Source organism: Burkholderia sp. AU33423, assembly GCF_002223135.1.
GTDB lineage: Bacteria > Pseudomonadota > Gammaproteobacteria > Burkholderiales > Burkholderiaceae > Burkholderia > Burkholderia lata_D.
Genome location: NZ_NKFH01000009.1, coordinates 401,437 through 515,812 on the forward strand (window position 1 = coordinate 401,437; position 114,376 = coordinate 515,812).

Genomic DNA, 114,376 nt, shown 5'->3' on the forward strand with positions numbered 1-114,376 from the left:
TGCCCTGGAACGCCGCGTACAGCGTGCGCGCGGCCGTGTCCGGCTCGCCGCTGAACTGCAGCGTGCCTTCCTTCGCGCCTTGCGCCAGCAATTCCGCGAGCCAGCGCTCGTTGGCCGTGAAGAACGCCTGCACCGCCTGCCGAACGTTCTCCGGCAACGTTTCGATGTCGGACGCGAGCATCCCGCACAGGCAGATCAGGTTGCCGTCACCCAGCGTGCGGCCGAACATCTTCGTGTACAGGCTCAGCTTCACGTCGGCCGGCAGCGCCGGATCGATCGCCCGCACGGCCGCGAGGACTTCGTCGCTGTAGGCCGCCACCGCTTCCAGCACCAGATCGTCCTTCGACGGGAAGTAGTAGTGGATGCTCGACGTCTTCACGCCCACCAGGTCGGACAGGTCTCGATAGCTGAAGCCGTTGTAACCGCGCTGCATCATCAGCGTGATCGCGTGGTCGAGAATCTGTTCGCGGACGGTCGGTTTCGTTTCCATGGATCGAACTTTATCTACTCATAGATAGATAGTCAAGGACTTTTTTAAGGGCGCGATGCGGGGCCCGCCCGGCGACCCGCTAGGGCGCCGGCACAATGGCCACCCAATGGGCGCGCCAAGTTTGGCATCCGCTTTCCTCGCCTGTCGTAGTGATGGCTCTCGTTTCTTCCGCGGTCGCTCGAGGCCCGCGGGCTTTGATGCTTTCCTTCGCGAATTGTCCAGGTACGTACTACCTCGTGATGACTTCCGTGGTTGTCTCGGACACCGGGCGCTCTCCAGCCGAATCGACCAGATTGACGGATTGCTCCTGACGTATGCATGTCAGTCCAGTCCTCGGTACTGCTCGTGAAGCGGTGATTCTTGCGGGACAGCGCGCCCTGATTGCCTTGAGCAAACTCCAGGCGCGCGCCATTGATAACGCATCACGCCTTACTGATGCACCTGTCAGTAAGGCGGCCCCACGGTTGCCAGGAAAATTCAAGCCGAAGAAGAAAGTAAATCTCTAACCGACTTGGTAACAAGGCCTTCCCGAAACCTTCCTGCACGATATGCATCAGCAATCGCTTGCTCATTGGCAAACCGTTTCAACTCCTCTCCAACTTCACTTGCCAGTAGACCGAGGAACACTTCGTATTCCCTGGGCTGCCCCATATCGTCAAGCGCCCCCGCCCCGACGATCAACTCGCGATGCTGTGCAAACAAGCGGTCGAGCCGAAAGTACATGTGCGACTGTTCGATGCGGCTTATTTCATCGGTTCCGATCCGGTCAATGCAAAATCCCACATTGACGAACCACTGTTGACCAAAACCCTTTTCCACTCCGATTGCAACTTTTGCTCCATTTCCAGAAAAGCACATTAAATTACCTCGCCGGATGAAACCGCATTGCATGAGAGACTCAAATATGCCTTGCTTGAATTCGCTTGACTTCATCGCTTATTTGCCCGATAGACAACGATTTCCAGAGCGTGTTGCCAACCCCCTATCAACTTTCCTAACTTTGTCGTGGCGGCACCGACATACCTACTGCGGCTTCAACATCCGTTGAATGATCGTCCGCAGCATCGCCCGGTGCGCGCGCGGCTTGAACCCCGGCTCGAACACGACGCGCCCAACCGCCCCTTCCGCGAGCGCGAGCAGCCAGGTCGCGACGAGATCGGGCTTCAGGCTGCCGTCGATCTTCCCTTGCGCGACGCCGCGCTTGATCAGCGCGACCATCCGCCCTTTCACCTGCGCCTCGTTCGCCGCGAACAGCGCGGCGACGTCCGGATTGCGCGTCGCCTCCGCCGCGGTCTCGACGCTGATGCGCGCATAGACGGGATCGCTCGACAACTCCATCAATGCCAGTGCGATCTCCTCGATCGCAGTCAGCGCATCGTCGGCGTCCGCATGCCGTGCGAACAGTTCGGCCATCTCGCGCTGGTCCTCCTGCGCGACCGCCTCGATGATCGCCGCCTTCGTCGGGAAATAGTGGAACAGGTTGCCGGGGCTCATGCCGGCCGCCTTGCAGATCGCGGCCGTGGACGTCGCATGGAAGCCGTCGCGTGCAAAACAGTCGATCGCGGCGTCCAGGATCTGGCGCCGCTTCGCTTCCGCTCTTTCAGGGTCGATCTTTCTCAACAGGCACTCCGTGCTAGACGATGACTCGAATCTTTATTAGACTGATTAGTCTATCTATTATCGTGGCGACGTCCTGCAGGCGTCAAGGCATCGTGTCCATGCCGCCTGCGACCTCCGCTCACACCACCGCTCCGAGGGCCTCTTGAAACGAATCGCCATTGCCGGCATCGCGCTCGTCCTGCTCCTGCTGGCCGCGGTGGGGGCAATCGCGTTGCGCGGCCTGTCCGATTTCGAGCTGAAGGGCGCGGAGGTATCGACGCTCGCCTTCCACGCCGGCGACGCCGACCTCGTCGGCACGCTCGCGCTGCCGGCCCACGCGCCCGATGCGCCGATCGTGCTGCTCGTCCACGGCGACGGGCCGCGTACGCGCTTCTCCGACGACGCGATGCTGCCGCTCGTCAACAGCCTGCTCGACGCCGGTATCGGCGTGTTCGCGTGGGACAAACAGGGCACCGGCCGCAGCGGCGGCGACTGGCTCGCGCAATCGATGCAGGACCGTGCGAACGAAACGATCGCCGCGATGGCGCGCGTGCGCGCCGCCGTCGGTCCCGCGCACAAGATCGGCCTGCTTGGCTTCTCGCAAGGCGGCTGGGTGATTCCGCGCGTCGCGAATGCGGTGCGGCCCGCGTTCTCGGTAATCGTCGGCGGCGCCGTCAGCTGGCGCCGGCAAGGCACCTACCTGACGCGACAGCAGCTCCAGGCAACCGGCCTGCAGCCGGATCGAATCGATGCGACACTGGCCGCCGAGCGACGCGCCAACGACGCGATCTTCGGCCAGGCGGACGTGCCGGCCGATCCGCGCCGCCGCCCGGACATCGAGCCGCGCCGCTTCGGCTTCATCGCGCGCAACTACCTGGAAGACGCATCACAGGCGCTCGCGACGATGCAGGGGCCGGTGCTGGCCGTGTGGGGCGCGCAGGATCGCAATGTCGATCCGGTCGACGAGGCGAACATTTACACGCATGCGTTCGCGAACCGGCCCGACCGGCGCGTGGTGGTCGTGCCCGGTGCGACGCATGCGCTGCTGCGCGCCAGCTGGTTCGACTACCAGCTCGAGTCCGACTGGCCGACGTGGAAGCAGTGGCTGTACACGGCGCTCGGGCGCGATGCCTATGCACCGGGCACGCTCGGGCCGATCGAAACGTGGATCCGGGCGCAGTGAACACGTGTGCAACACGGCGTCGCCTTCGAAGGCGTCGCGCATGAAACGGGCAATACGGGCCGCGCCGGCCGGCGTGGCCGCATCAAGGAGAGGTTTCAATGTTTTCGTGGTTTGAACGGCGCCTGCCGACTTTCCCGCTCGAAGATCCCGTCACGCCGCCGCGGGGATTCTTCTCGTTCGTCTGGGCGTGCACGAAAGGCGCGCGCAGCTGGATCCTGCTGATCGCGCTGACGTCGGCCGCGCTGGCCGCGTACGAAGCCGCGCTGTTCGCGATGATGGGCCGCGTGGTCGACTGGCTCGCGTCCGCGACGCCGGCCGACTTCGGCGGCCGGCACTTCGGCACGCTCACCGGGTTCGCGGCGATCCTCGCCGGCAGCGCGCTGCTGATCGCGCTGCATACGATGGTCAAGCACCAGGTGCTCGCGATCAACTTCCCGATGCGGCTGCGCTGGCTGTTTCACCGGCTGATGCTCGACCAGAGCCTGTCGTTCTATGCGAACGAGTTCGCCGGTCGCGTGACGACCAAGATCATGCAGACCGCGCTCGCGGTGCGCGACGCACTGTTCATGTCGGTCGACGTCGTGATTGGCGTCGCCGCGTACCTGATCGGCATCCTCGCGCTCGCGGCCAGCTTCGACTGGCGGCTGATGATCCCGCTCGCGCTGTGGGCGCTCGGCTACGGCCTGGCGTGCGCGTATTTCGTGCCGCGCCTCGGTGCCGTCGGCAGCCGCCAGGCCGATGCGCGCGCGCTGATGACGGGCCGCATCACCGACGCGTATTCGAACATCACGACCGTGAAGCTGTTCTCGCACACGCGGCGCGAAGCCGACCACGCGCGCCGCGCGATGGAGGCGTTCAAGGCGACCGGCGACGCGCAGATGCGGCTCGTCAGCGCGTTCGAGGTCGTCAACCACCTGCTGTCGACGCTGCTGCTGGTCGGCTCGACCGGCCTCGCGCTGGTTCTGTGGATGCACGGCGAGGCAAGCGCGGGCGTCGTCGCGGCGGTGATCGCGATGGCGCTGCGCCTGTCGAGCTATTCGCACTGGATCATGTGGGAAATGACCGAGCTGTTCGAGAACGTCGGCACGATCCAGGACGGTATCAACACGCTAACGAAGGTGCACAGCGTGGTCGACGCGCCCGACGCGAAGCCGCTCACGGTGCAGCGCGGCGAGATCGTGTTCGACAACGTGCAGTTCGCGCACGAGGACAACGATCGCGCGGTATTCGACGGGCTGAACCTGACGATCCGGCCCGGCGAGCGGATCGGCCTGATCGGCCGCTCGGGTGCCGGCAAGTCGACGCTCGTGAACCTGCTGCTGCGCTTCTACGACGTGGGCGGCGGCACGATCCGGATCGACGGGCAGGACATCGCGCACGTGACGCAGGACAGCCTGCGCGGCGCGATCGGGATGGTCACGCAGGATACGTCGCTGCTGCACCGGACGATGCGCGAGAACCTGCTGTACGGTCGCCCCGACGCGACCGAGCGCGAGATGCACGACGCAGCCGTGCGCGCGGAAGCGTCCGAGTTCATCGACCGGCTGCGCGACCGCCATGGGCGCAGCGGCTACGACGTCGAAGTCGGCGAGCGCGGCGTGAAGCTGTCGGGCGGCCAGCGGCAGCGCGTCGCGATCGCGCGCGTGATGCTCAAGGATGCGCCGATCCTCGTGCTCGACGAGGCGACCAGCGCGCTCGATTCCGAGGTCGAAGTCGCGATCCAGCGCAGCCTCGACGATCTGATGAGCGGCAAGACGGTGATCGCGATCGCGCACCGGCTGTCGACGATCGCGGCGATGGACCGGCTGATCGTGCTCGACGAAGGGCGCATCGTCGAGGAAGGTACGCACCAGCAACTGCTGCAGGCGGGTGGTATTTACGCGGCGCTGTGGGCGCACCAGAGCGGCGGGTTCCTCGGGGAGACGGCGGACGTGGAGAAGGCGGAGCAGTAAGCCGCCCGTCCGGCCGCGCAAGACGCGCGGCCTCGTTGTCCAGGCCGCGCGTCGCCCATGACATTACAACCGCACGACCGTCGACTTCAGCTCGGTGTACTTGTCGAGCGCATGCAACGATTTGTCACGACCGTTGCCCGACAGCTTGTAACCGCCGAACGGGAAGTTCATGTCGTCGCTGCCGTCGCCGTAGCAGTTGACCCACACGGTGCCCGCGCGCAGACGTCGTGCCACCGCGTGCGCGGTCGAGAGGTCGGCCGACCAGACGGCGGCGGCCAGTCCATACTCTGTGTCATTGGCGATCCGCACGGCCTCGTCGACATCGTCGAACACGATCACCGACAGCACCGGCCCGAAGATCTCCTCGCGGGCGATCTTCGCATCGGGCTTCACCTCGAACACCGTCGGCTCGACATAGAACCCGCCCGTCTCCTCTCGCTCGCGCGCGCCGCCCGTGACGAGCTTGCCTTCGTCGCGCCCGGCACCGATATACCCCATCACGCGCTCGAGCTGCGTGCGGTCGACGATCGCCCCCATCGTCACCGACGGATCGAGCGGGTGCCCGGGCGCGAAGCGCCGCGACGCGTCGACCAGCTTCGCGACGAATGCGTCCTTGATGTCGCGATGTACGAGCAGGCGCGAGCCGGCCGTACACACTTCGCCCATGTTGAAGAAGATCGCGTCGGCGGCCGCCTGCGCGGCGCGGTCGAGATCGGGGCAATCGCGCAGCACGATGTTCGGCGACTTGCCGCCGAGTTCGAGCCACACGCGCTTCAGGTTCGATTGCGCAGCGCACGCCATGATCTGCTGCCCCGTACGCGTCGACCCTGTGAACGCGATGCAGTCGACGTCGCGATGCAGCGCGAGCGCCCTGCCCGGCTCCGCGCCACCCGGCACGACGCTGAACACGCCGGCCGGAATGCCGGCCTCGCACGCGAGCTGCGCAACACGGATCGCGGTGAGCGGCGATTTCTCGGACGGCTTGAGCACGACGCTGTTGCCGGCCGCGAGCGCCGGCGCGAATTTCCAGGCGGCCATCAGCAGCGGGAAATTCCACGGCACGACGGCCGCGACGACGCCGACCGGCTCGCGCGTGACGAGCCCGACCAGATGATGGTCCACCGGCGCGACTTCGCCGCCGACCTTGTCGATCGCTTCCGCATACCAGTCGACGCAATGCGCGGCGGCCGGCACGTCGATCGCCGTGGTATCGGCGATCGGCTTGCCGGTGTCGAGCGTCTCGAGCAGCGCGAGCTCGTCGAGGTGCTCGCGCATCAGCGCGGCCCAGCGCTGCAGCACCGCCTTGCGGGCGCGCGGGTTCATGCCGGCCCAGCTCCGCACGTCGAACGCGCGGCGCGCGGCCGCCACCGCGACGTCGACGTCGTCGGTGCCGCAATCGGCCACGTGCGCGAGCACGCCACCGTCGATCGGGCTCACGCAGGCGAAGGTCGCGCCGGTTTGCGCGTGGCGCGCCTCGCCGTCGATGAACGCGCGCCCTTCGATCCGCAGCACGGCCGCGCGGGCCTGCCAGTCTTCGAATGTCGATTGATTCATGTGTTTCCTCGTGAAAGATCGCGGATCACGACCCGGTGACCGGATCGATCGGCGTAAAGATGCCCGCGCGCGCCTCGATCGCTTCGCCCGCGGCGAGACACAGCGCTTCCTGGAAGCGTCCGGCGACGAGCTGCACGCCGGTCGGCACGCCATCGCGGATGCCGGTCGGCACTGACAGTCCCGGCAGCCCGAGCAGCGCAGTCGCGAGCAGCGGCCCCTGCCGTTCGACGATCGCGCGCATCGCGTCGTCGCCGTGCTGATCGGCGTCGATCGCGAACGGCTGCGCGCACGACACCGGCATCAGCAGCAGCGGATAGCGCGCGAAGAACTGCTGCCAGTCGCGCAGCAGCGCGGTGCGCCGCGCGAGGCCGTTCATGTAGCCCTCGAGGTCCAGCGGCTTCGCGAGACGGCGCTGGCTCGCGAACGCGGTACGGATCGCCGCGTCGCCGTGCTGCATGATCACTTCGCCGAGGCCGCTGCGCGCTTCGTTGGTCACCAGGTCCAGCCACAGTTCGCACGCTTCGGCGAACCGCGGCGGCTCCGCTTCCTCGACGATGCAGCCGGCTTCTTCAAGCCAGCGCGCGGCCTGCCGGATCGCGTCGACCACCACCGGATCGGACGGCACGCCCGGCAGCGCCGCGCAAACGGCCACGCGCGCGGGGAACGCGGCTTCCTGTGCATTCGGCGCGACCGGCATCCACCATGCGTCGCGACCGTCGCCTGCCGCCATCGCGTCGAGTGCGAGCCGCAGATCGCCGACCGTGCGCGCGAGCGGCCCCTGCACGGACGCGAGCTGCACCGCGAGCGTGCGGTCCTTCGACTGCGTTGCGTTGTACGCCGGCACGCGCCCGGTGCTGGGCCGCAGCCCGGCGACGCCGCACGCGTAGGCCGGGTAGCGGATCGAGCCGCCCAGGTCGTTGCCGTGCGCGATTGCGCCGATACCGGCCGCCACGGCCGCGGCGGCACCACCGCTGGAGCCGCCCGGCGTCAGCGACGGATTCCACGGATTCGACGTGCGGCCGTGCAGGTCGTTATCGGTGAACCAGCGGTACGAAAACGCCGGCGCATTGCTGCGCCCGATCACGATCGCGCCGGCCTTGCGCAGGTTCGCGGTCACCGGGCTGTCCTCGTGCGCAACCAGGTCCGAAAACGCGCGCACGCCGTTGGTCGTCGCGTATCCCGCCGTGTCGACGTTGATCTTCACGGTCACCGGCACGCCGTGCAGCGGGCCGACCGGTGCGCCGCGCGCGATCGCGGCATCGGCATCGGACGCCGCCTGCAACGCGCTGTCGGTCATCACGTCGACGATCGCGTTGATGACGGGGTTCACTGCTTCAAGCCGCTGCAGGCAGCTGCGCGTGAGTTCGGTGGCAGACACGTCGCGACGCGCGACGCGCTCGGCCATCTCGGCCGCGCTGAGACGCCACAATTCCTGGGTCATGGGTTGCTCCTCGTTGATCTCGATGGTTGTCCTGAACCGGCCGCGCGTTACGCGGTCGGCTGTCCGGCTTGCGGTGCGTGCGATGCATAGATCTTGCGGCACGTTTCGACGACTTCCCACGTGCCGCGAAAACCCGGTGGAATCACGAAGCGGTCGCCCGCGCGCAACACGCGCTCGCGGCCGTCAGCGTCGCGCACGATCGCGACGCCGCTCAGCATCTCGCAATACTCCGACTCGTCGTACTCGATCGTCCAGCGGCCGGGCGTGCATGCCCAGATCCCGCAGCTGAACTGCCCGCACGGGCTGATGTAGTGATGCGACAGCGTCTGCAGCGGATTGCCGTCGAGCAGCAACCCGCTCGGCACGCGGCTCTGCGTGAGCTTCGCCGGTGCGCGCATCAGGTCGACGAGATTCGTGAGGTTGGTCATGAGTGCCTCCAGGGCATGAGTGATTCGAAACGTTTCGGTGCCGCGCGGCCGGGTGAACCGCCCGCGCGCGTCAGAGCAGGTCCATCATCCGTTGCCAGGTCATCGCGAGCGCCAGCATCGGCGTGCGCAGCGCGCGCCCGCCCGGAAAGTCGCGATGGCGAATCCGGCCGAACAGGTCGAAGCGCGTGGCCTGCGCGTCGATCGCTTCCGCGATCAGCCGCCCCGCGAGGCCCGTCACGTTGACGCCGTGCCCGGAAAATCCCTGCGCGAAATACACGGTCGGCTCGAGCCTGCCGAAATGCGGTGCGCGATTCATCGTCGCGTCGATCAGTCCGCCCCACGCGTAGTCGATCCGCACATCGGTCAGTTGCGGGAACGTCTTCAGCATGTCGCGCCGCATCGCGGCCGCGAGATCGCGCGGCGTGTTCGTCGAGCTGCTGGCCTTGCCGCCCCACAGCAGCCGGCGGTCGCGTGTCAGCCGGAAATAGTCGAGCGCCGAACGGGTGTCGCAGATCGCCGCATTGGCCGGCATCGTTTCGGCCGCGCGCGCGTCACCGAGCGGCTCCGTCGCGATCAGGTACGTCGTGACCGGAATGATCTTGCGCGTGAGCGCCGGCGCCAGCTGCCCCAGGTATGCATTGCAGGCCAGCACGACATGACGGGCATCCACGTGGCCGCGGGCGCACGTCACGCGGTGATGCGGTGCGGCACGATCGAGCGCAATCGCGGGCGTGTCCTCGTGGATCGTCACGCCGGCCTCGCGCGCCGCCCGCGCGAGGCCGAGCGTGTAGTTCAGCGGATGCAGGTGGCCGCTGCCTTCGTAACGGAGGCCGCCGAAGTAACGATCCGATGCGACGAAGCGATGCATGTCGGTGCGCTCGACGACTTCGTAGCCGCGATAGCCGAAGCGTCTCGCCGCGGTATCGCGCCACGCGCGCAGCGCATCGAGATGGCGCGGCTTGTTCGCGGCGGTGAGGTAGCCGGAGGTCAGGTCGCAATCGATGCCGTACCGCTCGACCCGCTGCCGGACGATCTCGACCGACTCCAGCCCCATCGCCCAGACGCGCCGCACGTCGTCTTCCGGCAGGTAGGCCGAGAACGTGTCGATGTCGCACGCGTACCCGGCGATCAGCTGGCCACCGTTGCGCCCGCTCGCGCCCCAGCCGATCTTCGACGCCTCGACGAGCACGACCGAATGGCCGCGCTCGGCGAGCTCGAGTGCCGCGGACAGGCCCGTGAGCCCGCCGCCGATCACGCAGACGTCGGCCGTCACGGCCCCGTCGAGCGACGGATGTCGCGTATGGTTGTTGACCGTCGCTGCATAGTAGGACTGAACATGTTGCTGGTTTTCGAACTTGAGCATGTGCAAGACTCGCGAACGGCGTCGCGTCAGAACGCGTAGATGAGTTGGGTGGCGAGCAGGTCGTTCGACTTCTCGTACGACCCGTCGTGACGCAGGAACACCTTGTTGCTCGCCCAGTCGTGCCGGTATTCGACCTTCACCGTCACTTGCTGGGTCGGGTAGAACAGCAGGTCGAACGCGGCAGCCTGCCGCGTCGCGCCCTTGCACTCGAAGCCGACGCCGCCGTTCGCCTTCGACAGCGCCAGGCAGTCCGCATCGATGCCGAAGCCGTTGTACGGGTCCATCCCGTTGCCGTTCAGGCCGATCGACGAGCCGCCGCCGCCGTTCTTCCGGTTCACGAGCAGGTCGTAGCGCAGCGTCGCACCCATGCGGCCGACCACCGGCGCGTTGAACTTGCGGTGCGCGAGCAGCGACAGCCCGAACCACTGTGCGAGCCCGCCGTTGAACGCGCCGTGCTGCTGCTGGCCGTAGTCGAACTCGGCGTTGTACTGCGCATCGGCGAGCGTGTAGGTCGCATCAGCCTCGCCGAAGAAGAACGCGCCGTACGCGCTCGGTGCGTTGCCGCCCACGCCGTAGCGCACGTTGCCGGTCGCCGGGTCGACCGCGCTCGGCAGCGTCTGGCGGCCGATGCTGATCGAGCCGCCGACGTCGAGCGCGCTGCCGCGCAGGTAATCGACGCGCGCGGTGAAGGTCGGCACCTTGTTGCTCGTCGTGATCGGGTCGCCGAACGCGTTGACGCCGGTCTGCGTGACCGCGCCCGCGCTGCGGAACTGCTCGTTGCCGACGAAGAACTTCCACGCCCAGTGGCCGTCCGCGCTCAGGTAGTTGAGGCCCGCGCCGATCGACGAACCCGGATCGGAGAAGTCGTACAGCAGGTTGTGCGTGAGCGTCAGCATCATGTTCGACTGCTGGTACTCGTAGCCGCCGAAGCCCGTCACGAGCCCGCCGGTGAGCGCCGTCGTGCCGGACAGCGGCACGGTCAGGACGGCCGTGTTGATGATGTTCAGGCCGCTCGAGCCGCTGCCCGTCATCATCGACAGGCCCGCGCCGCGGTTCGGCATCAGCGTGATTTCCGCGGACGGCGCGGTCGGACCGACACCGAATGTCTTCTTGATGTCGAGGAATACATCGCCGAACGTGCTGTTGTAGTAGGTGTACGCGTTCTCGTGATTCGCGAACTGGAACGACGACGTGCCGGCACCCCGGTTGTATACGTAGGTCGGGTCGAGGTAGCCCGTCACCGACAGCCCGGCGATCGGGCCCGTGCGCGCGGCATCGGTCAGCGAATCGACCTTCAACTGCTGGTTCGCAACTTGTTGCCGGAGTTCCGACACGTCGTCGTTGGTCAGCACGGCCGGTGCCTGCCCGTAGCCGGGTGCGGACGGATCAGCCGCCGCGCCGGTCGCCGGGTTTGGCGCGTTCGCCACGTTCGCCGCCACCGGTGCGGCCGAAGGCTTCGCGCCGAGCTGTGATTGCAGCGCGCTCATCTGCCGTTGCAGCACCGCGATCTGCTGCTGCAGCGTCCGGATCTGGTCGGCGCTCGAGTTCGCCGCAGCCAGCCCCGGCAGCGCTCCGGCGATCAGCGCGCAGAGCATCTTCTTTTTCATGGAATGTCTCCTGGTCGTTCGTCACTGTTCGTCACTTTGTGGGATGCGGGATGCGGTCGTGCAGCGGCGGCGCGGCGGGCGAGCGCACGGGCGGCATGGCGGACGGCGACGCGGAGGTGCCGGATACCTCGGATGCGGACGCCGCATGCCACATCCGCGTGTCGCGCGCGTGCCGCCGCTCGCGGGCCAGCATCGCGCGGTTCACGACGACGACCCCGATCGTCACGACGGTGATGAACACCGTGGCGAGCGCATTCATCTCCGGGTTGAGCCCCATCCGCACGCGCGAGAACACGACGAGCGGCAGCGTCGTCGAACCCGGGCCCGACAGGAACGCGGACAGGATCACGTCGTCGATCGACACCGTGAAGGCAAGCAGCCAGCCGGACACCAGCGCCTGCGCGATCAGCGGCAGCGTGATCACGAAGAACACCTTCCACGGCCGCGCGCCGAGATCGAGCGCGGCTTCCTCGATCGAACGATCGAGCTCCTTCACGCGCGACTGCACGATCACCGCGACGAACGACAGGCACAGCATCACGTGGCCGATCCAGATCGTCAGCCAGCCGCGCCCGGCCGGCCAGCCGAAGGTCTGCTGCATCGCGACGAACAGCAGCAGCAGCGAGATGCCCTGGATTACTTCCGGAATCACGAGCGGCGCGTTGATCATCGCGGCATACAGCGTGAAGCCGCGAAAGCGCCCCATGCGAGCGAGCACGAAGCCGGCCCAGGTGCCGATCGCGACCGACGCGGTGGCCGTCAGCAGCGCGATCTTCAGCGACAGCCAGGCGGCCGTGAGCAGTTCGTCGTCGTGCAGCAGCGCGCCGTACCACTTCAGCGAGAAGCCCGACCACACCGTCACCAGCTTCGACGCGTTGAACGAGTAGACGACCAGGCTGACGATCGGGATATACAGGAACAGGAAGCCCGCGCCCAGCACGCATACGGACAGGATGCGATTCGCACGGTTCATGACCCGGCCTCCGCTTCGGTCTGGCTGTAATGGAGCAGGGCCATCGGCACGAGCAGCAGCAGCACCATCGTCACCGTCACCGCGGACGCCATCGGCCAGTCCATGTTGTTGAAGAATTCATCCCACATGACGCGACCGAGCATCAGCGTGTTCGCGCCGCCGAGCAGCTCGGGGATCACGTATTCGCCCACCGCCGGGATGAACACCAGCAGGCTGCCCGCGACGATGCCGTTCCTCGACAGCGGCAGCGTGATGCGCCAGAACGCGGACCACGGCGTCGCGCCGAGATCGTTCGCGGCTTCGAGCAACGTGAGGTCCATCTTCACGAGGTGCGCGTACAGCGGCATCACCATGAACGGCAGGTACGAATAGACCATCCCGATGTAGACGCCCGCGTCGGTGTGATACAGCCGCAGCGGTGTCGCGATCACGCCGAGTGCCTCTAATACGTGGTTCAGCAGCCCGTCGTCCTTCATGATCCCGACCCACGCATAGACGCGGATCAGGAACGACGTCCAGAACGGCAGCATCACGCCCATCATCAGCAGGTTGCGGCGGGCCGGCGCCGAGCGCGCAATGAAGTACGCGATCGGGTAGCCGGCCAGCAGGCACATCAGCGTCGATGCCGCGGCCATCTTCAGTGAGCTGACGTAGGTGTTCAGGTACAGGTCGTCCTGCAGCAGCAGCGCGTAATGCTTCAGCGACAGCACGACCTGCACGGTGCCGGCCTCCAGCCGCGCAAGTGCGGTGTACGGCGGGATGCCGAGCATCTGGTCGGCGAAGCTGATCTTCAGCACCAGCACGAACGGCAGCGCGAAGAACACGGCAAGCCACACGAACGGCACGCCGATCGCGACGCTGCGGCCCGACGGCAGGAAGCGCGCCAGGAAGTCGAAGCGGCCCGGGCGGGCGCGGCCGGTGCCGGCGCTCGCGGCGCCGGTCGGCACCGCCGCGGACGGATTGGAAGCGGAGGTTCTCATCGTGGCGTCCTCACTGCGTCAGCACGACGCCGCTGGCCGGCGACCACGACACGAACACGTCGTCGTTCCACGCCGGCGCGTTGTCGTTCATCAGGTGCGAGCTCGACAGGTTCGACACGACCGTCTTGCCGCTCGGCAAGCGCACGTGGTACAGCGAGTAGCTGCCCATGTACGCGATGTCGGTCACGACGCCGCGCGCCCAGTTGTGTTTCGAGCCCGGCTTCTCGCGCGACACGTGAATGCGTTCCGGGCGCACCGAGATGCCGACCGGCATGCCGAGCGGGCCGGTGACGCCGTGGCTCACGTACATGCGCGCCTCGAGGTCGTCGCTCTCGACGAAGATGTGATCGGGCTCGTCCTCGACCACGCGGCCTTCGAACAGGTTGGTCGAGCCGATGAATTCGGCCGAGAAGCGGCTGTTCGGAAACTCGTACACCTCGCCCGGCGCGCCGATCTGCACGATCTTGCCTTCGCTCATCACCGCGAGGCGGCTGGCCATCGTCATCGCCTCTTCCTGGTCGTGCGTGACCATCACGCAGGTCACGTCGACCTTCTCGATGATGTTCACGAGTTCGAGCTGGGTCTTCTGGCGGATCTTCTTGTCGAGCGCGGACATCGGCTCGTCGAGCAGCAAGAGCTTCGGGCGCTTGACCAGCGAGCGCGCGAGCGCGACGCGCTGCTGCTGGCCGCCGGAGAGCTGATGCGGCTTGCGCTGCGCGTACTTGCTCATCTGCACGAGCGCCAGCGCATCGGCCACGCGCTCCTTGATCTCGTTCTTTGGCGTGCCTTCCTGCTTCAGGCCGAACGCGACGTTCGATTCGACCGTCATGTGCGGGAACAGCGCGTACGACTGGAACATCATGTTCACCGGGCGGCGGTACGGCGGCAGCGACGCGAGGTCCTCGCCGTCGACGAAGATCTTGCCGGAGGTGGCCGTCTCGAGCCCGGCGAGCATGCGCAGCAACGTCGACTTGCCGCAGCCCGAGCTGCCGAGCAGCGCGAACAGCTCGTTCTTCGCGATCGTCAGGTTCACGTTGTCGACGGCGGTGCTGTCGCCGAATTTCTTCACGACGTTTTCGATGCGGACGAATGCGTCCGCATCGCGGCGGGCGGCGGCCGCAACCGATGCGGCAGGGAGCGTATGGATCATCGTCGTCTCCCTCAACCGCCCGACTTCAGCTGCAGCCACAGACGGTTCTGCATCCGCGCGATGTCGGCGCTGCGCGGCATCGCGAGCGACGCCTTCGCGATCGTCGCGTCGGACAGGTAAATGCCCGGGTCCTGCACGATCGCCGGTGTCACGAACGGGCGCGCGGCCTTGTTGGCGCTCGGGTAGAAGATCTCGTTCGTGATCGCCGCGTTGGTCTTCGGGTCCTCGATGTAGTTGATCCACTTCAGTGCGGCTTCCGGATGCGGCGCATCCTTCGGGATCGCCATCACGTCGAACCACAGCAGGCCGCCTTCCTTCGGATTCACATAGCGGATCTCGTACGAGCGCTTTGCGTCCAGCGTGCGCCGCCGCGCGATACCGACGTCGCCCGACCAGCCGAGCACGACGCACACATCGTTGTTCGCCAGATCGTCCGCATAGCCGGCCGAGCTGAACTGCGTGACGTACGGGCGGATCTTCTTCAGCACGTCGTAGGCCGCCTGGTAGTCGGCCGGGTTCTTGCTCTCCGGGTCCTTGCCCATGTACTGCAGCGCCGCCGCGAACGCGGCGTCCGGCGCGTCGAGCAGCGAGATGCCGCAGCTTTTCAGCTTCGCCGCGTTCGCCGGGTCGAACAGCAGCGCCCAGCTGTCAGTCGGTGCGTTGTCGCCGAGCCGCTTCCTGACCGCCTCGACGTTGTAGCCGATTCCCGTCGTGCCCCATGCCCACGGCACGCCGTACTGGTTGCCCGGGTCGGCCTTCGCGACCATCTTCATCAGCAACGGGTCGAGGTTCGCGAGATTCGGCAGCTTCGACTTGTCGAGCTTCTGGTACACGCCGGCCTGGATCTGCTGCGCGAGATAGTTCGACGTCGGCACGACGATGTCGTAGCCCGAGCTGCCCGCAAGCAGCTTGGTCTGCAGCGTATCGTCGCTGTCGTAGCTGTCGTAGCGCACCTTGATGCCCGACTGCTTCTCGAAGACGGGGACCGTGTCCTTCGCGACGTACTCCGACCAGTTGTACACGTTCAGGTGGGTGTCGCCGGCATGGGCGGACAGGCTGGCCGCGACGGCCAGCACCGCCGGCGTGACGCGCGCGGCGCGCAACACCGGTTGACGACGGATACGGATACGCATGGGGATTCTCCTTGTGATGGGGATCGGCCGTTGCGCCCGGTCCGGGTCCGGACTCGCGTCAACGCCGTCGAGCGGTGTTCAGCACAAGGGCCAATGTAGAGATCGCGGCCGGCAGCGTCAGTCCCGAAAACCGGGACAAACGGCGACGTCGATTCCCGCCGTTTGGGTAGATTCCCGCGTAGGCAGTCGAAAATATTCGTGATACCTGTAGCGCCACCTGAAAATCTTCGACACCCGACGTCATGAGCGCTGCGCTGCCCGCCCCCGATCTCCCGCTGAGCCATGTCGCGTTCGTGACCGAAACGCTGGGCGACATCGCACAAACCGTCGGAACGCCGCAGTTCATGCGCGCCGTCTACGACACGCTCGTGCGCTACGTCGATTTCGACGCCGTGCATCTCGACTACGAGCGCAGCGCGTCTTCCGGCCGGCGCAGCGTCGGCTGGATCGGCAGCTTCGGCCGCGAGCCCGAGCTGGTCGCGCAGGTGATGCGCCACTACTACCGCAGCTACGCGAGCGACGATGCAACGTACGCGGCGATCGAAACCGAAAACGACGTGCAGTTGCTGCAGGTGTCCGCGCAGCGCGTGGCGAGCGAGCTGCGGCATCTGTTCTTCGATGCCGGCGACATTCACGACGAATGCGTGATCGCGGGCGTGACGGGCGGCACGCGTTACTCGATCTCGATCGCGCGCTCGCGGCGCCTGCCGCCGTTTTCGCTGAAGGAGCTGAGCCTCCTGAAGCAGCTTTCGCAGGTCGTGCTGCCGCTGGCGTCCGCGCACAAGCGCCTGCTCGGCGCGATCTCCGCCGACGACGCACCGCGTGACGAACTCGATCTCGACCTCGTCGCGCAATGGCTGCCGGAATGGCAGGAACGGTTGACCGCGCGCGAGATGCACGTGTGCGCGTCGTTCATCCAGGGCATGACGTCGGCGGCCATCGCGCAATCGATGGGGCTCAAGACCTCCACCGTCGATACCTACGCGAAGCGCGCCTTCGCGAAGCTCGGTGTCGATTCGCGCCGGCAACTGATGACGCTCGTGCTGAGAAACGCGTCGCGGCGGCACGACGCATAGCATCCCCGTGTGCCGGCCGCCGGCAGGTTGCGCGCGCATCCATCTCCGCGCCGCCTCATAACGATCCGACAATTTATTGGTTCCCTCGACGATGCGTCATCCGTATCGTTCACCGACTCGTCAGACCAATCGACCAACGGGGGAATCCAACAATGAAACAGATCCGTTCATTCGCACTGCTCGCACTGCCGGCCGCGCTCCATGCCGCCGGCGCTCACGCGCAAAGCGGCGTCACGCTGTACGGTATCGCCGATGCGGGCATCGCGTACGTGCACAATGCGCAGAACGCGAACGGCAGCAACGCGTCGAGCCTCGTCAAGTTCAGCAGCGGCAACCTGTCGGGCAGCCGCTGGGGGCTGCGCGGCACCGAGGATCTCGGCGGTGGCCTGGCGGCGCTGTTCCAGCTCGAGAACGGCTTCAACATCGGCACGGGCGCGCTCGGCCAGGGCGGGCGCGAATTCGGCCGCAAGGCCGTCGTCGGCCTCGCGAGCAGCACGTACGGCACCGTCACGCTCGGCCGCCAGTACGATCCGGTCGTCGATCTCGTGCAGGGCCTCACGCAGGACAACTACTTCGGCGGCGTGTTCGCGACGCCGGGCGACCTCGACAACTACGACAACAGCCTGCGCGTCAGCAACTCGGTGAAATACACGAGCCCGCTGATCTCGGGCTTCCAGTTCGAAGGCCTGTACGGCTTCGGCGGCGTGGCGGGCGCCACCGGCAGCGGCCGCACGTACAGCTTCGGCGCAAGCTACGCGAACGGCCCGCTGTCGCTCGGCGCCGGCTTCTTCTACGCGAACGGCGGCTCCACCGTCGCGAACGGCGTGCGCACGTGGTCGAGCAGCTCGGACACGCTGTTCAACACCGTGATCAACCAGGGCTTCTCGAGCGCGAAGTCGATCCAGATCGTGCGCGTGGCCGGCCAGTACGTGGCCGGGCCCGCCACCTTCGGCCTCGCGTATTCGAATACGCAGTACGGCGCGGACACGCTGTCGGCGTTCAGCCAGAACGCGAAGTTCAACAACGGCTCGGCGTTCTTCAACTGGCAGTTCTCGCCGGCACTGCGCGCGGGCGTCGGCTACAACTACACGTCGCTGACGGGGCCGAGTTCTGCGCACTACAACCAGGTCAACCTCGGCGCGGATTACGCGCTGTCGAAACGCACCGACCTGTATGCGCTGTTCGGCTACCAGAAGGCGAGCGGCAACACGCTCAACGCGAACGGCGCGGTCGTGAAGGCCGCCGCATCGGTCGGCTCGTACGGCGTGAATTCCGGCACCGATACGCAGGAACTCGCGATCGTCGGGATCCGCCACAAGTTCTGATCGCGTCGCCGCACGGCGGCAACGACGACGGCCGGCAGGCGCGTACCGCGGTGCGCGCCTGCGGCGTTTACACTGTCGCGATCCCGTTCCGCACGACACAAGGAGGCCGGCATGCTGACCGTATGGGGACGCCGCAATGCATTCAACGTCCAGAAGGTGATGTGGCTCGTCGACGAGCTCGCGCTTGCGCATCGGCACGTGCCGGCCGGCGGGCAGTTCGGCGTGCTCGACACGCCCGATTTTTTGGCGATGAACCCGCACGGGCGCATACCCGTGATCGACGATGGCGGCACGGTCGTCTGGGAATCGCACAGCATCCTGCGCTACCTCGCCGCGCGTTACGGGCGCCCCGGCTTCTGGCACGACAACCCCGCCGAACAGTCGCGCGCCGACCGCTGGATGGACTGGTCGCAAACCACGTTGCAGCCGACGTTCCTGAACGGCGTGTTCCGGGGCTACTTCCGGACGCCGCCCGAACAGCGCGACACGGTGCGCGTCGAGCAAAGCATCGCGCAGTGCGCGCAGCACTTCCAGGCGCTCGACGCGGCGCTGGCCGGGCAGCCGTTTCTCGCGGGCGACACGCTCACGCTCGCCGACATCGCGGCCGGCACGCACCTGTATCGCTACTTCGAACTCGACATCGCACGGCCGGACATCCCGCACGTGCAAGCGTGGTACGAACGGCTGAAAGCGCGGCCCGCGTATCGCACGCACGTGATGATTCCGTTCGACGACCTGCGCGGGCGGCTCGACCAGGCATCGGGCCGGCAGCGGATCGGCCTGTAGCAAGGTTGTAAGAACAACGGTGTATGTTGCCGACCTGTACGCCCGCCCGACATGCACGGTGCGGGTCGTGACTGACCAACCACACAGGCAAGGCAATGAGCGCTCAGGACATTGCGGTCGATGTCGCGTTCCGGACGGACCAGGCGGTTGCCGCGCATCGCAACGTCGGCCTCGACGCGTTGCGCGCCTGCCTGACGTTGCTGGTCGTGTTTCACCACTGCGCGATCACGTACGGCGCGCTCGGTGGGTGGTACTACCACGAGGTGGCCGCGGGGCCGTCGGTGCAATCCGCGCTGTTGACGCTCTTCTGCGCGATCAACCAGGCATTCTTCATGGGCCTGTTCTTTTTCCTGGCGGGCTACCACACGCCACCCTCCATCGATCGCAAGGGCGCCGCCCGCTTCCTGGCCGACCGGTTGCTCAGGCTCGGCCTGCCGTTGCTGGTGTATGGCCTTCTGATCGGCCCCGCGACGATCGCGCTGGCACAGTCCGCTGCCGGCCACCCGTTCGACGATACGCTCGGCCGCCTGTGGCGCCACGGCACGTTCGACAACGGTCCCATGTGGTTCGCCAAGGCGTTGCTGATTTTCAGTGCGGCTGCAGCACTATGGAGCATCGCGTTTCCGCGCATCGCGAGCCGCCCCGTTCGGCACCCGTTCCCGTCCGATCGCACCCTGGCCGCGGCGGCATTGCTGACCGGAATCGCGGCGCTGGCGTTGCGGTCCCGATGGCCGATAGGTGTCAACGTATGGGGGCTTCAGCTCGGGTATTTCGCCAGCTATGTCGTCTTGTACGTAGCGGGTTGCCGGGCAGCGCGCGCACGCTGGCTCGAGCATCTTCCGCCACGGCAGGTCGGCACGTGGTGGCGCATCGCGCTGCTGACACTCCCCGTCCTGCCGATCGTCTACCTTCTCGCGAAGCACGTTCCCGCATTGCATGGCCGACCGGTCGACGTGGTGTACGCGTTCTGGGAGCCGCTGGTCGCATGGGGCACGATACTGTTTCTCGCCAGCCGCTTTCAGCGGCGCTTCACTCGACTGACGGGCGTCTGGCAGCCGCTGGCGCGACGCGCTTACTCGATCTACATCATCCATCCGCCGGTGCTGGTCGGGGTCGCCCTCGCGTGGCAAAACGTGCCGGCAGCCCCATTCCTGAAGCTCGCCGTGACCGGCGGTATCGCGTGCGTCGCGTGCTACCTGATCGCTGGCCTGCTGCTTCGCGTGCCCAGGCTCGCATCGATCCTGTAACTGCTGCCTCAGCGTCGCCGCATTCCACCGAATCCGCTCGCCCCGCCGAACTGATGCATGCCGCCGAATCCGTGGCCGACGGTGCCGGCAGGAAACGCGCCATGGTGAAAGCCGGCGCCGATCGGCGCGCCGATGCGATGATGGTCCACCCCGTTGAAGTGGCCGACGTGATCGAAGTGGTGAAAATGGTGGAAGTGGTGGAAGCGATCGACGAACACGAAGCCCACACCTGCGCCGACGAAAAGCGGCGGCCCCCAGTACCACAGGTCGGCATACGGATAGTCCGCCGCCGGATACCATAAAACACTACCGTCAGGACTCTGCACGAACTGCCATGTGCCATCGTCCTGCAGGCACGCACGCCCGACGACTTGCTGCTCGGTGCCGTCGATGTTCGCGTGCGCGACGACTGCACGGCAGTTCGCCGTGTCGTCCGCCAGATCGTCGTACGTTTGCGCAAGGACCACCGCGGAACAGCCGAGACAGACGATACCTATCCCGGATCGAAACCAGTTGCACATGATCGGCTCCTGCCTGATTACCCCCGACCACTCGATCGCGGGTGCCGCTAACGGCGCCCGGCAGACCGGATTGCTTGCGCACGATTCATCTTGCGGTGCTCACGCGCCGCCGCATCGTACAGGGTCTCCTGACGGCTAAACGATGCAGCGCGCGGGCTTATTCCAGGGGTCTGGTGCGAATGACCTGCGCGGGAACCGTCGATTGGCGCCCGGCCTAGCGCCTGGCAGCGCGGTAGGCAGCCGCTGCCGTGGTCCCGAATACCAGATGGGCCACGAGCGTGACCGCGCCGCGAACCGGGATGAACCACGGGAAGATCGCGGTGAACGCGTACAGGTTGACGCCGTACAGGACGAGGCCGAACCCGCCGCCTGCGAGGAGCGAGGCTGCGAGCGACAGGTTGCGAATCACCTTCGCCAGCACGGCCGCGTAGGCCAGCGACAGCACCAGATGCACGAGGGTCGCGACCGCCATGACGCTCGGATCGAAGCCGGCGGACGCGCCGAGCACGCCGCGCCCCATCACGATGGCCGCGGTGAGGCGTGTGTCGCGCAACAGGTTCCCGATCGCGTCGTCACCGACGATCGGCCAGAGCAGCAGCTCGACGACGGTCGAACCGACCGCCGCACCGAACGCGGCCCAGAGAACCGGGACGACACTGGCTCGTTTCAATCGACGCTCCCATCGCAACCGGCCGATGCATCGAAGCGACTTGCCCCCACCCGCTTCGGCCCCGGTCGCGCAACGCGTGCCCGCGAACCCGAACCGGGCAGCCACGCAAAATTACGATGCCCCTTCGCAATCCGACCAGTACGCGAAAGGATCGCGATGTTTCGGATAGTTCTCGTCCAGCCATTTCAACAGCGTCGCCCGCGCGTTGTCCATGTCGGCTTTCAGCGACGAGGTCGTCAGTTCGTGCACTTCGATGGACTTTTCGCGATCGATCACGAAGCAGTTCCAGTCGGGGCCGTCGAGATCCGGATCGTCGGACGCCTTCGACGACTTGCCCCAGCCCAATCCCTTGCGTGCGTCGATGTAGTACCGCGGATGCACTTTCAGATACGACATTTCGCCGCCCTGCAGGCTGCTCTCCGCGCGCAGCACGTCGTGTCCGTCGACGATCTGCGTGACTTCCGGCAGCCGGCGCGCTCGCCATCCGACAGGCAGCGTCGCGATGGCCTTGACGCTGTCGTACATCCCCCACTCCAGCCCCCACGCTTCGGCCATGCGCTTCATGAATGCGTTCGCATTCGGATAGCCGCGCAACTGGATCCGGGTCGACAGCGTGACTTCGATACCGCCGCGCCCGCCCGTGCCGGCGGATGCGTCGTCTGCGTTCGCTTCGAACGGATTGCCCGGACGCGACGCGCGCGTCGCATCCGTGGGCGCCATGCCCGAAAACAGCTGGTCGAGCGCGGCGCGCGCTTTCGACGACTTGTCCGGTTTGTTCATTGTTGACCTCGCTTGCATCCGCACGGATGCATCCCTTTTCGAATCTCGTTCATCTCTCCACCTCATCGTTTTTCGCGGTCGCATTGTCGTCGATCCGGCGGCCCGAGCCTAGTGCCACGTATCGCACAACGCTTTTTTCGCGCCCACCAGCGTACCGCGGCGGGCCGACACGATACACCAGCCAGCGCTAGCCGCCTGCCCCCACCGCCGCCCGCATCCGCTCCATCAACGCCAGCACCTCAGGCCGATTCTCCCCCTTCGCATGCACGAAGTAATACCTGAGCACCGAATCGACCTCGTGCCGGCTCACGCGCACGAGATCGCTGCGCTCGAGATAGGCGTCGGCGAGCGGTACCCGCGCCAGCGCCACGCCGAGCCCGGCCTCGGCGGCGGCCAGCACGAGGTTGTAATCCTCGAAACGGCGATCCTGCACGCGCGGCTTGAACGGCACGCCCAATGCATCGAACCACGTGCGCCAGCCGGTCACATCGGAATCGTGCAGCAACGGCATGTCGAGCAACGCGGCATCGCCGCGCCGGCGGCGCGCCTTCGCCAGTTGCGCGGCGAGCCGCGGATGCGCGACCGGATAGAGCCGTTCCGGCATGAACGCGCGGGTTTCGAGCTGACGCCAGTTGCCGCGCCCGTACCGGATCGACAGGTCCGCTTCGCCGCCGGCGATATCCACGTTGCGCAGATCGATGCCGAGTTCGATCCGCAACGCGGGCGCCTCGCTCTCGAGCGCATGCTGGCGCTCGAACAGCCAGAGCTGCGCGAAGGCCGGCACCACGCTCACCCTGACCAGCCGCGGCGTACGCGGCGAGCGCCACTGATCGGCCGCACTGTCGATGATCGCGAACGCCTGCTCGATCCGGCCGACGAAGCGCTGGCCGTCCGGCGTCAGGCGCACACCGCGCGCATGACGTTCGAACAACCGCAGGCCGAGCCAGTTTTCGACAGCGGCCACCCGCCGGCTGATCGCGCCGTGCGTCACGCCGGATACGTCGGCCGCGGCGAGGAACGAACCCTCGCGCGCGACCGTGCACACCGTCTCGAGACTCGCGAGCGGCGGCCGCGAACCCGGCGATGGCGCTGCGACGGGCAACGCCGCCGAGCCCCGCTTCGAGCGGGCTGAAGCGCCGGCCGGCCGCCGGCTCGAGCTGTGAATCATGGTCATATCTGGATGCTGATCTGTGCGCTAGCTTAGCATCTTGCCACGCCGCATCATTGGCGCATGAACACGCTCTCCACCCCGTCGTCGCGCCCTGCGCGGCAGCCGCTGATCGCGGCCGGCGCGGTCGCCTTCACGATCGTTTCGTGGGCGTCCGCCTTCCCGTTCATCCGGATCGGCCTGCATGGCCTGACGCCGCTGCAGCTCGCGGCGGCGCGCTTCGCCACTGCCGCCGTGCTGATCATCGCGTGGCTGATCGCGCGGCGGCCGCGCGTGCCGACCCGGGGCGACGCGCTGCGCTTCCTGCTGTGCGGCTTTCTCGGCATCGCGCTCTACAACGCGCTGCTCAATACCGGCGAGCAGACCGTCTCGGCCGGCGCCGCAAGCTTCATCGTGAATACGCTGCCGATCTTCACGGCGCTGCTGGCCGCCGTGTTTCTCGGCGAGCGCTTCAATCGCTGGGGCTGGCTCGGTTCGCTGGTCAGCCTCGCCGGCATCGCGGTGATCGCGCGCGGGCAGCCGGGGGGCCTGGTCCTCGGTGCGGGCAGCACGCTGATCCTCGGCGCGGCCTTGTGTTCGGCCAGCTATTTCGTGCTGCAGCGGCGGCTCATTCCAGTGTACGGCGCGCTGGCCTGCACCGCGTACACGCTGCTGGCCGGCGCGCTGCTGCTCACACCGTGGTTGCCGGGTGCGCTCGTGGCGCTCGGCAGCGGGTCGCGCGACACGGCGCTGGCCGTGCTGATGCTCGGCATCTTCCCCGCCGCGCTGGGTTACGCGACCTGGACCTTCGCACTCGGCTACTTCGGCGCGGCGCGCGCCGCCAACTTCCTCTATCTGACGCCGGCGGTCGCGACGGTCCTGTCGATGGCGCTGACGGGCGAGCGACCCGGCATCGAGACGGTGTGCGGCGGCCTGCTGGCGATTGCCGGCGTGATCTTCGTGGCGTTGCGCGGACGGTCCTAGGATCGGTGCAGCATCCGGCCGGCACGATCGGCCCGACGATCCGCAGGCGAACCGGTCGGGGCGAACCCGGGTGTTTGCAAAGCTGAATGCGTCGCGCGGGCTGTCGACTCGCGCCAGTTCGCCGACGCCGCCAGGCCGGACCGTTAGTTGCGTTAAATCGAGGGTATCGATCGTGACGAAGCATGGCCCTGCAATCGGATGCGCAATCGAAATCGTCCAAACTGTGCAGACAAATCGACCGAACAGTTCCGGATTGACCGTGCACCAGTGTCCATGGCTTCGTCCCGCCCGCCGGCCGAATAATGGATGCGGCCGTAAGGCCGTCGACAGCGAATCGCAGCCTGTGGCCTGCCGCGGCGCACGATTTCCGGCATCCGGCGCCTTCGAATGTCGGGCGCCGGCCGTGCTGCAGCCGCCCCGCTACGCGATTCGCTGCAGCGCGCAAAATCGGCTTCATATATATTCATACGAATTGCACCGTTTCGGGCCCCGATTCGCCCGCTCACCCGGGCGGCCCGTCGAGCGGCAGGACGCGATGCAGTGAAGCCCATGATGGGTATGGAGACTCGTCCGATCGCCCCGACCTCGCCGTCGGCCGGTCGAGACGTCAATAGAAAGACATTCAAATCGGAGATGGCAGATGGAACGAAGCACTGTCGGCATGCGCTGCAAACCCCTGATCACCGTCGCACTGGCTGCCGCCGCGTTCGCGGCCGCGTCGACCGCGATGGCCGACCAGGTCGTCAAGATCGGCAGCGTCGAACCGACGACGGGCGGCATCTCGCACCTCGGCAAGGACAACGAGAACGGTGCGCGCCTCGCAGTCGAGGAAATCAATGCGAAGGGCCTCACGATCGGCGGCAAGAAGATCACGCTGCAACTCGATGCACAGGATGACGCGGCCGACCCGCGCCAGGCTACCCAGGTCGCGCAGAAGCTCGTCGACGACAAGGTCGTCGCCGTCATCGGCCACCTGAACTCGGGCACGTCGATCCCGGCGTCGAAGATCTACAGCGACGCGGGCATCGTCCAGATCTCGCCGTCGGCCACGAACCCGACCTACACGCAGCAAGGCTTCAAGACGACCTACCGCGTCGTCGCGACCGACGCGCAGCAAGGCCCGGCGCTCGCGAGCTACGCGCAGGCGAAGGGCGTGAAGAGCGTGGCGGTGATCGACGATTCGACCGCGTACGGCCAGGGCCTCGCGAACGAATTCGAGAAGAAGGCGAAGGCGCTCGGCCTGAAGGTGCTGTCGCACGACGCGACCAACGACAAGGCGGTCGACTTCCGCGCGATCCTGACGAAGGTCAAGGGCGAGAACCCCGACGCGATCATGTACGGCGGCATGGACGCCACCGGCGGCCCGCTCGCGAAGCAGGCGAAGCAGCTCGGCCTGCGCGCGAAGATCCTGTCCGGCGACGGCGTGTGCACCGACTCGCTGGCCCAACTGGCAGGCCCGGCGGCCGACAACGTGCTGTGCTCGCAGGCCGGCGCGGCGCTCGAGAAGATGCCGGGCGGCACGGACTTCCTCGCGAAGTACCAGAAGCGCTTCAACCAGGGCATCAAGTTCGATGCGCCGTTCGCGTATGACGCGGTCTACATCGCGGTCGACGCGATGAAGCGCGCGAACTCGACCGACCCGGCGAAGATCCTCGCGGCGATGCCGGCGACGAAGTACGAAGGCGTGATCGGCACGACGACGTTCGATTCGAAGGGCGACCTGACGCACGGGATCATCTCGATCTACGGCTACAAGAGCGGCAAGAAGACCTTCCTCGACCAGGTGAAGATGTAACCCGCCGCGGCGCCGGTGCGACGGGAGCGCCACCCGTCGGCGCCGGTGCCGCGCGGACCGATTTCTGATTCACGGAGACGAAGCATCATGTGTGCAATGGCGTATGCGGAATTTCAACAGGAGTTGAAGAAGGCACAGCTGACGGCGCGCGAGTTCGCCCGCCTGATCCGGATGAACGAAAGCTCGATCACGAACTATTCGAGCAAGGGCACGGTCCCGTCCCACCTCGCGGTCATCGCGAAACTGATCGGCACGATGGCGGCGCACGAGATCGATTTCCGGCGCGTGATCCGGCAGATGCGGATCGAACCGAAACGGCCGCGCGGCGGCGGTGCGTTTCCTGCGGTGGAAAAACCGCGTTCCAGAAAAGCGGCTAAAGCCGACGCCTGAGCCCAGGCATGCGTCGATAACGGCACGAGGCTTGCCGCTCGACGCTGAATCGAATGTCATCTCACGGGCAATGCGACACGCGACGCCCGACCATCACCCCACCGCCCGCACGTGATCGAGCAGCGCCTGCAACGGATGCCGCACCTGCTTCGACGACATCCGCTTCACCTGGCTGCGGCACGAATAGCCGGTCGCCAGCGCCTCGCCTTCGTCCTCCGGCCCGTCCACGTGCCCCGCCCACGACTGCGCGTAGATCGTCTTCGACGTCGCGAGATTGCGCGCCTCGTGCCCGTAGGTACCCGACATCCCGCAGCACCCGGTCGCCTGGACCTGCAAACGCAGCCCGCGTCGCGCGAATACCTGCGCCCACTGCTTGCCGCTGTCGGGCGCATTGGTCTTCTCGGTGCAGTGCGGCAGCAACCGGTACGACGCGGGCGCGCCGACGACACCGGTCGCGGCTTCCGGCAGCGCCTGCAGCAGCCACTCCTGCGGCAGCGCGACCTTCGGCACATCGGAGAGCCCCGTCACCTTCAGGTACTCCTGCCGATACGTGAGCGTCATCGCCGGATCGAGGCCGACCAGCGCGACGCCCGAGCGCGCCAGCGCGGCCAGTTGCGTCGCGTTGCGAATCGCGGCCTTTTCGAATGCGTGAAGAAAGCCCTGCACGTGCAGCGCCTTGCCGTTCGGCGCGAGCGGCGCGAGCCACACCTGAAAGCCCATGCGCGCCGCCAGTTCGATCAGCGTCGCCAGTTGCTCGGTATCGAAATAGCGCGTGAAGGTGTCCTGCACGATGACGACGCTGCGTGCGCGCTGCGCGTCGCTCAGCGCGGCGAGCGCCTGCGGGTCGGCCGGCTTCACGCGCCATTGACGGATCACGGCCGCGAGATCGAAGCGGCTCAGCAGCGGGCTGTCGACCATGCCGACGTGCCGCTCCAGCACCGTGCGCACCCATCCCGCCCGCATCAGCCCGTTGTACAGCGCGGGCACCCGCGCCATCCACGGCATCGTGAATTCGAGCGAGCCGATCAGGTAGTCGCGCAGCGGCCGCAGGTAACGCTGGTGATACAGCTCGAGAAAACGCGAGCGAAACTCCGGCACGTTCACCTTCACCGGGCACTGCCCCGCGCACGACTTGCACGCGAGGCATCCTGCCATCGCGTCGTACACCTCGTGCGAGAAATCGACCTCGCCGTTGCGCGCCGCGCGGCTGTTGCGCCAGCGCGTGGCAAGGCCGCTCAGGAACGGCTGCCGCGCACGCGCCGCCGCGACGACGTCGACGCCGGCCTGCCCTTGCAGGCGCAACCATTCGCGCATCAGCGACGCCCGCCCCTTCGGCGATTGCACGCGTTCGCGCGTCGCCTTCCACGACGGGCACATCGCATCGTCCGGATCGAAGTTGTAGCACGCGCCGTTGCCGTTGCAGTGCATCGCGGTGCCGTAGCTCTGCCACACGCGCTCGTCGATCTGCCGGTCGTGGTCGCCGCGCGTCGGCACTTCGTCGATCTTCAGCAGCCGCATCGTGTGGTCCGGCGGCGTCGCGATCTTGCCCGGGTTGAACTGGTTGTGCGGATCGAACGCGGCCTTCAGTTGCTGCAGCGACGGATACAGCTCGCCAAAGAACGCCGGCGCATATTCGGAGCGCACGCCCTTGCCGTGCTCGCCCCACAACAGGCCGCCGTGGCGCTGCGTGAGCTCGGCCACCGCATCCGACACGGGCCGCACCAGCGCCGCCTGCTTCGGGTCCTTCATGTCGAGCGCCGGCCGCACGTGCAGCACGCCCGCGTCGACGTGGCCGAACATCCCGTACTGCAGCCCATGACCGTCGAGCAGCGCGCGGAATTCGGCGATGTACGCGGGAAGGTTCTCGGGCGGCACCGCCGTGTCCTCGACGAACGGCTGCGGGCGCGCCTCGCCCTGCACGTTGCCGAGCAGGCCGACCGCGCGCTTGCGCATCGCATACACGCGCTTCACCGCGTCGTCGCCGGCCGCGAGCGTGTGGCCCAGGCGTTCCACGCTCGTATCGGTACGCAGATGATCGACGAACGCGCGCACGCGTGCGTCGACGTCATCGGCATCGTCGCCGCTGAATTCGATCAGGTTGATGCCGAGCGTCGGCCGAGCGTCGTCCTGCGGGAAATACTCGGCCACGCTGCTCCACACGAAGTCCTTCATCGCCAGCATCAGCACCTTCGAGTCGACCGTCTCGATCGACAGCGGCTGGTGCGCGAGCAACGCGCGCGCGTCGCGCAGCGCGTCCATGAAGCCCGCGTAGCGCACGTTGACCAGCACCGAATACTTCGGAATGGGCAGCACGTTGAGCTTCGCCTCGACGACGAAGCCGAGCGAGCCTTCCGCGCCGCACAGCACGCTGTTCAGGTTGAAGCGGCCGTCCGGTTCGCGCAGGTGCGCGAGGTCGTAGCCGGTCAGGCAGCGATTGAGCTTCGGAAACTTCGCTTCGATCAGCGCCGCCTTGTCGTCGCTGATGCGCCGCGCGGTGCGGTAGACCTTGCCGATGCGGTCCTCGCGCGCGCAGCGGCGCTCGAGCTCGTCGTCCGCGATCGCGTCGCTGTGCAGGTGCTCGCCGCCCATCAGCACGAAGTCGAGCTCGAGCACGTGGTCACGCGTCTTGCCGTACGTGCAGCTGCCCTGCCCGCTCGCGTCGGTATTGATCATCCCGCCGACGGTCGCACGGTTCGACGTCGACAGTTCCGGCGCGAAAAACAGCCCGTGCGGCTTCAGCGCCGCATTGAGCTGATCCTTGACGACGCCCGCCTGCACGCGCACCCAACGCTGCTCGACGTCAATTTCGAGGATCCGGTTCATGTTGCGCGACAGGTCGACCACCACGCCGTCGGTCAGCGACTGCCCGTTGGTGCCCGTGCCGCCGCCGCGCGCGGCCACCGCGACGTCGCGATGCGCGGGCTCGGTGAGCAGCCGTGCCAGCAGCCGGACGTCGTCCGCATGCGCGGGGCAGATCACCGCTTGCGGCAGACGCTGGTAGATCGAGTTGTCGGTGGCCTGCACCGTCCGGTTCGCATGGTCCGCGCGGATTTCCCCGGCGAATCCGGCGGCCTGCAGCGCGGCGAGAAAGTCACGGTACGCATGCGCGGGCGGGCTGGCGGGACGGGGCAACGAGGCGATCGACATGGGTAAAAGCGGCAGTGTGGGTGGAACCGGCCGGCTCGCGTGGCCAAAACATGATTTTTTAGCAAGTTTCCACGCGACCGGGAATTCCAGTATCTTTGGATACTTCGCGAGAAACAAACGAATTCTGCTCCGGCGAATATTGCATAAAACTCATGAATTACCGTCGCCTCACCCCGTCGATGTCGCTGCTGCTGGTGTTCGAGGCCGCCGCGCGGCATGAAAGCTACACGCGCGCGGCCGAGGAGCTGTCGCTGAGCCAGAGCGCGATCAGCCGGCAGGTGCAGACGCTGGAGGATCAGCTCGGCGTGCCGCTGTTCCGGCGCGAGGGCCGCTCGGTCAAGCTGACCGAGGTCGGGCGCCGCTACTTCACCGAGCTGAGCGGCGCACTGGGGCGTATCCGCGGCGCGACGCTGCAGGCGATGTCCCACCAGGCGGGCGCCGGCACGCTGCGGCTCGCGACACTGCCCACGTTCGGCTCGAAATGGCTGCTGCCGCACCTGCACGATTTCTACGCCGCGCATCCGGGCGTGACGGTGCACCTTCACTCGCGGATCGGCGCCATCGATTTCCTCAACGACGACCTCGACGCGGCCATTACCGTCGGCGCGGGCGACTGGCCGGGCCTGCACGCGCACCGGCTGTACAACGAGTTCCTGATCGCGATCGCGCCGCCGGACACGGGCAGCGGAAGCCGCCGCAAGGCCGACGCACGCACGCCGGCGTGGGCCGCGAAGCAGACGCTGCTCGGCGTGACGAGCAACCAGCAGGCGTGGGCGGAATGGTTTTCGCACTATCGGCTCGACCATCGGCAGATGCGCATCGGCCCGAGTTTCGAGCTCACGTCGCACCTGATCCAGGCGGTGCGGGCGGGGATGGGGATCGGGCTGGTGCCGAAGGTGCTGGTGGAGGACGAGCTGAGCCGCCACGAGCTCGTGTCGATCGGCGACGCGATCACCAGCCAGCGCAGCTACTACCTCGTCTACCCGCCGGGGAACGAGACGCTGCCGTCGCTCGTCGCGTTCCGCGAATGGCTGCTGAAATCCTGCTGAAACGCGGCCGGCGGCGGGCCGCTCAGGTGCGCCATTCGCCGAGAATCTGCTCGGCCAGGTAGTCGCACGGCGGGCGCGCGGACTGCGCGCTGCGCGCGAGCACGACCTCCATTTCGCCGAGCGGCGGCAGCCCGTGGCTTTCCGACAGCTGCACGAGATGATCGGGAATGCAGCAGCGCGCCAGCGGCGCGACCGCAAGCCCGGCCTCCACCATGCTGAGCAGGCCGAGGTGGCTCGGGCTCTCGTACGACATCCGGTACGGGATCTTCCGCCGGTTCAGCGCCTTGACCGCATGATCGCGCGCCATGCTGCCGCCGTGAGTGAAAAAGGCCACCGGCAGCGGCCGCTCTTCCCACACATTGCGCTTCGGCGACCCGACCCAGACGAGCGGTTCGAGCCGGATCAGCTCGCCGGTCACGCCCTTGATCCGCGTGAGGCACGCGAGGTCGACCGTGTTGTCCTTCAACATCGGCACGAGCGCGCTGCTCGGCTGGCCGATCACCCGCACTTCCACGCGCGGATGCATCGCGGCGAACTTGCCGAGCACCTGCGGCAGCAGCGACGAAATGTAATCGTCGGGCACGCCGATCGTCACGCGGCCGCGGATCTCCGGGCGCACGACCGACGCCCAGGCCTCGTCGCGCATCGCCAGCATCCGGCGGCCGTACTCGGCAAGCATCATGCCTTCGTCGGTCGGCGTCACGTTGCGCGTGTCGCGGATGAACAGCGGCTTGCCGAGCGCGTCTTCCAGCGCCTTGATCTGCATGCTCACCGCCGACGGTGACCGGTGCACGGCCTGCGCGCCCTGCGCGAACGATCCGGATTCCGCCACGGCCACCACCATCGCGAGCACATCGAGGTCGAGCTTTTTCATCGTATTCAGAAAAACTGATTAATCGATTCAGTTTATCCCGTTTTACTGTTCTCCTCCACGGTCGGACAATGAATCCCGTCAGCCCTTACTCGTTGCAGGAATCATCAGACATGCATACGTCCGGATCGCTCTACGGATTTCTCGTCATCGGTGGCATGCTCGCGGTCACGCCCGGGCCGAACATGGTCTACGTGATGTCGCGCTCGATCGCGCAAGGTCGCACCGCGGGGCTCATCTCGCTCGGCGGCGTGATGATCGGCTACCTGTTCTACATGTTCGGTGCGGCGTTCGGGATCACGACGCTGTTCATGAGCGTGCCCTATGCAGGCAGCGGGCTGGCCGTGGTCGGCGCCGCATACCTGTTGTATCTCGCGTGGCAGGCCGTCAGGCCCGGCGGCCGCTCGCCGTTCGAGGTGCGGGCATTGCCGAGCGAGCGCCCGCTTCGGCTGCTCGCGATGGGCGCGACGACCAGCGTGCTGAACCCGAAGCTCGCGATGCTGTTCATTTCATTGCTGCCGCAGTTCATCGACTACCGGAACGGCAGCGTGCTCGGGCAGTCGCTGTTTCTCGGTTCGCTGCTGATCGTCGCGTTCGCGTCCGCGAACGGGCTGGTGGCGATCTGTTCGAGCAGCATCGCGACGTTCCTGCACGGGCGCCCGACGCTGCTGCTCGCACAGCGCTGGGCGATGGGGCTCGTTCTCGGCGGGCTCGGCGTGCAGATGGTGGTCGATGCGTCGAAGATGGCGGGCATGGCGTAGTGCGCCAATCACGCCATCGAGCAGATGCCGCTCAACGCAGCGCGTGGAAACTCGCGCGCAGCGCTTCCGAAAGCGCCTGCGGCACGCCCTGCGATGCATCTGCGACCGTTTCCCGTTCGGGCCAGCGCGTCGCGTCGATCCGTCGCCGCAAATCGGCGAGCTGCGCGTCCGTCGCATGCACCCGCAGCGGACGCACGGCGGCCCCGGCGCCGCCGGCCGATCGGGCAATGCCCGCGACAGGCTGCGCCGTTTCCGCTTCTGCACAAGCAAGGCGACTCAGCGAACCCGCCATGGCGGCCGTCGCGGCACCCATGAATCGACGCCGTGCCGGTGCCGGCGGAAGGATATCGATTGGCATGCATGCTCCCGTTTTCGAGGGTTTTCATCTCAGCACTACTGATTTGTGGCCACCCATGAGAACCGGGAACCGGAACCAGGCCAGCCGCGCACCGGTTTTACGCGAGATAGCCGGAAACGCCGTCCCAGAGCAGTTTCAATGCGGTCACCGCCAGCAATCCGTAGCAACTCCGGTAGATCAGGCGCTGGTCCAGCCTGCCGTGAAGCCGCCAGCCGAACACCACGCCGGCCGGAATGGCAAGCAGGCACACCGCCATCAACGCCCAGACGTTCGCGGTCGGCTGCACGATCAGCAGCCACGGCACCGCCTTGATCGCATTGCCCACGGTGAAGAACAGGCTCGTCGTTCCCGCGTACATCTCCTTGCTGAGGCCGAGCGGCAGCAGATACATCGCGAGCGGCGGCCCGCCCGAGTGCGCGACCATCGTCGTGACGCCCGACGCTAGACCGGCCGAGACGGCCTTCGGCGACGAACGCGGACGAACCGTCGGCTGCGCGCCGCCCCGCACCCACAGCCCGACGAAGACCAGCGTGACCACCGCCATCAAAAGCTCGATGGCGCGATGGTCGAGGAAGCGGAAAGCCAGGTAACCGAACCCGATACCGATCACCAGCCCCGGCAGGAGCAGCACGAGGTCGGGCTTCGACCATGTCGACGGCTTCCAGTACCGCAGCGCGAACAGGTCCATCGCGATGAACAACGGGGCGAGCAAGCCGCCGGCCGTCACCGGGTCCATCACGAGTGACAGCAGCGGAATGCCGATGATCGCGAATCCGCCACCGAACGCGCCGCGCATGAACGCGATCACGAACACGCCGGCAAACGCGATCAGGATCGTGGCCAGCGTCAAGTGCACGCCCATCGCAGCAGGGGTCGCCATCACGACCTCCGTGCCGGTTCGAATTGCGGCATGGCGGACAGCCACGGAGCAGGTCGCATGGGCGGCATCGCCGCACGGTGGATTCGGGTTGAACGCGTTGCACGCATGCTGTTTCTCCAATGAGGTGCCGGGGCGATGCGGCACGCCAACGCACCGCCGGCCGCATGGGCCGCACAAGCATTTCAGCCCCGGTACAATCGACTTGATGAAAGCAGAATGCACCGCCGCCTATCTCAGTGCAATTAAAACATTGACCTCGGTGCAATATTCATTGTTATCGGTGCAATCCATGTCGAATTCCGAATATCTGCAGTTGGCCGACGCGATCGCCGCCCAAATTGCCGACGGCACGCTCAGGCCGGGCGACCGCCTGCCTCCGCAGCGTCATTTCGCCGACCAGCATGCGATCGCCGCATCGACGGCGGGACGGGTTTACGCGGAACTGTTACGGCGCGGCCTGGTGGTCGGCGAAGTCGGCCGAGGCACTTTCGTGTCGGGTGAGACGCGACGCGGGGCCGCTGCGCCGGGCGAGCCGCGCGGCGTTCGGATCGATCTCGAGTTCAACTACCCGACCGTCCCGGCCCAGACCGCGTTGATCGCCAGAAGCCTGCGCGGATTGCACCGACCTGCAGAGCTCGACACCGCGTTACGCGAAGCGACGAGTACCGGAACCCCGGCCATCCGAAGCGTTGCCGCCGCGTATCTGGCGCAGCATGAATGGGCCCCGTCGCCCGACCAGTTGGTGTTTACCGGCAACGGGCGGCAAAGCATCGCCGCGGCCGTTGCCGCGGTGGTGCCGACCGGCGGGCGCTGTGGCGTGGAGGCACTGACCTACCCGTTCATCAAGGGCATCGCGGCCAAGCTCGGGATCTCGCTGGTGCCGCTGGCGATGGACGAAAACGGCGTTCGGCCCGACGCCGTGCAAAAGGCCCACCGCGAGGCCAGGCTGTCGGCGATCTACGTTCAGCCAGCCATCCAGAATCCGCTGGGCACGACGATGAGCGCCGCTCGCCGCGCCGACCTGCTGCGTGTCGTCGACAAGCTCGACATACCGGTCATCGAAGACAACGTGTACGGCTTTCTCGGCGACGAGCCGCCGCTGGCCGCACTCGCCCCGGACGCCTGCATCGTGATCGACAGCCTGTCCAAGCGGGTCACGCCAGGCCTGACCCTCGGCTTCATCGTGCCGCCGCCGCGGCTGCGCGAAAGCGTGATGGCGTCGGTACGCTCGGGGGGATGGACCGCTTCCGGGTTCGCGTTTGCAGCCGCTCAGCGCTTGATGCGTGACGGCACCGTGGCCGAACTCGCGAGATTGAAACGCATCGACGCATGTGCGCGTCAGGCGCTGGCGATCGAGCGTCTGGCGGGTTTCGATGTCCGGACCAATGGCAAGTGCTATCACCTGTGGCTGACGTTGCCGGCGCACTGGCGTTCGCAGGCCCTCGTCGCAGCCGCGGCCCGGCGCGACATCGGGCTGACGCCGTCGACCACCTTCGCCGTGTCGTCCGGCCATGCGCCGAACGCGGTCCGGCTCGCACTGGCCGCGCCGAGCATGGATCAGCTCGATGCCGGCCTGCGCACGCTGACCGCGATGCTGAACGGGCGGGAGGACGATTTCGACGCGACCGAGTGAGCGGCGCGCGGATGCGTCGGCGCGCATCGCCTGCCTGATTCGGTATCCGGATCAATATCAAGCCGTCACCGCCGTCACTTCGTCAGCAGCTCGGCCTCCAGCTCGCGCAACCGTTCCGGAAACCGGACGCGCAGCACCAGGAACCACCCGAGCCCGATCGCCAGCAGCGCGACGAACACATAAGGCAGCCACGCATAGACGCCCGCCGGCACCGGATACACGCTGCCGGCCAGCGGAATCGCGAGCAGCACGACCGCCACGACGCTGATCACCACATGCCGCGCACGCAGCCTGCGCTGCCGGCGCAGATAAAGCGGCGCGCCGATCGCCACCAGCACGTACGCAAGCAGCCAGCCGTATGTCGCGATCGAACTGAGATAGCCATACGAATCCAGCAGCGCGGTGCCGCGTGCGGTGAACACCAGTGCAGTGGCCAGCGCCAGCACCGTGATCAGCGCCACCGCGACGTGCGGCGTCGCATTCCGCTCGTGCGCCTGGCCCGTCGACGCATGCAGCACGCCCTGCCGCCCGAACGTATAGACGATCCGCGCCGCCGCATTGATCGACGAGAAGAACGCCGCGAAGAAACTCAGCGCCACGCCCGCGTCGATCAGCACGCCGACCCAGCCGGCCCCGAGCCGATGCGCGAGCACCGCGAGCGGGCCGTCGACCTGATCGAGCGGCGGCGTCTGCCCGTGGAACGCGCTCACCATCCCGTACGCGCCGATCACGAACAGGATCGCCGGCCCGACGACACTGATCAGCACCGCGCGCGGAATCGCGCGGAACGGGTCACGCGCTTCCGCGCCGAGCACGGTCGCACTCTCGAACCCCGTGAAGCTGAAGAACGCGAGCACCATCCCGAGCTGCAGCTGCGTCGGTTTCACGCCTTCCAGCGTCAGCTGTGCGCGATCGACCGGATGCCCGCCGAACGCGATCGTCCCGATCACGACGACGGCGATCAGCAGCAGCGTCGCGAGTTCGACGAACAGCGTGAAGCGCGTGGACAGCCGGATGTCGCGAAACGCGATGTACCACGCGGCGAACGCGGTGACGACCGTCAGCCCGAGCACCGCGCCGAGCGGCGTCGCGCTGCCGAGCAGCCCGGTCTCGCGGCCCAGCACCAGAAACGTGTTGATCGTCCCCTGCAGGATGCCCGCGGCGGCCACCGCATAGGCGATCAGCAGCGACCAGCCGCAGATCGCGCCCCAGACCGGCCCGATGCCGGCCGACACGTACGCATACAGCGCGCCTGGCGACGCCGAGTCGCGCGCGAACACCGAGATGCTCCACGACGCGAACAGCAGCGCGACGATCGCGAACAGGTAGGCAAGCCAGGTGCCGTTGCCGGCCGTCGCGAAGACGGCGGGGATCAGTACGCCGATCCCGCCCGACACGCCGACGAGGCCGATCGACTGCGCGATCAGCTCGGGCAGGCTCAGATAGTTGCGCCGCAGGCCGCCTGCCTGCGGCACCGCATGTTGCGCAGGCAATACCTGCGCGGTGCTGGCTGGATGATTCATCGATTTATCTCGTCAGGAGCCGGTCAATTCCAGGAATGCCGCGCGGGCTTCACGCCGTTGAGGTAGTAGTTGCCGATCGCGTGATACTTCCAGCGCACCGGGTCGTGCAGCGTATGCACGCGCGCGTTGCGCCAGTGGCGGTCGAAGTTGTATTTCGCGAGCGTCGACTTGCTGCCGCCGAGCTCGAACAGCTTGCTCGCGGCGAGCAGCGACACCTCGGTCGTCGCGATCTTCGCCTCGCCGACCGCGATCGCGGCCTGCGCGACCGTTTCCTCGCTCGGCGCGCGCTTTGCCGCGTCGACGAAGCGCCCCGAGCGCGCGAGCAGCGCTTCGGCCGCGTGCACGCGGTACGCGATGTCGCCGATCTGCGCGACCGTCAGCGGATCCTCGCTCGCGCGTTCGACGCCGCTGTCGATCCACGGGCGCGCATGCTGCTGCACGAACGCGATCGTGTCCTGCAGCGCGGCGCGCGCAATGCCGAGGTCGATCGCGGCGGTCGTGATCTGCGCGAACGGGCCCGCGAAGGTCGGGCGGTCGTACGAGCGCTGCGTGTGGAAGATTTCGAACGGGCTCACGCGCACGTTCTCGACGATCACCGTGCCGCTCGCGGTCGTGCGTTGCCCGAAGCCGCTCCAGTCGTCCACGACGGTCAGCCCCGGCGCGCCCTGCCGCACGAACGCGAGCACGGCCTGGTCCGACTCGTCGAGTGCAAGCACCGGAATCCAGTGCGCGAACAGCGTGCCGGTCGAATAGAACTTGCGGCCGTTCAACACGAACGCGTCGCCGTCGCGATGCACGCGCGTCTGGATGTCGAGCACGTTCTTGCCGCCTGCTTCGGAGAACGCGTTCCCATAGCGCGTGCCCTTCAGCACGAGATCGAAGAAGAAGCGCTTCTGCGCATCGCTGCCTTCGAGGCGGATGTCCTCGATCAGGCAGTAATGGTTCTGCGGGATCTGGCCGAGCGACGGGTCCGCCTGCGAAACGATCGCGATCACTTCCGCGAGCGTCACGTTCGATACTTCCGCGCCACCGTATTCGCGCGGCACGGTGATGCCCCACAGGCCGCTCGACGAGAACAGCTCGATCTCGTCGTACGGCAGCTTCCGCTCGCGGTCGCGCAACGCGGCGTGCTCGGCCAGTCGTACCGCGACCTGGTGCGCGACGTCGAGTGCCTCGGCATCCGAGCCGATGACGGGAACGGGTGTGGCACCCGCTTGCGGTTGTACGTTTTCTTCGATGAATTCCGTAGACATGTGATTTCCGGCAAAACTCATGAACCGGCTGGCGGCGCCGCGAAGCCTCCGCCAGCCTCCTGTTTCGATATCCGAATCATCGAACCTGGATGCCCCGCAAGAGCGGTCGATGTCACCCGTTCGGTCGGCCCGCGTGCGGCATGCGCGATTGCCCGCCGCACACCGGCCTCCGCATCACGCGGCAACCGCCTGCTGCCGCGCCTCGAGTTCGCGCACGAGCGGCAGCACGCGCTGGCCGAAGTACTCGACTTCCTCGATGAAATGCAGGAACCCCGCGAGCACGAGATCGACACCGATCGCCTTCAGCGCGACGATGCGTTCGGCGATCTGCCGCGGCGTGCCGATCAGGTTCGTGCGAAAGCCGTCGTTGTACTGCACGAGATCCTCGAACGTCGACTTCGCCCAGTTGCCATCGCCTTCAGGCGATGCCTTGCCGGCCTGCTTCACCGCATCGCCGAACGCATGCACGGCCTCGACGTGCGCGTGCCGGATGATGTCGTCGAGCACGGCCTTCGCCTCTTCCTCGGTATCGCGCGCAATCACGAACGCATTGACGCCGATACGCACACGATGATTGTTCGCCGCCGCCTTCGCGCGGATGTCGTCGATCTGCGCCTTCAGGTTCTCCGGCGTATTGCCGTTCGTGAAGTACCAGTCCGACACGCTCGCCGCGTTGTCGCGCGCCGCCCGCGAGCTGCCGCCCTGGAAGATCTCCGGATGCGGCTTCTGCACCGGCTTCGGGCTCAGCGTGTAGTCGTTGAAGCGGTAGAAATCGCCCTTGAACGTGAAGTTGTCCTGCGTCCAGATGCCCTTCAGCGCCTGGATGAATTCCTTCGAGCGCCGATAGCGTTCGTCGTGCTCGAGCCACGGCTCGCCGATCGCGGTGAATTCGCCCTTGAACCAGCCGCTCACGACGTTGATCGCGATGCGCCCGTTCGAGATGTGGTCGATCGTCGCGAGCTGCTTCGCGACCACGGCCGGATGCCACGGCCCCGGCAGGATCGCGGCGAGCACCTTGAGCTTCGTCGTCGCATGCAGCAGCGCCTGGCTGAACGACACCGACTCGTGCTGGTATTCGGCGCCGTAGCCGGCCGTGAAGCGGATCTGGCTCAGCGCGTAGTCGAAGCCGGCCGCCTCGGCCGTGCGCGCGAGCTGCTGGTTGTATTCGAGGCTCCAGTCGGTGCGCTGCTCGATCGTGCTGACGACGAGGCCGCCGCTGACGTTCGGCACCCAGTAGGCGAACTTGACGCCGTCGGCGGAAGGGTCGGGATGGCTCATGAGTGTGTCCTGGTCGGGAGAGAAAACGCAGGCGGCCTACGCGGCCGCGACGGAAAGCGCATGCGGGCGCAGTTGCGGCACCGCGCGATCGACGGCGAGCGCGATACGCGCGCGCAGCGCCGGGTTCGTAATCTGGTACTGGTCGAAATCGCTCTCGGACGCATACACGCCGATCGGCAGCGTGCGGGCCTGGAAGAAGCTGAACAGCGGACGGAGCTGATGGTCGATCACGAGCGCATGACGCTCGCTGCCGCCGGTGGCCGCGAGCAGCACGGGCACGTCGATCAGCGCTTCGTGATGCACGAGGTCGAACAGGTGCTTGAAGAGGCCCGTGTACGACGCGCGATACACGGGGCTCGCGACGACGAGCGCATCGGCCGTCTCGATCGCGCGGATCTGCGCATCGAGATCGGCCGGTACCTGCGCGCGCGTCAGCGCGCCGGCCAGCCGGCCGCCGATCTCGCCGAGTTCGATCAGCCGTGTTTCGATCGGCAGCGCGGCGCCGAGTGCCGCGACGATCGCGTCGGTCAGCGCCAGCGTGCGCGACGGCCGCTGCAGGCCGCCCGATATCGCGACCACGTTGATTGCATTGCTCATCGGTTGCATTCCCATTGTCGAGTCGGGTGCCGACGCACCCGTCACGTCATGGATCAGCAAGGAGCGTGCCATTTCGATGATCGAGCGGGAAAACGATCGTCTGCACGACGAAATTCATAGCGATCGACGGCCCGTCATGGCATCCCCGTTGTTCGCCGCACGTCGATAAGCGTGCCAGCCATCGCATCACAACCATATTCCCCAGTGCGATGAACTCGGGGAAACAACGCTGCTGATGCGCTGCTGCGTGATCAGCAGCGCGGTATGCGGCAGGCATGTTTTTCCGCTTCGACACGGATTCCGGCAGGCGCACGGCGTCCATCGGCAGGCATCCGCGCCCGCTTTTAGCGTTCACGCGCCGACGCGACGCGTCTCACCCTTGCAGTAGCGCCGGCATGGCTGCTGCATCGTCGCCTCGCGCGCCGCCGATCGCCGCGCCGCGCGACCTTGCCGTGCGCGACTGCGTCCAGCGCAGCAATCCCGCATTGGTTATCAGAAATCGATGTTTCCCGCGTTGCGCAAAACGTTGAACACTCTGCTGATCACGCAGCACCCGGCCAGCAACGCCCGCCGCGGCCTGACCGTTTTCGTGCAGCAACCCGACGCATTCATCGCCATGACACCCATTTCCGTATCGCCCCGCGCGGAAGGCCTGCGCGTCGTCGCACCGTCCCGCGACGAACCGGCGCCCGCTGACGCCGTGCAAACCGCCGAGCGCCTGGCGGCCGGCTTTGCACGCACCGCGGCCGAACGCGACCAGCAGGGCGGCACGCCGAAGGCCGAGCGCGACCAGCTGCGCGACAGCGGCCTGCTCGCGCTGAGCATCCCGTCCGCCTATGGCGGCCTCGGTGCGAGCTGGCGCACGACGCTCGACGTCGTCCGCGTGCTCGCGGCCGCCGACAGTTCGCTCGCGCACGTGTTCGGTTTCCACCACCTGATGCTCGCGACCGTGCGGCTGTTCGGCGCGCCCGCGCAGTGGGAATCGTGGTTCGAGCGCACCGCGCGCCAGCAGTGGTTCTGGGGCAATGCGCTGAATCCGCTCGACGCGCGCACGGTCAGCCGCTCGCGCGGCGCGTGGCATGAATTCAGCGGCCAGAAGAGCTTTTGCTCGGGGGCGCTGGATTCACAGATGCTGATCGCGTCCGCGCACGATGCGCAGACTCGCGCGTTCCTGATCGCGGCCGTGCCGACGCAGCGCAGCGGCATCTCGATCGCCGACGACTGGAACAACATCGGCCAGCGCCAGACCGACAGCGGCACGGTCACGTTCGAGAAGGTGCGCGTCGAGGATCACGAACTGCTGACGGACCCCGGCCCGTTGTCGACGCCGTTCGCGTGCCTGCGCCCGCTCGTCGCGCAGCTGGTGCTGACGAACGTGTATCTCGGCATCGCCGAAGCCGCGTTCAACGACGCGCGGCACTACACGCTGCACGAGGCACGACCGTGGCCCGGCGCGCAGGTCGCGAGCACCGGCGACGATCCGTACATCCTCGGCCAGTACGGCGAATTCTGGGTCGGGCTCGAAGCCGCGCGCGTGCTCGCCGACCGCGCGGCGGACCGGCTCGACGTCGCATGGTCGCGCGATGCGGCGCTCACCCATGCGGAGCGCGGCCAGGTCGCGCTCGCCACGGCAGCCGCGAAGGTGTCGGCCGCGCGCACCGGGCTCGATCTCTGTACGCGGATGTTCGACGTCGCCGGCGCCCGCGCGACGCACGGCGCGCTGCGGCTCGACCGGCACTGGCGCAACCTGCGCACTCACACGCTCCACGACCCGCTCGCGTACAAGATTCGCGAGATCGGCGAATGGGCGCTCAAGCGAACCTATCCGACGCCGGGCTTCTACTCGTGAACCACACTCCTTCCGATGCGTGGCCCGACGCCGCGCCCGTCCTCACGCTGCCCGACCGGCCCGCGCTCGCGACATCCATTCGTGCCCGCGCGCAGGTATTCGTCGATCCGCGCTCGGTCGCGCTGCTCGACCGGATTCGCCTGGTCGCGCCGAGCGACGCGAACGTGCTGATCGTCGGCGAGACCGGCACCGGCAAGGAACTGATCGCGCGTCACGTGCATGGCCTCAGCCGCCGCAGCAACGGGCCGTTCATCGCGGTGAACTGCGGCGCCTTCTCCGAGACGCTCGTCGAGAGCGAACTGTTCGGCCACGAGAAAGGCGCATTTACCGGCGCGTTCAGCGCGAAGCCCGGCTGGTTCGAAGCCGCGAACGGCGGCACGCTGTTTCTCGACGAGATCGGCGACCTGCCGCTGTCGATGCAGGTCAAGCTGCTGCGCGTGCTGCAGGAGCGCGAGGTCGTGCGGCTCGGTTCGCGCACGGGCGTGCCGATCGACGTGCGCGTGGTCGCCGCGACCAACGTGGATCTGCAGCAGGCCGTCGCGCACGGACAGTTTCGCGGCGACCTGTTCTACCGGCTCAACGTCGTGCAGCTCGCGGTGCCGACGCTGCGCGAGCGTCCGGGCGACATCCTGCCGCTCGCGCGTCACTTCTTCGACGACTACCGGAGCCGCCTCGGCTACGGGCCGCGCAGCATCGACCCGCGCGCCGAGCGCCGGCTCGAGGCACACGGCTGGCCCGGCAACATCCGCGAACTCGAGAACGTGATCCATCACGCGCTGCTCGTGAGCCGACACGATTCGCTGCAGGAGGCCGATCTGCATATCGCGCCGCCGGGTGTGCCGACGGCCGCCTTGAGTACGTCAGCGCCGGAACCCGCCCCGGCCGCCGGCGCGCAGGCCGCACTCGAACGCGCGCTGCGCGACCTGTTCGACGAGGATCACGGCAACCTGTTCGAGCGCATCGAGGACACCGTGATGCGCGTCGCGTTCGAATTCAGCCACCGCAACCAGATCCAGGCCGCACGGCTGCTCGGCATCAGCCGCAACGTGCTGCGGGCGCGGCTGATTCGCGCGAAGGAAATTGCGGCGGTGAAGTAGCCGCGTATGGGGGCGCGCCGCTGCCTCGCTCCGGCGCAATCGCGCCGCGTCCCGCGCATCAACGTCCGAACCTGATGTATCGTGGCGCGAACCAGAGTTTGAGCAGGCCGTAGTGGTCAAAGATCAACTCGGCGTCCTTATCGGCCATAGGTGCCCACCTCCCGAGTCGGTGGACACCCATGTTCCTTGGTCAGCGCGCCGTGACGTAGACGTCGAGAATGGCCCCCTTCCGGTCGATCAACCTCAATTACTATAGATCAGACCGCGAGCGGCGCCATTGACGTAAATCCGGCCGTACGTGTTCCAGTCGCCGGCCATCACGCCGGAGCCGCCGAATTGGTGCGCGTCATCGTTGAAGCGCGCCCACGTTGCACCACCGTCGTCGGAATGGTAAATGCCCCAGACACCGTTCAATGTGCCTTCCACATAGACCGCGGCCGAGTACGGCGAACCGGTCGGCGCCCTGCCCAACGCGATCACGGTAGCGCCCGGTGTGTCGTTGGTCGACGCAAAGACGCCGAGCTTCGTCCAGGTCGCCCCCGAGTCCACCGAGTGGTACACGGCCGTGCCGTCGGCCAGCCAGAGATCACCCTCCGCGTTCGGATTGACCACGATCGACGTATCCCCCCACGCATTCCAGGTCAGGTTCGCATTCACCGAGCCCTGGCTCAGCGCGAACGTGCGGCCGCCGTCGTTCGAGACGTAGATCTTGCCGCGCTGCCAGCTCCACGGTGCGCCGCCGGAGTCGTAGGCGTAGACCTTCTTCGGGTTCTTGCGGTCCGCGGCCAGGCGATAGGCACGCGGGAAGCCGTTCCAGGTGGCACTGAACGCCGGCAGGTTGGTCGCCGTCCAGCTGGCGCCATTGTTTGTCGTGTACGACGGCACCGAGTCCGGCGGTGCCCAGGTCACGTTGTTGCGGGACGGGACGACCAGGTTGCCCACGTTGCTCTGGCTTGCCGCTGCGCCGCTGGGCAACGACGCGAACGTCGACCAGCTATTGCCGCTGTCGCCGGACCAGAAGCCCTTGGTCGCATGGCCGTTGGCGTTGTCGACGCCCGCGGCGGCGATGTACGTCGGATCGGACCACGACATATCGGCCGAATTGCCGCTGCTCCACGAGTTCAACGGGCCTTTCGTCGGCCTCGTCATGAGATCCATATTGACCCACGTGCCGATGTCGCCGGCGCTGTTGATGAACTTGTACGACGCACCGGGCGGCGCCGTGACGAGCGCCAGCGTCACGGTTTCCTCGAGGTTGTCGACCTTGGGGCGCCAGGTTGGCGTGGGCGACGAGGCGTTCATGGTTTCGCAGATGCCGCCGCCGTGGACGTGCATGACGTGATCGCGATTGGCGGGGTCGATGGTGACGCCTTCAACCCAACCGGCGCAGCCACCCGAGGCAGTGCCGGTATGCGGCATGCCGGCCTCGATTTCGCGCCACGTACTGCCGCCGTCATCGGACAGCTGGATGGTCTTGCTGGTGTCGCTCCAGCCCGTCATGCCCAGTGCGATGCGGGCGGACGCGCCCAGGCCGGAGACGGACAGGCCGCCAAAGCCGTTGCTGTTGGAGCTGTTGAGCAGCGTCCAGTTGCTGTTGTTACTGCCGCCGAACTTGTACAGATAGCTCGGTCCGCCGATGCCCTGGCCGACGCCCGCGTTGAACACCACGTAGAAGTTGCCGTCGGACGTGCGCACGACGTGGGGGATGTAGTAGCCGGACACCGTCGGCGGGACGGGCACCGACGTCCACGAGAAGCCGCCGTTGGTGGACTTGTACAGGGTCGACGTCAGGCCCGCCGCGTTGGCGTAGTCCGGGGCGACGGTGGCCCACATGATCCAGGTCGGCTGGCCACTCCCCTTGCCCGACGTATCGAAGATCACCTGTTCGACGCCGATCGGGGAGCCGCCGCCGCTGATCGTGGTGGAGGACAGACCCGTGACCTGCGTCCAGGTTCGGCCCGAATCGGCACTCTTCCACAGGCCGGCCGTGCGCGTTCCGTAGAACAGTGTCGACGGATTGTTCGGGTCGACCTGCAGGCGCTCGCCCGTGGCGCGGCCGTTGTCGTTGCCGCCCACCGGGAACGGCAGGTCGTAGTGCGTCCAGGTGTCGCCGCGGTTGGTCGAGATGTAGATGCGGCCGTTGTGACCCTGCGTCACGGTAATGCCGGTCATCATGTAGACGAGTTGATCGTTGTTCGGGTCGAGTGCGACGCTTTCGACGCCGTGGAAATCGCCCTCGCCTGCGCCGAAACCGATGCCGTCGGTGATGGGCGTCCACGTCGAGTTGGTCGCGTTCCAGCGGTACGCGCCGCCAACGTCAGTGCGTGCGTACAGCAGGCTCGCGTTGGCTGGATGGTAGATCAGGCCGGTGACATAGCCGCCGCCGCCCCACTTGACGCTGGTCCAGCTGGCCGCCGGCAGGTTGCTGCCGCTGCCATTTCCGCCGAGCTGACTACGATTGGCGGCTGCATTGGCACCCGCATTGGTCACACCTGTCGTGCTGTCGGATCCGTCACCACAGCCCCATAACGCACACGCCATCGCCGCAGCGGCAATCCATCGTTGAGAAAACACGGTCATCGGAGAAATCCTTGAAGGAAGAGGTCCATCGCAGGGCCCGCCATCGGCCCCGCGCAATCAATTCGCCATGAGCGATGCAATCTGCGCAGCGCTGAGCGCGCCGCGATAGATACGGAAATCGTCGATCAGACCGTGGAACGTGGCGTCGGCACCGTATTGCGATTTGCCCAGCCAGTTCTGCGTGGTACTGCCTAGGCGGAACGGCGCCTGGAACATCGCCGTGTTGGTACTGACGGGCGTGCCGTCCACGTAGATCGTGCCGGTCGAACCCGATAGCGTGACGGCCACATGCACCCATCGCTTGCTCGGCAGCTCGGTGGGCGCGTCGATGATCTGTTCCGGAGGGCCGTCACCGGGGCCGTTGGCCGTCATCGCGAAGCGCATGCCGGCCCAGCCGTTGCGCAACTGCCCGCGCGGCGTGAACATCATGTAGCGATGGAAGCCCGTGCCGAAGTCGAACAGGCGTGCCCACGTTTGCGCGCCGTTCCAGAACACCCAGCTGGCGATGGTGAAGTCCGACACATCGGCCAGCAGATCGTCGGGCAACGCCACATACGCGCCCGAGCCGTTGAGCGAGACCGCGTTGCCGCTGTGCCCCGCTGCCCACGTTGCGCCGTTGAGCGTGCCATTGCGCCGGTTGCCCGAGCTATCGGCGGCCGTGATGCCGCTGCCTTCATCAAACGTGAGGTGCGCGAGCAGCTGCTGCGCCGTGATCACTTTCACTTCGTTGGAGAACGCCGATTCGCCCGCAATCGTTTGCGCTGTCACGACATAAAAATACGTGCCGGCAGCGGCTGGCATATCGGTATAGGTCAGCAGATCGGTGATACCGCTCTGGATGGTGCTGTACGGTCCGCCGGCAATGGTGGCGCGCTTGACGTTGTAGCTGACGGCGTTGCTGCTGCCCCACCACGACAGCACCACCTTGCCCGCGCTCGCGTAGCCCGTCAGGCCGGTCGGCGTTGCGGCGGGGGTGCCGGGGTCGAGCGTGCAGGTGAGCGTGCCGTAGCCAAGCTGATCGAAGCCGCCACTGTTGGGGCCGTAGTTGCCGCCGCCGCCTTCCGGTGCCACAAGCTCGGCAGCGCGCTTGGTGTAAGGCGCCGCCAGACCTTTGCGGTTGATGTAATGGTTGGCCACCAATGCCCAGCAGGGCCGCCCCAGGGCGTCGCCTCGCCCGCCGGCGGCGAACTGCGTCTGGGTGACGCCGGCGCTGTTCTGGTACGTGACGAAAGGCACCGTGTAGAACGCGCCGTCCGCCTGCTTCAGGTTGGCCTTGGCCACGTATTCCGCGCCCGCCAGGAAGCGATTGTTGTCATAGCCGTACAGGTCGATGCCCTGATTCCACGCCATCTCGCAAATGGCGCCCGTCAATGCAATGCCGAGCGTACTGTGGCCCTGGTCCCGGCCGGCTTCCTGCCATTGCCCGAGGTTGCCGGGGTGCAGGTAGTACACGGCTTGCCGGATACAGCCGTTACTGCCACCGGTCTTGAAATGAGTGATGGCCTCGTTGACGAGCTCGGCATCGTCACACAGCACGCCGATGGCCAGGATGCACGCGATGTTGGCCAGGCCCCAGTTGGCCCAGTAGTGCGTGTCCATCGCGGTGTCGATACGGGTCAGGAAAGCGTGACTGACCGGGTAGAAGACATTGCGCATCATTGCCTGAAACGCGGCGAGTCCGGCCGGACTCCAGCCGCTATAGCCGCGCATGATTTCAGCTGCGTTGGCGAACTCGTAGCCGTAGATGCCGGCAGCGAGCGCCACGTCGCTGCCGCCAAGCGTCGTCAGCGTCGAGGCCCATTGGTCCAGATACTCCACGGCCTTGTCGGCATAGCGTGTGTCGTCCGACACCTTCCAGCGCAGCGCGTCGCCATAGGCGGCGGCGATGTCGTTGTAGAGCGCGCCGTAGTTCTGACCATGCGTGGGATCATTGCCGCGATAGATGCCGACCTGCGGGTTCGGCTTGTTCGTCAGGCGCGTGTGACCGTTGGCGACGAGCACGTTCCAGCTGTCGATCCACGGGGAAGCGTGGGCCCCGACTTTAGCGCGCATGCGTTCGAAATCCGCGTCGGTATGCAGCAAACCGGGATGCGTGAAAGCGCGGGTTCGGGCAATGCCTGCCGACGTGGCCCCTGCGTCGATACCGTCCGAAGCAGGAGCAACGCCGGACGCCAGGCCGGTGCCGTTTGCCGATGGTCGCTCACCGCCTGTCACCGCGTTGGGTCCGTCGCCGCCGCATCCGGCCAGAAGCGTTGCACCGAGCCCCATCACGAAATGGCGTCGTGCAATATTTTCGATGTCGCCGAGTGGGACGATTTCCTCGGGTAGCATCGTCGGTGCTCCGTTGTCTCGCATGTCTGGATCCCCAGTTTATTAGCTATGGTCGAAGCGACAAAATATGTACGAACTGTTCCGTATTCGTCAGGAACGCGTAGCATTCTATCCAGTTCGATAGGGATGTAATCAAGCGAAAAAAAACATATTCACCAATGACACGCATTTGTCACATCGGTGATGCAGGGGTTGAGGAATGCGCGAAGCGGCTGGGCACCGCCGTAGAACAAAACAAAGTTGAGCTTGGGCATGATCTGTTGTCCGTCGCGCGCTCACTGCGGAGCACGCCATCTCGACTCCGACGGCCAACCTGCCAATAGAAGTTCGGCGTTGACGGCTGCGGCCGCCCGTGCACGCGCCGGATCAATCATCCGACAGATGTCGGCCAACCGGATACGGGACAAGTTCGGTCATCTGGTCCGGATTGCAGAAATCGGCAGCGCTGCGTGCCCGCACGGGCCACGCTACCGGGAATCTCGACAACGGCGAAACCACGGCGACCGCCCAATTCTCTCCGCACCGCGGAGAGAATGAAGATCCGTTCGGCTTTTCGGCGCTCGACATCAAGGCCTACTACATGGGCGTGACGGGGTGCTCGTGGAGAGACACACGCTCGAGCGCCATGGCAGGCCACCTACGACCCGCACAAAAAGGAAACCACAACGCGGTTCAGGATGCCGTCTACCAAGCGGAACTGTTTCGCTTGACTCGAGCACACAGGAAGAAACACGGAAGCTGAACGTGCCGGGCAATCCGACGCACCACTGATCGGTCGAGTACGCTCGCTCGGTTCAGTCGATGCTTCATCGGTTCGCTGTACGCGGCTGTCACGGAAGCGAGGTTGATATAGCGAGTAATGCGTCGTATATCGCCGCGGCCGAACTTGCATCTCTTGCCGCGCATCTCACAACATGGATGGGAGTGCGCCGCACTTCGCGCATCAACGTCCGAACCTGATGTATCGTGGCGCGAAGCGTGCGCGTCGCTTCGCCCCTGCAGGTGGTCATCCATTACATGACCACCTGCCCCCGGCAACAGCGCCCGCACGATCCTCCGCAACACGAAAGGCCGTCCGGCGCCCGTGCAGGCCCGGCCGAGCCTCGTTCACTTGTCCGGAACCCGTCGCCATGAAAAAGCTTGTCAACCGCCCGTCCGATGTCGTGCGAGAAATGCTGGAAGGCATCGCGCGGCAGTCGCCGCATGTCGCGATCCTCGGCGACGAGCACGTGCTCGTCCGCCAGCCGCTGCCCGAGCCCGCGCAGCGCCCCGTCGCCGTCCTCTCAGGCGGCGGCAGCGGCCACGAGCCCGCACACGGCGGCTATGTCGGCGAAGGGATGTTGAGCGCAGCCGTCTGCGGCGAAGTGTTCACGTCGCCGTCCACCGACGCCGTACTCGCCGCGATCCGCGCGAGCGCCGGCCCGAACGGCGCATTGCTGATCGTGAAGAACTACACGGGCGACCGGCTCAACTTCGGGCTCGCCGCCGAACTCGCGCGCGCCGAAGGCATTCCGGTCGAGACGGTCATCGTCGCCGACGACGTGTCGCTGCGCGGCCGCGTCGAGCGCGGCCAGCGGCGCGGGATCGCCGGCACCGTGCTGATCCACAAGCTCGCCGGCGCGGCCGCCGCGCGCGGGCTGCCGCTCGCCCGCGTCGCGGCCATCGCGCGCGACGCGGCGGCCGAACTCGGCACGATGGGCGTCGCGCTCGACGGCTGCACGATCCCGGGCGCCGACAAGTCGGGCTTCAGCCTCGGCGATCACGAGATCGAGCTCGGCCTCGGCATCCACGGCGAGAAAGGCGTCGAACGCCGCGCGCCGCTGCCGGCCGATGCACTGGTCGACACGCTGCTGTCGAGCATCGCCGCCGATCTCGTGCTCGACCGCGGCGAGCGCGTCGCACTGTTCGTCAACGGCCTCGGCGCGACGCCGGACATGGAACTCGCGATCGTGCTGCGCGCCGCGCACGACAATCTGCACCGGCGCGGCATCGTCGTCGCACGTGCGTGGGCCGGCACGTTCCTGTCGGCGCTGAACATGCCCGGCTGCTCGATCTCGGTGCTGCGGCTGAACGACGAACGCGCGGTGCTGCTCGACGCGCCGACGCAGGCGCGCGCATGGCCGGGCGGCGGCGCGGTAAATACGCAGATCCGCGTGGCCTCGGCCGCCGTGCCGGAAGCGCCGCTGCCGCCGCTCGATGCGGCCGGCCGCGCGTGGGCCGCGCGCCTGCGACCGGCGCTGCACGCGGTCGCGCAGACGCTGATCGATCACGAGCAGACGCTGACGGACCTCGACGCGGCGGCCGGCGACGGCGATCTCGGCGCGAGCATGCTGCGCGCCGCGCAGGCGATCCTCGCACTGCCGGAAGCCGCATATGGCACGCCGGCCGGCGCACTCTCGGCGCTCGGCGCCGCGTTGCGCCGCGCAATCGCCGGCAGTTCGGGGCCGTTCTATGCAACCGCGCTGCTGCGCGCATCGCGCCGGCTGGCCGATATCGCCGAGCCTTCGGCGCGTGACTGGGCCGCGGCGTTCCGCGGCGCGGTGGATTCGATCAGTGAACTCGGTGGCGCGCATGCCGGCGACCGGACGATGCTCGATGCGCTGGTCCCGGCCGTCGCGGCATTCGAGCGTGCGCTCGACAACGATCGCGATCCCGCGAGCGCTTGGGCCGCGGCAGTCGAAGCCGCCGAGCACGGCGCACAGGAAACCGCACGCATGACGCCGCGCGCCGGGCGCGCGAGCTATCTCGGCGAACGTGCGATCGGCACGCCGGACGGCGGCGCGGTGGCGGTGTCGTATTGGCTGCGTGCGTTGCAGCCACACATCGCGTAAAAGGGTGAAGGGTGAAGGCGCGACAGTGCGCCTTCAATGCATCGGCACGCAAGACGCCATTGCGCGTGACGTGCCGATGCCGTGGATCATTGCAATGCCGGTCGGCTTCACCTCCGCCGACATTCGCATCGAAGCGTCCGCAATCAATCAGCCCGTCTTCGTCCGCCCGGGCAACAACGCCGCGCCAACCGACGCCACGCCGAAGCTCGCGAGCCAGCACCAATAGCCGATCGCGTCGAGATGCACAGGCTCGACGTTCCCGGCTTCGTCGACGGCAATCTGGTGCTGCGACAGGAAGCTCATCCCGAACAGCAACGCCAGACCGGCCAGCACGACCGCCTGGGCGCGGTAGCGCTTCGCGGTCAGGAGCCAGGCAGCGAACACGAGCGGATTTGCGAGCCATGCATAGATACCGACGAGCACGCCCATCCAGCCCGTCAGCAGCACCTGCCAGCCGTCGGCCCATGGATGCGGAGCGGGCGCGCCGGTGCGGAACGGCGCGGTGAACATGGCGACCAGATAAAGCGCGACGCTGATCGCGAGCAGCACGGTCGTGGCGCGGCCCATAGGCGGGCGAATGGGCGCGGTGGCGGGAGTCGATGGTTTCATGGGCGGGCCGGGCGTCCGGCGTCGCGGCGCGCCGCCGGACTCACCCGATGCACGTCGCTCAGACGCCTTCGACCAGCACGGCGCGATAGCGCGCGCCCTTGAAGCGGTGCTGGGCGACGGCCTGGTATTCCGGGCCGTGATACCACGCGTGCGCGGCTTCCTTCGACGGAAACTCGACGATCACGACGCCTTCCGGGCCTTCGCCCTCGAGCGTTTCCTGCGGCCCGTAGGCTGCGAGTACCTTCACCGGGTGCCCGGCGAGCGTTGCGCCGACCTTGCTCTGGTAGAGGTCGAATTCCTGCTGGTCCTGCATGCTTTCACGTGTAAACACGATGTAGGTGGCCAAGATACCTGCTCCTGATGCGATGCGTGGAAGGGGGAAGAGCCGGCCGCGCATCGCCGGGTCCGGCGAACGGCACGCGACCTGCCAGCAGCTTACAGGGGTTTGCCGATGAACGTCGGGGCTGGCCGAGTGCGCGTCAGGCCGGCTTGCTGCGTGCGACAACGGTCACCCGCGTACGGATCCTGCCACGCGCGGATGACCGGAACGGAGCCCGTCACGCAAGCGTCGCGGTGGCCTGCATCGTCAGCCAGCCGTCGCGATCCTTCGCCCACAGCTCGATCGTCCGGCCGTCATCCGCAGGCTGGCCGCACAGCGTGAACGGCTCCCCGTCGAACGTCGGGCGCACCGCGCGAAACGCGAAGCTCGCCAGCGTCGCGTCGGGCCGCTCGCGGTGCACGAGATCGACGAGCAGCGTCGCGATCAGCGGGCCGTGCACGACGAGCCCCGGATAGCCTTCCTCCTGCGCCACGTAGCTGCGGTCGTAGTGGATGCGGTGACCGTTGAAGGTCAGCGCCGAATAGCGGAACAGCATCACGGCGTCGGCCGTGACCGTGCGCGACCACGTCTCGCCCGCCGGCGCGGCGATCGGCTTCGGCGCCGGCGAGCCCGGCTGCGGCGCATCGCGATAGACGATGTCGTGCTCTTCCTCGACGCACAACACGCCGTCGCACTCGATCCGGTGCTGCACGGTCACGAAGACGAGCCGGCCGCTGCGGCCCGTCTTGTCCTCGATGTTCTCTATGGTGGATTCGCGCGTCGCGCGCCGCCCCGCGCGCAGCGGGGCATGAAATGTCAGGCGGCCGCCGGCCCACATGCGGCGCGGCAGCGGCACGGGCGGCAGGAAGCCGCCGCGCTTCGGGTGGCCATCGGGGCCGACTTCGGCCAGCGGCGCGACGGGCAGGAAATAGAGCCAGTGCCACATCGGCGGCACGACGTCGCCGGGCGACGGGCGGTCGAGCGTGGCGGCCAGCGCGTTCAGCGGAAACGCGGTGATGTCGTCGCCGAGCGTTTCGGTCTTGCCGAGCCACGCGTCAAGCGACGCCTGGCCAGAGGGCTGCGGGGATGAAGTGGACACGTGCGGAATCTCCGGAAGGCTTGCAACGGCCCCAATATGCACGTAGTGCGCCGTTTCGCGAAGCCGGATTTCCCGAACCCCGGCTTCGAGCCCGCCTGACCCGCCGGACAGCCCTGCCGGACGACTTTCATCTGACCATTCGATCGCGGCCGTCGCATGCACGACCGCATCGACAACCTTACAGTTTGACCATCCCCGGCACGCCGCCTAAATTGCTTCAAACGGGCGGGCCGAACCGCGTGCGACGTGTCATCCGGGTGACAAAAACGATAGTTTGCTATCGAATTAATTTGCCCCTATCATCTCGCCCATGACCAATCTGCACGACCTCCGCCTCGCCGTCAGCAGCCTTCTCGTGCTGTCCGCGCGCAAGTGGCGCCGCACCAGTGACGGCGTGCTGACCACGTACAACGTGTCCGAGGCCTGCGCGACGCCGCTGCTGATCGCCGGGCGCCTCGGCGAAGGCGTGCGCCAGGGCACGCTCGCCGAATACGTCGGCATCGAAGGGCCATCGCTCGTGCGCCTGCTCGACCAGCTGTGCGCGGCCGGCCTCGCGCGCCGCGACGAGGATCCGCACGACCGCCGCGCGAAGACGATTTCGCTGACGGCCGCCGGCCGCGCGGTCACCGCGAAGATGGAGGAAGACCTGCGCGTGCTGCGCGCGCAGGTGCTCAAGGGTGTCACGCGCGCCGATCTCGAAGCGACGCTGCGCGTGCTCGATGCATTCAATGCCGCCGAGTCGCACACACCCGTCGCGCGCGCCTCCCACACCGGTGACGCCGCGTCATGACCTACCCCAGCCTTCGCGACTGGCTGTTCTCGGGCAAGACGTTCGCCGCGTCGATGCTGGCGCTGTATCTCGGCCTGTATTTCCAGTTGCCGCGCCCGTACTGGGCGATGGCGAGCGTCTACATCGTGTCGAACCCGTTCGTCGGCGCGACGCGCTCGAAGGCGCTGTATCGCGCGCTCGGCACCGCGCTCGGCGCGGCCGCCGCGATCTTCTTCGTGCCGCCGTTCGTCGAGACGCCGCTGCTGTTCGCGATCATCGTCGCCACCTGGTGCGGCACGCTGCTCTACCTCGCGATCTCCGACCGCACCGCGCGCAGCTATGTGTTCATGCTCGCCGGCTACACGATGCCGCTGGTCGCGCTGCCGACCGTGACCGATCCGTCCACCGTGTTCGACGTCGCGATCGCACGTACCGAGGAGATCGTGCTCGGCATCGTGTGCGCGAGCGTGGTGGGCAGCGCGATCTTCCCGAACCGGCTCGCGCCGACGCTGATCGAGCGCACCGACGCGTGGTTCAAGGATGCCGCGTTCTACGGCCGCGAGACGCTGTCCGGGCACATCGCCGGCAAGGCGCTGTCCGCGTGCCGGCAACGCCTCGCGGCGACCATCACGGGCCTCGAATTCCTGCTGAGCCAGCTGAGCTACGACCATGCGCACCCGCGCATCCTCGCGCGGGCACAGGCGCTCGCGGGCCGGATGCAGCTGTTCCTGCCGCTGATGTCGTCGCTCGCCGATCCGTTGATCGCGCTGATGCGCGACCTGCACATCCGGCCGGCCGGGCTCGACGAGCTGCTCGCCGATGCCGCGAAGTGGTTCGACGCGCCGCTGCCGGCCGTGCGGGCCGGCTCCGATGGCGACATGGCCGACGACCCGGTCGCGGAACGCCTGCGCGAACGCATCGCCGCGCTGCAGCCGGGCGACGACGCGCTCTCGAGTTGGGACGGCGCGCTGCTGTCGAACGCGCTGTGGCGGCTGCGCCAGGTCATCGACATCTGGCAGGACTGCCGCTCGCTGCGCGCGCTGATCGGCAACGAAGCGGGCGTCTGGCAGCCGCGCTACCGGCACTGGCGGCTCGGCGGCACCGAACGCTTCTTCGATCGCGGAATGATGCTGTTCTCGACGCTGACCGTCGCCGCCGCGATCGTGTTCGCGAGCTGGCTGTGGATCGCGTCCGGCTGGCACGACGGCGCCGCGGCCGTCACGCTCGTGGCCGTCTCGTGCAGCTTCTTCGCCGCGCTCGACGAGCCGGCGCCGCTGGTGTTCAAGTTCTTCCTCGCGACGACCGCGAGCGTCGTGTTCGCGGGCCTGTACCTGTTCGTCGTGCTGCCGCACGTGCACGATTTCGCGATGCTCGTCGTGATGTTCGCGGGCCCGTTCATCCTGATCGGCACCCTGCTGCCGCGCCCGCAGTTCAACATGGTGACGATGCTCGTCGCCGTGAACACGGCCACCTTCATCAGCATCCAGGGTGCGTACGACGCCGATTTCTTCGTGTTCCTGAACAGCAACCTCGCGGGCGTCGCCGGGTTGTTGTTCGCCTATGTATGGACGCGTGCGACACGGCCGTTCGGTGCGGAACTCGCGGTGCGGCGCCTGCTGCGCTCGGGCTGGGAAGATGTCGCGCGCTCCGCGTCGACGCAACCGCTCGATGACCAGCGCAACCACGCATCGCGGATGCTCGACCGCGTCACGCATCTGCTGCCGCGCCTCGGCGCGTCCGACGATCATCGCCACCCGTCGATCGAAAGCTTCCGCGACCTGCGCATCGCGCTCAATGCGCTCGACCTGCGCCGCTCGCGCCGCCGGCTGTCCGGCGACGTGCCCGATGCAATCGATCGCGTGCTGGCCGGCGTCACCGACCACTACGAACGCTGCGCCGCCGCGAACGCGCGCCAGCCGGCGCCGCCCGCGCTGCTCGCGACGATCGACGACGCGCTGCAACGCGTCGCGGTCCGCAACCTGCCGGGCGCCGCGCCGGCCGACGACGGCACGGCGCCCGCCGCGCCCGCCGCACCGGCCACGCCCGCCATGCATCGCCGGCTGCGCGACACGCTGCACGCGCTCGTCGGCCTGCGCCTGTCGCTGTATCCGGCCGCGGCCGGGCAGCCGCCGCAGGCGCCGGACGGAGCACGCGCATGATCCCGCTTTCCCATCCGTCTTTCCGACCGCGACCATGATCGGCGAAATCGACATCTTCGGCGTATTCGTGCCGGCCCCGCTCGTGCTGATGCTGATCGCCTACCTGATCAACATCGTCGTGCGCGCCGTGCTCGAGCGCGTCGGCTTCTACCGCCTCGTCTGGCACCGTTCGATCTTCGACCTCGGCATCTACGTATTCGTGTTTGCCGCCGTCGTGATCGTGTCCCACCATCTCGTGGCTACCTAACGTGAAAAAAACCTGGCTCTCGGCAGGGCAAATCCTGCTCACCCTGATCGTCGTCGTCGTGGCGGCCATCGTGCTGTGGCGCATCGTCAACTACTACATGTTCTCGCCGTGGACCCGCGACGGTCACGTGCGTGCCGACGTGATCCAGGTCGCGCCGGACGTGGCGGGCCTCATCACGTCGGTACAGGTCGCCGACAACCAGGAGGTCAAGCGCGGCCAGGTGCTGTTCGTGATCGACCAGGCGCGCTACGCGCTCGCGGAACGGCTCGCCGAAGCCACGCTCGCGCAGCGCCGCGCGACGCTCGCGCAGGCGAAGCGCGAGTACGCCCGCAACCTGCAGCTCGGCAACCTGGTCGCGAGCGAACAGGTCGAGGAAAGCCGCACGCGCGTCGAACAGGGCGAAGCCGCCGTCGCCGATGCGCAGGTGTCGCTCGACACCGCGAAGCTGAACCTGCAGCGCACGACGATCGTCAGTCCCGTGGACGGCTACCTGAACGACCGCGCGCCGCGCGTCGGCGAATACGTGCCGGCCGGCCGCGCGGTGCTGTCGGTCGTCGACCGCAATTCGTTCCGCGTCGACGGCTACTTCGAGGAAACCAAGCTGCGCGGCATCCACATCGGCCAGCCGGTCGACATCATCGTGATGGGCGAGCCGCATGCGCTGCGCGGCCACGTGCAGAGCATCGTCGCCGCGATCGAGGATCGCGACCGCACGCAGGGCGCGAACCTGCTGCCGAACGTGAACCCGGCATTCAGCTGGGTGCGGCTCGCGCAGCGCGTGCCGGTGCGCGTCGTGCTCGACGAAGTGCCCGACGATTTCCGGATGATCGCGGGCCGGACCGCGACCGTCTCGATGCGCGACGCCGACACGCGCCGCAACGACAACGCGAAGCCGGCGGCCGGCGCGTCGGCGGCGGCCGGCACTTCGGCGGCCGTCGCGCCGGTATCGACGGCTTCCGGCACGGCCGCCAGCGCGGCAGGAGCATCGCAATGAAGCGGCACGGTCTGCGCCTCGCCGCGACGCTCGCGCCGCTTGCGCTCGCACTCGGCGCGTGCAAGTCCGTCGGCCCCGATTACACGCTGCCGCAGCAGGCGTACGTGAATGCGCCGCTCGCGAACCATGCGCTCGACGATGCAAACGGCACGCTCGTGTCGCGCGACGCCGTGCCCGGCAACTGGTGGCAGCTCTACGACGATCCCGTGCTCAACGGGCTCGTGCGCGATGCATTGAAGTCGAACACCGACCTGCGCGTCGCCGCGGCCAACCTCGCGCGCTCGCGCGCGGCGCTGGAAGTCGCAAGCCAGCAGGGCGGCTTCTCTGGCCGCGCGGAAGCCGCCGTGCAGCGCGCCCAGGAATCGGCCGAGCAATACCTGCTCGAGAACAAGCTGCCGGTCGTCAACGAAGGTACGGTCGGCATCAACGTGTCGTATGAGATCGACCTGTTCGGCAAGCTGCGGCGCGGCGTCGAAGCCGCGCGCGCGGACAGCGAGGCCGTCCGCGCCGCAGGCGACCTGGCGCGCATCACGGTCGTCGCCGACGTCGTGCGCGCATACGTCGAATCGTGTTCGGCCGGCGACGAGCTGGCTGTCGCGAAGCAGTCGCTCGCGCTGCAGAAGCAGCGCGTCGCGCTGTCGCAGCGGCTGCGCGATGCCGGGCGCGGCAACCAGACCGACGTGACGCGCGGCGTGACGCAGGTGCGTACCCTCGCCGCCGATATCCCGCGCTTCGAAGGCCGCCGCAAGGTCGCGCAATATCAACTCGCCGCGCTGCTTGCGCGCTCGCCCGCCGACCTGCCGAAGGCCGTTGCCGAATGCGAGCGCCTGCCGAAGCTGCGCCAGCCGATTCCGATCGGTGACGGCGCCGCGCTGCTGCGCCGCCGCCCCGACGTGCGCGCAGCCGAGCGGCAACTCGCGGCCGCGACCGCACGCATCGGCGTGGCGACCGCCGCGCTGTATCCGTCGATCAGCATCGGCGCGTCGGCCGGCTCGGTCGGTGTCGCCGCCGACCTGTTCTCGTCCACGACGAATCGCTGGTCGTTCGGCCCGCTGATCAGCTGGTCGTTCCCGGTCAACGGCCAGCGTGCGCGCGTACGCGAGGCCGAAGCCGCGACGGGCGGCGCGCTCGCGCATTTCGACGGCGTCGTGCTGAACGCGCTGCGTGAAACGCAGTCAAGCCTAGCGACCTATGCGGCCGACGTGCAGCGCACGGAAGCGCTGCGCACGGCCTACGAATCGGCCCGCAATTCCGCCGACGAAACGCATCGCCTCTATCTGGCCGGCCGCGAGTCGTTCATCTCCGATCTCGACGCGACGCGCACGCTGACGAGCGCGCAGGCGCAGGTGGCAGCCGCCGAAGGCCAGGTCGCGACCGACCAGGTGCGGCTCTTCCTCGCGCTCGGCGGCGGATGGGATGACGATGCGGCGCCCGACGCGTCGAAGCCGACGTCGAAGCAGGCGCCGGCGAGCAGTGCATCGGCAGCCTCGGCCGCCGCCACCGCAGCCGAGTAACCCGCCGACGCAGACCTAGAAGCGCGTCTGCACCCCGACACGCGCCAGCAGCTGATTCGGGCCGCTGGCGGTGCCGTTCGGGTCGATGATGCCGCTGACGAGTGCCTGCGCGTCGGCGTTCGCGCGCTGGTACACGGCCACCGCGTACACGGTGGTCCGCTTGGACAGAAAGTAGTCCACCGACGCGCTCATCTGATGCGCGTGATGGTTCTCGAGGTACGCGTTGCCCTTCATGTACAGGTAGCTCGCGCCGAGCTGCAGCGCGGGCGTGACGAGGAACGTCGCCCCCAGTTGGCCCTGGGCAATCGCCCCGCCGTTCGCGCCGTTTCGCACGGTCGTGACGAGCGCGTTCATCGCGAGCTGGCCGAAATCGTAGCGCGCGCCGACGCCCCAGTTGCGGATGCCGACTTGCGGCCCGCCCGGCTGCAGATACTTGACCTCGGTGAACGCGGCGGCGGCGCCGAACGCGCCATGATCGTAATTCAGGCCGGCGCTGACGCTGTTTCCACTGCCCAGCGATCCGGGCACGCCACCGAATCCAACCATCGCGCCCATCCGGAAACCGGCGATGGACGGCGACTGATACTTGACCGAGTTCGTCACCGTCTGGCCGGACATCCGGTCCCAGTCGAACTGCGCCGCGTAAGGCGGGTTGTACGGAAGTGCGATCTTCTGGAACGGGCCCGCGCGAAAACCGTACAGGCCGCCGACCGCAAACGCCGCATCGGTGCGACCGAAGAACAGCGCGTCGATCATGAAGTCGTACTGGTTGCCGAACTTGATCGACCCGAACCGGTTGTCGGTCAACCCGACCCATGCGTTGCGCCCGAACAGGCCTTTGCCGGGCGGCTGGATCGCCCCCGTGCCGACCGCGATCTGGCTGACGAGATCGAAGACCGCGTGCGTGCCGCCTCCGAGATCCTCGTCTCCCCTGATACCCAGCAGATTGGGCGCCATGATGCCATCGTCGAACTTCAGGTTGCCGTGTCCACCCGAATTGCTGACGTAGGTGATGCCCGCATCCAGAAAGCCATACAGCGTGACGCTGCTATCCGTTCCCGCCTGCGCGTCGTGCGCGCATGCCGCAGCACCCAGCGCGATTCCCATCCAGACCACCTTTTTCATTGCTCGTCTCCATTGACCTGATTTCCAGTTTATTTAGTTATGTTGATTATTGTTTTCGTGCTGCCGCATCGAAACGATGCATGCGGGCTCGCGTGAAACGAATTCCGCCCTTGCCGGCGGTGCCTGTCCTGCCCGGACAGGCACGCCTCCTGCCGATCGAACCGCTATTGCGCTGTGGAACGCGAATCGAGTAGATCCAGCGCGACGTCGACGATCATGTCCTCCTGCCCGCCGACCATCCGCCGCTTGCCGAGCTCGACGAGAATATCGACCGCCTTCAGCCCGTACTTCCGCGCCGCCGCTTCCGCGTGGCGAAGGAAGCTCGAATAGACGCCGGCATAGCCGAGCGCGAGCGTCTCGCGATCCACGCGAACCGGCCGATCCTGCAACGGGCGCACGATATCGTCGGCCGCATCCATCAACAGGTGCAGGTCCGTGCCGTGATGCCAGCCCAGTCGCTCGGCCGCCGCGACGAACACTTCGAGCGGCGCATTGCCGGCACCTGCCCCCATGCCGGCCAGACTCGCATCGATCCGGTCGCAGCCTTCCTCGACGGCGACGATCGAGTTCGCGACGCCGAGGCTCAGGTTGTGGTGCGCATGCATGCCCGTCTGCGTGTCGGGATTCAGCACGGCCTTGATCGCGCGAAAGCGGTCGCGTACGTCGTTCATGTTCATCGCGCCGCCGGAATCGACCACGTAGATGCAGGTCGCGCCGTAGCTTTCCATTTTCTTCGCCTCGACGGCCAGCCGGTCCGGCGCCGTCAAGTGGCTCATCATCAGGAAGCCGACCGTGTCCATGCCGAGTGCGCACGCATGCTCGATGTGCTGCTTCGAGATATCGGCCTCGGTGCAGTGCGTCGCGACACGCACGACGCGTGCGCCCGCATCGTATGCGGCTTGCAGGTCGTGGATCGTACCGATGCCAGGAATCAGCAGCGTCGCGATCTTCGCATGCGTGACGACGTCCGCCGCGGCCGCGATCCATTCAGGATCGCCATGCGCACCGAACCCGTAGTTGAAGCTCGATCCTTGCAGGCCGTCGCCGTGTGCGACCTCGATGCTGTCGACCTTCGCGGCATCGAGCGCGCGGGCGATCGCCTGCACGTCGTCGACCGAATACCGATGCCGGATCGCATGCATGCCGTCGCGCAACGTGACGTCGGAGATGTAAAGTTTCTTGCTCATGATGAAGGCCCTGTTACGCGCTCGCGCGCTGCAGCGACTGCGCCATGCGCTCGGCGGTCGCGAGCGCGGCGGACGTCATGATGTCGAGATTGCCCGCATACGCCGGCAGGTAGTGCGCCGCGCCCTCGACCTCGATGAAGATCGACGTCTTCAGCCCGCTCATGCGGCCGAGGCCCGGTATGTTGAGCGGTGCGGATGCCGGGATCACGTCGAACTGCACCGCCTGCTTCAGTCGATAGCCCGGCACGTATGCCTGTACCGCGCGGGCCATCTCGTCCACCGACGCGGCGATCCGCGCTTCGTCGGCCAACTCCGACAGCACGTAGACGGTGTCGCGCATCATCACCGGCGGCTCGGCCGGATTCAGGATGATGATGGCCTTGCCGTGCGCCGCGCCGCCCACCGCCTCGATCGCCTTCGACGTCGTCTCGGTGAATTCGTCGATGTTCGCGCGGGTGCCGGGCCCGGCCGACTTGCTGCTGATCGACGCGACGATCTCCGCGTAGTGCGCCTTCGCGACGCGCGATACGGCCGCGACCATCGGAATCGTCGCCTGGCCGCCGCACGTGACCATGTTCACGTTCGGTGCGTCGAGATGCGCATCGAGATTGACGACCGGCACGCAGTACGGGCCGATCGCCGCGGGTGTCAGGTCGACGCAGCGAATGCCGGGCTTCAGCGTGCGCAGGAATGCGTCGTTCTTCACGTGCGCGCCGGCCGACGTCGCATCGAATACGAAGTCGATATCGTCGAACACCGGCAATCGCGCCAGGCCCTCGACGCCTTCGTGCGTCGTCGCGACGCCCAAGCGCGCCGCCCGCGCGAGGCCGTCGGACGCCGGGTCGATGCCGACCATCGCGGCAACGTCGAGATGCCGCGCATGCCGCATGATCTTGATCATCAGGTCGGTGCCGATGTTGCCCGAGCCGATGATCGCGGCCTTGAGTTTCGGATGGCTCATGAAAGTCCTCAATCGATGAAAGTCGCGCGCGCGCTGCCGAGGCCGGCAACCTCCGCGACGAACGTGCCCGCCGCCCGGACGGCGACCATCGGCCCGAGCGCGCCAGTCAGGATCACGTCGCCCGCACGCAGCGGCGTGCCGAGCCGCACCATGCGGTCGGCGAGCCACGCGGCCGCGTTCAGCGGATTGCCGAGGCAGGCGGCGCCGTTGCCGCGCGACAGCACGTCGCCGTCCAGGGACAGCGTCATCTCGCAGCCCGCGAGATCGACGTCCTTCAGCGGCACGGGCCGGCTGCCGAGCACGAAGCGCGCGCTCGATGCGTTGTCCGCGACGGTGTCGACGAAGCGGATGTCCCAGTCGGCAATCCGGCTGTCGACGATCTCGATCGCCGCAAGCGCATACGCGCACGCACGCTGCAGGTCGGCGAACGTGTGCTTCTCGTGCACGAGGTCGTGCTCGAGCACGAGTGCGATCTCCGCTTCGACCTTCGGCTGGATCAGCTGCGACAGTCGCATCGGTTCGGCATCGCCGGCCGCCATCGACGCGAACAGCGTGCCGAAATCGGGCTGGTCCACGCCGAGCTGCCGCTGCACCGCGAGTGACGTCAGGCCGATCTTGCGCCCCACGATGCGCTCGCCGTTGCGGACCCGCAGGTCGACGTTGGCTTGCTGCACCGCATATGCGGCCGCACCGTCGTCCGCTGCGATCTCGGCGCGCACCGGTTCGGTCGCCCTGCATTGCGCCTCCGCGTGGCGAAGGCGCGCGGCCAGCGTGTCGATGACTTCGGAATCCGGCATCTTCAAGGTTCTCCCGCACTCGGTCGGTGGTGGACTGGAATCGCGCATACCCATCACGCGTTCGCGATGAAATCGGCGACCAGGCGGTTGAACTCGTCCGGATGCTCGATCATTGCCCAGTGCCCGCAGCGGTTCAGGAGCACGAGACGCGAATCCGGAATGTTCGCGAGCAGATACAGCGACGTCTCGAACGACACCACGCGATCGTCGCGGCCGTGGATCAGCAGCGTGGGCGTCTTGATCGCGGGCAGCAGCTCGGGCTTCACCCACTTCGGCAGCGGCGCGCCGGCCGGCAGCCCCGCCACGTAGTTGCTCAGGTGCTCGGGGCGCAGCAGCGCGGCGTCCGATCGGGCCTGGCACAGTTCCGCTGTCGCGAAGCGCGCCTTGTCGTACACCATGATCTCCACCAGCCGGCGCATGTGCTCCGGCGACGGATTGCGGTACGCCTGGATCAGTACCTTGAGCCCTTCGGACGGGCCGTCGCCCGCGCCGAACAGCGTCGGCATGCGCCCGACCGGCGGCCCCATCGTCACGAGGTGCGTGATGCGTTCCGGATGCTCGGTCGCGAGCCGCAGCGACGTCTGGCCACCCATCGAATTGCCGACGAATGCGGCCCGCTCGATGCCCAGCGCATCCATGAACTGGATCGCCGCGTCGACGTGGTCGAGCTGCTCGACCGTCGCCGGATCCGATTGCCCCCAGCCGGGCATGTCGACGGCGTACACATGGAACTGCTTCGCGAGTGCGTCGATATTGCCGCTGAAGTTGCTCCATCCCGTCGCGCCCGGGCCGCTGCCGTGCAGCAGGATCACCGGATGACCGCTGCCGGCCTCGTGGTAATGAAGTTGCCAGTCCCGCGTCTTGACGGTGCGGCTGGTCTGAGCCTGGGTAAGCGCCATGATGGTTTCCTTCCCGAATGTGATTGAGGTGTGTCGCGCCGGAGCGCGCGGCGTCAGCCGCGCAGCAGGTCCGCAACGACGTGCGGAGGGCGGTGCCCCCAGGTGCTGAGCCGGTCCAGGTGCTGAACTTCCCAGCTGGATTCGTCGATGACGAGCCCGCCCCAACCGAACTCGACGTTGAAGCCCGACGGCGTACGCACGTAGAAACTGAACATCCGGTCGTTGGGGTGCATGCCGAGGCTCATCTCGAGCGGCTGCTTCGCTTCGAGGCAGCGGTCATGCGCGAGCCCGACGTCGCCGAGCTCGGCGGCCTCGATCATGAAGTGATGCATGCGCTTGCCGAACGGCATGTTCGCGAACGCGACCGAGTGGTGACGCGGGTTGCAGCGCAGGAACGCCACGCTGGCCACGATGCCGGGCGCCACCTCCTCGTCGATGACGTCCGTCGTGCGAAAGCCGAGCAGCCCGTACCAGTCGACGAGCACACGACGGTCCGCGCCGTTCTCGATCAGCACCTGGTGGCCCGCGCCGATTCCGCCGGTAACGAAGCGCGACACGCGTTGCGGGGACTCGAATGGCGTATCGGCGGCGGCCAGCCCGACATAGAGTTCGACGCGGTTGCCCAGCGGATCGGTCGTCACGGCGAGGCGGCGAACCGACCGTTGCGTGCACAACTGATCATCACCCTCGACGACTTCGTTGCCGGCCGCGCGCAGCCGGCCGACGATCGCATCGAGATCCGCGTCCGTCTCGCAACCGAAGCCGGTGAACGCGAGATCGTCGGCCCCGCCCCGAACGACGATCCAGCGATGCGCCGCGCCGTCCATCCGCAAGCCCAGCATGTCGTCGGAGCGGCTGCCGACCTGCATGCCGAGCAGGCCGGTCGCGAAGCGTTCCCACGCGGCAAGATCGCTTGCCTCGATGCCGACGTATCCGAGTTCCGTCACTGTACTCATCCTGCTCTCCTTCATTGATTCGTCCCGCATCGGCTGACGGTGCGATCGGGTACGGCGAGACCGCTCACGTCGGCGGCCGCGACGAACCGGTCCGGGCGCAGCGCGACCGCGCGCGCGCCGAACTTGCGCATCCACGGCTGCAGCACGCCGTCGAGATCGACGAATTCGTCGGGCCCCTGCGTATGTTCATCTTGCTGGCGCACGGCGATGTAGCGCGCGCCCAGCCGGTCCCACGCCGCCTTTTCGTCGGCGCTGAGCAGGCTGGCCGGATCGACGTCGTCGCCAAGGAGTACGAAGCCGTCACCCAGCAGGTCGTCCAGCCGCGCCATCGCGCCGCGGTTGTCACCCACCACCGGCTGCGGCACCATCCGGCCGACGACGCTCTCATCGCCGAGCGGGCCGCGCAGCCATCCGGCCGCGAGCACGGGCGGCGCAATCAACGGTGGTTCAGGCGCGTCCGGGCAGGGCGGCGCGGCAAGGGCTGCCTGCTCGTCCTCCGACAGTTCCTGCTTGATGATGCGGCCGAGTTGAACGGCAAGCTGCGTGTAGAACGTCGCGTTCGGCCGGCGTTCCGTCTCGTAGGCATCGAGAAAATCTTCGGACAACGTACCGTTCAGCACACCGGAAAGTTTCCAGCCGAGGTCGAAGGCATCGCGCATGCCGGTCTGCATGCCCGCGCCGGCCCATGGCGGCATCAGGTGCGCGGCGTCGCCGGCGAGAAACGCGCGGCCGGCACGCCACGTATCGGCCATGCGCGTGTGATGCCGGTAGAACGCATACTGATGGATCTCGACGTCGTCCTCGCTTACGCCAAGCGCCTTCAGCAGCGGCCAGACCTGCTCGTGGGTCGCGAAATCGGCTTCGCTTTCGCCGGGCTTGAGCGGCAGCTCCCAGCGATGATTGCCACCGGACAGCGCGATATCGACCACGGGCCGCTCCTTGTCGGACCAGAAGGTCAGCAGGTTGCGATCCGGCCACCAGCGCTTCACGCGGCAGTCGATCACGATCCACTGCACGTCCAGCGTATCGCCGAGCAGCTTGATGCCCAGCATGCCGCGCGTCGCGCTGCTCCCGCCGTCGCACCCGATCACGTAGCGCACACGCGTGTCATTCGTTTCGCCGGTCGCCGTATTTCTCGTACGCACGGTGACGCCCGCGTCGTCCTGCGTCAGCGAGATCACCTCGAAGCCGTAGCGCACGTCGATCTCGCGCTCGTACTTCGCCGCGCACTCGCGCAAGGCCGCTTCCATCGTCGGCTGATAGATGTTGAAGAAGCGCGGCTTGATGCCGAGCGTCGACGGCGGGTGTTCGATGCGCATGATCTCGGTACCGTCGTAGCGCATCCAGCGCAGCGCACGTTGCGGATCGATGTGTTTCAGCACCGCTTCGTCGACGCCGAGATTCTGGAAGATCCGCATCGTCCAGTCGTTGACCGTCACCGCCCGCGCCCGTGGGTAGATCTCGCGATGCCGTTCGAACGCCACGCAGGAAATGCCGTGCCGGGCCAGCGTGAGCGCGGCGATGACGCCGGTCGGACCATAGCCAACGATCGCAACGTCGGCGTCGTACTCGTGAGTCATGGGGTGTCTCCTTCTCCTGTAGTGCGTTCGTCACGTGGTGTGACGGTCCACGCCGTCGATGGGCGAATTGTACCGATAGGTCCAATACTAAAAATCTAGGGAAAACGCGTATTGGACCGATCGGTACAATAATTGGGAGGCGTATACTTTTGCCATGGACAATCCACAACAAATCGGTAACCGGCGCGGTCAGAAATCACGCCAGGAAATCCTCGACGCGGCGGCTCGTGTCATGTCGGCCTATGGCTATGCCGGCACATCGATGTCTGCGCTGGTCGAAGCGACCGGCATCCCGAAGAGCGCGATCTACCATCACTTCGGCTCCAAGGCCGGATTGCTCGCGGAAGTGATGGCGCAAGGCGCGCGGGGGTTTTTCGATGCGATGCGCAATGCGCACGCGAACCCGCCCGACGGCACGCCGCGCGAGCGGCTGGGCTGGTATCTGCAGAAGACCGGCGAGGTCTTCCTGCATCGCGAGAATTTCCTGCGCCTGCTGTTCGTGATGGTCATGAGCAACGAGGCGGCGGAGCCGGAAGCGATGCAGACCGTCGTCGATGTGCGTAATGAAGGTCGCGACTACATGCGCGAAATGATTCGCAACGCGTTCGGCCAGGATGGCAAGGGGATGACCGCCGCCGCCGCGGACGATCTCGCGTACTTCGGCATGATGGGTTTCGACGGCGCGTTCGTCTCGTTGCAGTCCGGCGACCCGAGATCGATGACGAAACACATGGCGCAACTGACCGATGCACTCGTCGCGCTGGGCGAGACGCGGCCCACCCCGGCCCGCAAGACGGCTTCGCGTCAGGCCGCGGCGCCGCGCAGCGCATCGAAGCGCAGCTAGGCGCGCTGGCCGCGAACGGCAGCGCGCTACGCGTCGTCGCGCAGCGCAGCATGGATTGCGGGGCGACCGTGACGCCGCCGCGCGACTCGCCGGGCGCTGCGCGCGAGGCCGCCCGGGGGCTGGCCGGAAGCTTCCGGCGAATGCCCGCCGGGCAATCGAGCGACCGTTCGCAACCGGAATGCCGGGCATCGCAAACCCGAGCCGCATTTCGCCGGCATTGAAGGTAAACTCGTCCGCAATTTCCCGTCTCTTACCCACCGCCCGCCGGGCGGCTCATTTTCCGGAGATCCACCATGCGAACCAGCGCCCGCAACCATTTCGCCGGCCAGGTCAGCGCCGTCAAGACCGGTGCCGTCAACGACGAAATCACGCTCCGCACGCAGGACGGCCTCGACATCGTCGCCGTGATCACCCACGGCAGCGCGGCTTCGCTGGGCCTCGCGGCCGGCTCGAAGGCATTCGCGCTCGTGAAGGCGTCGTCGGTGATCGTGATGGTCGACGTCGACAGCAGCAAGGTGTCGGCCCGCAACTGCGTCGCGGGCACCGTATCGTCGGTCGCGAAAGGCGCGGTCAATTCGGAAGTCGTGATCAAGGCCGCGGGCGGCGCCGAGATCGTCGCGATCGTCACCAACGACAGCGTCGATCGCCTCGGCCTCGCGAGCGGCACGGCTGCGTCCGCGATCTTCAAGGCATCGAGCGTGATCGTCGGCGTCGAGTGAACGCATGACGATCGCGATGGCGATCCGTTTGGCACGACGCATTCACACGAATCGCGCCGTGCGGCTGCCGGTGGGATGCGTGCGATGACAACCGCGTTCGATCACGCTCGGCAACGAGCGCTGCAGTCGTTGTTGTCCGCAGCGGCCAGTGCCGACACACCCGATGCACGCCTGTTCGGCGCACTCGTTGCGGCACGCGCGCGCCGTGATGAAATCGGGCTGCTCGGCCTGTCTCATCCGCACCTGGCCGGCCTGCTGACGCGGCAGTTTCCGCGCCTGCCTGCGGCCGATGTCGCAGCGCTCGCGCCAACGGCCGCGATGGCAGTGCTGCCATCCACTCACGCGGCGTTCGTCACAACGCTGCACACGCGGCTGATGAACAACGCGAATCCCGCCGCCGACCGCGACGACGCCGGCTGTCTCGCGTCGATCATCGCGCACGCCTGCCTGCGCCCCGATCATCTGTGGCGCGATCTCGGGCTCGACGGGCGCGACGCGGTATCCGCGATGCTCGATCGCTATTTCCCCGCGCTTGCCGCGCGCAACATCGCTCACCTGCGCTGGAAGAAATTCCTCGCACAGGAAGTGGCCGCCTCGCTCGATGTGCCGCCGGGCCCTGCCCCCGGGTGCCCGGGCTGCGAGGATTTCGGCTTTTGCTTTCCTCACGCGCAATAACCACCGCGGCGGCCGGGCTGCCCATTCGAGTCGTCGCATCGCCATCCGGAGAACCCGCCATGACCGACATTGCAAGCCCCAACCTGCCGTCGCGCGATTTCGAAATCACGTCCCGGTTCTACGAAAAACTGGGGTTCGCCGAGACCTGGCGCGATGACGGCTGGATGATCCTCAAGCGCGGCGACCTGTTGCTGGAATTCTTTCCACACCCCGAACTCGATCCGGCGACGAGCTGGTTCAGTTGCTGCTTCCGGCTCGCGGACGTCGGCAGGTTCTTCGACGACGTGCTCGCAGCCGGCATTCCGGAGCAGGCGACCGGCTGGCCACGCGCGCACCGGCCAACTCGCGAAGCCTGGGGCGGCACGGTCGGCGCACTGATCGATCCGGATGGTTCGCTGATCCGGCTGATCCAGACCGAAGACTAGGCTCGCCCCCGCTGCTGCGGTCGCGCTCGGGCGGCGCTGCAAACAGATGCGCGCGCGATGCAATGCACGCCCCATAAACGGTTACCTTGCAAACCGTATCGCCTGCTGTTCATGACGCGGTCAATGCCGATGCCGGTGATGAATGTCCGGAAAATGCGCATGGCTGTGCGTGATCGGCAGATGCACGTGCGGATGCGTATGCGGTTCGTTGCCGTCGTACGCAAAATCGTGCGCATGCTGGTGATGTTCGTCGTGCCGATGCCGATGCGTGTGCTCGAGCTGCTCGTGCGTGTGCGCGTGTTCATGCCGTTCGCGAACGTGAAGCCAGATGCCGAGCGCCATCAGCACGGCAGCGATCCAGAACGTCGCGGGCGGCAGCGCGGGCCAGATCAGCAGCGACAGCACGACGCCGAACAGCGGCGCGATCGAGAAATAGGCTCCCGTGCGCGCGCTGCCGAGATGACGCAGTGCGACGACGAACAGCACGAGGCTGATCCCGTAGCCGCCGAGCCCCGTCAGCATCGCGGCAGCCGTGACCGGGACAGCCGGCAGCGTCGCGCCGGTCGCCAGCGCGATGCCGATGTTCACGGGTCCGGCGATCAGCCCCTTCGCGCACGCGATGACCATCGCGTCGTTCGCGGCCACCTTGCGGGTCAGGTTGTTGTCGACCGCCCAGCACAGACACGCTCCGACGATCAGCAACGCGCCGACCGGCACGCCGGCCTGGCCCGGCGTCCACGACAGCAGCGTGCCGCCGGCGACGATCGCGACCATCCCGAGGAACACCTGCGAATCCACGTTCTCGCGAAACACGACCCACGCGATGACAGCCGTCAGCACGCCCTCGAGATTGAGCAGCAACGCGCTCGTCGCTGCTGGCGTGCTCGACAGCCCGAGCATCAGCAAAGCCGGGCCGGCCACCCCGCCCGCCGCAATCGCGCCGGCCAGCCAAGGCAGGTCTGCACGCTGCAGCGGCGCGGCGCCTGCGGTCGGTGCGTGCCGGTTGTGCAGGCGGCGAAACAGGATACCCATACCGAGCCCGACGCCGCTGCCGAGATAGAACAGGCCGGCGACCATGAACGGCGACATCGCGCCGATCAGCGCCTTGGCGAGCGGTGTCGCGGCGCCGAACAGCGCGGCAGCGGTGAGCGCGACGAGAATCGCGGAATGTCTCGAGTGCATGATCCGGTTTGTATTGACGTTGAAAGGCGCCGGCCGTCGCAGCGGGTCGCGTCGCGGTGGGCTTGTCGTACCTTTCGCAATGCAAGCTGCATCGCAGGCGGCCAGCTTGCGCGCGACCTGACGGCCTCGGCGAGATTATCGCGCGTCATCATGTCACGATGACCGGACGCAAACGTCCACGCGCCAGTCAGTGGTTTCATCATGCCTCTATGTTAGGAAAACGAATTAATTGAACGACGCGTTGCCGTATTCGGGGCATGCGTACCGTCCATGCGCAAACGACACAATCGAAACAACGCGCGTGCAGCGTCGATCGGCGAACTTTCTTCGTCCGGTCGCGTGGTCTGTTCGAGGTGGGACAGGTAAGAGCCCGGCACGTCGAGCACCGGTGGGAGCAGTCCTGACCTGCCTCGGTCGAGGCAGGTCAGTCCGTCGTGTCATTCACCGCGGGCGATGTGCCTGCGGGACTGCGCCGTGCGATATGCAGCGGCGCGGTGCGGATTACGCGTTTCCGGCCGTTTGCTGCTCGACCTGCGGCGCTGCGTCGGCTTGCGCTTCCACGTTGGCCGGTTGCGGCTCGGCGGCGGCCTCGGCCGGCTGTTCGGCCTTCGGCTGCTGCGGCGCGCCCTTGGCCGCTTGTGCCGCGCCCTTGCCGGGGCGGCGTGCCTTCAGCCGGCGCGCCCGCGCTGCGTCGTCGTGCGTGACACGCCCTGCTTCGTTACCCTGCAGATCGACCCGCACGGCGTCTTCGACGAGGCACGACCAGTAACGGTTGCCACGGCACCACGTCGACATCGCTTCACGCAGTTCGGCTTCGTTGAGCCCGACGGCCTGTGCTTCACGTGCGAGGTCGTCCCAGATACCGACCTTGAGCGGCACTTTGGGGGCCGGATTCTTCGGGAACGCACGCGGAAACTTACGCTGCAGTTTGCCGATCGCAACGATGACCGGATCGACCGGCGCCGCCGGCTTCGCCGAAGCCGGCTTCGCGCGGTGCGCTGCTTTGCCGCCGGCCGCAGCCGGCTTGGCGCCACGCTGCGGCTGGTCGCCGGACTTCGGCTTCGCGCCGGTGTCCGCCGGCGCTGCCGGCCGCTTCGCGTTGCGCTCCTGCTTGGCCTTCGCTGCGAGCTGCGCCCGCAATTCGGCAAGTTGTTCAAAACCCATAAATTCAATCCACCAGGAATATAAGGTGTGGTTCGTGCGGCCATGCCGCGCGGCGCACAAGCTTCGCCGCCATGCGTGCGACCCGTCTGCCGCCGATGCGGAATACGACGGGGCCGCATCGCGCACGCCACTCTGTTTTCAGGCACCCGGCCACGATGCCGGACAAGGCAGGAGTGGAAGTATACCGGTACGCGCGGCGGCCGGTTGACTCACTGGTCTGCATTGGCCTGATTCGGGGTACCGGAAATGCGTCCATGCGGTCGTGTTGCGCATTATATGGATACGTTTCCCGAAGTCACGCCGTTCACGCTCGTTGGCGGAAATCGGGGCCATCTTCCGTATCGCGATTGCCCCGGCGGTACTGATCGACGTCCGACATGTGGTATTGCGTCCGGGACGTCGAATGCAATCGTGCCGTATCGGTGCGTCGCGGGCCCCGCCTGCGATTCTGCATCCCGGTTAGCGGCGTCGGCCGCGTGCGAATCAAAGATCACGGCGATGGATCCGCGCAAGCGCCGTGCCCATTCGAAAGCATCGGTGCCCGCACACGACTCGTTGCGTCCGCACCCATCCCGTGGCGCACGAAGAGGCCGAAAAGTGCGTAGTATGGCCGGATCGATGTCGTCGGCAGCGTACCTCGGCCCGTTTCGCCTAGTCCCACGGGCGAGCCGCCGGCATCACGCTTGCCAGCCAAAAGAACGAACCGGTTGTACGAAACGGAGCAGATACATGGTTCCCCCACACGACATCCCGCACGACGGCATCATGCGCGAGGAGATTCACCATCGGCAGATCGATATGCGCGGCTATCGGCGCAGCGACGGCCGGTTCGAAGTAACGGCCTGCCTCTCGGACCGCAAAACCTTTGATTTCACGCCGCCGGGCGGCACGCGAACGGTCGCTGCGCTGTCGCCGATCCACGACCTCGGCGTGACACTGGTCTTCGACGCCGACATGGTCGTCCGCGCCGTATCCACGTTCCTCCGGTCGCATCCGTATGCGCAGTGCCCGGGCGGCGGCGACTCGCTGCAGGCGCTCGTCGGACTGAGCATCGGCGCGGGGTGGAACAGCGAGATTCGCAAACGCCTGCCGTCCTGCGATACGTGCACGCACCTGAAGGAGTTGCTCGGCCCGATCGCCACCACGGCCTATCAGACGATGGTCGGCATGCGGAAGTCGTCGCTCGAGGCGCGCGACAGCGACGGAAAGCCGCTCAAGATCGACAGCTGCCATGCCTATGGCGCATCGCGCGATCTCGTGAAACGTCTTTGGCCCGAATATCACCAGCCTTCCGAGACGGCGAAGGGCAGCTAAAGGCCCGGCATTCGGCCAGTGCCGTACCGGCAGAATGCGCGCGTCGCGTGCGCAAACGTGCGTCGAACAGTCGTCGCAGTTGCAGCGCCTGCGATCAAAAAACGCCCAGTGCAAGCCCCGCTGCAAGACCGGCGCCCAATTCGGCACAGCGCGCGAGATCGCCGGCGTCGATCGTCTTCGCCGCGAGGATGCGTTCCGGCGTCTGCGCGTGCGTGCAGACGATCAGGCCCGGCGCCACATTCTTCAACCGCCATCCGGTCGCGATCCGGTCGATCTGGCGCAGCGCGTTCTGCCCGTCGCTTCCCGCGCAGATCATCACCGCATACGGGCGGCCGTTCACGCGATCGAGCGCCGCGTAGTAGCAGCGGTCGAAGAAATCCTTCATCAGCCCGGACATCGCCGCGAGATTCTCCGGCGTGGCGAACAGATAGGCGTCGGCGGCCAGCACGTCGGCCGCGCTCGTCGCATCGGCGCGCTGCAGCCTCACGTCGACGCCCGTTTGCTCGCGCGCAGCGCCGGCGGCCGCTTCGGCCATCTGTTGCGTGCCTCCGGTCATCGTGTGATAGACGATCAACAGCGTCTTCATTCGTCGTTACTCACGTTCGGTTTCAGGTGCGCTGACGGCATCGCCGATTTCCGCTGAATGGCCGGAGACCCGATGAGGCAATCCCGCATTCGCTTGCGCGGATCTGCCGGTTTGCCGGCTCGTCGTTGCGACGCACGTATCGATCGTGCACGTCGCACCAGGCTCGATTCGCGCAAGTTCGACCGGATACACGATCAGTCCGTTACGTCGCGCGATGCGTCGGTGTGTTCCGGTTGCGCGTAGTACGCGAGAAACATGTCGGCAGCGGATTCAGCGACTTTTTGTTGCTCGGGTGCCGCGAGCGGCGGCTGGCCCATCGTTACCTGCGGCCAGAACGCGAATACCTTCACGACACCGTGCAACTGGTGCGCGGCAAACACCGGATCGGTAACCGACAGGCGTCCGGCGGCCGCGGCCGTCCGCACCCAGACTGTCATGTCTTCCTCGCGTTCGCCGAGGCGCTCGACCATGTCACGCGCACGTTCCGGCGAATGGATGGCCGCACCGATCGCGACGCGTGCGAGCGACAGAAATGCCTCGTCGCTGAGCAGGCGCATTTTGCGATCCAGCAACGCAAGCAATTGTTCGCGCAGGGGCACATCGGCACGATAGGTTGGCGAACTGCCTGTCCGGGTCGCGTCCCACATTTTTTGCAGGATGGCGGCGAACAACGTTTCCTTGCCCGGGAAGTGGTTATAGACCGTGCGCTTCGACACGTCGGCACGCGCAGCAATGCGGTCCATGCTGGTCGCGTCGTAACCCGACGCGAGAAATTCCTCGATGGCCGCGTCGACGATGGCCGCGCGCTTTCGATCGGTCAGGCGCTGAGGGGGAGTACTGGTATCCATTCAGAAATTTTACACCGGGTAGTTTACTTATCCCAGAAATAAACTACACTGTTTAGTGTACTTTCTATTCCGGACGAACCGACATGGCATCGCCTCTCGTTTTGATTCATCGCATTCTGGGTTTGGCGGCCGCCCGGCGCGGCCGCGCACTGTCTGGCGGCTCGCCGCAGCACAATGGCGAGCGTTTCAGCAATGTCGCGCCCCGTCCGGTCGAGGGGTTGGGCAAGACGCTCGGGATCGCCTGGAACGTGCTGTTCAACAAGCCGCGCAATACCATGCCCGCAGGGCGGCTACCCGTCGACTCGCTGACGCGCGCGGAACTCGACGCTGCCCCCGATCGCAGCCTGTACCGGCTTGGCCATTCGACGCTGCTGCTCAAGCTGCGCGGCGAATTCTGGCTGACCGATCCCGTGTTCGCCGAGCGCGCGTCGCCGTTTCGGCGCGTCGGGCCGAAGCGTTTCCATGCGCCGCCGATCGCGCTTGAAGATCTTCCGCCGCTGCGCGGCGTGATCCTGTCGCACGATCACTACGATCATCTCGACCGCGACACGGTGCTCGCGCTCGCGGCAACCACCGGCGTGTTCGTGACAACGCTGGGTGTCGGCGACCGCCTGATCGAATGGGGCATCGACGCGAACAAAATCCGTCAGCTCGATTGGTGGCAGAGCGTCGACGTCGCCGGCCTGACACTGACCGCGACACCTGCCCAGCACTTTTCCGGGCGCAGCCTGTTCGACGGCAACAGCACGCTGTGGGCGTCCTGGGTCATCGTCGACGACGACCTACGCGTGTTCTTCAGCGGCGACACCGGCTACTTCGACGGTTTCCGGACGATCGGCGAGCGCCTCGGGCCGTTCGATGTCACGCTGATCGAAACAGGCGCCTACGACGCGCAATGGCCGTACGTGCACATGCAGCCGGAAGAGACCGTGCAGGCGCACATCGATTTGCGCGGACGCTGGCTGGTCCCGATTCACAACGGCACGTTCGATCTCGCGATGCATCGCTGGCAGGAACCATTCGAGCGCGTCACGGCACTGGCGATCGTGCGAGGCGTCGATCTGTCGACGCCCAGGATGGGCGAACGCCTTGCACTCGACGAACCGCATCGCGGCGAGCGGTGGTGGCGCACGGTCGACGAGCGCGTGACGTCCGTTGCCACGAAATCGCGCCGCTGGACGCTTTGCGCGTCGCAGGCCACGAAGTAAAGCCCACCATCGTTGTACATTTTTTCCCCGGAGCGCGGCAATGCCGCGACTCCGGTAGGCGCGTTGCCGGCGTACCCGCACGTCGACGGGCTGTCTGTAGACCCGATTCCCTGAGTAGAGAAGTCATGCCTCCGGCACCCGTCCGATACGCACCAGGCCAACCCGTCGACGACGCCACCATCGCCGCATTCAACCCGGCAGTCCCCCGATCGACGAGCCATAGCCGGGAGAACGACCTGCGGCAGACGCTCGCAGAGCGCGTCGCGAGATGGACGAAAGACGTCGATCACCTCACCACGGCCATTCCGAACCTGAGCCTCCATCGAAGGGAGGCGACAACGCAGCCGATGGACTGCATGGTCGAGCCGAGCTTCGGTCTCGTCGTCCAAGGCACGAAGCGGCTCATTCAGAGCGGCGATGTGTATCTCTGCGACGCCAACCGCTTTCTGATCACGTCTCTCGACTTGCCCGGTTCGACGCAGGTCATCGAGGCCAGCCGCGAAAGGCCGTTTCTCGGAATCGGGCTCAAGCTTGATTTTCGGGTCATGGCTGAACTGATGGCGCAGGTCGCAGCGGATCACGAGGAAGCCCCTGCCGGCCGCGGCCTCGTCGTCGGGGATATGAACGAACCGCTCTACGACGCAGTGAATCGCTTGCTGGCGTTGCTGGATGATCCGAATGCCATTGCAGTTCTTGCACCGTACGTCGAGCGGGAAATCTATTACCGGCTGCTGACGAGCGACCAGGGCGCGCGTCTGCGTCAGATTGCGTCCGCCGGCAGTCAGGGCAACCGCGTATCGCGGGCGATCCAGTGGTTGCGGGCCCATTACGACGAGTCGCTTCGCGTCGACGATCTGGCGGCGCAGGTACAAATGAGCAGCTCGACCTTTCACCACCACTTCCGCCAGCTCACCGGCATGAGTCCGCTGCAGTACCAGAAATGGATTCGGCTAAACGAAGCACGTCGACTGATGCTGTCCGAGCGGCTCGATGCCGCGTCGGCATCGTTCAGGGTCGGATATGCGAGCCCGACTCAGTTCAATCGCGAATACAGCCGGTTGTTCGGTAATTCTCCGCGGAGAGATATCGATAGCCTGCGAAGTGGAGCGGATGTTGTTCTGTCGGTGGCCACAACGTATTGATCTCAGGGACGGTACTTGAGATGCAGGATCCGCGTTTGGTGGTATCCGTAGAAAGGTTGCATCGATTCTCCACGTGAAAGGTCGATCCGGTTGAGCCAAACGAGCGCAGCGGGATACGCGCTTGTTGCTGACCGCCGGATTGATTGCCAGGCAGCCCGCCACGAATTTCGATTTGAGTATCGAGCGGTCCGACCGACACCCGAACTCGCAAGTGTTCCATCGGCGGGAGACGGGTCGTCTCATACCGACCTCGTGAACTGATGGGGGCTTTGCCCCCTCTGCAACCAAGTCGCCTTAGTGCCCTCCTGTCGCTCGGCCACGTACTCTCCAGTGCCGGAAGTCTCGCGCCACGTTCCGGCCCAACGATTCGCGCGGTGAGAGTGTGCGTTGTCACGTGACAACTCTCGCTGAGAGATCAGCGCAGGCACCTAATATGAGTGTTCTGCATCGTGTCGTGAGGTATCAGATTCGCCTCACTTCGATTCAGCTCGATATCAGTCCAACAAAGACGTCTTGAATACTACATATTACGTATCGAATGAGACAATTTGCAGTGCATCCTTACCGTCTTTGGCACGAAGCATGCGAAATGATCATACGCCCCTATTTACAAGGGCGATATCGGCGATTGGGCGTGAAACAACATGAAGAATAGAGCGCAACCCATTGCCAGATAAGGATTTCCACGAACGTCGAATTTCCTGGAAATGTTTCACGATCCGGCCCGTTTGAGTTGTCAGCGGCCTTCAACACTGCAGTTCGTCGCAAATCAGAGCCTCGCATGCAGAGTTGTAGCGCAGAAGCTCCTGGCTTAACCCAAGGCTACGCGCGACCAAGGTCGTACCCTCCCCTTCCGACCAACACATGGGCAAAGTTGATCCGAACAAAACACTCCGCATAAATGGGGCCATATCAAACACGCCCGTGATACGTACTCCCGGGTGCAGCCCGGCAAGCTAACCGGCGCCTTTCTTCTGCATATGACTACGGATAGACAATGATGAAGCTCCCGGGTCTGCGAAGCAATTGATGACCATACTCTTCTACATAGGACGCCCTTCGTTCGACATGCGGCGCAAGCCGTCACTTCGACACCCAAGTCCCCCGATACAACACACCAGTTGTCACGTGACAACGCCGCAGCCAATCCAGCCAGGAAGCTGCATATCGCGATAAGTCTGCGACGCGAATCTCTTCTTTATCGATCCACGTGCTCATGCTCTATTGAGTCCGGTCACAACCCCTCCAGAGGAACGATTCAGCACTTCCGTTACCTCCCGCTCTGAATCGATTGTCACGTGACAACTCATCGCACGAGAGGCGGTCATTCCAAATCCAAAGTCGTATTTCGGGCATCGAATGATCTCCCCATTACCATAAGAGCGATCAAATCAACGATTTTCGCGCACTGGGCCACCTTGAGAAGGAGCAAATCCCTTCTGCTTGTCACGTGACAACCACGTTTCGTCGCGACGCCCATGAATTGGCTAACGGAAATTGTGGTGAGTCCTGCCGGAGACACTGCGACCTCAAGCGGCCCATCTCCATTCGCATACGCTGCCATCGACAATCCGTCGAACTTCCTCCCGATGTTCGGAGTAATTTCCAATCGCGATCGTCAGTTTTATTTTTACTCGACCGCCAATCACGACTGACTCGTTAGCCATTCGGCACACTTGTCACGTGACAACCACATCGATCTTCAAGACATACGTCACGTCGAAGGCTTTTCTGGACATTTCGATAACAATTGAATATATTACGCAAAACTCCGTGGAGGAATTTAATGGCTTTCAAGATCGCCGTCAGTAATCAAAAAGGTGGGACTGGAAAGACAACCATCTCCGTCAATATCGCCGCTGCATTCGAAGCCGGCGGCAACAAGGTCGCCCTGATCGATGCCGACCCTCAAGGCACGTCCGTCCGGTGGGTGACGAGCGGCGAGAACACGCTGCCGATGACGGTTCTCTCTCTGGCCCCTGCCGGTCGCGGCATCGGCGGCGAGATCAAGAAACAGGACGCGAACTTCGACGTGATCGTTGTCGACTGTCCTGGCAACCTCGAAGACCCGCGAATCGCCTCCGTACTCGAGGTCGCCGACTTCTGCCTCGTGCCGCTATCACCATCGCCAGCCGATCTCTACAGCACGGTCGCGATGATCCGCATGATCGAGTCGATGCGGTCCGTCCGTAACCCGAATCTTTCTTCCGCATTAATGTTGAATAGCGTTAATGGAAAAACTAAAATGCGTGAAGAAATTTTAAAAATTCTAAGGGCTGAAGAAATAGGGGAGCATCTGCTCGACAGCCAGATCGCGCAGCGCGAGGTCTACCGTCAGACGTTTGCGCTCGGCACCACGATCCATCACCACAATCGATATCTGAAGGGCCTGAAAGAAGCCCGTGCGGAAATCGAAAAGCTGGTCACGGAAATGGCCCAATACATCGCGTCGACGCGCGCTACCGGAGCCGCCCATGGCTAAGGACACCTCGAAGGACAAGAAGCCGACCGGCAACCTGCATCTCGCAGCCGGCCTGCTGCGCGGACTCGCGCAGGAGAATGCGGCACTCGAAACGCGGCTGCCCGAACCGGCGGCTGCACCGAATGTCGTCGGCGAAACGGCACCCGCCAGCGCTCCGGCCTCGGCCACGCCGGCCAGCACACCGGATCTTGGCGCGCCTCAGAAGGTATTGGTCAAGGATTGCATTCCGAACCCGTTCAACCCGCGCGTGTTCTACTCGGAGTCGAGTCTGCACGAGCTCGCGCTGACACTGAAACGGGAAGGGCAGATCGAGCCGATCAAGGTAACGCGCCTTCCGGAGTTTCCCGGCAAGCTCGTGGTGATCGATGGGCAACGCCGGCTCCGCGCGACGAGCATCAACGGCGATGAAACCATCAACGCCACGTTCCGCACGGATCACACGCCTGAGCAGCTCTACACGATCGCATATCGCGCGAACCACGACCACGAACGCCAGACGATCTTCGATGATGCGGTCGCGTGGAAGCGTCTCCTCGACGAGAAAGTCTTTGCCGACCAGAACACGCTGGCGGAAAAGATCGGCAAGGACAAGGCATCGATCAGCAAGACGCTGTCGCTCAACGCGCTCCCGAACACACTCCTGGAGCGGATGGCGAGCGCGAACGACGTGGTCGGCCTGCAGGCTGCATACTTCCTGAAGCTGATCTTCGAACGCCTGGGCGAGCCGACTGCCGACCGGTTGTTGACGGCCGTGATCGACCGGAAAAAGTCGGTTCGTGATCTGGAAAATTTCCTGCGTGCACAAAGCGACGGCAGCAAGAAAGCGGGGCGTACGCGTTACAGCGTTCGCCATGACTTCGCGCTCGAATCGCAAGCGATCGGCCAGTTGAAAACCTATCCGGACGGACGTCTGGATCTGCAGCTCAAGGGCGTCGACGCATCGCACCAGGAAGCGCTCGCCGACAAGCTCAAGACCGTCATCGACGCGTACGTTGCCGAACTGGCAACGGCCACGCAACAGTAACGCGCGAAAAGCAGAAGGCCTCGCATCCGCGTTGCGCCGCGAAGCCGGACGACGACGTCCGGCGCGCGACACACATCCGGCTGCGAGGCCTTGTTCAGTTGCCGGCGAGACTGCTTTTCAGCAGGAATTCCAGCAAGTCGTCCGAGGTCGGTTCGCCCCACGTATCCAGCGCGAGCCATCGGAAGAAGCTGGTCTGCGCGAGCTTGCTCGCCTTCTTCTTCGGCGACAGCGTCAGGTCCTTCGAGCCTGCCACCGTCTCGTTGTAACGCTCGATCAGCTTGGTCTGGTCGTCGATCTCCAGTTCGCGGAAATACGCGCCGGCTTCCTCGACCTTCGCCGCCAGATATTTATCGCGAATCTGCTCCTGCTTGCTCTGCGCAGATTCCTTCGCCGGGGCCGCCGCTTCCGTTCCCTGCCCGTCGGACAGCGTGTAGCCGTGCGTCAGCGCCTTGCGGAAATACGCGGCCACGTTGTCGACCGGCGCCGCATTCTTCTTCGTAGTCCGATTGAGCGTATAGGCAATCGCCGCCTTGATGCGCTGCACGCCGTATTGCGTGATCAGCCGGCGCGCTTCCGAGCGCGGGATGCCGAACTTGGCGACCTCCTCGACCAGCGCTTCGTTCTTGACGTCGCCGTCCTCCACCGTATCGGTGCTCTGCTTGCGCGTCACCTTGAACTGAACCGCCTCCACGCTCCGGCCGGACTTGTGTTCGATCAGCTCGAGCGTGTGATCCGAAACTTCGTTCACCTCCTGAATGCACGGCACCAGGACCTTGCTCTTGAACAGTTTGTATTCCTTGTACGACTGCGACGCCTTGTCCTGGCCGAGAATGAGGTCACGAAATTTCGGCAGCGGAATCTTCGCGGTGATGCCGATCCCCTCGTAGCGCACCGTGTTTTCCCACAACGCGAGCGAGTGCGACCGCCGGAACTCGCGGGCGATTCGCATATCGATCAGTGCGTAGATCTCGGGGTTGAGCAACTCGCTGCGAATCTGGTCGGAGAAGCTGTACTTCAGCACCGATTGCTCGAGCTCCGCGCCGGCGAGCAGGCCCGACGCTTTCCAGACTGTCGATCGATCCGCGGCCAGATAGTCCCAGTTGACGACGGTACTGATCAGCGAGTTGACCGTGTCCTTCACGTACTTCGTATTGTTGCTGTTCAACCCGCTCTCGTGCGACAACGACGCAAGCGAAATCGAAAAGCTCGTCCGGCCCGGCTCGAACGCCTCCTGGCGAAGCGCGTTCTTGATCAGCGAACTGAACATCTTGCGCTGCTGCAGGCCGATCTTTCCGGACTTGGGCGCGATATGAATCGCCTGGACCGCCTTGCGCAGCAAGTCGGGAGGCTCGGGGGTCTGAAACAGCGAAACCTGTTTGTCTGAGCCTTTGCTTGCGGGCTTGCGCGGCATCGTAATGTCCGGATAAGGTCACCTTGTTGAGAGCGGACTTTATACCTTTTCGCGCCAACGAGCAACGTCCTTGTTCCGGATTTACTTGCACTATCTCCGCTAACCTACAGATATAAAAGGAAAATTAACAATCAGACGATCTGTGCGGAACCCCATATCCAGCTACCTTTCGACAAAAATGCCTCCCACAAGCCGCTACCTTTCCTGCCCGGACGCGGAAACCCGGCATGAGATTTGCCCCTGGCAAGGTAACCATCCATGGGAAGCAAATGCGGAGAATCGAGATCGTTGGGCGAATTCGTGGTGCTCTGCAGCACGGACCTGCTTTCTTCCCATAACTTGCTACCTTCACCGATTCCCACAGGAGGGTACCTTTCGACCGGCACCGGCTGCGTTGGCTGCGCTGATTCCAGCCCTGAGGGCAAACATCGCTCCCATAAACGGCAACCCATTGTTTTCCCCATAAAAGGTTACCTGTCGGTCCCATCAACCCTGTCCATGGGAGCCAGCCACAGGAAATCCGGGAGAGAAGCAATCGAGCGACCCCAGATGTGACCCATAACCGGCTACCTTTGAGGGGCCCCATAACCGGCTACCCGAGAAAAATCACTGTGCGACCCGGCGTTCACGGATCCCGAAAAGCGCCCCATAAAAGGCTACCCACGGGCAATCCCATAGACGACTACCCAACGCGTTTCCGGGCCGATTTCCCATAACCGGGTACGCTTGCCCCATATCCACAACCCCGATTCCCCACAACGGGGTACCCCAATCCCCAAATCCACAGACCTTAACTCCCAAGCCGTTACACCTGTGCTCCCATAAATGGGTACCGAACCCCCATCAAACCCTTGTCAGATAAGGCTGTGAGCCGTCTAAAGGTAGTTAAAGAAGTAAACGTGGTTTACAAAAGATGTAAACACACGTGCGCTTCCACAGAAAGACGAACCCCATAAACCGCTACCAATGGGTAGCCGTCTATGGTGTTGCTCGCCTTCAAACCATCGATTCAAGCGTGGAAACAATGACTTGGCGCCCTGTTCTACACAGGCTCCAGGCCCGACAAGGCTCCCAAAAGAGGTGAGTACACACTCACATGAGCCCGAAACGTAGAAACCTATGGGAGAAAAACGAGAAGAAGGCTCCGTTTCCACGCACAGGTTCCCGTTTATGGGATCAAAAAACCGGCTTCGTGACCCCGGCAGCGCGTGTCACCGACCCGCAAAGCGGATCAACGATCCGGAAACATGAATCTCTCTGGTTTCGTTCACAGCAGTTTGAAATCATCCGGGACGGCAGCCGAAGGGTTTTTTGCACTCATGCGTCCCTGTCCGTGGACAAGTTTTTCCGCTTGCCCGCGCGCGTCTCTGGTCAAATTTAGCCTATGGGCTGTGTACAGAGGAATCGACGTCGTTCGCTTTGCTGCCTCGGTTGTCTTCCAACTTTCTACCTTTGGAGCCACCAACCGAAGTTCAATGCTGTGCACCAGGATCACAAGGAGAGGCCCGGGAACGGCTTCCCGCAGATGAACTGGGTGGGGTGGCGCTATCTGCACGCATCGCCGGCTCCTGGGTCGATCCAGGGCACGTCGCCAACCAACGTGAAGATGCGGGCGACCGCGAAGCTCACCGCAATCGAATTCAAGCGATGATCCCGAACATGCTCACCTTCCGGCAGTTCCGAATCCTGTAAAAGCTCACCAACCAGGCGAGGCCGCAGGAATCGGCACGCTGTGCGGGCAGCGGCCTCCGCCTGGATTCCGGGCGAGCCAAGCGGCGGAATGAAAAACCCGTGATTCGCACATGTTGCGCGGTGCGTTCCTGAGCCGAATCGGACGAATCACAAGCGTGGCCGCCACATCGCAACCCGACGTGCCACGGTCACCGGACGAGCGCAGCGACATCGGTGCGGCACCGTCGGCGCAACCGTGAAGTGAATCCCGCCGATCTCTTCACCACACGCGATGTGTTCATACCATTCGTCATACGGACCCACAGGATCACGCGGTGACGCGTTGTACCGGCCCAGGTAGCGCTCGGCATCACAGTGCGGCGATTGGTTGCCGGATCGAATGCTGCGCGCCGTGGTGATGCAATCGTGCATGCGTTGATCGCCGCAAAACCGAATCGTGGTCGTTTATGGGAGGAACCGTCGCTTGAACCGCGTCGACTGGCAACGCGGCACACAGTTCGACTGCTGATGCTGTGATCGTGAATGGTCTGATAACAGTCACCTCAGGCGCGAGCGTGCCGGCAACACCCCCTATGAAACAGTCCTGGGTCATTCACCTCGCACTGCACCGGGCGCACATGACCCATCCTCCGCGCTGAATCGCGGGTACACCGACCGCTCCCTGTCTCCGCCGCAGCGCGAGCGGCACACGCATCGACACGCGCCACACAGTTCGTCCTGTCGGTGACAGTCGACCGGCATCCACGTTGTCTCCCATACGTGTATCCCCATTCCGTTCCCACGTTGGCGCCACATTTTTCGCGGCGCGGTTATGATGCACAGGTCCCGAACTCGGCATGACAACCGATCGGGACAGGGGCGGTATCTCGATGGTCTTTCAATCCGTGATAAACCAGAAAAGAGAGTTCAGCGATGCAAATCCAGATCAGAAAACTCACGCTGGCTGCTACCGCAGCCGCGTTCCTGTTCGGCTCGGCAGTTCCTGCGTTTGCGCAGACCGACGCCAGCGCACCCGCGGCACAGGACGCGAAGGCAGCGAAGAGCCAGGCACGCAAGGCGGCCCGGGCCCAACGCAAAGCAGAGCACAAGGCAGCACGTGCGAAGAACAACGCCGAGCTGAAGAAACTCGAAGACGCCGGTTACAAGCCCGCGGCCAATGATCCGAACTATCCGCAGAACCTGCAGAACGCGGAGAAGAAAGCCGCCGGCGCAAGTCAGTAAGCGCCGGCCGGCGGCAAGCCACGGTTCGATCCGCGGCTTGCCGCGTGCGTCGCGGCTCCGCGGCGCACCTCGAAAACAGCATTCCCGGTATCGACGAAGGCAAACGCGATCCAGGCGCTTGCGTTATTTGTTTCGCATTCCTGTATGTCTCGGCGCGTGCGCTTTGCACACCGACACAGTCAGCTCCGCACTCCCGGTGCCGCCGTATTTCCCGCCACCTTCAACCAGTCCTTGAACGCCCGCACCGCTTCGTCATTCGCGCGTGCCGAGGCCACGTACGTGAAGTAGCGCCACGGCGGCAGTGCCGGTTCGCTGAACGGCTGCACCAGCCGACCTTCTGCGATGTCGTCCGCGACGAGCGCGATCGGTCCCATCGCGACGCCAAGCCCGTCGAGTGCGCCTTGCAGCGTCAGGTAGAAGTGCTCGAGCGTGAGCGAGTGGCGCGGCACGAGATTCGGCTGTCCGGCTGCCGCGAGCCATTCAGGCCACATGCCTGGATAGGTGGCAGCGTGCAGCAGCGTGAAGCCGGCCAGATCGGCAGGCGTATGCAACGGCCGGCCTTCCAGCAGCTTCGGCGCACACACCGGCAGCCGGATTTCGGACAGGAATTCCTCGGCAACGTAACCGTCGATGGCCTGCGGGCCGCCGCGAACGATCAGGTCGACCTTGTCGCGCAGCTTGTCGATCGGCTCGTTCGACGTCGACAGCCGCACCTCGATGGCCGGATGGGCGACCTGGAACGACGACAGCTTCGGCACCAGCCAGCGCAACGAAAACGTCGCGGGGGCGCTGACGCGCAACACGCGCTGCTGCGCGTGGCCGAAATGCTGCGCGGTGGCGAGCGCGATCCGGTCGAACGACGCGCCGACCTCGGCGAGATACGCCCGGCCCGAGTCGGTCAGCTCGACCCGCCGGTTATGGCGTTCGAACAGCGGCCGTCCGAGCCAGGCTTCCAGCTGCTGCACGTGCCGGCTGATCGCGCCATGGGTCACGCACAGTTCGTCCGCGGCCAGCGTGAAACTGCCGAGGCGCGCGGCTGCTTCGAACGCACGCAGCGAATTCAGCGGAGGGAGTCGTCGGGCCATTGCATCGTTCGTGTGATATTTACTCACACGATGGTTCAGGTTTAATCGTTTGATCGGGTGCTCAAGCTCCGCCAATATGGCACACAAACGGCCGGCTCGGCCGAATGATTGTCTGAATTTCTCACATGGAGTGCGGAGCATGCCGAACGTGGTGGTCGTGGGCGCCCAATGGGGCGACGAAGGTAAGGGGCGCGTCGTGGACTGGCTGGCGGCACAGGCCGATCTCGTTGCACGCTACAACGGCGGCCACAACGCGGGTCATACGCTGGTCGTCGGCGACAAGACGTACAAGCTCGCGCTGCTGCCGAGCGGTATCGTGCGCGGCAAGCGCGGCGTGATCGGCAACGGCGTGGCGCTCGATCCGGAAGCGCTGCTCGCGGAAATCGGGCGGATGGCCGAGCTCGGGCTGTCGGTGACGCCGGATAACCTGTCGATCGCCGAGAACGCCACGCTGGTGCTGCCGATCCACCGCGCGATCGATCAGGCTCAGGAGCGTCTGCGCCGCGAGCCGATCGGCACCACGCTGCGCGGGATCGGGCCGGCCTACGAGGACAAGGTCGGGCGTCGCGGGCTGCGCGTCGGCGATCTCGCGGAACCGGGCCGGCTCGCCGCCAAACTGGATGTGCTCGTCGACCATCACAACGCATGGTTCCGCGGCCTGGGGCTCGACGAGTATTCCCGCGATGCGATGCTGGCGACGCTGATCGACCTGGCGCCGCGGATACTGCCGTTCGTGCGCTCCGTCTGGGCCGATCTCAACGACGCGACCGACCGCGGCGAGCGCATGCTGTTCGAAGGGTCTCAAGCCGTGATGCTGGACATCGACTGGGGCACGTACCCGTTCGTGACGTCGTCCGGCACCGTTGCCTCGGCGGCGGCGGCCGGTACCGGGCTTGGTGCGTCGAAGCTCGGCCACGTGCTGGGCGTCACCAAGGCATATGCGACGCGGGTCGGCGGCGGCCCGTTCCTCACCGAGCTGTCCGACGCGACCGGCGAAACACTGCGTGCGCGCGGGCAGGAGTTCGGCGTGAATACCGGCCGACCGCGCCGCTGCGGATGGCTCGATGCCGCGCAGTTGCGCCAGGCCGTCAGGGTCTCGGGCATCGATTCGCTGGCGCTCACCAAGCTCGACGTGCTCGACGGTTTCGAGTCGATCGCGCTGTGCGTCGGCTACGAACTCGATGGCGTGCGGATGGATCATCTGCCGGCGAGCCTCGATGTGCAGTCGCGCGCGAAGCCGGTGTACGAGCGGTTCGACGGCTGGCGCGGCACCGTGAAGGGGGTACGCGAACGTGCGGCGCTGCCGCGCGCCGCGCAGGATTTCATTGCGCGCGTCGAAGCGGTCGCCGGCGCACCGGTATCGATGATCACGACCGGCGCGGAGCGCGACGACACGATCGTGTTGCGTAATCCGTTCGATGCGGCCGCCGGGGCCTAATACGTCATCCATGCCGTGAATCGCGCGGCGGCATCGTGGTCGCCGGGTAGTTTTTGCCGATCCGATGCCGGTCGCGTGCCGGCGCGACGGGGGCGCGTATGCGCTCGGTCCGTACACCGCGCGCAGGGCGACTCGGCGACACGATTCGGCATCCGGATTACGCCGAATACGACGAACTGGACACGTCTGCACTGCTGCTGTACTGTTCCGCACAATTCGCGCCAGACCGGCCTGCGCCGGCGCTGCCGGCACTATGGCCGCACGGTGGCGCGACGTGATCTCAATCCCGGGGACAGGCCGATGGACACGTTACAGATGATGCGCATTTTCGTCCGGGTGGCGGAGGAGGGCAGCTTCACGAGCGCCGCCCAGCGCCTGGACATCACGACGGCCTACGCATCGCGGTCGGTCGCGCAGCTCGAAACGCATCTGCGCACGCGCCTGCTCAACCGCAGCACACGCCGTATCGCGCTGACCGACGCCGGGCAGCGTTATCTCGATCGCTGCCAGCGCATCCTCGGCTATATCGACGAAGCGGAAGCCGAGGCGGCCGACGCACAGGCGAAGCCGTCGGGACGGCTGCACGTTCACGCGACGACGAGTTTCGGCCAGTCCTACGTGGTGCCCGCAGTCGTGCGCTACCGTGAGCGCTATCCGTCGGTTGCGGTCGAACTGACGCTGTCGCAGCATGTGCCCGACATCATCGACGAAGGCTATGACGTATCGCTGCAGTTGAGCACGACGGAGTTGCCTGATTCCGGGCTCGTGTCGCAGCGGCTCGGCGACGTGGGCAGCGTGCTGTGCGCGTCACCCGCATACCTGAAGGCGCGCGGCACGCCGCAGACGGTGAGCGACCTCGCCGGGCATGCGTGCCTGCAGATCGTCACGCCGCTCTTTCCGCGCGACCGTTGGCATCTCGATGGCCCCAACGGACGCGAAACGTTCGAACTGCCACTGCCGGATTTCCAGGTGAACATCGCCGATGCGCTCGGCGCCGCGCTGCGTGCCGGGCTCGGGATCGGTTCGCTGCCGATGTCGGCCGCCCTGCCCGGGCTCGCGAGCGGCGCGCTGGTGCGCGTGCTGCCCGAATACCGGTTGCAGAAGCTGACGGTCTATACGCTGTACGCGTCGCGCCAGTATCTCGATGCGAAGATCCGCACGTTCGTCGATTTCCTGCGCGAATGCGTGCCCGAGTTGCTCGCTGCCGACGAGGCTGCGCTGACCGCTTCCTGCAAGTCCTGAAGTCGAACCTTCGGCATGTGAGCCCGAGGCTTCGCATCAAACGATAAATAATCCGTAGTCCTTTGTTTTGCGCGGATGTCGGCAGCGTCCTCGCGACCGACCCGGGCAATGATGCCCGGGTAACCGGCGTGCCCTTATGAAAGCGCTTGCTTTCGTTATCGAACATCGTTGGTTCGGTGCGTGGCGCCAACCCCCTAGAATCGGTTCGACCGGTTTTATCGCATGCGTGCGCAACGCCGCATCCTCTTCATCGAACCCGATACGACATGGCAGACCAACACTCCACAACCCGCCGCCGGCTCCTGCATGCCGGCCTGGCGATCGCGGCGGGCGCCGCCGCACATCCGGGCTTTGCGCTGGCGAGCACCGCCGGCGCGCGTACGTTGCGCATCGGCTATCAGAAAGGGCCGTTCAGCCTGCTGAAGGCACGCGGTACGCTGCAGAGCAAGCTCGCGACACTCGGCGTGACCGTCACGTGGACCGAGTTTCCGTCGGGGCCGCCGCAGCTCGAGGCACTGAACGCGGGATCGATCGACTTCGGCGATGTCGGTGAGGCACCGCCGATCTTCGCGCTCGCGGCCGGCGCGCCACTCGTCTATTACGCGCAAACGCCGGCCGGCCCCGCGGCCGAGGCAGTGGTGGTCGCGAAGGATTCGCCGGTCAGGACCTTCGCGGACCTGCGCGGCAAGCGCGTCGCGCTGGTGAAGGGATCGAACACGCACTTTCTGCTGGTCCGGCTGCTGCAGTCCGCCAAGCTCAACTATGGCGACATCTCGCCGGTCTGGCTGTCGCCGTCCGATGCGCGCGCCGCGTTCGAAAATCGTTCGGTCGATGCGTGGATCATCTGGGATCCGTTTCTCGCGGTGGTCCAGCAGGGGTTCGGCGCGCGCATCGTCGCGGACGGCACCGGGCTCGTCGAGAATCGTAGCTACTACTTTGCGTCGCGCACCTATGCGCAGCGCAATGCCGACGTGCTGGACGCGGCCGTGTCGGAATTGACGGCGGTCCAGCGGTGGCTCGATGCGAACCGCGCGCAGGGTGCGGCCGAGTTTTCGAAGCTGTGGGGGATTCCGGAGCCGGCGGTGGCGCTCGCATTTCGCCGCGCGCGCTTCGGTGTCGAGCCCGTCACGCGCGATACGCTTGCGTATCAGCAGCGTATCGCCGATGTGTTCTACCAGACAGGCGTCCTGCCGAAACGTGTCGACGTCAGTCTGGCCGCGCCACCTGCGCTCGCTTGATGGTCCGGCCAGCCAGTAACCGCTCAACGGCGGAATGGCCGTGCCACACCGTCCGCAATCGGGCACACGTCCAGCCGGCCTACGGCGCGACGCGGGATAGCGGCACCGCTTCGTCGCGCAGCTTCAGCACATCGCGGCCCGGCGCATCGCCGAACAGGCGTGCGTATTCGCGGCTGAACTGCGACGCACTCACATAGCCGACACTGCGGCACGCCTGCCGCGCATCCATCGCCGACAGGCACATCAGCCGGCGCGCCTCCTGCAGCCGCAGTACCTTCTGGCATTGCAACGGGCTCATCGACGTGACCGCACGAAAGTGGTGATGGAAGGTCGACGGGCTCATGTCCACCTGCCGCGCGAGCGATTCGACCGTCATCGGGTCGAGGTAGTGGTCGCGTATCCAGGCGACGGCGCGCGAGATGCGCTGCGTCGTCGAATCGGCCTGGCCGACCTGCGCGACGCGTGCACCCGACGGGCCCCGCAGCAGCCGAATGAGGATTTCGTCGACGATCAGCGGCGCGAGCAGGTCGATGTCGTCGGGGTGCGCGATCAGTTGCATCAGGCGCACGACGGCGTCGACGATTTCAGGCTGGGCATCGTGCGTATCGAGTGCACGGCAGTCGACCGCCTTCGGCAGCCCGAGCGGAAACACGCGTGGCGTGAGTGCCGCGATGCGGGCCGGGTCGAGTTCCAGTTGCGCATAAAGGAATGGTTCGGCCGGGCTCGCGCGCATCACGCGGCCGGTGACGGGCAGGTCGGCCGTCGCCACCAGCATCCGCGATTCGTCGATCACGTAGGTGTCGTCGCCGACCTGCGTCGATTTCGCGCCTTGCCCGACGATGCTCAGGCACGCGTGGTGCACGCCATGGTTCCAGTGCGGCGGCGACGCGGAGGCACGCCCGATGCGCATGCCACGTACCGGGAGCGCGAACGTGCCGTCGTGCGGTGCATACGCGGCGATCAGCGCAGCGAGTCGGGCCGTGGGCGACCGGGCCGGCGACCGAGGGTCGTGATCGGGCGTGATGCGCTGTAGCGGCGGCGTTCGGGCGTCGATTTCCATGGTGCGTGAGCGGATGGCGGAGTGGTCGGTGCAAGGTGCGCGGCTGCGATTCCCTGTTGGTGTCCCGGCAGGGGTGCCGGCACGGCGGTCACATCGTACGGCGAGTCGCGCGCACGTGATTGCCTAAACCTGTGGGAAATTAGCCCGATCATCCGGATCTGCATGGCCGGTGACCGCGTCGCTCGCCGCTGCGCGGTGTGCAGCGCACAAATTCGGAAATTAAGGCAAAACAATCGCAGGATCGGGCAAGCCATTTTCCGGCCGTTTTCATACCATTGCACCTGCTGAAACAAACGTGATCCAGTGCGCTCGGGCGATGCGGGCATGAGCGTCGCATGGCCGGCGGGCGCCGCCGGCGTTGTCGCGGCGAACCACTGGAAAAGACTCAGGACTGCTATTCGAATATTCATGCATCGGGCCAGCCGAGGCCGGCTTGCGTCCGTTGCCTGCCGGCCCGCGTCTGGCGCGAGCGTGCCGACCGACCCGGCGTGGCTGGCGTCGGTGCGGCCGCATTGGCCGGGCCGTTGCATGTCGGTCGCGATGCGGCGACGGGCGCCCGCGTCAAGGCAGTCGACCGCGCAGGGGAATCCGGACAAATGGACCAACTTCAATCGATTCGGGCATTCGTGACGGTGGCAAGGGAAGGCGGCTTTCGCCGGGCGGCAACCCGGCTGCGCGTGTCGACGGCGATGGCGAGCCGGCTGGTCGATGCGCTCGAGACGCGCCTGGGCGCGCGCCTGCTTCAACGCAGCACCTGCCACCAGTCGCTGACGGAAATCGGCGAGCTGTACCTCGCGCGCGTCGAGCGGATTCTCGGTGCGATCGACGAGATCGACGGGCGTTTCGTCGCGATGGGCAGCAAGCCGGAAGGCGCGCTGCGCATTGCCGCTCCGGTCGCGTTTGGGCTCAGCCAGTTGAGCGCATTGCTCGATCGTTTCGTGAACCGGTTTCCGGACGTGCGGCCGACCGTCACGCTGACCGATGCCCATGTCGACCTGACATCCGAAGACATCGATGTCGCGTTCCTCACCGACGGCATGCCGGTGACAGGTGCGCATGCGCTGCACACGCTGGCCGCCTACGAATCCGTGCGCGTCGCGGCGCCGACTTATGTCGACGCGCATGGCGGCGCAGCTGCGTCGGGCGACTGGCCGGACATCACGGCCGTGCGGCTCGATCTGCCGGCGACCGGCGATGACGATGCGGCTGCGTTTCGATCCGACACGGCCCCCGGCGCCAGTCCGGGCGTCGGCCATCTCGAGATGGCGCGGCGGCTGGCTGTGGCCGGCATGGGCGCTGCGGTGCTGCCCGCGTATCTCGTCGATGCCGATCTGGTGGCCGGCACGCTGGTGCGCGTCGCGCCGATTCGCCCGCTCGCGCCCGTCACGCTGAAGCTCGCGCATGCGCGCACCGCGCATCTGCCGGCTGCTGCACGGGCATTCGTCGAATTCGCCGGCGCCGCGTTCCGGCCCGCGCGCTAGCAGCCCGGTTGATCGCCGCAGCAACGCCCGCCCGCCAGCGCTGCGGGCTCATGGTTCTTTTTCCTCGGAAGCCGTTCGACGAACGAACGCTCCGCAGGGCGCAACGCACGCCCGAAATACGCGACCGCATCCGCGGCAAACAGGAAGCGACAGCATTCCGGCCGCGCGTGCAGGTCACGAGGAGATCTGGTGATTCCCATTGAAGGTCGTCTATTTGTGAGAGGTCGCTCCATGCGCGTCGAACGGGTTCCATACCGCTTAATCACTGCCGCAACGGCTGCCGTATTCCTGGCCGCGTGCGGGAAAAAAGAATCGGCACCGCCGCCCCAAACGCCGGAAGTCGGCGTCGTCACCGTCCAGCCGCAGGCCGTGCCGGCGGTAACCGAACTGCCGGGCCGCACCAGCGCGTTTCTCGTCGCGCAGGTCCGCGCACGAGTCGACGGCATTGTGCTGCGTCGCGAATTCACCGAAGGCACCGACGTCAAGGCCGGCCAGCGTCTGTACAAGATCGATCCGGCGCCGTACGTCGCCGCACTGAACAGCGCGAAGGCAACGCTCGCGAAGGCGCAGGCGAACCTCGTCACGCAGAACGCACTGGTCGCGCGCTACAAGGTGCTGGTGGCCGCGAACGCGGTCAGCAAGCAGGACTATGACAACGCGGTGGCCACGCAGGGCCAGGCCGCGGCGGACGTCGCGGCCGGCCAGGCGGCGGTCGATACCGCGCAGATCAACCTCGGCTACACCGATGTCGTCTCGCCGGTTTCAGGCCGCGTCGGCATCTCGCAGGTGACGCCGGGCGCGTATGTGCAGGCGAGCCAGGCGACGTTGATGTCGACGGTGCAGCAGCTCGATCCGGTGTACGTGGACCTCACGCAGTCGAGCCTCGACGGGCTGAAGCTGCGTCAGGACGTGCAGAGCGGCAAGCTGAAAACGAGCGGCCCGGGCGCGGCGAAGGTGTCGCTGATCCTGGAAGACGGCAAGACCTATTCGGAAGCCGGCAAGCTTCAGTTCTCGGACGTGACGGTCGACCAGACCACCGGCTCGGTGACGATTCGCGCGATCTTCCCGAACCCGGGCCGTGTGCTGCTGCCGGGCATGTTCGTGCGTGCGCGGATCGAGGAAGGTGTGAACGAGAACGCGTTCCTGGTGCCGCAGATCGGCGTCACGCATGACCAGAAGGGCCAGGCGATCGCACTGGTCGTGAACGCAGCCAACAAGGTCGAGACACGTCCGTTGACGACGGCCGGCACGTATGGCCAGGACTGGATCGTCGAACGCGGTCTGGAAGCGGGCGACCACGTGATCGTGCAGGGCGTCGACAAGGTACGCCCGGGTGCGACCGTGAAGACCGTCGCGGCGCAGCTCGCACCGGCGCCGGACGCAGCGTCCGGCACACCGGCAAGCGCCGCGAATGCGTCCGGCGCCGCGCCGGCGAGCACTGTCGCCCATGCTGCCGCGCGTTCGACCGCCGCGTCGGCCGCGCAATAACAAGGAGTCCGTTTCATGGCCAAGTTCTTTATCGATCGCCCGATCTTTGCGTGGGTGATCGCGATCGTGCTGATGCTGGCCGGCGTCGCATCGATCTTCAAGATGCCGATCGCGCAGTATCCGACGATCGCACCGCCGACGATCCAGATCCAGGCGAACTATCCGGGCGCTTCCGCGAAGACGGTGGAAGACACGGTGACGCAGGTGATCGAGCAGCAGATGAGCGGTCTCGACAACTTCCTGTACATGTCGTCGACGAGCGACGACTCGGGCAACGCGACGATCACGCTGACCTTCGCGCCGGGTACGAATCCGGACGTCGCGCAGGTGCAGGTGCAGAACAAGCTGTCGCTCGCGACGCCGAACCTGCCGCAGGTCGTGCAGCAGCTCGGCATGCAGGTCACGAAGTCGAGCAGCAACTGGCTGATGTGGTTCGCGTTCAACTCCGAGGACGGCAGCATGTCGAAGGAGGATCTGACGAACTACGTGGCGTCGCACGTGCTCGATCCGCTCAGCCGCGTGAACGGCGTCGGCCAGACGCTGCTGCTCGGTTCGCAGTTTTCGATGCGCATCTGGCTCGACCCGGTCAAGCTGACCAACTACAGCCTCACGCCGACCGACGTGTCGGCTGCGATCACGCAGCAGAACGTGCAGATCGCGGGCGGCCAGATCGGCGGCACGCCGGCGAAGCCGGGCACGATGCTGCAGGCGACGATCACCGAATCGACGCTGCTGCGCACGCCCGAGCAGTTCGGCAACATCCTGCTGAAGGTCAACCAGGACGGTTCGCAGGTGCGCCTGAAGGACGTCGGCCGCGCGGCGCTGGGTTCGGAGAACTACACGTTCGACACGAAGTACATGGGGCAGCCGACGGCCGGTCTCGGCATCCAGCTCGCGACCGGCGCGAACGCGCTGGCCACCGCGACGGCGCTGCGGGCCAAGGTCCAGGAGCTGTCGAAGTACTTCCCGCACGGTCTCGTCGTCCACTATCCGTACGACACGACGCCGTTCGTGCGCCTGTCGATCGAGGAAGTGGTCAAGACGCTGCTCGAAGGTATCGTGCTCGTGTTCCTCGTGATGTACCTGTTCCTGCAGAACCTGCGGGCGACGATCATCCCGACGATCGCGGTGCCGGTCGTGCTGCTCGGCACGTTCGCGATCATGGGCGTCGCCGGTTTCTCGATCAACACGCTGTCGATGTTCGGCCTCGTGCTCGCCATCGGCCTGCTGGTCGACGATGCGATCGTGGTGGTCGAAAACGTCGAGCGCGTGATGGCGGAAGAGGGGCTGTCGCCGAAGGAGGCGACCCGCAAGGCGATGGGCCAGATCACCGGCGCACTCGTCGGCGTGGCGCTCGTGCTGTCGGCGGTGTTCGTGCCGGTGGCGTTCTCGGGCGGCTCGGTCGGCGCGATCTATCGTCAGTTCTCGCTGACGATCGTGTCGGCGATGGTGCTGTCGGTACTCGTCGCGTTGATTCTGACGCCGGCACTGTGCGCGACGATCCTCAAGCCGATCCCGCAAGGGCATCACGAAGAGAAGAAGGGTTTCTTCGGCTGGTTCAACCGCACGTTCGATCGCAGCCGCGATCGCTACACGAGCGGCGTGAACCACGTGATCCGGCGCTCGGGCCGCTGGCTCGTGATCTACCTGGCCGTGTTCATCGCGGTCGGCGTGATGTTCGTGCGCCTGCCGAAGTCGTTCCTGCCGGATGAAGACCAGGGCTACATGTTCATGATCGTGCAGACGCCGTCCGGCTCCACGCAGGAAACGACCGGCAAGACGCTCGACAACATCAACACGTACCTGACCACCACCGAGAAGGATGTGGTCGACTCGGTGTTCACGGTCAACGGCTTCAGCTTTGCGGGCCGCGGCCAGAACGCCGGTCTCGTGTTCGTGAAGCTGAAACCGTACGAACATCGTCAGCGTTCGGACCAGAAGGTGCAGGCGCTGATCGGCCGGACGTTCGCACACTACGCGCAGTACAAGGACGCGATGGTGATCCCGTTCAACCCGCCGTCGATCCCTGAACTCGGCACCGCTGCCGGCTTCGACTTCGAGCTGACGGACAACGCGGGTCTCGGCCACGAAGCGCTGATGGCCGCGCGCGGGCAGCTGCTCGGGATGGCCGCGAAGGATCCCGCGTTGGCACTCGTGCGCCCGAACGGCCTGAACGATACGCCGCAGTACAAGGTCGACATCGACCGCGAGAAGGCGAACGCGCTCGGCGTGACGGCTGCCGCGATCGACCAGACCTTCTCGATCGCGTGGGCGTCGCAGTACGTGAACAATTTCCTGGATACCGATGGCCGGATCAAGAAGGTGTACGTGCAGTCTGACGCGCCGTTCCGGATGACGCCGGAAGACATGAACATCTGGTATGTGCGCAACAGCGCGGGCGGCATGGTGCCGTTCAGTGCGTTCGCGACCGGCCACTGGAGCTACGGTTCGCCGAAGCTCGAACGCTACAACGGCGTGTCGTCTATCGAGATCCAGGGGCAGGCCGCGGAAGGCAAGTCGACCGGGCAGGCGATGGCGGCGATGGAAGCGCTCGCGAGCAAGCTGCCGGAAGGTATCGGCTACTCGTGGACGGGCCTGTCGTTCCAGGAAATCCAGTCCGGTTCGCAGGCGCCGATCCTGTACGCGATCTCGATCCTCGTCGTGTTCCTGTGTCTCGCGGCACTATATGAAAGCTGGTCGATCCCGTTCTCGGTGATCATGGTCGTGCCGCTCGGCGTGGTCGGCGCGCTGCTCGCGACGATGCTGCGCGGTCTCGAGAACGACGTGTTCTTCCAGGTCGGCCTGCTGACGACCGTGGGCTTGTCCGCGAAGAACGCGATCCTGATCGTCGAGTTCGCGCGCGAGTTGCAGGCGGGCGGAAACATGGGGCCGGTGCGCGCGGCGATCGAGGCGGCGCGCCTGCGGCTGCGTCCGATTCTGATGACGTCGCTCGCGTTCATGCTCGGCGTGCTGCCGCTTGCGATCAGCAACGGCGCGGGCTCGGCGAGCCAGCACGCGATCGGTACGGGCGTGATCGGCGGGATGATCACGGCGACGTTCCTCGCGATCTTCATGATCCCCATGTTCTTCGTGCGGGTTCGTGCGATCTTCAGCGGCGAGACGGAAAACGTCGACGACGCATGGCGTCTCGTGCAGGGCGACCTGCAGCGCGGTCACGACGACGCACACGATTCGAAGGGGCAGTAACGATGCAAAAACACGCTTTGACTGCAACCGCGGTCGCCCTGGCTGCCGCGTTGTTCGCCGCGGGCTGCACGATGGCGCCGCATTACAAGCGGCCCGACGCACCGGTCGCGCAGGCGTACCCGGCCGGCGGCGTCTACGCGACGCAGCCGGGTGCGGCCGGCGCGCGCAGCGCGAACGGGCAAGCTGCGACCGCCATCGGCTGGCGCGAGTTCTTCGTCGATCCGCGCCTGCAGCGGCTGATCGAGATCGCGCTGAAGAACAACCGCGACCTGCGCGTGTCGGTGCTGAATATCGAGGCGGCGCGCGCGCAGTACCAGATCACGCGCGCGGGGCTGTTCCCGACGCTCGACGGTACGGGCACGGGCAATATCCAGCGCGTGCCGCAGGGTCTTTCGCAGACCGGTGCGCCGTACATCTCGCGCGCCTACAACGTCGGGCTGTCGGCGTCGTGGGAACTCGACCTGTTCGGCCGCGTGCAGAGCCTGAAGGATCAGGCGCTCGCGCAGTACCTGTCGACGTCGTACGCGCGGCAGGCGTCGGAAATCTCGCTGGTGTCGCAGGTGGCGGATCAATACCTGACGCTGCTGTCGACCGACGATCTGTTGAAGGTCACGGAGAACACGCTGAAGACCGCGCAGGCGTCGTACGACCTGACCAAGCTGCAATTCGACAACGGCACGGGCTCCGAGCTCGAGCTGCGTCAGGCGCAGACGGTGGTCGAGACGGCGCTCGCGAACCAGCAGGCGCAAGCACGGGCACGCGCGCAGGCGCTGAACGCGCTGGTGCTGCTGATCGGCGAGCCGCTGCCCGATGATCTGCCGGCGGGCATGCCGCTCGACGCGCAGAACCTGCTGACGGACGTGCCGGCCGGGTTGCCGTCGGATCTGCTCACGCGTCGTCCTGACGTGATGCAGGCCGAGCAGACGCTGCTGGCGGCGAACGCGAACATCGGTGCGGCGCGCGCGGCGTTCTTCCCGAAGATCTCGCTGACGGCCGCGTTCGGCACGGCGAGCCCGACGCTCGGCGGCCTGTTCAAGGCCGGCACGGCGGCGTGGTCGTTCGCGCCCAGCATCGCGTTGCCGATCTTCGAAGGCGGCTCGAACATCGCGAACCTCGATCTTGCGCACGTGCAAAAGCGCATCGAGATCGCGAACTACGAGAAGGCGATCCAGTCGGCGTTCCGCGACGTGGCGGACGGGTTGGCCGCACGCGGCACGTACGACCAGCAGATCGCGGCGCTCGAGCGCAACGAGCATGCGCAGCAGCGACGTTTCGACCTGTCGGACCTGCGTTACAAGAACGGCGTCGACAGTTACCTGTCGGTGCTGACCGCGCAGACGGACCTGTATTCGGCACAGCAGTCGCTGATCAGCGCACGTCTGGCACGCTGGACGAACCTGGTGACCCTCTATCGAGCGCTAGGCGGCGGGTGGGTTCAGCGCGCCGGCGAAACGCCGCGCGCGCCGGATGCACCGGTCGACTACGACAAGGCGGCTGCTCCGGTGCCCGCGTCGGCAACAGCGACGAACGGGTAAGCAGGATCACGGGCAGGGGCAAGAAGCCATGACCCCTGTTCGCGGCGGCTGCCCGATGTGAAAACGAAAACGCCACGGATGAAAATCCGTGGCGTTTCTTTTTACGCAGTCTGCGTAGCCGCTCGCGTTGGAAGCGGCGTTACGTTACGCCTGCTTTTCCCAAAGCGTGCGGCCGAAGAACGTCAGCGTGCGATCCCACGCCATTTGCGACCACACCGGATCGAACTGCGTGCCGGCGATGCGGCCGGGGCCGACAGCCGTTTCGTTCGCGAATGCGTGATGCGCGAGATAGCGATGGAATTCCAGATCGACCTTCGCATCGGTCAGCTTCTTCTCCAGTGCATCGACCTGGTCGATCGCGAAGAATGCGTCCTGCGTGCCCCAGTGGCCCATCAGCGGCACCTTGAGCTTCGCCGGATCGAGATAGTCGAGCGGCGGGAGGCCGTACCACGTGACGCCCGCGTCCGCATCGGCGAACTGCAGCGACAGCAGCGTGAGTGCGCCGCCCATGCAGTAACCCGTCACCGCGACACGCGAGGCAAGCGTCTTCAGATGCGTCACGGCGCCCGGAATGTCCTGCGAAGCCGCGTCACCGAAATCGAGCCCGGTCATCAGGTGGTGTGCTTCTTCTTCCTCGACCGTCGATTTGCCGCGGTACAGGTCGGGCACGAGCGCAAAGTAGCCGCAGCGCGCGAGGCGATCCGCGACGCCACGGATCTGGTCGTTCAGCCCCCACCATTCCTGGATGACGACGACCGCGGGTGCGCCCTCGGTCTTGGCCGGCGTGGCGAGATAGCCCTGCAGTTCCTGGCCGTCCGGGCGTCGAAACGTGATCATGGAACCGGATGTTTGAGACATGAAACCGCTCCTATTCGAAAAATGCGATGAGTGCGGCATCGGGGCCGGCCTGCGGGCGCGGCGACGATCGGACAAGCCGTGCGTCGTGGTTCCGCTCGCGTTCGTTTCGGCCGGCACCGACCACGCGGCCATTCTATGCGCAAACACCGGCTGCCGTCGTGAACGGAGCCGCGCGGCACGCGATCCGCAAGATCGCATCGATCGGGGCGCGCAACCCATTCCGGCAGCGGGCGACCGGAAAACAAACACCCCAAAGGTCGGATCAAAAATCCAACTTTTGGGGTGCAGTTCAGAGCGGGGTGTTTCGTTTGCTGCGCGCGTATCGGAATACGCGGGCGCGTCTCCGGCTTACTGGCCGAAATACACGGAGTCGCGGCCATCCTGCTTGACTGCGATCGCGCGGCCGGCGCGTACGCCGGCGGCGGCTTGCGCGCCGTAGCCGGTTTCATCGGCGTTCGTCACGCGGGCCTGGGCGGTCTGCAGCGCGCGCGGGTAGTACGGGTCGGAGACTTCGGGCTTGTAGCCGGCCTGTTCGAGCTGGACGAGTTCCGCACGCACCTGCGCACGCGTCAACTGGCCCGACGGATTGGATTGTGCAAATGCGCCGTACGAGGCGGACAGGGCGGTTGCGGCGACGACAGCGTAGATGAACGACTTCATGATGACCTCCGGTTTCATTGATTTCGCGCTTCGCTTGTTGCGTTCAGCGGTTGATTGCATCGTAGCGATCGCGTTACCGGTCGGAAATACGCGTTCCAGCGAATGATTATTGCAACTGGGTAAACGATCCGGAGCGATGGGTGTTTCATCTGATGATTGCGAGGCTGTCCGGCGCTTGATAGGGACTGCGGACGGAGCGACGCATGGGCGATATCGTCGAGCGGCGGGGGCCACAAAACGATCAGTTAAATCGCATTCCGAAGTATTTGGATGGGGCCATTGATAGCGTTCGTTCCGTATCGCGCGAACTGCCGCGTCACTCGACCGGTACCGCCTGCCGTTTCCGGTATTCGGCAGGCGTGATTCCGACGTGCCGGGTGAACGACCGCCTGAGCGTATCGACATTCGCGAAGCCGCATTTCGCGGCGACCTGTTTCGGCGTGTCGTGACCGTTCTCGAGCAAGTGGCGGGCGGCGGAAATGCGGGTCGCCTCGACCCATGCGGCCGGCGTCATGCCGACTTCCGCGCGGAACAGGCGTGCGAAGTGGCGCGGGCTCATGCCTGCATGCTTCGCCATTTCCGCCACCGAATGCCCGAGTTCCGGATTCGCCGCGATCCAGCGCTGAACCTCCTGCAGTACCGAACGTCCGGCGGGGCGTGCCTCGCCCTTGCGGCTGAACTGGAGTTGTCCGCCCGGGCGCTTGAAGAACATGACCAGTTGCGCGGCGACGCGCCGCGCGATCTCGCGGCCGAGATCTTCCTCGACCAGCGCGAGCGCGAGATCGAGCCCGGCCGTGACGCCGGCGCCGGTGCGCAGCTTGCCGTCGCGCACATACAGCGCGTCCGCATCGACGGCGAGCGACGGATAGGCTTCGGCAAGCGCGTCGGCCGCCGCCCAGTGCGTGGTCAGGTGACGGCCTTTCAGCAGGCCGGTGGATGCGAGGATGAACGCGCCGGTGCAGATCGAGCCGTAGCGCTTGCTCTGTACGGCTGCCGCCCGCAGCCATGCGAGGACGTCGGTGCGCAGTGCGATCCGGCCGGCGCTCGGCGCGCCGGCGACCAGCAGCGTGTCGATGCGCTCGGGAATGTCGGGAACGATCCAGTCGGGCAGCAACTGCGCACCGGACGAACTGCGGATCGGACCGGATTCGCTGGCAATGATCCGCAACGTATAGAACGGCTTCCCGCATTCGGCGTTCGCTTGCGCGAAGACGTCGAGCGGTGCGGAGACATCGAGCAGTTGAACGCCCGGAACGGCGAAAATTCCTACGACCTTCGGCATGATCGTTTGTGTGTCGTGTCGAACGTGACGGGTAGCAGTATAGAGGCGCCAGCTGCGCACGATGCTCGTAGACGGGCCTGTTTCCGGTGTTCTTCTCGCTGCGCGGGCGCCGTGTCCGTCCATCGCGCAAAATGGCAGGATATGACGTAACACGTCTATTGGAGACAGCTATCGGACTCCGGAGAATCGAGGGTGTTTTCAATGGAGGTCGATCATGACTGAGAACGTTGCAGGCATCACCATTCCCGATAGCCAACTGACGCGCGAGATCACCGAGCTCGTTCGCGATACCGCGTCTCCGTTGCTGTTCCATCATTCCAGCCGAGTGTTCTATTTCGCGGCGCTTGCGGGCCAGCGGCGCGAGCTGAAATACGATCCCGAGTTGCTCTACTGCGGCTGCATGTTCCACGACATGGGGCTCACGCACGAACACAGCAGCGCGTGCGAGCGTTTCGAGGTGGACGGCGCCAACGCCGCCCGCGATTTCCTGAAGGGCAAGGGCATCTCGCAGCAGGATATCGACGTCGTGTGGACCTCGATCGCGCTGCATACCACGCCGGGCATCCCGCAGCACATGCATCCGGTGATCGCGCTCGTTACCGCGGGCGTCGAGATGGATGTGCTGGGCCTAACGTATCCGGAATACAGCGACGTGGAGCGCGAGGCCGTCGTTCGTGCGCATCCGCGTACGCCGCACTTCAAGGAAGACATCATTCAGGCGTTCTACGACGGGATCAAGCACAAGCCTGGCACGACGTTCGGCAACGTGAAGGCCGACGTGCTCGCCGACAAGGATCCGCATTTCCACGCAGGCAATTTCTGCAGCGTGATCCGGTCGTCCGCGTGGGCCGGCTGATTGCTCGCGGGATGGCGCACGATCTCGGGTATTGAGCGAAGGTCGTGCGCGAAAGGCGAATCGTGGCTCCTGAATTACTAAGTAGTGCGATTGTATATGGCAACCGCGCGATCGAATCCGGGCACGCGTGAACGCCGCATCGTCAGGCGGCAACGCCATCATTCAGACAGCCGGCCCGAGCGGCCCCGCACCGTTGCAGGACGTCTGGCGCGATCGCGCGGTGATCCCGGCGCAGCGCATGCATGCGAAGGGGGGGCGGCGCGTACGGCACGTTTGCCGTGACGGACGAGGTCGGCCGATGCGTGAGGGCGGAAACCGCCTCGGTAATCGGTAAGCAGACGCTGGTGTTTGCGTGCTTCCCGACGGTTAGCGGCGGATGGGGTGCGGCAGACGTCGTTGGATAGCAGCGCGCGTCACATCGCCCGGGTGTCGAAGGCCATCCTTCACGACAAGTCGACAACTGCGCGAAGTCCGGGCCGACTGTATGACGCGGGCATCGCGACAACACAGGTTCGGCTGGCTGCGTCGTCGAGGCAAGCAGGGCGGGTGGGTGTTGTGGCATCGGCCGCGTCGCGGGCGGAAAGGTACCCGTGTATGGGAGCGTGACTCGTTACGCTGCCGGATTTTCAACCGATACGAGCGTTCCAATGGCTTCCACACTTCATGACTTACCCGACAGCCCCTGTGTCGGTGTGTGCTCGACGTTGTTCGACGATGTCTGCAAGGGGTGCGGCCGAACGGCCGACGAGGTCTCGCACTGGGTGTTCATGAACGATGACGAGAAACGCGCGATATGGGAACGCATCCGGCGCGCGTGCACGGCGATGCGATTCCGTCGCGACGGACGGTAAATCGTCGGGAGCGGCGTTCCCGGTGACGGGGGAGGATGAAGCGGCAAAATGGGAGCAAATGAAACCAATTGAAAAGTTGTTACGTGACAACCGTCCGACATTTACCGTGACTTTATATACTGAATAGTTGCATCCCACCCCCCAGGCGAATCTTCGATTCGCGGCGACAGAAGCTTGCCTCCAAGTGAATGAGGCACGTCGCCTTCGCACGCACCTTGCCAAGCACCCCAGGCGCGCCCATCATCCACGTCCGCATGTTTCCGGCAAAACGCCTATAATGATTGGGCAAATTGCCGGGAGAGGTCATGAGCACCATTGCTTTCCATCCTTCGGGCGTCGCGCATCCGCGTCAGGCCGAATTCACGATTCTCGAACAGCTGCTGGCGATCCGTGTCCGGTCGGGGGCCGATCTTGCCGAGCTGGCGAGCGCACGCGTCGACGTCTCGGTGATCGACCGTCTGTCCGAGCGCGGGCTGAAATCCGACGAGCTCGCCTTCATCATTCCGCGTCGCACGCTGAGCCATCGCCGTCAGGCGCACGAACGCCTGTCGCAGGAGGAATCCGACAAGGCGATCCGTCTCGCGCGCATCGTCGCGCAGGCGACGGCCACGTTCGGCGACCAGGAGAAGGCGATGGCGTGGCTGCGCAACGGGCTTCAGCGCTTCGGCGGCCGCACGTCGCTCGACATGGCGAGCACCGAGCATGGCGCGCGGCTCGTCGAGGAAGTCCTCACGCAGATCGACGAGGGGTACTTCGCTTGACGACGCTGTGGCGGATCAGCAATTTCGCCGACCTGAAAGGGATCGGCGGGTTGCGCGCCGGCGGGCGCTGGCATTTTGCCGGGCAGCCCGTCGTGTATCTCGCCGAGCATCCGGCGCTCGCACTGCTCGAGACGCTCGTTCATTTCGAAATCGCCACGGTGGCGCAATTGCCGAGCGGATACCAGTTGCTTCGCGTCGAGGTGGCCGATTCGATCGATATCGCCGAAATCGCGGAGGGCGACGCGCCGGACGACTGGCGAACCAACGTCGACTGGACCCGCAGCGCCGGCACCGAATGGCTGCACACGCAGCCGAGCGCGCTACTGCGCGTGCCGAGCGTCGTCGTGCCGCCCGCGCACAACTTCCTGCTGAATCCGCTGCATCCGGCCGCTTCCGAGGTCCGTATCGCGGAAGTCATGCAATCGCCGTACGACACCCGGATTCTGCGGCTGATCCAGTCGCCGCCGGGCGAATAGGGCGCCGAACGACACGCGGCCCGCGCCGAGCGCGGGCGGGATCAGCGCTCGTGTGCGGCGCGGGCCGCGGCCGCATCGGGCGGCAGCGTCTGCCGGATGCGCGTGACCGTTCGCGTGCTGATAAGACCGAGCATTGCACTGACGTCGGCATGCGCGTGGCCTGCAAGCAACTGGCGGCGTGCGTACGTATTGCGCAGCACGCGCGGGCTCATGTCCGTCGCGTGGAAGCCGATCGCGGTCAGCGCGTCGCGCACCACGAGCAGCAGGAACATGTCGTTCATCGCGCCACCGCCGCGCGCCGCGGGAAACAGCAACGCGGATGCCGGTGTGTCTGCCGAGCGCACCCGCCATGCGGTGAGCGGCGCCAGCGCAAATTCGGCGAGCGTGATTCGACGCGCCGGCCGCGCCCGATCGCGCGGCACGGAGAGCGCAGGCGGCTGCGCGTCGAGATCGGGCGCGTCGCAGGTTGTCGCACGGATCTCGGCCGACGTGATGCCGCTCGCCAGCAGCAGCGCGACGATCGCGCGATTCCGGCAGTCGGTGGGCGTGTCGTTTGCTCGCGGCTGCACGTGGCGCTGCAGCGCCGCGTCGGCATCGGGCGGCAGATAGCACGGCTCGGGCTCGCTGTCCGGCCATGCGAAATCGCGCGTCGTCCGGCCGGCCGGATGGAACCTGCGCAAGCCGACTTCGACCAGATGCCGGCCCAGCCGGTCGATCAGCTTTGCGTAGCGCACGCGGGTCGACGTGCCGGGCGCGCAGGTGCGATCGAGTTCCGCCAGAAAGGCCACGACGTGGTCGGGTCCGAACGTGGCCACCGACACGCGTCGTGCGGTCAGATAACGCAGGAATCGCTCGAACATCGCGACGTGCTGCACGACCGATCGCGGCGCGAACGGCCGGCGATCGGCGCCGGTCGCGGCGGTTTCCTGCCACGCGCGGAAGGCGCCAACGGGGTCGTGAATCCAGCGATTCGTGTCCATGCACGATTTATAGCCGGACGCGGTCATGCCGGCAATCGTCCCGATGTCCTTTTGGCCGCCCGGCCCGATGCAAGCGACGTGTCAGTGCGCGGTACGCGTGTCGTCGATGCCGTCGTTGTTCATCGTCAGGTAGACCAGCACGAGCAGCAGCGTGATGAAGAAGCGGAACGCATCCGGCACGCCGTTCCATTGCTTCGACATCCACATGCCGAACCACTCGCCGCCGACCGACATGACGGCGACCTGCCACGTGAGGAAGCCGAGCGTCAGGCCGGCGATCGCATACGCCTTGGCCGCGCGGAATGCCGTATCGCCGGTGCGTCGCGCGCGCAGCAGGCGGACCCCGCCGATCCAGCACAGTACGGCCGTCAGCGTTTCCATCGAGATGATGCCGAGATAGCCGGCGTGATGAACCCACGTCGTGCCGATCGCGCGATACATGATCCCGTTGCCGGGGAACGTCGTGTCCATCAGGAACACGTGATGCACGAACCCGAAATTCGTGGCGTAGTCGGTGATGTTGCCGAACGCGACGAGCGAGGCGAAAAAGGCCATGGCAAGCACCATGGCCGCCTTGGAAAGACGAACCATCATAATGGACTCCGAAATGAATGGGCAGGCGAAAGCGCGACCGCGCGGCGATCAGCCGGCGTTCGGCGCGATACCTGCGTGAGCGTGTCCGGCGGGGCCGGCGGTTTGCGTGCGTGGCACGGCGGCGCGGAGATCGGGACTGGAAGACCTGAAGCCGGGGCGGCGTCGAGGAGACGCACACGCCGGCTGGATCAAGCGCCCGCGCCAGGAGGGAGCGGCGATTGTCGGTCGAACGACGGGTGTCGTCAAGCGGGGGTGGCTCTGCCGGCCGTCGCCGTCATGCGTCGCGCGAAGGCGCAGTTGCCGCTGCCGTTCCTGCCTGTCCGCTCAGTCGCGCCAATGCAGCGAACGCCAGTTGCGTCGCGATGGCCGCGAGCGTGCCGGCCGCCATGCCGTTGCCGAGCACGATCTGCGCCGGCGCACCGAAATGGCGATACAGGTTCGGTACCAGGATCGGCGCAAGGCCGACGACGAGCGCTGTCGCGAGCGTGTACTGGTTGGCGCGTGCATGCAGGTCGACGCCGGCGAGCAACCGGATGCCCATCACGCCGATCATTGCGAACACGACCAGCGCGGTGCCGCCGACCACGGCGGCCGGAATCGCATACGCGAGCCGCGCGAGCGGCGCGAACAGCGCGATGATGATCAGGATCGCGCCGGCGGCGGCCGTCACGTAGCGCGAGCGCACGCCGGTCGTCTGCACGACTCCGATATTCTCGGCGCTGGTCACGATCAACGGCGTGCCGAACAGCGCGCCGGCCAGCGACGCCAGCGCATCGCCGCGTATCGTCTTCGGCACGTCGTGCGACAGCGAGATCGCCTTGCCGCACGTTTCGCCGACGGCGACCGTCTGCGCGGTGGCCTCGGCCATCGAGATCGCGGTGAAGATCAGCAGCGGCAGTGCGGCCAGCACGTCGAAGCGCGGCATCCCGAACGGCAGCCATACCGGATGGGTGAACAGCGGGCCGTGCCACACGTCGGCGAGCGCGGGCATCGCATCGAGCGCCCAGCCGAGCGTCGCACCGGCCATCAGGCCGATCAGCACCGCGAGGCGTCCGAATGTGCCGCGGAACGCACCGGCCACGACGACGGTGGCGACGATCGTCGCCAGCGCCAGACCGAGGGCGCGCGGCTGCGCGAAATCGGCCGAACCGGGCTGGCCGACGACGATCGTCGCGTAGATCCGGATCAGGTTGACCGAGACGAGCAGCAGCATCGCGCCGACGACGATGCGCGGAAAGAGCCGCAGGCAGCGCGTGAAGACGGGCAACAGCACCCAGTAGAACGCACTGGCGAGCAACGCCGAGCCGGCTGCCGTCGGCAGGCCTGATTGCGCGGCAATGCCGGCGAACAGCATTGTCGGTGCACCGCCGGGCACCATCACGAACGGCATGCGCGCGCCGATCGCGCCGACGCCGAGCGATTGGACCAGCGTGCCGATCCCGCACGCGAAGAACGTCGCGCCGATCAACTGGACCGTCAGGTCCGCCGGCAGCGCGAGCACTTTTGCGATCAGGAACACGGCCGTGATCGGGGACGCGGCCATCGACAACACGTGCTGCAGCCCGAACAGCGCGAGCTGCCATGCGGGCAGTCGCGCGTCGACGGGCGTTGGGATCGGATCGTGCGACACGGCAGGCCCCTTCGAAGCGAACGGCGACGAGCGCCGGAAACCGGCGGTGAACGGAAGGTCAGGCCCGCAGCCAGGGCAGTTGCGCGGCGCTGTAGCGGAACGTCTGGAACACGCTGTTGAGCTGGCCCGGCCCGGTTTTGCGCGCGGCCTCGTCCGGGTATTCGGCGAACCACGGAATCACGTATTCCCAGACGACCTCGCCGGCGGGCGTCACTTCGAACAGCCGGCCCGTCGACGATTCGGTGACGTGCGTGTTGCCGTTCGGCAAGCGTTGCGCGTTGCCCATGAACGGCGTGTAGAACAGGTTCACGACGTCATCCGCATACGACCACACGACGCGCTGTGTCGCCGGATCGATCTCGACGACGCGCGAGAACACGACGTGCGCGCCGTGGCGGAAATTGCCGTTGTCGAACGCGAGGATGTTGCCGTTCGGGAGCGGCACCGGCGCATGCTGGTGCGACACGACGTCGGGCCCGATCCGCAGGTCGACGCGGCCGGTTTCGTGATTCACGCCGATGATGCCGGACGTCGTGCGCAGGCTCATCAGCACGCGGCCGTTCGCATCGACCGCGAGGCCGTTGACGAGCGGCCAGTGATAGCGCCCGAAACCGGCCGCGATCGGGAAATCCTCGGGCCGCAGATGGTCGCGCGCATGCCATTCCCAGACGATCTGCCCGGCCCGGTTCACTTCGCGGATCACGTCCGCATACATCACTTCGTCGTCGCCGTGCGGCGTGCCGCCCGGCACGCGCCGCGCGAACGCGGCATCGACCGGTTCGCACGCGGCGTAGAGCAGGTTGCCGTTCGGCAGCCACTGCGCATCGTGGTGGTGCGCGGGATCCTCGTAGCGCCAGACGGTTTCGCCTTGCGGCGTGACTTCGTAGAAGTCGCCGCCATGCCACATCGACCACGGCGCATAGCGCGATTCGGATTGCGGATGGTTGCCGTTGTAGCCGAGGTTGCCGTTCGGGAGGATCACCGCGTGGCGGCCGGGGCGCACGGGCATCTTCCATTGATGGGCGACTTCGCCGTCGATGCCGACGAGATAGACGTTGCCGTCGGCCGTCTGCGGCGCGATGAGCGTATAGCCGCCCGCGGACAGGGCGGGATCGTGGGCGATGAGGCCGACGCCTCGGCGGCGCTGGGTAATCTGGTCGACGGTTGTCACGGCTGTCTCCATTCGAATCGGATGCGGGGATGCAGCGGAATCTAGACGATCCGGACGGTCAGTAAAATCGGATTATTCTTGACGGCCTGTTCGGAAAAATCTAACGGACCTTTCATGCGTTCGATATCGCAGACATTCCGCTGTTTCGACGAGGTCGCGAGGCGCGGCTCGATTCGCAAGGCGGCCGACGCGCTGCACCTGACCGCTGCGGCGGTGCACCAGCAGATCCGCAATCTCGAGGAGCAGGTCGGCGTGCCGCTGTTCGACCGGTTGCCGCGCGGCATGCAGTTGACGCTGGCCGGCGAGATCGTGATCGCGGCCGTGCGGCGCGGCCAGCGCGACTTCGACAACGCGCTCACGCAGGTCGAGGACCTGCGCGCGCTGCGGCGCGGGCACGTGAACCTGGCGGTACCCGCGTCGACCGCGGAAAGGATCGTGCCCGACGCGATCCTCGCCGCGATGCAGCGCTATCCGGGCGTCACGTATAGCGTGCGCTCGGGAAACGGCGAGAGCATCGTGCGCTGGGTCGAGACAGGCGAGGCCGACATCGGCTATGCGTTGCGCCGGCGCACGTCGGCGGGCGTCGTCGAGGTGCGCGCGTTCGCTCAGCCGCTGGGTGTCGTCACGGCACCGGGCCATCCGCTGGCGGCGTCCGGCGGCAAGGTGCGGCTGCGCGACTGCTTCGCGCATCCGCTGATCCTGATGACGCCCGACACGGAGCTGCGCGCGATGTTCGACCAGATCGATGCGCGACAGCCGCGCAACGTGCGGCCGCAGATCGAGACGGGCTCGGTGCCGATGGTGCGGCGCCTCGCGGCCGAAGGCGCGGGCGTCGGCTTCCTGATCGCCGAGAACGTCGCGGACGACGTGGCCGCCGGCCGGCTCGCGTGGACGCCGCTTGCCGATGCGGGTGCCCGCTCGTTCAGCTGCATCTACCAGCGGGCGGACATGAGCGCGACCGTCGCGATGACGATGTTCCTCGAGTTCTTCTCCGAGGCGATCGAAGCGATGGAGAGCGGATTCGCGCGCGACGGCGGGGCGGCCGGCAAGCGCCGTCGGGCAGCAAAGTAACGCCATCGGCCGTGCGGGCGCATCGCACTGCGATGCAGTGCAACACGCGAACCCGCGTGCGAAATCGGTGACGTTGCGCACACAACATCGGGCCGCACTACGCCGTTCCCTGATTGCGGAAAAAATTTTGTTCATGGGACTATCGAACGCGTTGCCGGCGCACCGAGGGGGGCGCAGGCAGCGTGATGTCCATCGCAACGACCTACGAGAACATCGGCAGACAATGAACAGAACAGCGATTTTTCCGTATGCGTCCGCATTGCTCGCGGCCGCCCTGTTGGCGGCGTGCGGCGGCGACGTCGAGAACGAAGCAGGCCGCACGCCGACACCTTCCACCGATGCGAGCTGCCTCGCGGTCGACAACAGCGGCGCGACGGTCGTGGTCGGCTCGAACCAGCCGGGCGACCCGTCGTTGCCGGAAGCATCGTCGGGCTATCGCACCGGGATGAAGCCGGTCTATGCGAAGACCTATCTGGTGGCCACGTCGAACGCCTACGCGAGCGCGGCCGGCTGCGCGGTGCTGAAGAAAGGCGGCACGGCCGCCGACGCGGCGGTCGCCGTGCAGGCCGTGCTCGGCCTGACCGTGCCCGAGGCAACGGGCCTCGGGTCGGGCGGCGTGCTGCTCTACTACGATGCGCGCGGCAAGACGCTGCAGGCGTATGACGGCCGGGAAACCGCGCCAGCCGCCGCGACGGAGAACTACCTGCGCTACGTCGATGACGCGACCGACCACTCCGCACCGCTGCCGAACGCACGGGCGAGCGGCCGCTCGATCGGCACGATCGGCGTGCCGAGGCTGATCGAGGCGCTGCAGCAGGATCACGGCCGCCTGCCGTGGCAGAACCTGTTCGGCGATGCGATCACGCTCGCGACCAACGGCTTCCCGATCGGCGGCCGGCTCGCCGACGCGATCGCGGCGAATGCGGCGAACCTGAAGCGCGACCCCGAGGCCGCCGCGTATTTCCTGAACGCCGACGGGACGCCGAAGACGCTCGGCACCGTGCTGAAGAATCCGGCCTATGCGCGCACGCTGACGCTGATGGCGCAGTCGGGTGCGAACGCGCTGTACACGGGGCAGATCGCGCAGGACATCGTTGCGAAGATCGCGACGACGAAGGGCGCGGACGGCTCGACGCTCACGCCGGGCAAGACGACCGTCGCCGACCTGGCCGCGTACCAGGCGAAGCGCCGCGAGCCTGTGTGCACGACCTATCGCAGCTACTGGGTATGCGGGATGCCGCCGCCGTCGTCGGGCGGCATCGCGGTCGCGTCTGCGCTCGGCATTCTCGAGAATTACGACCTGAAGTCGCTGAAGCCGACGGCGATCGATCTCGAGGGCGGCAAGCCGACCGTCGCGGGCGTGCACCTCATCACCGAGGCGGAACGGCTTGCGTATGCCGACCGCGACAAGTACGTGGCCGATACGGATTTCGTGCCGCTGCCGGGTGGCACGTGGAACACGCTGCTGAACAAGCCGTACCTGAAATCGCGCGCGGCGCTGATCGATCCGGCCAAGAGCATGGGCACCGCACAGCCCGGCAATCTGGGTGCAGTGCCGCTCGGTGTCGACACGACGCTGATCGAGCACGGCACGAACCAGTTCACGATCGTCGACGGCGACGGCAACGTGCTGAGCGCGACGACCACGGTCGAGTCGAGCATGGGCTCGTTCCACATGACCAACGGCTTCCTGCTGAACAACCAGTTGACCGATTTTTCGGCGAACCCGGTCGATAGCACGGGCAATCCGGTGGCCAACCGCCTGCAGCCGGGCAAGCGGCCGCGCAGCTCGATGGCGCCGACGATCGTGTTCGGGCAGGCCGCGGACGGCTCGCGCGGCGATTTCGTGATGGCGACCGGTTCGCCGGGCGGCGGCACGATTCCGCAGTATGTGGTCAAGACGCTCGTCGGCGCGCTCGACTGGGGGCTCGATGCACAGCAGTCGGCGGGGCTCGTCGACTTCGGCGCGAGCAACAGCCCGACGACCACGATCGGCGGCGAGCATCCAAACGTCAACACGACGAACAACGGAGCGAACGATCCGCTGATCACAGGGCTGCTCGCGCTCGGGCACAAGGTGTCGACGTCCGCGCAGGCGAGCGGCGTCAATACCGTGATGCGTGTCACGGTCGGCCAGTCGCCCGCGTTGCAGGGCGGCACCGATCCGCGTCGTGAAGGCGTCGTGCTCGGCGATACGTTCCGACCGTAACCGGGCAGGACGCGCGGCGCCGGACTGCCTGTCTGCATCAACGGGCGGTCGGGGCCGCGCATCGTGAAGGAGACGCAATGACGAACGCGCATCTGCTTGACATGGATGCGATCCTGTCGGTGCCGGGTTTTTTCGATTTCCTCGGCGACCTGGATTGCGACCGCGCGCTGGACAGTCGCGATGCCGAGCCGTTTGATGCGCAGTGGATGGCGTCGTTCGACGAAGTCGATGGCGATCCAGGCACAGCGGTCGACCGGGCGGCCGTGAGCGCGCTGAGGGAAAAAGCGTTCAAGCTCGCGTTCGGCGCAGCGGGGAACGCCGGTGTGTCGGCATGCGTATCCGACGATATTGAACTCATCGCGAGGAGCCGGTTGTCGGGTCGCACCGACGGCTGGCCGATACACGTGCTTTGGCATGCTTGCAGAAGCGGCCGGTTTCCCTGCTAGCCGTTTCGCCTGCCTGGTTTCCCGATCGGTCGCGGCATGCTCCGCGCGGCACGCCTCCAGGTTCACCCGATCTACCATTCAATTCCGCCGCAAGCCCCCGATTGTCAAACAGTGTGAGTCAATCGTCAGCATTTGCAACGGAAGTAACAGTCCCCGCAAATCAGTCGTTTTGCTCGTCCGCGCCGCTACATTAGCTCCACCTGCCGCACGTCGCGGCAAGGCATGCGACAAGCCGCACGAAGGCGGCCCGCAGCAACAACGTCTTTGGGAGAATGACCATGAACAAGATTCGTACGATTCTGGTGGGTGCTGCACTGACGGCGATGGCGACTTCGGCTGCGTTCGCACAGACGGCCCAGACCGGCGCCCAGGGTTCCGCAGGTGTCGGCGCGCAGGTTCAGACGCCGCTGCTCGGTGGCGGCGTGGGCGTGCAGGCCGGTGCCGGCGCGAATGCGGCAGGCTCGGGTTCGGGCGCGGGCAACGTCGTTGGCGGCGCGCTGAACGGCGTCGGCAAGACGGTCGGCGGCGTGGGCTCGGCAGCCGGCGACGCGGTTGGCGGTGCGACGCATGCGGTCGGTTCGGCAGCGGGCACCGCAAAGGATGCCGCCGCATCGGCCGCCCACTCGACGAAATCGCACGTGAAGCACGTCGCGGGCACGGCAAAGAGCCACGCGCAAGGCGCGGTGTCGACGGCAGGCGACGTCGCCGGCGGCGCGAAGGCGAAGGCCGGCGAGGCGCTCGAAGGCGCGACGAACTCGGTGCAGGGTGGCGCATCGGTCGGCGTGAAGGGTTCGGCGTCGGCACAAGGCGGCGCGCTGTAAGCGTCACGCTTCCCGACAAAGCCCGGCCCGCTTCGATGCGGGCCGGGTTTTTTTATTGGCGCGCGCGGTGCGCCGTTCATCTCATCCTCGATACCGGGACGCGTCGGCGTTCGCCACCCATCCGGCGACGCGACGAGCCTGATGCCCGCAGGCACGAACCGGCAGCGGGCGGCGTGCGCGCCCCCTGCCCATCGCCCTCCCGCCATGCTTAAATAGCGAGGCTCCCGGTTGCCGGGCTGCCGCGATCGCGGCGCCGGCCGATACGGGCCAGCATGTCCGATCGACATCGTGACGACAGACGACACCAAAACGCCGTTCCGGCCAACCCGGCGCGGCCCGATAACATTCCGAGGCATCACGTCATGAACATCCTGTTCCGTTTTCTCGCGCTCGCCTGCGTGCTCTGGCTGGCCGCCTGCGCAGCATCGCCCCCGCCGTCCGGCAATACCAGCGCATCCGCCGCCGCACCGGACGCCAGCGAACGCCGCGGGCTCGGCACCGCATGGGGCGAGTCGGTGCGATCCGAAACCCGTCAGGTCGATTTCGAGCGCGCGGATCCGGCGAAGCCGACGGATCTTGCGTCGGTCTACTACAACGATGCGTTGCCCGGACATCCTTCCGCGTCCCAGGTTCGCCGGATGCCGACCCGCGTCGCGCTCGCCAACGGCGACATCGCGCTGTCGTTCACGGACGAAAAGGGCGCGCCGCTGCGTCTCGCGCGCAGCGACGGCCGCTGGCACATGGCGGGCGTCGAAGGTTCGCGCTACATGATCGTGCTGCGCAACCAGGGGCGCCGTACGTTCGAGATCGTGTCGAGCGTCGACGGGCTCGACGTGCTGTCGGGGCGGCCCGGCAGCTATACGAACGGCGGTTACGTGCTGTATCCGGGCCGCACGCTGACGATCGAGGGTTTCCGCAAAAGCCGTGACGAAGTCGCCGCGTTCCGCTTCGCGGCGGTGCCCGACAGCTATGTCGCGAATTCGAAGTACGGCGATGCCGCGAACGTCGGCGTGATCGGCGTCGCGGTGTTCGCGCAGAAGGAGAACGACGAGGAAGCGCTGCGCCGCAACGCGAATCCGTTCCCCGGCAATGACAACGGCTATGCGCCGCCGCCGGTACCGCGTGGCGAGTGACGGCACCTCGTGGATCAGCCGCGTGCGTCGTGACGAACGACGCGCGCGGGGCGATCCTGGATCGGGGCTGCCCGAACGGCATGCCGGCGCATGCGATGAACTTCACGACCATCCTGCGCGATTCATGCGGACACGGATCATCCCGACGAAATCGATTGCGTTGAAGCTCGCGGCGCTGGCGCTGCTGGCCTCGAGCGCCGCCGTTGCCTTCGCCGAAACGCCGGCGCCCGAAGCGGTGCGGCTCGCCAATGGTCACGAGATCGAATGGGTGCGCCCGAGGTTGTTCAAGGTCGATGCCACCCGCCACAAGAAAACGGCACTGATCGTGCCGGCCGCGCTCCGCCGTGCGTTGGCCGATGCATCGAGCGTCGCGTTTCCGTCGGACCGCTCGAAGCGGATCGACGGCAAAGACTATCTGCTGGTCGTCGTCAACCGCTCGTCGAGCAGCCGCCCGACCGGATATTGCGGCGCGGGCGAAGAAGGGGCGCTGTACGTGCTGGAACTGCACGGCGCCCATGCCGTGCCGCGTTTCTCGCTGCCGGTTCAAAGCTGCCTCGACTCCGTTTCGCTCGACACCGACGGTGGAGCGCAATCGCCCTACCTGGCGATCGCGTGGCGCGACGACCCGGTCGGCATCGACATCCGATGGGAAATTCTCCCTCACGGCGGTGCAACGCATCGCGTCTATCGTTTCGTGAACGGCACGTTTGTCGAGACCGGGATTCCGCAGTAACGTGGCCGGGCTGCGGCACAATGGCCGTTCGAATGCGCATCGCGTGTTTCCCCATGTTCCGGTACGACGGAGAACCTCATGTCGCTGCCCGCTTTCAGGTACCATCCGGACCCGCTCGCAACGGGCAGCGTGATCCGCTCGGACGCGCGCTGCGTGTGCTGCGGTGATGCACGTGGTTACGTATACGCCGGCCCCGTGTATGCGGTTGACGAGTATGAGCAATGCATCTGCCCATGGTGCGTCGCCGACGGTTCGGCACACGCGCGGCTCGATGCAGTCTTTACCGATACGTACGGCATCGGCGGC

At 66.1% G+C, this 114,376-nt stretch carries 100 protein-coding genes and 1 pseudogene (2 of these 101 running past the window's edge); 49 read left to right on the plus strand and 52 right to left on the minus strand.

Going from position 1 to position 114,376, the window contains the following annotated elements; translation table 11 throughout:
* The 3 genes from CFB50_RS34825 to CFB50_RS34830 form a co-directional block, all read right to left on the minus strand.
* On the minus strand, window positions 1–490 hold the 5' portion of the coding sequence (locus CFB50_RS34825) for a TetR/AcrR family transcriptional regulator (RefSeq protein ID WP_089448963.1). Its footprint begins 77 nt before the window's first position; only the first 490 of its 567 coding nucleotides appear in the window; the start codon lies at window positions 488–490; the stop codon falls past the left edge of the window.
* Window positions 491–967: 477 nt separating this feature from the next.
* The gene (locus CFB50_RS39265) at window positions 968–1,423 is read right to left on the minus strand and encodes a hypothetical protein (protein WP_144020743.1); all 456 of its coding nucleotides are present in this window, start codon (window positions 1,421–1,423) and stop codon (window positions 968–970) included.
* Window positions 1,424–1,513: 90 nt separating this feature from the next.
* Entirely contained in the window at window positions 1,514–2,110 is a 597-nt protein-coding gene (locus CFB50_RS34830; RefSeq protein WP_089448964.1) for a TetR/AcrR family transcriptional regulator, read from the minus strand.
* 142 nt (window positions 2,111–2,252) lie between these two features.
* Between CFB50_RS34830 and CFB50_RS34835 the strand changes: the two genes are divergently transcribed.
* On the plus strand, window positions 2,253–3,272 hold the full coding sequence (locus tag CFB50_RS34835; protein WP_089448965.1) for an alpha/beta hydrolase family protein: 1,020 nt from the start codon (window positions 2,253–2,255) through the stop codon (window positions 3,270–3,272).
* Window positions 3,273–3,370: 98 nt separating this feature from the next.
* Window positions 3,371–5,224 carry an ABC transporter ATP-binding protein gene (locus CFB50_RS34840; protein WP_089448966.1) on the plus strand — a complete coding sequence of 618 codons (1,854 nt, stop codon included), beginning with the start codon at window positions 3,371–3,373 and terminating at the stop codon, window positions 5,222–5,224.
* Between the two features lie 63 nt (window positions 5,225–5,287).
* Here CFB50_RS34840 and CFB50_RS34845 read toward each other — a convergent pair whose 3' ends face one another.
* From CFB50_RS34845 to CFB50_RS34885, 9 genes and pseudogenes are all read right to left on the minus strand, one after another.
* On the minus strand, window positions 5,288–6,778 hold the full coding sequence (locus CFB50_RS34845; RefSeq protein WP_089448967.1) for an aldehyde dehydrogenase: 1,491 nt from the start codon (window positions 6,776–6,778) through the stop codon (window positions 5,288–5,290).
* 25 nt (window positions 6,779–6,803) lie between these two features.
* Window positions 6,804–8,219, minus strand: coding sequence for an amidase family protein (locus CFB50_RS34850; protein ID WP_089448968.1), 1,416 nt, complete (start codon window positions 8,217–8,219; stop codon window positions 6,804–6,806).
* A gap of 47 nt (window positions 8,220–8,266) precedes the next feature.
* Window positions 8,267–8,647 (minus strand): cupin domain-containing protein, encoded by a 381-nt coding sequence (locus tag CFB50_RS34855; RefSeq protein ID WP_089448969.1) that lies wholly within the window; start codon window positions 8,645–8,647, stop codon window positions 8,267–8,269.
* Window positions 8,648–8,717: 70 nt separating this feature from the next.
* The gene (locus tag CFB50_RS34860; protein WP_089448970.1) at window positions 8,718–10,010 is read right to left on the minus strand and encodes an NAD(P)/FAD-dependent oxidoreductase; all 1,293 of its coding nucleotides are present in this window, start codon (window positions 10,008–10,010) and stop codon (window positions 8,718–8,720) included.
* 26 nt (window positions 10,011–10,036) lie between these two features.
* Window positions 10,037–11,617, minus strand: coding sequence for a DUF3138 family protein (locus CFB50_RS34865; RefSeq protein WP_089448971.1), 1,581 nt, complete (start codon window positions 11,615–11,617; stop codon window positions 10,037–10,039).
* A 31-nt stretch (window positions 11,618–11,648) separates the two neighbouring features.
* Complete coding sequence (locus CFB50_RS34870) at window positions 11,649–12,590, minus strand: ABC transporter permease subunit (RefSeq protein ID WP_089448972.1); 942 nt, start codon at window positions 12,588–12,590, stop codon at window positions 11,649–11,651.
* Window positions 12,587–13,570: an ABC transporter permease subunit gene (locus tag CFB50_RS34875; RefSeq protein ID WP_089448973.1), complete on the minus strand. Its 984-nt coding sequence runs from the start codon at window positions 13,568–13,570 to the stop codon at window positions 12,587–12,589. Before CFB50_RS34875 ends, CFB50_RS34870 begins: the two co-directional genes overlap by 4 nt.
* Window positions 13,571–13,580: 10 nt before the next feature.
* A pseudogene (locus tag CFB50_RS34880) lies at window positions 13,581–14,666 on the minus strand (ABC transporter ATP-binding protein); the annotation flags it as partial.
* A gap of 65 nt (window positions 14,667–14,731) precedes the next feature.
* Window positions 14,732–15,853, minus strand: a complete 1,122-nt coding sequence (locus tag CFB50_RS34885; RefSeq protein WP_089448975.1) for a polyamine ABC transporter substrate-binding protein — start codon at window positions 15,851–15,853, stop codon at window positions 14,732–14,734.
* Between the two features lie 242 nt (window positions 15,854–16,095).
* Between CFB50_RS34885 and CFB50_RS34890 the strand changes: the two genes are divergently transcribed.
* The 4 genes from CFB50_RS34890 to CFB50_RS34905 all read left to right on the plus strand — a co-directional run bounded on the left by CFB50_RS34890 (window position 16,096) and on the right by CFB50_RS34905 (window position 20,287).
* A complete protein-coding gene (locus tag CFB50_RS34890) occupies window positions 16,096–16,929 on the plus strand; it encodes a helix-turn-helix transcriptional regulator (RefSeq protein ID WP_089448976.1) in 834 nt (277 codons plus the stop codon).
* A 152-nt stretch (window positions 16,930–17,081) separates the two neighbouring features.
* A complete protein-coding gene (locus CFB50_RS34895) occupies window positions 17,082–18,254 on the plus strand; it encodes a porin (protein ID WP_089448977.1) in 1,173 nt (390 codons plus the stop codon).
* Window positions 18,255–18,365: 111 nt separating this feature from the next.
* Complete coding sequence (locus CFB50_RS34900; protein ID WP_089448978.1) at window positions 18,366–19,040, plus strand: glutathione S-transferase family protein; 675 nt, start codon at window positions 18,366–18,368, stop codon at window positions 19,038–19,040.
* A gap of 95 nt (window positions 19,041–19,135) precedes the next feature.
* Window positions 19,136–20,287, plus strand: coding sequence for an acyltransferase family protein (locus CFB50_RS34905; RefSeq protein ID WP_089448979.1), 1,152 nt, complete (start codon window positions 19,136–19,138; stop codon window positions 20,285–20,287).
* An 8-nt stretch (window positions 20,288–20,295) separates the two neighbouring features.
* Here the strand turns inward: CFB50_RS34905 and CFB50_RS34910 are convergent, their stop codons facing one another.
* From CFB50_RS34910 to CFB50_RS34925, 4 genes are all read right to left on the minus strand, one after another.
* Window positions 20,296–20,808: a hypothetical protein gene (locus tag CFB50_RS34910; protein ID WP_089448980.1), complete on the minus strand. Its 513-nt coding sequence runs from the start codon at window positions 20,806–20,808 to the stop codon at window positions 20,296–20,298.
* A 214-nt stretch (window positions 20,809–21,022) separates the two neighbouring features.
* Window positions 21,023–21,478 (minus strand): sodium:proline symporter, encoded by a 456-nt coding sequence (locus CFB50_RS34915; protein WP_089448981.1) that lies wholly within the window; start codon window positions 21,476–21,478, stop codon window positions 21,023–21,025.
* 111 nt (window positions 21,479–21,589) lie between these two features.
* Entirely contained in the window at window positions 21,590–22,258 is a 669-nt protein-coding gene (locus CFB50_RS34920) for a nitroreductase (protein WP_089448982.1), read from the minus strand.
* 187 nt (window positions 22,259–22,445) lie between these two features.
* Window positions 22,446–23,432, minus strand: coding sequence for a LysR substrate-binding domain-containing protein (locus CFB50_RS34925; RefSeq protein WP_089448983.1), 987 nt, complete (start codon window positions 23,430–23,432; stop codon window positions 22,446–22,448).
* A 57-nt stretch (window positions 23,433–23,489) separates the two neighbouring features.
* Between CFB50_RS34925 and CFB50_RS34930 the strand changes: the two genes are divergently transcribed.
* The 3 genes from CFB50_RS34930 (at window position 23,490) to CFB50_RS34940 (ending at window position 26,574) form a co-directional block, all read left to right on the plus strand.
* On the plus strand, window positions 23,490–24,389 hold the full coding sequence (locus tag CFB50_RS34930; RefSeq protein WP_069249889.1) for a DMT family transporter: 900 nt from the start codon (window positions 23,490–23,492) through the stop codon (window positions 24,387–24,389).
* Window positions 24,390–25,029: 640 nt separating this feature from the next.
* Window positions 25,030–26,184, plus strand: coding sequence for a branched-chain amino acid ABC transporter substrate-binding protein (locus tag CFB50_RS34935; RefSeq protein ID WP_069249890.1), 1,155 nt, complete (start codon window positions 25,030–25,032; stop codon window positions 26,182–26,184).
* An 87-nt stretch (window positions 26,185–26,271) separates the two neighbouring features.
* Complete coding sequence (locus CFB50_RS34940) at window positions 26,272–26,574, plus strand: DNA-binding protein (RefSeq protein ID WP_069249891.1); 303 nt, start codon at window positions 26,272–26,274, stop codon at window positions 26,572–26,574.
* Window positions 26,575–26,667: 93 nt separating this feature from the next.
* On the opposite strand, the gene ydiJ is transcribed toward CFB50_RS34940, so the two are convergent.
* Window positions 26,668–29,721, minus strand: a complete 3,054-nt coding sequence (gene ydiJ, locus CFB50_RS34945) for a D-2-hydroxyglutarate dehydrogenase YdiJ (RefSeq protein ID WP_089448984.1) — start codon at window positions 29,719–29,721, stop codon at window positions 26,668–26,670.
* Between the two features lie 152 nt (window positions 29,722–29,873).
* Between ydiJ and CFB50_RS34950 the strand changes: the two genes are divergently transcribed.
* Window positions 29,874–30,770: a LysR substrate-binding domain-containing protein gene (locus CFB50_RS34950; protein WP_069249893.1), complete on the plus strand. Its 897-nt coding sequence runs from the start codon at window positions 29,874–29,876 to the stop codon at window positions 30,768–30,770.
* A gap of 22 nt (window positions 30,771–30,792) precedes the next feature.
* Here the strand turns inward: CFB50_RS34950 and CFB50_RS34955 are convergent, their stop codons facing one another.
* The gene (locus CFB50_RS34955; RefSeq protein ID WP_089448985.1) at window positions 30,793–31,644 is read right to left on the minus strand and encodes a LysR substrate-binding domain-containing protein; all 852 of its coding nucleotides are present in this window, start codon (window positions 31,642–31,644) and stop codon (window positions 30,793–30,795) included.
* Window positions 31,645–31,754: 110 nt separating this feature from the next.
* On the opposite strand from CFB50_RS34955, the gene CFB50_RS34960 reads away from it, so the two are divergent.
* Window positions 31,755–32,402 (plus strand): LysE family translocator, encoded by a 648-nt coding sequence (locus tag CFB50_RS34960; protein WP_089448986.1) that lies wholly within the window; start codon window positions 31,755–31,757, stop codon window positions 32,400–32,402.
* Between the two features lie 31 nt (window positions 32,403–32,433).
* On the opposite strand, the gene CFB50_RS34965 is transcribed toward CFB50_RS34960, so the two are convergent.
* Together CFB50_RS34965 and CFB50_RS34970 are read right to left on the minus strand one after the other, a co-directional pair.
* Window positions 32,434–32,715, minus strand: a complete 282-nt coding sequence (locus CFB50_RS34965) for an epoxide hydrolase N-terminal domain-containing protein (RefSeq protein ID WP_174945268.1) — start codon at window positions 32,713–32,715, stop codon at window positions 32,434–32,436.
* Between the two features lie 142 nt (window positions 32,716–32,857).
* Window positions 32,858–33,640 carry a sulfite exporter TauE/SafE family protein gene (locus CFB50_RS34970; RefSeq protein WP_089448987.1) on the minus strand — a complete coding sequence of 261 codons (783 nt, stop codon included), beginning with the start codon at window positions 33,638–33,640 and terminating at the stop codon, window positions 32,858–32,860.
* 205 nt (window positions 33,641–33,845) lie between these two features.
* Between CFB50_RS34970 and CFB50_RS34975 the strand changes: the two genes are divergently transcribed.
* Window positions 33,846–35,273 carry an aminotransferase-like domain-containing protein gene (locus CFB50_RS34975; RefSeq protein WP_235986568.1) on the plus strand — a complete coding sequence of 476 codons (1,428 nt, stop codon included), beginning with the start codon at window positions 33,846–33,848 and terminating at the stop codon, window positions 35,271–35,273.
* 74 nt (window positions 35,274–35,347) lie between these two features.
* On the opposite strand, the gene CFB50_RS34980 is transcribed toward CFB50_RS34975, so the two are convergent.
* The 6 genes from CFB50_RS34980 to CFB50_RS39275 form a co-directional block, all read right to left on the minus strand.
* Complete coding sequence (locus tag CFB50_RS34980; RefSeq protein ID WP_089448989.1) at window positions 35,348–36,796, minus strand: APC family permease; 1,449 nt, start codon at window positions 36,794–36,796, stop codon at window positions 35,348–35,350.
* A 23-nt stretch (window positions 36,797–36,819) separates the two neighbouring features.
* On the minus strand, window positions 36,820–38,049 hold the full coding sequence (locus CFB50_RS34985) for an SfnB family sulfur acquisition oxidoreductase (protein WP_089448990.1): 1,230 nt from the start codon (window positions 38,047–38,049) through the stop codon (window positions 36,820–36,822).
* A 174-nt stretch (window positions 38,050–38,223) separates the two neighbouring features.
* Window positions 38,224–39,327: a dimethylsulfone monooxygenase SfnG gene (gene sfnG, locus CFB50_RS34990; protein WP_089448991.1), complete on the minus strand. Its 1,104-nt coding sequence runs from the start codon at window positions 39,325–39,327 to the stop codon at window positions 38,224–38,226.
* A gap of 36 nt (window positions 39,328–39,363) precedes the next feature.
* Window positions 39,364–39,924, minus strand: coding sequence for an FMN reductase (gene msuE, locus CFB50_RS34995; protein WP_069250299.1), 561 nt, complete (start codon window positions 39,922–39,924; stop codon window positions 39,364–39,366).
* Window positions 39,925–39,970: 46 nt separating this feature from the next.
* Window positions 39,971–40,246, minus strand: a complete 276-nt coding sequence (locus CFB50_RS39270; protein ID WP_144020744.1) for a hypothetical protein — start codon at window positions 40,244–40,246, stop codon at window positions 39,971–39,973.
* A gap of 51 nt (window positions 40,247–40,297) precedes the next feature.
* Window positions 40,298–40,522: a hypothetical protein gene (locus CFB50_RS39275; protein WP_144020745.1), complete on the minus strand. Its 225-nt coding sequence runs from the start codon at window positions 40,520–40,522 to the stop codon at window positions 40,298–40,300.
* Between the two features lie 18 nt (window positions 40,523–40,540).
* Here CFB50_RS39275 and CFB50_RS35000 point away from each other — a divergent pair, with 18 nt between their 5' ends.
* Together CFB50_RS35000 and CFB50_RS35005 are read left to right on the plus strand one after the other, a co-directional pair.
* Window positions 40,541–41,773, plus strand: coding sequence for an acyl-CoA dehydrogenase family protein (locus CFB50_RS35000; protein WP_373452990.1), 1,233 nt, complete (start codon window positions 40,541–40,543; stop codon window positions 41,771–41,773).
* Window positions 41,770–42,870, plus strand: a complete 1,101-nt coding sequence (locus CFB50_RS35005; protein WP_089448992.1) for a sigma-54 interaction domain-containing protein — start codon at window positions 41,770–41,772, stop codon at window positions 42,868–42,870. The genes CFB50_RS35000 and CFB50_RS35005 overlap by 4 nt, the downstream gene beginning before the upstream one ends.
* Window positions 42,871–43,113: 243 nt before the next feature.
* On the opposite strand, the gene CFB50_RS35010 is transcribed toward CFB50_RS35005, so the two are convergent.
* Entirely contained in the window at window positions 43,114–45,450 is a 2,337-nt protein-coding gene (locus tag CFB50_RS35010; RefSeq protein WP_089448993.1) for a WD40/YVTN/BNR-like repeat-containing protein, read from the minus strand.
* A 57-nt stretch (window positions 45,451–45,507) separates the two neighbouring features.
* The gene (locus tag CFB50_RS35015) at window positions 45,508–47,781 is read right to left on the minus strand and encodes a LamG-like jellyroll fold domain-containing protein (protein WP_089448994.1); all 2,274 of its coding nucleotides are present in this window, start codon (window positions 47,779–47,781) and stop codon (window positions 45,508–45,510) included.
* A 1,130-nt stretch (window positions 47,782–48,911) separates the two neighbouring features.
* Between CFB50_RS35015 and CFB50_RS35025 the strand changes: the two genes are divergently transcribed.
* Complete coding sequence (locus tag CFB50_RS35025; protein ID WP_089448995.1) at window positions 48,912–50,612, plus strand: dihydroxyacetone kinase family protein; 1,701 nt, start codon at window positions 48,912–48,914, stop codon at window positions 50,610–50,612.
* Window positions 50,613–50,759: 147 nt separating this feature from the next.
* On the opposite strand, the gene CFB50_RS35030 is transcribed toward CFB50_RS35025, so the two are convergent.
* The 3 genes from CFB50_RS35030 to CFB50_RS35040 all read right to left on the minus strand — a co-directional run bounded on the left by CFB50_RS35030 (window position 50,760) and on the right by CFB50_RS35040 (window position 52,639).
* Window positions 50,760–51,221, minus strand: coding sequence for a hypothetical protein (locus CFB50_RS35030; protein ID WP_144020746.1), 462 nt, complete (start codon window positions 51,219–51,221; stop codon window positions 50,760–50,762).
* 58 nt (window positions 51,222–51,279) lie between these two features.
* Complete coding sequence (locus tag CFB50_RS35035) at window positions 51,280–51,567, minus strand: DUF1330 domain-containing protein (protein WP_039369252.1); 288 nt, start codon at window positions 51,565–51,567, stop codon at window positions 51,280–51,282.
* Between the two features lie 211 nt (window positions 51,568–51,778).
* Complete coding sequence (locus CFB50_RS35040) at window positions 51,779–52,639, minus strand: FAS1-like dehydratase domain-containing protein (protein ID WP_089448997.1); 861 nt, start codon at window positions 52,637–52,639, stop codon at window positions 51,779–51,781.
* A 310-nt stretch (window positions 52,640–52,949) separates the two neighbouring features.
* On the opposite strand from CFB50_RS35040, the gene CFB50_RS35045 reads away from it, so the two are divergent.
* From CFB50_RS35045 to CFB50_RS35065, 5 genes are read left to right on the plus strand one after another with little or no spacing between them, the layout of a single operon-like run.
* The gene (locus tag CFB50_RS35045) at window positions 52,950–53,429 is read left to right on the plus strand and encodes a MarR family winged helix-turn-helix transcriptional regulator (RefSeq protein WP_089448998.1); all 480 of its coding nucleotides are present in this window, start codon (window positions 52,950–52,952) and stop codon (window positions 53,427–53,429) included.
* Window positions 53,426–55,567, plus strand: a complete 2,142-nt coding sequence (locus tag CFB50_RS35050) for an FUSC family protein (RefSeq protein WP_089448999.1) — start codon at window positions 53,426–53,428, stop codon at window positions 55,565–55,567. The genes CFB50_RS35045 and CFB50_RS35050 overlap by 4 nt, the downstream gene beginning before the upstream one ends.
* Window positions 55,568–55,601: 34 nt before the next feature.
* Complete coding sequence (locus CFB50_RS35055; protein WP_011350409.1) at window positions 55,602–55,814, plus strand: DUF1656 domain-containing protein; 213 nt, start codon at window positions 55,602–55,604, stop codon at window positions 55,812–55,814.
* Window position 55,815: 1 nt separating this feature from the next.
* Window positions 55,816–56,808, plus strand: coding sequence for an efflux RND transporter periplasmic adaptor subunit (locus CFB50_RS35060; RefSeq protein WP_089449000.1), 993 nt, complete (start codon window positions 55,816–55,818; stop codon window positions 56,806–56,808).
* On the plus strand, window positions 56,805–58,322 hold the full coding sequence (locus tag CFB50_RS35065; protein WP_089449001.1) for an efflux transporter outer membrane subunit: 1,518 nt from the start codon (window positions 56,805–56,807) through the stop codon (window positions 58,320–58,322). The genes CFB50_RS35060 and CFB50_RS35065 overlap by 4 nt, the downstream gene beginning before the upstream one ends.
* A 15-nt stretch (window positions 58,323–58,337) precedes the next feature.
* On the opposite strand, the gene CFB50_RS35070 is transcribed toward CFB50_RS35065, so the two are convergent.
* The 7 genes from CFB50_RS35070 to CFB50_RS35100 all read right to left on the minus strand — a co-directional run bounded on the left by CFB50_RS35070 (window position 58,338) and on the right by CFB50_RS35100 (window position 65,827).
* Window positions 58,338–59,429: a porin gene (locus tag CFB50_RS35070; RefSeq protein ID WP_089449066.1), complete on the minus strand. Its 1,092-nt coding sequence runs from the start codon at window positions 59,427–59,429 to the stop codon at window positions 58,338–58,340.
* 182 nt (window positions 59,430–59,611) lie between these two features.
* The gene (gene dmpG / locus CFB50_RS35075; RefSeq protein WP_089449002.1) at window positions 59,612–60,634 is read right to left on the minus strand and encodes a 4-hydroxy-2-oxovalerate aldolase; all 1,023 of its coding nucleotides are present in this window, start codon (window positions 60,632–60,634) and stop codon (window positions 59,612–59,614) included.
* A gap of 13 nt (window positions 60,635–60,647) precedes the next feature.
* Window positions 60,648–61,595, minus strand: a complete 948-nt coding sequence (locus CFB50_RS35080) for an acetaldehyde dehydrogenase (acetylating) (RefSeq protein WP_089449003.1) — start codon at window positions 61,593–61,595, stop codon at window positions 60,648–60,650.
* A gap of 8 nt (window positions 61,596–61,603) precedes the next feature.
* Window positions 61,604–62,392 (minus strand): 2-keto-4-pentenoate hydratase, encoded by a 789-nt coding sequence (locus CFB50_RS35085; protein WP_089449067.1) that lies wholly within the window; start codon window positions 62,390–62,392, stop codon window positions 61,604–61,606.
* Window positions 62,393–62,445: 53 nt separating this feature from the next.
* Window positions 62,446–63,291, minus strand: a complete 846-nt coding sequence (locus CFB50_RS35090; protein WP_089449004.1) for an alpha/beta fold hydrolase — start codon at window positions 63,289–63,291, stop codon at window positions 62,446–62,448.
* A 53-nt stretch (window positions 63,292–63,344) separates the two neighbouring features.
* Window positions 63,345–64,247: a VOC family protein gene (locus tag CFB50_RS35095; RefSeq protein WP_089449005.1), complete on the minus strand. Its 903-nt coding sequence runs from the start codon at window positions 64,245–64,247 to the stop codon at window positions 63,345–63,347.
* An 11-nt stretch (window positions 64,248–64,258) separates the two neighbouring features.
* A complete protein-coding gene (locus CFB50_RS35100) occupies window positions 64,259–65,827 on the minus strand; it encodes a bifunctional 3-(3-hydroxy-phenyl)propionate/3-hydroxycinnamic acid hydroxylase (protein WP_089449006.1) in 1,569 nt (522 codons plus the stop codon).
* 262 nt (window positions 65,828–66,089) lie between these two features.
* On the opposite strand from CFB50_RS35100, the gene CFB50_RS35105 reads away from it, so the two are divergent.
* From CFB50_RS35105 to CFB50_RS35120, 4 genes are all read left to right on the plus strand, one after another.
* Window positions 66,090–66,671 (plus strand): TetR/AcrR family transcriptional regulator, encoded by a 582-nt coding sequence (locus CFB50_RS35105; protein ID WP_373452991.1) that lies wholly within the window; start codon window positions 66,090–66,092, stop codon window positions 66,669–66,671.
* Between the two features lie 293 nt (window positions 66,672–66,964).
* Window positions 66,965–67,390, plus strand: a complete 426-nt coding sequence (locus tag CFB50_RS35110) for a TOBE domain-containing protein (RefSeq protein ID WP_069249909.1) — start codon at window positions 66,965–66,967, stop codon at window positions 67,388–67,390.
* An 84-nt stretch (window positions 67,391–67,474) separates the two neighbouring features.
* The gene (locus CFB50_RS35115; RefSeq protein WP_089449068.1) at window positions 67,475–68,065 is read left to right on the plus strand and encodes a nitrogen fixation protein NifQ; all 591 of its coding nucleotides are present in this window, start codon (window positions 67,475–67,477) and stop codon (window positions 68,063–68,065) included.
* A gap of 59 nt (window positions 68,066–68,124) precedes the next feature.
* Window positions 68,125–68,490 (plus strand): bleomycin resistance protein, encoded by a 366-nt coding sequence (locus CFB50_RS35120; RefSeq protein ID WP_069249910.1) that lies wholly within the window; start codon window positions 68,125–68,127, stop codon window positions 68,488–68,490.
* Window positions 68,491–68,610: 120 nt separating this feature from the next.
* Here the strand turns inward: CFB50_RS35120 and CFB50_RS35125 are convergent, their stop codons facing one another.
* Together CFB50_RS35125 and CFB50_RS35130 are read right to left on the minus strand one after the other, a co-directional pair.
* Entirely contained in the window at window positions 68,611–69,672 is a 1,062-nt protein-coding gene (locus tag CFB50_RS35125; RefSeq protein WP_069249911.1) for a DMT family transporter, read from the minus strand.
* Between the two features lie 501 nt (window positions 69,673–70,173).
* Complete coding sequence (locus tag CFB50_RS35130; RefSeq protein ID WP_089449008.1) at window positions 70,174–70,836, minus strand: ProQ/FinO family protein; 663 nt, start codon at window positions 70,834–70,836, stop codon at window positions 70,174–70,176.
* A gap of 729 nt (window positions 70,837–71,565) precedes the next feature.
* On the opposite strand from CFB50_RS35130, the gene CFB50_RS35135 reads away from it, so the two are divergent.
* Complete coding sequence (locus CFB50_RS35135; protein ID WP_089449009.1) at window positions 71,566–72,150, plus strand: DUF2889 domain-containing protein; 585 nt, start codon at window positions 71,566–71,568, stop codon at window positions 72,148–72,150.
* 94 nt (window positions 72,151–72,244) lie between these two features.
* On the opposite strand, the gene CFB50_RS35140 is transcribed toward CFB50_RS35135, so the two are convergent.
* Together CFB50_RS35140 and CFB50_RS35145 are read right to left on the minus strand one after the other, a co-directional pair.
* The gene (locus tag CFB50_RS35140) at window positions 72,245–72,736 is read right to left on the minus strand and encodes a flavodoxin family protein (RefSeq protein ID WP_089449010.1); all 492 of its coding nucleotides are present in this window, start codon (window positions 72,734–72,736) and stop codon (window positions 72,245–72,247) included.
* Window positions 72,737–72,930: 194 nt separating this feature from the next.
* The gene (locus CFB50_RS35145; RefSeq protein ID WP_089449011.1) at window positions 72,931–73,584 is read right to left on the minus strand and encodes a TetR/AcrR family transcriptional regulator; all 654 of its coding nucleotides are present in this window, start codon (window positions 73,582–73,584) and stop codon (window positions 72,931–72,933) included.
* Window positions 73,585–73,667: 83 nt separating this feature from the next.
* On the opposite strand from CFB50_RS35145, the gene CFB50_RS35150 reads away from it, so the two are divergent.
* The 4 genes from CFB50_RS35150 to CFB50_RS35165 all read left to right on the plus strand — a co-directional run bounded on the left by CFB50_RS35150 (window position 73,668) and on the right by CFB50_RS35165 (window position 79,440).
* Complete coding sequence (locus tag CFB50_RS35150) at window positions 73,668–74,792, plus strand: MBL fold metallo-hydrolase (protein ID WP_089449012.1); 1,125 nt, start codon at window positions 73,668–73,670, stop codon at window positions 74,790–74,792.
* A gap of 125 nt (window positions 74,793–74,917) precedes the next feature.
* Entirely contained in the window at window positions 74,918–75,934 is a 1,017-nt protein-coding gene (locus CFB50_RS35155; RefSeq protein ID WP_089449013.1) for an AraC family transcriptional regulator, read from the plus strand.
* Window positions 75,935–77,720: 1,786 nt separating this feature from the next.
* The gene (locus tag CFB50_RS35160) at window positions 77,721–78,416 is read left to right on the plus strand and encodes a ParA family protein (RefSeq protein WP_011350423.1); all 696 of its coding nucleotides are present in this window, start codon (window positions 77,721–77,723) and stop codon (window positions 78,414–78,416) included.
* Window positions 78,409–79,440 carry a ParB/RepB/Spo0J family partition protein gene (locus CFB50_RS35165; RefSeq protein ID WP_089449014.1) on the plus strand — a complete coding sequence of 344 codons (1,032 nt, stop codon included), beginning with the start codon at window positions 78,409–78,411 and terminating at the stop codon, window positions 79,438–79,440. Before CFB50_RS35160 ends, CFB50_RS35165 begins: the two co-directional genes overlap by 8 nt.
* A 94-nt stretch (window positions 79,441–79,534) precedes the next feature.
* Here CFB50_RS35165 and CFB50_RS35170 read toward each other — a convergent pair whose 3' ends face one another.
* Window positions 79,535–80,851 (minus strand): replication initiation protein, encoded by a 1,317-nt coding sequence (locus tag CFB50_RS35170; RefSeq protein WP_039369202.1) that lies wholly within the window; start codon window positions 80,849–80,851, stop codon window positions 79,535–79,537.
* Window positions 80,852–83,455: 2,604 nt separating this feature from the next.
* Between CFB50_RS35170 and CFB50_RS35175 the strand changes: the two genes are divergently transcribed.
* Complete coding sequence (locus tag CFB50_RS35175) at window positions 83,456–83,764, plus strand: hypothetical protein (RefSeq protein ID WP_046547226.1); 309 nt, start codon at window positions 83,456–83,458, stop codon at window positions 83,762–83,764.
* 179 nt (window positions 83,765–83,943) lie between these two features.
* On the opposite strand, the gene gcvA is transcribed toward CFB50_RS35175, so the two are convergent.
* On the minus strand, window positions 83,944–84,849 hold the full coding sequence (gene gcvA / locus CFB50_RS35180) for a transcriptional regulator GcvA (RefSeq protein WP_089449015.1): 906 nt from the start codon (window positions 84,847–84,849) through the stop codon (window positions 83,944–83,946).
* 139 nt (window positions 84,850–84,988) lie between these two features.
* Between gcvA and CFB50_RS35185 the strand changes: the two genes are divergently transcribed.
* The 3 genes from CFB50_RS35185 to CFB50_RS35200 all read left to right on the plus strand — a co-directional run bounded on the left by CFB50_RS35185 (window position 84,989) and on the right by CFB50_RS35200 (window position 88,767).
* A complete protein-coding gene (locus tag CFB50_RS35185; protein WP_089449016.1) occupies window positions 84,989–86,287 on the plus strand; it encodes an adenylosuccinate synthase in 1,299 nt (432 codons plus the stop codon).
* 300 nt (window positions 86,288–86,587) lie between these two features.
* A complete protein-coding gene (locus tag CFB50_RS35195; protein ID WP_089449018.1) occupies window positions 86,588–87,529 on the plus strand; it encodes a LysR family transcriptional regulator in 942 nt (313 codons plus the stop codon).
* Window positions 87,530–87,795: 266 nt separating this feature from the next.
* Window positions 87,796–88,767 carry an aliphatic sulfonate ABC transporter substrate-binding protein gene (locus CFB50_RS35200; protein ID WP_089449019.1) on the plus strand — a complete coding sequence of 324 codons (972 nt, stop codon included), beginning with the start codon at window positions 87,796–87,798 and terminating at the stop codon, window positions 88,765–88,767.
* Window positions 88,768–88,846: 79 nt separating this feature from the next.
* Here CFB50_RS35200 and CFB50_RS35205 read toward each other — a convergent pair whose 3' ends face one another.
* A complete protein-coding gene (locus CFB50_RS35205; RefSeq protein ID WP_089449020.1) occupies window positions 88,847–89,827 on the minus strand; it encodes an AraC family transcriptional regulator in 981 nt (326 codons plus the stop codon).
* A gap of 596 nt (window positions 89,828–90,423) precedes the next feature.
* Here CFB50_RS35205 and CFB50_RS35210 point away from each other — a divergent pair.
* The 4 genes from CFB50_RS35210 to CFB50_RS35225 all read left to right on the plus strand — a co-directional run bounded on the left by CFB50_RS35210 (window position 90,424) and on the right by CFB50_RS35225 (window position 97,538).
* Entirely contained in the window at window positions 90,424–91,308 is an 885-nt protein-coding gene (locus tag CFB50_RS35210) for a LysR family transcriptional regulator (protein WP_089449021.1), read from the plus strand.
* Between the two features lie 231 nt (window positions 91,309–91,539).
* Complete coding sequence (locus CFB50_RS35215) at window positions 91,540–92,796, plus strand: efflux RND transporter periplasmic adaptor subunit (protein WP_089449022.1); 1,257 nt, start codon at window positions 91,540–91,542, stop codon at window positions 92,794–92,796.
* Between the two features lie 15 nt (window positions 92,797–92,811).
* Window positions 92,812–96,003, plus strand: coding sequence for an efflux RND transporter permease subunit (locus CFB50_RS35220; protein WP_089449023.1), 3,192 nt, complete (start codon window positions 92,812–92,814; stop codon window positions 96,001–96,003).
* 2 nt (window positions 96,004–96,005) lie between these two features.
* On the plus strand, window positions 96,006–97,538 hold the full coding sequence (locus CFB50_RS35225) for an efflux transporter outer membrane subunit (RefSeq protein WP_089449024.1): 1,533 nt from the start codon (window positions 96,006–96,008) through the stop codon (window positions 97,536–97,538).
* 144 nt (window positions 97,539–97,682) lie between these two features.
* On the opposite strand, the gene CFB50_RS35230 is transcribed toward CFB50_RS35225, so the two are convergent.
* The 3 genes from CFB50_RS35230 to CFB50_RS35240 form a co-directional block, all read right to left on the minus strand.
* On the minus strand, window positions 97,683–98,396 hold the full coding sequence (locus CFB50_RS35230) for a dienelactone hydrolase family protein (protein ID WP_069249928.1): 714 nt from the start codon (window positions 98,394–98,396) through the stop codon (window positions 97,683–97,685).
* A gap of 348 nt (window positions 98,397–98,744) precedes the next feature.
* Window positions 98,745–99,056 carry a DUF4148 domain-containing protein gene (locus CFB50_RS35235; RefSeq protein WP_069250304.1) on the minus strand — a complete coding sequence of 104 codons (312 nt, stop codon included), beginning with the start codon at window positions 99,054–99,056 and terminating at the stop codon, window positions 98,745–98,747.
* A gap of 316 nt (window positions 99,057–99,372) precedes the next feature.
* The gene (locus tag CFB50_RS35240; protein ID WP_089449025.1) at window positions 99,373–100,338 is read right to left on the minus strand and encodes a GlxA family transcriptional regulator; all 966 of its coding nucleotides are present in this window, start codon (window positions 100,336–100,338) and stop codon (window positions 99,373–99,375) included.
* Between the two features lie 214 nt (window positions 100,339–100,552).
* Between CFB50_RS35240 and CFB50_RS35245 the strand changes: the two genes are divergently transcribed.
* From CFB50_RS35245 to CFB50_RS35260, 5 genes are all read left to right on the plus strand, one after another.
* Complete coding sequence (locus tag CFB50_RS35245; protein ID WP_089449026.1) at window positions 100,553–101,194, plus strand: HD domain-containing protein; 642 nt, start codon at window positions 100,553–100,555, stop codon at window positions 101,192–101,194.
* 242 nt (window positions 101,195–101,436) lie between these two features.
* Complete coding sequence (locus tag CFB50_RS40580; protein WP_373452992.1) at window positions 101,437–101,598, plus strand: catalase; 162 nt, start codon at window positions 101,437–101,439, stop codon at window positions 101,596–101,598.
* A gap of 243 nt (window positions 101,599–101,841) precedes the next feature.
* Window positions 101,842–102,045, plus strand: a complete 204-nt coding sequence (locus tag CFB50_RS35250) for a DUF1289 domain-containing protein (RefSeq protein WP_089449027.1) — start codon at window positions 101,842–101,844, stop codon at window positions 102,043–102,045.
* 305 nt (window positions 102,046–102,350) lie between these two features.
* Complete coding sequence (parS, locus tag CFB50_RS35255; protein WP_039362838.1) at window positions 102,351–102,806, plus strand: type II RES/Xre toxin-antitoxin system antitoxin; 456 nt, start codon at window positions 102,351–102,353, stop codon at window positions 102,804–102,806.
* Window positions 102,803–103,282: an RES family NAD+ phosphorylase gene (locus tag CFB50_RS35260; RefSeq protein WP_089449028.1), complete on the plus strand. Its 480-nt coding sequence runs from the start codon at window positions 102,803–102,805 to the stop codon at window positions 103,280–103,282. Before parS ends, CFB50_RS35260 begins: the two co-directional genes overlap by 4 nt.
* 41 nt (window positions 103,283–103,323) lie before the next feature.
* On the opposite strand, the gene CFB50_RS35265 is transcribed toward CFB50_RS35260, so the two are convergent.
* From CFB50_RS35265 to CFB50_RS35280, 4 genes are all read right to left on the minus strand, one after another.
* Window positions 103,324–104,262, minus strand: a complete 939-nt coding sequence (locus CFB50_RS35265) for a tyrosine-type recombinase/integrase (RefSeq protein ID WP_089449069.1) — start codon at window positions 104,260–104,262, stop codon at window positions 103,324–103,326.
* Window positions 104,263–104,343: 81 nt separating this feature from the next.
* Window positions 104,344–104,856 carry a DUF2165 family protein gene (locus CFB50_RS35270; RefSeq protein ID WP_089449029.1) on the minus strand — a complete coding sequence of 171 codons (513 nt, stop codon included), beginning with the start codon at window positions 104,854–104,856 and terminating at the stop codon, window positions 104,344–104,346.
* A gap of 274 nt (window positions 104,857–105,130) precedes the next feature.
* Entirely contained in the window at window positions 105,131–106,486 is a 1,356-nt protein-coding gene (locus tag CFB50_RS35275; RefSeq protein ID WP_089449030.1) for a uracil-xanthine permease family protein, read from the minus strand.
* Between the two features lie 58 nt (window positions 106,487–106,544).
* Complete coding sequence (locus tag CFB50_RS35280; RefSeq protein WP_089449031.1) at window positions 106,545–107,669, minus strand: aryl-sulfate sulfotransferase; 1,125 nt, start codon at window positions 107,667–107,669, stop codon at window positions 106,545–106,547.
* A gap of 102 nt (window positions 107,670–107,771) precedes the next feature.
* Here CFB50_RS35280 and CFB50_RS35285 point away from each other — a divergent pair, with 102 nt between their 5' ends.
* The 7 genes from CFB50_RS35285 to CFB50_RS35315 all read left to right on the plus strand — a co-directional run.
* Entirely contained in the window at window positions 107,772–108,728 is a 957-nt protein-coding gene (locus tag CFB50_RS35285; protein WP_089449032.1) for a LysR family transcriptional regulator, read from the plus strand.
* A gap of 223 nt (window positions 108,729–108,951) precedes the next feature.
* Entirely contained in the window at window positions 108,952–110,937 is a 1,986-nt protein-coding gene (locus tag CFB50_RS35290; protein ID WP_089449033.1) for a gamma-glutamyltransferase family protein, read from the plus strand.
* Between the two features lie 77 nt (window positions 110,938–111,014).
* Entirely contained in the window at window positions 111,015–111,383 is a 369-nt protein-coding gene (locus tag CFB50_RS35295) for a hypothetical protein (protein WP_089449034.1), read from the plus strand.
* A gap of 278 nt (window positions 111,384–111,661) precedes the next feature.
* A complete protein-coding gene (locus CFB50_RS35300; RefSeq protein WP_089449070.1) occupies window positions 111,662–112,204 on the plus strand; it encodes a hypothetical protein in 543 nt (180 codons plus the stop codon).
* Window positions 112,205–112,566: 362 nt separating this feature from the next.
* Window positions 112,567–113,337, plus strand: a complete 771-nt coding sequence (locus tag CFB50_RS35305; RefSeq protein WP_089449035.1) for a hypothetical protein — start codon at window positions 112,567–112,569, stop codon at window positions 113,335–113,337.
* 124 nt (window positions 113,338–113,461) lie between these two features.
* Window positions 113,462–114,070, plus strand: coding sequence for a hypothetical protein (locus CFB50_RS35310; protein ID WP_144020747.1), 609 nt, complete (start codon window positions 113,462–113,464; stop codon window positions 114,068–114,070).
* 78 nt (window positions 114,071–114,148) lie between these two features.
* Window positions 114,149–114,376: the beginning of a CbrC family protein gene (locus CFB50_RS35315; RefSeq protein ID WP_089449037.1), read on the plus strand. 315 nt of this gene lie beyond the right edge of the window; 228 of the gene's 543 nt are visible here — the first part of the coding sequence; the start codon lies at window positions 114,149–114,151; its stop codon lies off the right edge, out of view.

What these genes read in the sequence shown, in the direction of transcription:
- CFB50_RS34920 (WP_089448982.1), bottom strand. Translation starts at nt 22,258, where the DNA reads ATGAACAAACCGGACAAGTCGTCGAAAGCGCGCGCCGCGCTCGACCAG.
- CFB50_RS35215 (WP_089449022.1), top strand. Translation starts at nt 91,540, where the DNA reads ATGCGCGTCGAACGGGTTCCATACCGCTTAATCACTGCCGCAACGGCT.
- CFB50_RS35115 (WP_089449068.1), top strand. Translation starts at nt 67,475, where the DNA reads ATGACAACCGCGTTCGATCACGCTCGGCAACGAGCGCTGCAGTCGTTG.
- CFB50_RS35265 (WP_089449069.1), bottom strand. Translation starts at nt 104,262, where the DNA reads ATGGACACGAATCGCTGGATTCACGACCCCGTTGGCGCCTTCCGCGCG.
- CFB50_RS35125 (WP_069249911.1), bottom strand. Translation starts at nt 69,672, where the DNA reads ATGCACTCGAGACATTCCGCGATTCTCGTCGCGCTCACCGCTGCCGCG.
- CFB50_RS34985 (WP_089448990.1), bottom strand. Translation starts at nt 38,049, where the DNA reads ATGTCTACGGAATTCATCGAAGAAAACGTACAACCGCAAGCGGGTGCC.
- CFB50_RS34925 (WP_089448983.1), bottom strand. Translation starts at nt 23,432, where the DNA reads ATGACCATGATTCACAGCTCGAGCCGGCGGCCGGCCGGCGCTTCAGCC.
- gcvA (WP_089449015.1), bottom strand. Translation starts at nt 84,849, where the DNA reads ATGGCCCGACGACTCCCTCCGCTGAATTCGCTGCGTGCGTTCGAAGCA.
- CFB50_RS35235 (WP_069250304.1), bottom strand. Translation starts at nt 99,056, where the DNA reads ATGAAGTCGTTCATCTACGCTGTCGTCGCCGCAACCGCCCTGTCCGCC.
- CFB50_RS34865 (WP_089448971.1), bottom strand. Translation starts at nt 11,617, where the DNA reads ATGAAAAAGAAGATGCTCTGCGCGCTGATCGCCGGAGCGCTGCCGGGG.
- CFB50_RS35155 (WP_089449013.1), top strand. Translation starts at nt 74,918, where the DNA reads ATGCCTCCGGCACCCGTCCGATACGCACCAGGCCAACCCGTCGACGAC.
- CFB50_RS35295 (WP_089449034.1), top strand. Translation starts at nt 111,015, where the DNA reads ATGACGAACGCGCATCTGCTTGACATGGATGCGATCCTGTCGGTGCCG.
- CFB50_RS35065 (WP_089449001.1), top strand. Translation starts at nt 56,805, where the DNA reads ATGAAGCGGCACGGTCTGCGCCTCGCCGCGACGCTCGCGCCGCTTGCG.
- CFB50_RS35210 (WP_089449021.1), top strand. Translation starts at nt 90,424, where the DNA reads ATGGACCAACTTCAATCGATTCGGGCATTCGTGACGGTGGCAAGGGAA.
- CFB50_RS35070 (WP_089449066.1), bottom strand. Translation starts at nt 59,429, where the DNA reads ATGGGAATCGCGCTGGGTGCTGCGGCATGCGCGCACGACGCGCAGGCG.
- CFB50_RS35300 (WP_089449070.1), top strand. Translation starts at nt 111,662, where the DNA reads ATGAACAAGATTCGTACGATTCTGGTGGGTGCTGCACTGACGGCGATG.
- CFB50_RS34900 (WP_089448978.1), top strand. Translation starts at nt 18,366, where the DNA reads ATGCTGACCGTATGGGGACGCCGCAATGCATTCAACGTCCAGAAGGTG.
- CFB50_RS34950 (WP_069249893.1), top strand. Translation starts at nt 29,874, where the DNA reads ATGAATTACCGTCGCCTCACCCCGTCGATGTCGCTGCTGCTGGTGTTC.
- CFB50_RS34840 (WP_089448966.1), top strand. Translation starts at nt 3,371, where the DNA reads ATGTTTTCGTGGTTTGAACGGCGCCTGCCGACTTTCCCGCTCGAAGAT.
- CFB50_RS35205 (WP_089449020.1), bottom strand. Translation starts at nt 89,827, where the DNA reads ATGGAAATCGACGCCCGAACGCCGCCGCTACAGCGCATCACGCCCGAT.
- CFB50_RS35245 (WP_089449026.1), top strand. Translation starts at nt 100,553, where the DNA reads ATGACTGAGAACGTTGCAGGCATCACCATTCCCGATAGCCAACTGACG.
- CFB50_RS35285 (WP_089449032.1), top strand. Translation starts at nt 107,772, where the DNA reads ATGCGTTCGATATCGCAGACATTCCGCTGTTTCGACGAGGTCGCGAGG.
- CFB50_RS34905 (WP_089448979.1), top strand. Translation starts at nt 19,136, where the DNA reads ATGAGCGCTCAGGACATTGCGGTCGATGTCGCGTTCCGGACGGACCAG.
- CFB50_RS35270 (WP_089449029.1), bottom strand. Translation starts at nt 104,856, where the DNA reads ATGATGGTTCGTCTTTCCAAGGCGGCCATGGTGCTTGCCATGGCCTTT.
- CFB50_RS35200 (WP_089449019.1), top strand. Translation starts at nt 87,796, where the DNA reads ATGGCAGACCAACACTCCACAACCCGCCGCCGGCTCCTGCATGCCGGC.
- CFB50_RS34955 (WP_089448985.1), bottom strand. Translation starts at nt 31,644, where the DNA reads ATGAAAAAGCTCGACCTCGATGTGCTCGCGATGGTGGTGGCCGTGGCG.
- CFB50_RS35170 (WP_039369202.1), bottom strand. Translation starts at nt 80,851, where the DNA reads ATGCCGCGCAAGCCCGCAAGCAAAGGCTCAGACAAACAGGTTTCGCTG.
- CFB50_RS35080 (WP_089449003.1), bottom strand. Translation starts at nt 61,595, where the DNA reads ATGAGCCATCCGAAACTCAAGGCCGCGATCATCGGCTCGGGCAACATC.
- CFB50_RS35000 (WP_373452990.1), top strand. Translation starts at nt 40,541, where the DNA reads ATGACACCCATTTCCGTATCGCCCCGCGCGGAAGGCCTGCGCGTCGTC.
- CFB50_RS35085 (WP_089449067.1), bottom strand. Translation starts at nt 62,392, where the DNA reads ATGCCGGATTCCGAAGTCATCGACACGCTGGCCGCGCGCCTTCGCCAC.
- CFB50_RS35130 (WP_089449008.1), bottom strand. Translation starts at nt 70,836, where the DNA reads ATGGGTTTTGAACAACTTGCCGAATTGCGGGCGCAGCTCGCAGCGAAG.
- CFB50_RS39270 (WP_144020744.1), bottom strand. Translation starts at nt 40,246, where the DNA reads ATGGACGCCGTGCGCCTGCCGGAATCCGTGTCGAAGCGGAAAAACATG.
- ydiJ (WP_089448984.1), bottom strand. Translation starts at nt 29,721, where the DNA reads ATGTCGATCGCCTCGTTGCCCCGTCCCGCCAGCCCGCCCGCGCATGCG.
- CFB50_RS35140 (WP_089449010.1), bottom strand. Translation starts at nt 72,736, where the DNA reads ATGAAGACGCTGTTGATCGTCTATCACACGATGACCGGAGGCACGCAA.
- CFB50_RS34970 (WP_089448987.1), bottom strand. Translation starts at nt 33,640, where the DNA reads ATGGCGACCCCTGCTGCGATGGGCGTGCACTTGACGCTGGCCACGATC.
- CFB50_RS35225 (WP_089449024.1), top strand. Translation starts at nt 96,006, where the DNA reads ATGCAAAAACACGCTTTGACTGCAACCGCGGTCGCCCTGGCTGCCGCG.
- CFB50_RS35220 (WP_089449023.1), top strand. Translation starts at nt 92,812, where the DNA reads ATGGCCAAGTTCTTTATCGATCGCCCGATCTTTGCGTGGGTGATCGCG.
- CFB50_RS35100 (WP_089449006.1), bottom strand. Translation starts at nt 65,827, where the DNA reads ATGACTCACGAGTACGACGCCGACGTTGCGATCGTTGGCTATGGTCCG.
- CFB50_RS35175 (WP_046547226.1), top strand. Translation starts at nt 83,456, where the DNA reads ATGCAAATCCAGATCAGAAAACTCACGCTGGCTGCTACCGCAGCCGCG.
- CFB50_RS34875 (WP_089448973.1), bottom strand. Translation starts at nt 13,570, where the DNA reads ATGAGAACCTCCGCTTCCAATCCGTCCGCGGCGGTGCCGACCGGCGCC.
- CFB50_RS34855 (WP_089448969.1), bottom strand. Translation starts at nt 8,647, where the DNA reads ATGACCAACCTCACGAATCTCGTCGACCTGATGCGCGCACCGGCGAAG.
- CFB50_RS35095 (WP_089449005.1), bottom strand. Translation starts at nt 64,247, where the DNA reads ATGAGTACAGTGACGGAACTCGGATACGTCGGCATCGAGGCAAGCGAT.
- CFB50_RS40580 (WP_373452992.1), top strand. Translation starts at nt 101,437, where the DNA reads ATGCGAAGGGGGGGCGGCGCGTACGGCACGTTTGCCGTGACGGACGAG.
- CFB50_RS35105 (WP_373452991.1), top strand. Translation starts at nt 66,090, where the DNA reads ATGTCTGCGCTGGTCGAAGCGACCGGCATCCCGAAGAGCGCGATCTAC.
- CFB50_RS34870 (WP_089448972.1), bottom strand. Translation starts at nt 12,590, where the DNA reads ATGAACCGTGCGAATCGCATCCTGTCCGTATGCGTGCTGGGCGCGGGC.
- CFB50_RS35280 (WP_089449031.1), bottom strand. Translation starts at nt 107,669, where the DNA reads ATGGAGACAGCCGTGACAACCGTCGACCAGATTACCCAGCGCCGCCGA.
- CFB50_RS35160 (WP_011350423.1), top strand. Translation starts at nt 77,721, where the DNA reads ATGGCTTTCAAGATCGCCGTCAGTAATCAAAAAGGTGGGACTGGAAAG.
- msuE (WP_069250299.1), bottom strand. Translation starts at nt 39,924, where the DNA reads ATGAGCAATGCAATCAACGTGGTCGCGATATCGGGCGGCCTGCAGCGG.
- CFB50_RS35310 (WP_144020747.1), top strand. Translation starts at nt 113,462, where the DNA reads ATGCGGACACGGATCATCCCGACGAAATCGATTGCGTTGAAGCTCGCG.
- CFB50_RS35055 (WP_011350409.1), top strand. Translation starts at nt 55,602, where the DNA reads ATGATCGGCGAAATCGACATCTTCGGCGTATTCGTGCCGGCCCCGCTC.
- CFB50_RS34930 (WP_069249889.1), top strand. Translation starts at nt 23,490, where the DNA reads ATGAACACGCTCTCCACCCCGTCGTCGCGCCCTGCGCGGCAGCCGCTG.
- CFB50_RS35050 (WP_089448999.1), top strand. Translation starts at nt 53,426, where the DNA reads ATGACCTACCCCAGCCTTCGCGACTGGCTGTTCTCGGGCAAGACGTTC.
- CFB50_RS35240 (WP_089449025.1), bottom strand. Translation starts at nt 100,338, where the DNA reads ATGCCGAAGGTCGTAGGAATTTTCGCCGTTCCGGGCGTTCAACTGCTC.
- parS (WP_039362838.1), top strand. Translation starts at nt 102,351, where the DNA reads ATGAGCACCATTGCTTTCCATCCTTCGGGCGTCGCGCATCCGCGTCAG.
- CFB50_RS35195 (WP_089449018.1), top strand. Translation starts at nt 86,588, where the DNA reads ATGGACACGTTACAGATGATGCGCATTTTCGTCCGGGTGGCGGAGGAG.
- CFB50_RS34890 (WP_089448976.1), top strand. Translation starts at nt 16,096, where the DNA reads ATGAGCGCTGCGCTGCCCGCCCCCGATCTCCCGCTGAGCCATGTCGCG.
- CFB50_RS35290 (WP_089449033.1), top strand. Translation starts at nt 108,952, where the DNA reads ATGAACAGAACAGCGATTTTTCCGTATGCGTCCGCATTGCTCGCGGCC.
- CFB50_RS35135 (WP_089449009.1), top strand. Translation starts at nt 71,566, where the DNA reads ATGGTTCCCCCACACGACATCCCGCACGACGGCATCATGCGCGAGGAG.
- CFB50_RS35250 (WP_089449027.1), top strand. Translation starts at nt 101,842, where the DNA reads ATGGCTTCCACACTTCATGACTTACCCGACAGCCCCTGTGTCGGTGTG.
- CFB50_RS34980 (WP_089448989.1), bottom strand. Translation starts at nt 36,796, where the DNA reads ATGAATCATCCAGCCAGCACCGCGCAGGTATTGCCTGCGCAACATGCG.
- CFB50_RS34860 (WP_089448970.1), bottom strand. Translation starts at nt 10,010, where the DNA reads ATGCTCAAGTTCGAAAACCAGCAACATGTTCAGTCCTACTATGCAGCG.
- CFB50_RS34850 (WP_089448968.1), bottom strand. Translation starts at nt 8,219, where the DNA reads ATGACCCAGGAATTGTGGCGTCTCAGCGCGGCCGAGATGGCCGAGCGC.
- CFB50_RS34975 (WP_235986568.1), top strand. Translation starts at nt 33,846, where the DNA reads ATGAAAGCAGAATGCACCGCCGCCTATCTCAGTGCAATTAAAACATTG.
- CFB50_RS35230 (WP_069249928.1), bottom strand. Translation starts at nt 98,396, where the DNA reads ATGTCTCAAACATCCGGTTCCATGATCACGTTTCGACGCCCGGACGGC.
- CFB50_RS35120 (WP_069249910.1), top strand. Translation starts at nt 68,125, where the DNA reads ATGACCGACATTGCAAGCCCCAACCTGCCGTCGCGCGATTTCGAAATC.
- CFB50_RS34965 (WP_174945268.1), bottom strand. Translation starts at nt 32,715, where the DNA reads ATGGGTGCCGCGACGGCCGCCATGGCGGGTTCGCTGAGTCGCCTTGCT.
- CFB50_RS35305 (WP_089449035.1), top strand. Translation starts at nt 112,567, where the DNA reads ATGAACATCCTGTTCCGTTTTCTCGCGCTCGCCTGCGTGCTCTGGCTG.
- CFB50_RS35025 (WP_089448995.1), top strand. Translation starts at nt 48,912, where the DNA reads ATGAAAAAGCTTGTCAACCGCCCGTCCGATGTCGTGCGAGAAATGCTG.
- CFB50_RS34940 (WP_069249891.1), top strand. Translation starts at nt 26,272, where the DNA reads ATGTGTGCAATGGCGTATGCGGAATTTCAACAGGAGTTGAAGAAGGCA.
- CFB50_RS34845 (WP_089448967.1), bottom strand. Translation starts at nt 6,778, where the DNA reads ATGAATCAATCGACATTCGAAGACTGGCAGGCCCGCGCGGCCGTGCTG.
- CFB50_RS35030 (WP_144020746.1), bottom strand. Translation starts at nt 51,221, where the DNA reads ATGAAACCATCGACTCCCGCCACCGCGCCCATTCGCCCGCCTATGGGC.
- sfnG (WP_089448991.1), bottom strand. Translation starts at nt 39,327, where the DNA reads ATGAGCCATCCCGACCCTTCCGCCGACGGCGTCAAGTTCGCCTACTGG.
- CFB50_RS35010 (WP_089448993.1), bottom strand. Translation starts at nt 45,450, where the DNA reads ATGACCGTGTTTTCTCAACGATGGATTGCCGCTGCGGCGATGGCGTGT.
- dmpG (WP_089449002.1), bottom strand. Translation starts at nt 60,634, where the DNA reads ATGAGCAAGAAACTTTACATCTCCGACGTCACGTTGCGCGACGGCATG.
- CFB50_RS34885 (WP_089448975.1), bottom strand. Translation starts at nt 15,853, where the DNA reads ATGCGTATCCGTATCCGTCGTCAACCGGTGTTGCGCGCCGCGCGCGTC.
- CFB50_RS39265 (WP_144020743.1), bottom strand. Translation starts at nt 1,423, where the DNA reads ATGAAGTCAAGCGAATTCAAGCAAGGCATATTTGAGTCTCTCATGCAA.
- CFB50_RS34935 (WP_069249890.1), top strand. Translation starts at nt 25,030, where the DNA reads ATGGAACGAAGCACTGTCGGCATGCGCTGCAAACCCCTGATCACCGTC.
- CFB50_RS35185 (WP_089449016.1), top strand. Translation starts at nt 84,989, where the DNA reads ATGCCGAACGTGGTGGTCGTGGGCGCCCAATGGGGCGACGAAGGTAAG.
- CFB50_RS35110 (WP_069249909.1), top strand. Translation starts at nt 66,965, where the DNA reads ATGCGAACCAGCGCCCGCAACCATTTCGCCGGCCAGGTCAGCGCCGTC.
- CFB50_RS34960 (WP_089448986.1), top strand. Translation starts at nt 31,755, where the DNA reads ATGCATACGTCCGGATCGCTCTACGGATTTCTCGTCATCGGTGGCATG.
- CFB50_RS35090 (WP_089449004.1), bottom strand. Translation starts at nt 63,291, where the DNA reads ATGGCGCTTACCCAGGCTCAGACCAGCCGCACCGTCAAGACGCGGGAC.
- CFB50_RS35045 (WP_089448998.1), top strand. Translation starts at nt 52,950, where the DNA reads ATGACCAATCTGCACGACCTCCGCCTCGCCGTCAGCAGCCTTCTCGTG.
- CFB50_RS35145 (WP_089449011.1), bottom strand. Translation starts at nt 73,584, where the DNA reads ATGGATACCAGTACTCCCCCTCAGCGCCTGACCGATCGAAAGCGCGCG.
- CFB50_RS35150 (WP_089449012.1), top strand. Translation starts at nt 73,668, where the DNA reads ATGGCATCGCCTCTCGTTTTGATTCATCGCATTCTGGGTTTGGCGGCC.
- CFB50_RS35165 (WP_089449014.1), top strand. Translation starts at nt 78,409, where the DNA reads ATGGCTAAGGACACCTCGAAGGACAAGAAGCCGACCGGCAACCTGCAT.
- CFB50_RS35015 (WP_089448994.1), bottom strand. Translation starts at nt 47,781, where the DNA reads ATGCTACCCGAGGAAATCGTCCCACTCGGCGACATCGAAAATATTGCA.
- CFB50_RS34895 (WP_089448977.1), top strand. Translation starts at nt 17,082, where the DNA reads ATGAAACAGATCCGTTCATTCGCACTGCTCGCACTGCCGGCCGCGCTC.
- CFB50_RS34910 (WP_089448980.1), bottom strand. Translation starts at nt 20,808, where the DNA reads ATGTGCAACTGGTTTCGATCCGGGATAGGTATCGTCTGTCTCGGCTGT.